The organism is Gordonia polyisoprenivorans (genome assembly GCF_017654315.1).
GTDB classification, from domain to species: Bacteria; Actinomycetota; Actinomycetes; order Mycobacteriales; family Mycobacteriaceae; genus Gordonia; species Gordonia polyisoprenivorans_A.
This window is the reverse complement of record NZ_CP072203.1, coordinates 2,529,674-2,645,016: the sequence shown is the minus strand read 5'-3', so window position 1 is coordinate 2,645,016 and position 115,343 is coordinate 2,529,674. Positions and strand designations below refer to the sequence as shown.

At 67.9% G+C, this 115,343-nt stretch carries 108 protein-coding genes and 1 riboswitch (2 of these 109 running past the window's edge); of the genes, 36 read left to right on the top strand and 72 right to left on the bottom strand.

What is annotated here, in order from left to right; all coding sequences use genetic code 11:
- On the top strand, positions 1-166 hold the 3' portion of the coding sequence (locus J6U32_RS11920) for a serine/threonine dehydratase (RefSeq protein ID WP_208795625.1). The gene continues 836 nt to the left of window position 1, outside the view; the window shows 166 of its 1,002 coding nt (coding positions 837-1,002); its start codon lies off the left edge, out of view; it ends in the stop codon at positions 164-166.
- A gap of 5 nt (positions 167-171) precedes the next feature.
- On the top strand, positions 172-636 hold the full coding sequence (locus J6U32_RS11915) for a tRNA (cytidine(34)-2'-O)-methyltransferase (RefSeq protein WP_208795624.1): 465 nt from the start codon (positions 172-174) through the stop codon (positions 634-636).
- A gap of 16 nt (positions 637-652) precedes the next feature.
- On the opposite strand, the gene J6U32_RS11910 is transcribed toward J6U32_RS11915, so the two are convergent.
- The 8 genes from J6U32_RS11910 to J6U32_RS11875 form a co-directional block, all read right to left on the bottom strand.
- On the bottom strand, positions 653-1,102 hold the full coding sequence (locus tag J6U32_RS11910; protein WP_014359506.1) for a hypothetical protein: 450 nt from the start codon (positions 1,100-1,102) through the stop codon (positions 653-655).
- A 225-nt stretch (positions 1,103-1,327) separates the two neighbouring features.
- Positions 1,328-1,555: a DUF167 domain-containing protein gene (locus tag J6U32_RS11905; RefSeq protein ID WP_208795623.1), complete on the bottom strand. Its 228-nt coding sequence runs from the start codon at positions 1,553-1,555 to the stop codon at positions 1,328-1,330.
- A gap of 100 nt (positions 1,556-1,655) precedes the next feature.
- A complete protein-coding gene (locus J6U32_RS11900) occupies positions 1,656-4,913 on the bottom strand; it encodes an error-prone DNA polymerase (protein ID WP_208795622.1) in 3,258 nt (1,085 codons plus the stop codon).
- Positions 4,914-4,967: 54 nt separating this feature from the next.
- Entirely contained in the window at positions 4,968-5,543 is a 576-nt protein-coding gene (def, locus tag J6U32_RS11895; RefSeq protein WP_208795621.1) for a peptide deformylase, read from the bottom strand.
- Positions 5,544-5,719: 176 nt separating this feature from the next.
- Entirely contained in the window at positions 5,720-6,241 is a 522-nt protein-coding gene (locus J6U32_RS11890; protein WP_208795620.1) for a glyoxalase superfamily protein, read from the bottom strand.
- A gap of 105 nt (positions 6,242-6,346) precedes the next feature.
- Positions 6,347-6,676, bottom strand: a complete 330-nt coding sequence (locus J6U32_RS11885; protein ID WP_208795619.1) for a hypothetical protein — start codon at positions 6,674-6,676, stop codon at positions 6,347-6,349.
- Positions 6,643-8,238 (bottom strand): carboxylesterase/lipase family protein, encoded by a 1,596-nt coding sequence (locus tag J6U32_RS11880; RefSeq protein ID WP_208795618.1) that lies wholly within the window; start codon positions 8,236-8,238, stop codon positions 6,643-6,645. The genes J6U32_RS11885 and J6U32_RS11880 overlap by 34 nt, the downstream gene beginning before the upstream one ends.
- 82 nt (positions 8,239-8,320) lie before the next feature.
- Positions 8,321-8,893 carry a TetR/AcrR family transcriptional regulator gene (locus J6U32_RS11875; protein WP_244332833.1) on the bottom strand — a complete coding sequence of 191 codons (573 nt, stop codon included), beginning with the start codon at positions 8,891-8,893 and terminating at the stop codon, positions 8,321-8,323.
- A 234-nt stretch (positions 8,894-9,127) separates the two neighbouring features.
- On the opposite strand from J6U32_RS11875, the gene J6U32_RS11870 reads away from it, so the two are divergent.
- A complete protein-coding gene (locus J6U32_RS11870) occupies positions 9,128-11,056 on the top strand; it encodes an SDR family oxidoreductase (protein WP_208796077.1) in 1,929 nt (642 codons plus the stop codon).
- A complete protein-coding gene (locus tag J6U32_RS11865) occupies positions 11,053-12,150 on the top strand; it encodes an alanine racemase (protein ID WP_208795616.1) in 1,098 nt (365 codons plus the stop codon). Before J6U32_RS11870 ends, J6U32_RS11865 begins: the two co-directional genes overlap by 4 nt.
- 11 nt (positions 12,151-12,161) lie before the next feature.
- Here J6U32_RS11865 and J6U32_RS11860 read toward each other — a convergent pair whose 3' ends face one another.
- From J6U32_RS11860 to J6U32_RS11850, 3 genes are all read right to left on the bottom strand, one after another.
- Complete coding sequence (locus tag J6U32_RS11860; protein ID WP_208795615.1) at positions 12,162-13,760, bottom strand: DNA polymerase Y family protein; 1,599 nt, start codon at positions 13,758-13,760, stop codon at positions 12,162-12,164.
- Entirely contained in the window at positions 13,760-14,581 is an 822-nt protein-coding gene (locus J6U32_RS11855) for a hypothetical protein (protein ID WP_208795614.1), read from the bottom strand. The genes J6U32_RS11860 and J6U32_RS11855 overlap by 1 nt, the downstream gene beginning before the upstream one ends.
- A gap of 243 nt (positions 14,582-14,824) precedes the next feature.
- Positions 14,825-15,862, bottom strand: coding sequence for an Rv2578c family radical SAM protein (locus tag J6U32_RS11850; RefSeq protein WP_208795613.1), 1,038 nt, complete (start codon positions 15,860-15,862; stop codon positions 14,825-14,827).
- Between the two features lie 177 nt (positions 15,863-16,039).
- Here J6U32_RS11850 and J6U32_RS11845 point away from each other — a divergent pair, with 177 nt between their 5' ends.
- Positions 16,040-17,311, top strand: a complete 1,272-nt coding sequence (locus tag J6U32_RS11845; protein ID WP_208795612.1) for a serine/threonine-protein kinase — start codon at positions 16,040-16,042, stop codon at positions 17,309-17,311.
- A 66-nt stretch (positions 17,312-17,377) separates the two neighbouring features.
- Here the strand turns inward: J6U32_RS11845 and J6U32_RS11840 are convergent, their stop codons facing one another.
- The gene (locus J6U32_RS11840) at positions 17,378-18,058 is read right to left on the bottom strand and encodes a response regulator (protein WP_020171740.1); all 681 of its coding nucleotides are present in this window, start codon (positions 18,056-18,058) and stop codon (positions 17,378-17,380) included.
- Positions 18,055-19,446, bottom strand: a complete 1,392-nt coding sequence (locus tag J6U32_RS11835) for an ATP-binding protein (RefSeq protein ID WP_244332831.1) — start codon at positions 19,444-19,446, stop codon at positions 18,055-18,057. The genes J6U32_RS11840 and J6U32_RS11835 overlap by 4 nt, the downstream gene beginning before the upstream one ends.
- A 163-nt stretch (positions 19,447-19,609) precedes the next feature.
- Between J6U32_RS11835 and J6U32_RS11830 the strand changes: the two genes are divergently transcribed.
- Both J6U32_RS11830 and J6U32_RS11825 read left to right on the top strand, forming a co-directional pair.
- Positions 19,610-20,965 carry a PspC domain-containing protein gene (locus J6U32_RS11830; protein ID WP_208795610.1) on the top strand — a complete coding sequence of 452 codons (1,356 nt, stop codon included), beginning with the start codon at positions 19,610-19,612 and terminating at the stop codon, positions 20,963-20,965.
- Positions 20,966-20,997: 32 nt separating this feature from the next.
- Positions 20,998-21,240, top strand: coding sequence for a hypothetical protein (locus J6U32_RS11825; RefSeq protein ID WP_208795609.1), 243 nt, complete (start codon positions 20,998-21,000; stop codon positions 21,238-21,240).
- Positions 21,241-21,256: 16 nt separating this feature from the next.
- On the opposite strand, the gene J6U32_RS11820 is transcribed toward J6U32_RS11825, so the two are convergent.
- Together J6U32_RS11820 and guaA are read right to left on the bottom strand one after the other, a co-directional pair.
- Positions 21,257-21,451, bottom strand: a complete 195-nt coding sequence (locus J6U32_RS11820) for a hypothetical protein (protein ID WP_208795608.1) — start codon at positions 21,449-21,451, stop codon at positions 21,257-21,259.
- Positions 21,452-21,491: 40 nt separating this feature from the next.
- Positions 21,492-23,078, bottom strand: coding sequence for a glutamine-hydrolyzing GMP synthase (gene guaA / locus J6U32_RS11815; RefSeq protein WP_208795607.1), 1,587 nt, complete (start codon positions 23,076-23,078; stop codon positions 21,492-21,494).
- Between the two features lie 98 nt (positions 23,079-23,176).
- On the opposite strand from guaA, the gene J6U32_RS11810 reads away from it, so the two are divergent.
- The 3 genes from J6U32_RS11810 to J6U32_RS11800 are packed head-to-tail and all read left to right on the top strand — an operon-like array spanning position 23,177 to position 25,114.
- The gene (locus tag J6U32_RS11810) at positions 23,177-23,821 is read left to right on the top strand and encodes a biotin transporter BioY (protein WP_208795606.1); all 645 of its coding nucleotides are present in this window, start codon (positions 23,177-23,179) and stop codon (positions 23,819-23,821) included.
- Positions 23,822-23,840: 19 nt separating this feature from the next.
- Complete coding sequence (locus J6U32_RS11805; protein WP_208795605.1) at positions 23,841-24,515, top strand: energy-coupling factor ABC transporter ATP-binding protein; 675 nt, start codon at positions 23,841-23,843, stop codon at positions 24,513-24,515.
- Positions 24,512-25,114 carry an energy-coupling factor transporter transmembrane component T family protein gene (locus J6U32_RS11800; protein ID WP_208795604.1) on the top strand — a complete coding sequence of 201 codons (603 nt, stop codon included), beginning with the start codon at positions 24,512-24,514 and terminating at the stop codon, positions 25,112-25,114. Before J6U32_RS11805 ends, J6U32_RS11800 begins: the two co-directional genes overlap by 4 nt.
- An 84-nt stretch (positions 25,115-25,198) precedes the next feature.
- Here the strand turns inward: J6U32_RS11800 and J6U32_RS11795 are convergent, their stop codons facing one another.
- The 3 genes from J6U32_RS11795 to guaB form a co-directional block, all read right to left on the bottom strand.
- Complete coding sequence (locus J6U32_RS11795; RefSeq protein ID WP_208795603.1) at positions 25,199-26,965, bottom strand: GMC family oxidoreductase; 1,767 nt, start codon at positions 26,963-26,965, stop codon at positions 25,199-25,201.
- A 55-nt stretch (positions 26,966-27,020) separates the two neighbouring features.
- The gene (locus J6U32_RS11790) at positions 27,021-28,163 is read right to left on the bottom strand and encodes a GuaB3 family IMP dehydrogenase-related protein (protein ID WP_208795602.1); all 1,143 of its coding nucleotides are present in this window, start codon (positions 28,161-28,163) and stop codon (positions 27,021-27,023) included.
- A 111-nt stretch (positions 28,164-28,274) separates the two neighbouring features.
- Entirely contained in the window at positions 28,275-29,786 is a 1,512-nt protein-coding gene (gene guaB, locus J6U32_RS11785; RefSeq protein WP_208795601.1) for an IMP dehydrogenase, read from the bottom strand.
- Positions 29,787-29,931: 145 nt separating this feature from the next.
- Here guaB and J6U32_RS11780 point away from each other — a divergent pair, with 145 nt between their 5' ends.
- Positions 29,932-30,321 (top strand): DUF5319 domain-containing protein, encoded by a 390-nt coding sequence (locus J6U32_RS11780; RefSeq protein WP_014359487.1) that lies wholly within the window; start codon positions 29,932-29,934, stop codon positions 30,319-30,321.
- 102 nt (positions 30,322-30,423) lie between these two features.
- Here the strand turns inward: J6U32_RS11780 and J6U32_RS11775 are convergent, their stop codons facing one another.
- The 3 genes from J6U32_RS11775 to J6U32_RS11765 all read right to left on the bottom strand — a co-directional run bounded on the left by J6U32_RS11775 (position 30,424) and on the right by J6U32_RS11765 (position 32,896).
- Complete coding sequence (locus tag J6U32_RS11775; RefSeq protein WP_425324125.1) at positions 30,424-31,329, bottom strand: anti-sigma-D factor RsdA; 906 nt, start codon at positions 31,327-31,329, stop codon at positions 30,424-30,426.
- Positions 31,301-31,891, bottom strand: coding sequence for a sigma-70 family RNA polymerase sigma factor (locus J6U32_RS11770; RefSeq protein ID WP_014359485.1), 591 nt, complete (start codon positions 31,889-31,891; stop codon positions 31,301-31,303). The genes J6U32_RS11775 and J6U32_RS11770 overlap by 29 nt, the downstream gene beginning before the upstream one ends.
- A gap of 132 nt (positions 31,892-32,023) precedes the next feature.
- The gene (locus tag J6U32_RS11765; protein WP_244332829.1) at positions 32,024-32,896 is read right to left on the bottom strand and encodes a hypothetical protein; all 873 of its coding nucleotides are present in this window, start codon (positions 32,894-32,896) and stop codon (positions 32,024-32,026) included.
- Positions 32,897-33,351: 455 nt separating this feature from the next.
- Between J6U32_RS11765 and J6U32_RS11760 the strand changes: the two genes are divergently transcribed.
- Positions 33,352-33,648, top strand: a complete 297-nt coding sequence (locus tag J6U32_RS11760) for a WhiB family transcriptional regulator (protein WP_208795600.1) — start codon at positions 33,352-33,354, stop codon at positions 33,646-33,648.
- Between the two features lie 190 nt (positions 33,649-33,838).
- Here the strand turns inward: J6U32_RS11760 and groL are convergent, their stop codons facing one another.
- From groL to J6U32_RS11745, 3 genes are all read right to left on the bottom strand, one after another.
- The gene (gene groL / locus J6U32_RS11755) at positions 33,839-35,455 is read right to left on the bottom strand and encodes a chaperonin GroEL (protein ID WP_208795599.1); all 1,617 of its coding nucleotides are present in this window, start codon (positions 35,453-35,455) and stop codon (positions 33,839-33,841) included.
- A gap of 308 nt (positions 35,456-35,763) precedes the next feature.
- Complete coding sequence (groES, locus tag J6U32_RS11750; RefSeq protein ID WP_006334733.1) at positions 35,764-36,063, bottom strand: co-chaperone GroES; 300 nt, start codon at positions 36,061-36,063, stop codon at positions 35,764-35,766.
- Positions 36,064-36,238: 175 nt separating this feature from the next.
- A complete protein-coding gene (locus J6U32_RS11745; protein ID WP_244332827.1) occupies positions 36,239-37,855 on the bottom strand; it encodes an MFS transporter in 1,617 nt (538 codons plus the stop codon).
- Between the two features lie 99 nt (positions 37,856-37,954).
- Between J6U32_RS11745 and J6U32_RS11740 the strand changes: the two genes are divergently transcribed.
- A complete protein-coding gene (locus tag J6U32_RS11740) occupies positions 37,955-38,416 on the top strand; it encodes a MarR family winged helix-turn-helix transcriptional regulator (RefSeq protein ID WP_208795597.1) in 462 nt (153 codons plus the stop codon).
- Between the two features lie 15 nt (positions 38,417-38,431).
- Here the strand turns inward: J6U32_RS11740 and tsaD are convergent, their stop codons facing one another.
- Genes tsaD through alr form a run of 6 tightly spaced genes read right to left on the bottom strand, consistent with a single transcriptional unit; the run spans position 38,432 to position 43,553 of the window.
- Positions 38,432-39,475: a tRNA (adenosine(37)-N6)-threonylcarbamoyltransferase complex transferase subunit TsaD gene (gene tsaD, locus J6U32_RS11735; RefSeq protein ID WP_208795596.1), complete on the bottom strand. Its 1,044-nt coding sequence runs from the start codon at positions 39,473-39,475 to the stop codon at positions 38,432-38,434.
- Entirely contained in the window at positions 39,472-40,005 is a 534-nt protein-coding gene (gene rimI, locus J6U32_RS11730; RefSeq protein WP_208795595.1) for a ribosomal protein S18-alanine N-acetyltransferase, read from the bottom strand. Before rimI ends, tsaD begins: the two co-directional genes overlap by 4 nt.
- A complete protein-coding gene (gene tsaB / locus J6U32_RS11725) occupies positions 40,002-40,808 on the bottom strand; it encodes a tRNA (adenosine(37)-N6)-threonylcarbamoyltransferase complex dimerization subunit type 1 TsaB (RefSeq protein WP_244332826.1) in 807 nt (268 codons plus the stop codon). The genes rimI and tsaB overlap by 4 nt, the downstream gene beginning before the upstream one ends.
- Positions 40,805-41,263 (bottom strand): tRNA (adenosine(37)-N6)-threonylcarbamoyltransferase complex ATPase subunit type 1 TsaE, encoded by a 459-nt coding sequence (tsaE, locus tag J6U32_RS11720; RefSeq protein WP_208795594.1) that lies wholly within the window; start codon positions 41,261-41,263, stop codon positions 40,805-40,807. Before tsaE ends, tsaB begins: the two co-directional genes overlap by 4 nt.
- Positions 41,260-42,387 (bottom strand): alpha/beta fold hydrolase, encoded by a 1,128-nt coding sequence (locus J6U32_RS11715; protein WP_432276990.1) that lies wholly within the window; start codon positions 42,385-42,387, stop codon positions 41,260-41,262. The genes tsaE and J6U32_RS11715 overlap by 4 nt, the downstream gene beginning before the upstream one ends.
- On the bottom strand, positions 42,381-43,553 hold the full coding sequence (gene alr, locus J6U32_RS11710) for an alanine racemase (protein WP_208795593.1): 1,173 nt from the start codon (positions 43,551-43,553) through the stop codon (positions 42,381-42,383). Before alr ends, J6U32_RS11715 begins: the two co-directional genes overlap by 7 nt.
- 207 nt (positions 43,554-43,760) lie before the next feature.
- Between alr and J6U32_RS11705 the strand changes: the two genes are divergently transcribed.
- On the top strand, positions 43,761-44,249 hold the full coding sequence (locus J6U32_RS11705) for a hypothetical protein (protein ID WP_208795592.1): 489 nt from the start codon (positions 43,761-43,763) through the stop codon (positions 44,247-44,249).
- Between the two features lie 31 nt (positions 44,250-44,280).
- Here the strand turns inward: J6U32_RS11705 and J6U32_RS11700 are convergent, their stop codons facing one another.
- From J6U32_RS11700 to eccCa, 12 genes are all read right to left on the bottom strand, one after another.
- Positions 44,281-45,717, bottom strand: coding sequence for an NAD(P)H-hydrate dehydratase (locus tag J6U32_RS11700; protein WP_208795591.1), 1,437 nt, complete (start codon positions 45,715-45,717; stop codon positions 44,281-44,283).
- Between the two features lie 14 nt (positions 45,718-45,731).
- Complete coding sequence (glmS, locus tag J6U32_RS11695; RefSeq protein ID WP_208795590.1) at positions 45,732-47,594, bottom strand: glutamine--fructose-6-phosphate transaminase (isomerizing); 1,863 nt, start codon at positions 47,592-47,594, stop codon at positions 45,732-45,734.
- Between the two features lie 6 nt (positions 47,595-47,600).
- Entirely contained in the window at positions 47,601-48,542 is a 942-nt protein-coding gene (locus tag J6U32_RS11690) for an alpha/beta hydrolase (protein WP_208795589.1), read from the bottom strand.
- Positions 48,543-48,552: 10 nt separating this feature from the next.
- Entirely contained in the window at positions 48,553-48,813 is a 261-nt protein-coding gene (locus tag J6U32_RS11685) for a hypothetical protein (protein WP_208795588.1), read from the bottom strand.
- Complete coding sequence (locus tag J6U32_RS11680; RefSeq protein WP_208795587.1) at positions 48,810-49,856, bottom strand: hypothetical protein; 1,047 nt, start codon at positions 49,854-49,856, stop codon at positions 48,810-48,812. The genes J6U32_RS11685 and J6U32_RS11680 overlap by 4 nt, the downstream gene beginning before the upstream one ends.
- Entirely contained in the window at positions 49,849-50,223 is a 375-nt protein-coding gene (locus J6U32_RS11675; RefSeq protein ID WP_208795586.1) for a hypothetical protein, read from the bottom strand. The genes J6U32_RS11680 and J6U32_RS11675 overlap by 8 nt, the downstream gene beginning before the upstream one ends.
- A 168-nt stretch (positions 50,224-50,391) precedes the next feature.
- Positions 50,392-51,087 (bottom strand): HAD family hydrolase, encoded by a 696-nt coding sequence (locus J6U32_RS11670; protein ID WP_123926298.1) that lies wholly within the window; start codon positions 51,085-51,087, stop codon positions 50,392-50,394.
- A gap of 13 nt (positions 51,088-51,100) precedes the next feature.
- Positions 51,101-52,429 carry a phosphoglucosamine mutase gene (glmM, locus tag J6U32_RS11665; protein ID WP_208795585.1) on the bottom strand — a complete coding sequence of 443 codons (1,329 nt, stop codon included), beginning with the start codon at positions 52,427-52,429 and terminating at the stop codon, positions 51,101-51,103.
- Between the two features lies 1 nt (position 52,430).
- Positions 52,431-53,027, bottom strand: a complete 597-nt coding sequence (gene rpsI / locus J6U32_RS11660) for a 30S ribosomal protein S9 (protein WP_208795584.1) — start codon at positions 53,025-53,027, stop codon at positions 52,431-52,433.
- Positions 53,024-53,467: a 50S ribosomal protein L13 gene (rplM, locus tag J6U32_RS11655; RefSeq protein WP_208795583.1), complete on the bottom strand. Its 444-nt coding sequence runs from the start codon at positions 53,465-53,467 to the stop codon at positions 53,024-53,026. Before rplM ends, rpsI begins: the two co-directional genes overlap by 4 nt.
- A 221-nt stretch (positions 53,468-53,688) precedes the next feature.
- On the bottom strand, positions 53,689-55,023 hold the full coding sequence (locus tag J6U32_RS11650) for a type VII secretion-associated protein (RefSeq protein WP_208795582.1): 1,335 nt from the start codon (positions 55,021-55,023) through the stop codon (positions 53,689-53,691).
- Complete coding sequence (eccCa, locus tag J6U32_RS11645; RefSeq protein WP_208795581.1) at positions 55,020-59,246, bottom strand: type VII secretion protein EccCa; 4,227 nt, start codon at positions 59,244-59,246, stop codon at positions 55,020-55,022. The genes J6U32_RS11650 and eccCa overlap by 4 nt, the downstream gene beginning before the upstream one ends.
- 162 nt (positions 59,247-59,408) lie before the next feature.
- On the opposite strand from eccCa, the gene eccD reads away from it, so the two are divergent.
- Positions 59,409-60,941 (top strand): type VII secretion integral membrane protein EccD, encoded by a 1,533-nt coding sequence (gene eccD, locus J6U32_RS11640; RefSeq protein WP_244332823.1) that lies wholly within the window; start codon positions 59,409-59,411, stop codon positions 60,939-60,941.
- 71 nt (positions 60,942-61,012) lie between these two features.
- Positions 61,013-62,377, top strand: a complete 1,365-nt coding sequence (mycP, locus tag J6U32_RS11635) for a type VII secretion-associated serine protease mycosin (protein ID WP_208795580.1) — start codon at positions 61,013-61,015, stop codon at positions 62,375-62,377.
- A 34-nt stretch (positions 62,378-62,411) separates the two neighbouring features.
- Here mycP and J6U32_RS11630 read toward each other — a convergent pair whose 3' ends face one another.
- Complete coding sequence (locus J6U32_RS11630; RefSeq protein WP_014359464.1) at positions 62,412-63,365, bottom strand: 4-hydroxy-3-methylbut-2-enyl diphosphate reductase; 954 nt, start codon at positions 63,363-63,365, stop codon at positions 62,412-62,414.
- Between the two features lie 52 nt (positions 63,366-63,417).
- On the opposite strand from J6U32_RS11630, the gene J6U32_RS11625 reads away from it, so the two are divergent.
- The 4 genes from J6U32_RS11625 to J6U32_RS11610 are packed head-to-tail and all read left to right on the top strand — an operon-like array spanning position 63,418 to position 66,238.
- The gene (locus J6U32_RS11625; protein WP_208795579.1) at positions 63,418-64,110 is read left to right on the top strand and encodes a lipid droplet-associated protein; all 693 of its coding nucleotides are present in this window, start codon (positions 63,418-63,420) and stop codon (positions 64,108-64,110) included.
- Entirely contained in the window at positions 64,107-65,417 is a 1,311-nt protein-coding gene (xseA, locus tag J6U32_RS11620; protein ID WP_208795578.1) for an exodeoxyribonuclease VII large subunit, read from the top strand. Before J6U32_RS11625 ends, xseA begins: the two co-directional genes overlap by 4 nt.
- Complete coding sequence (locus J6U32_RS11615; protein ID WP_208795577.1) at positions 65,414-65,725, top strand: exodeoxyribonuclease VII small subunit; 312 nt, start codon at positions 65,414-65,416, stop codon at positions 65,723-65,725. The genes xseA and J6U32_RS11615 overlap by 4 nt, the downstream gene beginning before the upstream one ends.
- A 30-nt stretch (positions 65,726-65,755) precedes the next feature.
- Positions 65,756-66,238, top strand: coding sequence for a GNAT family N-acetyltransferase (locus J6U32_RS11610; protein ID WP_208795576.1), 483 nt, complete (start codon positions 65,756-65,758; stop codon positions 66,236-66,238).
- A gap of 11 nt (positions 66,239-66,249) precedes the next feature.
- Here the strand turns inward: J6U32_RS11610 and J6U32_RS11605 are convergent, their stop codons facing one another.
- The gene (locus J6U32_RS11605) at positions 66,250-66,822 is read right to left on the bottom strand and encodes a DUF4245 domain-containing protein (protein ID WP_208795575.1); all 573 of its coding nucleotides are present in this window, start codon (positions 66,820-66,822) and stop codon (positions 66,250-66,252) included.
- A 168-nt stretch (positions 66,823-66,990) separates the two neighbouring features.
- Between J6U32_RS11605 and glpX the strand changes: the two genes are divergently transcribed.
- Positions 66,991-67,986 (top strand): class II fructose-bisphosphatase, encoded by a 996-nt coding sequence (gene glpX, locus J6U32_RS11600; protein WP_014359458.1) that lies wholly within the window; start codon positions 66,991-66,993, stop codon positions 67,984-67,986.
- 45 nt (positions 67,987-68,031) lie between these two features.
- On the opposite strand, the gene J6U32_RS11595 is transcribed toward glpX, so the two are convergent.
- Positions 68,032-68,400 carry a nuclear transport factor 2 family protein gene (locus J6U32_RS11595; RefSeq protein WP_208795574.1) on the bottom strand — a complete coding sequence of 123 codons (369 nt, stop codon included), beginning with the start codon at positions 68,398-68,400 and terminating at the stop codon, positions 68,032-68,034.
- A gap of 70 nt (positions 68,401-68,470) precedes the next feature.
- On the opposite strand from J6U32_RS11595, the gene J6U32_RS11590 reads away from it, so the two are divergent.
- From J6U32_RS11590 to J6U32_RS11580, 3 genes are all read left to right on the top strand, one after another.
- Positions 68,471-69,334 (top strand): LysR family transcriptional regulator, encoded by an 864-nt coding sequence (locus J6U32_RS11590; protein WP_208795573.1) that lies wholly within the window; start codon positions 68,471-68,473, stop codon positions 69,332-69,334.
- Between the two features lie 22 nt (positions 69,335-69,356).
- Positions 69,357-71,057 (top strand): fumarate hydratase, encoded by a 1,701-nt coding sequence (locus J6U32_RS11585; protein ID WP_208795572.1) that lies wholly within the window; start codon positions 69,357-69,359, stop codon positions 71,055-71,057.
- Positions 71,058-71,209: 152 nt separating this feature from the next.
- Positions 71,210-72,610, top strand: a complete 1,401-nt coding sequence (locus tag J6U32_RS11580) for a class II fumarate hydratase (RefSeq protein ID WP_208795571.1) — start codon at positions 71,210-71,212, stop codon at positions 72,608-72,610.
- Between the two features lie 119 nt (positions 72,611-72,729).
- Here the strand turns inward: J6U32_RS11580 and J6U32_RS11575 are convergent, their stop codons facing one another.
- On the bottom strand, positions 72,730-73,719 hold the full coding sequence (locus J6U32_RS11575; protein ID WP_208795570.1) for a L,D-transpeptidase family protein: 990 nt from the start codon (positions 73,717-73,719) through the stop codon (positions 72,730-72,732).
- Between the two features lie 194 nt (positions 73,720-73,913).
- Between J6U32_RS11575 and J6U32_RS11570 the strand changes: the two genes are divergently transcribed.
- The 3 genes from J6U32_RS11570 (at position 73,914) to J6U32_RS11560 (ending at position 77,797) form a co-directional block, all read left to right on the top strand.
- Positions 73,914-74,873 (top strand): phosphotriesterase family protein, encoded by a 960-nt coding sequence (locus tag J6U32_RS11570; RefSeq protein WP_208795569.1) that lies wholly within the window; start codon positions 73,914-73,916, stop codon positions 74,871-74,873.
- A 10-nt stretch (positions 74,874-74,883) separates the two neighbouring features.
- Entirely contained in the window at positions 74,884-76,401 is a 1,518-nt protein-coding gene (locus tag J6U32_RS11565; RefSeq protein ID WP_208795568.1) for a class I adenylate-forming enzyme family protein, read from the top strand.
- A 145-nt stretch (positions 76,402-76,546) separates the two neighbouring features.
- The gene (locus tag J6U32_RS11560) at positions 76,547-77,797 is read left to right on the top strand and encodes an MCE family protein (protein ID WP_208795567.1); all 1,251 of its coding nucleotides are present in this window, start codon (positions 76,547-76,549) and stop codon (positions 77,795-77,797) included.
- Between the two features lie 6 nt (positions 77,798-77,803).
- Here J6U32_RS11560 and J6U32_RS11555 read toward each other — a convergent pair whose 3' ends face one another.
- The 7 genes from J6U32_RS11555 to J6U32_RS11525 are packed head-to-tail and all read right to left on the bottom strand — an operon-like array spanning position 77,804 to position 86,030.
- Positions 77,804-78,547 carry a TetR/AcrR family transcriptional regulator gene (locus J6U32_RS11555; protein WP_244332821.1) on the bottom strand — a complete coding sequence of 248 codons (744 nt, stop codon included), beginning with the start codon at positions 78,545-78,547 and terminating at the stop codon, positions 77,804-77,806.
- Between the two features lie 28 nt (positions 78,548-78,575).
- The gene (locus J6U32_RS11550; protein WP_208795566.1) at positions 78,576-79,637 is read right to left on the bottom strand and encodes a phosphotransferase family protein; all 1,062 of its coding nucleotides are present in this window, start codon (positions 79,635-79,637) and stop codon (positions 78,576-78,578) included.
- 58 nt (positions 79,638-79,695) lie between these two features.
- Positions 79,696-80,964 carry an acyl-CoA dehydrogenase family protein gene (locus J6U32_RS11545; RefSeq protein WP_208795565.1) on the bottom strand — a complete coding sequence of 423 codons (1,269 nt, stop codon included), beginning with the start codon at positions 80,962-80,964 and terminating at the stop codon, positions 79,696-79,698.
- Positions 80,965-81,021: 57 nt separating this feature from the next.
- Positions 81,022-81,843, bottom strand: coding sequence for an SDR family oxidoreductase (locus J6U32_RS11540; RefSeq protein WP_208795564.1), 822 nt, complete (start codon positions 81,841-81,843; stop codon positions 81,022-81,024).
- Between the two features lie 55 nt (positions 81,844-81,898).
- Entirely contained in the window at positions 81,899-83,740 is a 1,842-nt protein-coding gene (locus J6U32_RS11535) for an ABC transporter permease subunit (protein WP_208795563.1), read from the bottom strand.
- Positions 83,737-84,918 carry a polyamine ABC transporter substrate-binding protein gene (locus J6U32_RS11530; protein WP_208795562.1) on the bottom strand — a complete coding sequence of 394 codons (1,182 nt, stop codon included), beginning with the start codon at positions 84,916-84,918 and terminating at the stop codon, positions 83,737-83,739. The genes J6U32_RS11535 and J6U32_RS11530 overlap by 4 nt, the downstream gene beginning before the upstream one ends.
- On the bottom strand, positions 84,915-86,030 hold the full coding sequence (locus J6U32_RS11525) for an ABC transporter ATP-binding protein (protein WP_208795561.1): 1,116 nt from the start codon (positions 86,028-86,030) through the stop codon (positions 84,915-84,917). Before J6U32_RS11525 ends, J6U32_RS11530 begins: the two co-directional genes overlap by 4 nt.
- Positions 86,031-86,161: 131 nt before the next feature.
- Here J6U32_RS11525 and J6U32_RS11520 point away from each other — a divergent pair, with 131 nt between their 5' ends.
- Positions 86,162-87,586, top strand: a complete 1,425-nt coding sequence (locus J6U32_RS11520; protein WP_208795560.1) for an NAD(P)/FAD-dependent oxidoreductase — start codon at positions 86,162-86,164, stop codon at positions 87,584-87,586.
- A 57-nt stretch (positions 87,587-87,643) separates the two neighbouring features.
- Here J6U32_RS11520 and J6U32_RS11515 read toward each other — a convergent pair whose 3' ends face one another.
- The 4 genes from J6U32_RS11515 to J6U32_RS11500 form a co-directional block, all read right to left on the bottom strand.
- Positions 87,644-88,951, bottom strand: a complete 1,308-nt coding sequence (locus J6U32_RS11515; RefSeq protein ID WP_208795559.1) for a PhoH family protein — start codon at positions 88,949-88,951, stop codon at positions 87,644-87,646.
- A 458-nt stretch (positions 88,952-89,409) separates the two neighbouring features.
- On the bottom strand, positions 89,410-90,282 hold the full coding sequence (locus J6U32_RS11510; RefSeq protein WP_208795558.1) for an acyl-ACP desaturase: 873 nt from the start codon (positions 90,280-90,282) through the stop codon (positions 89,410-89,412).
- A gap of 80 nt (positions 90,283-90,362) precedes the next feature.
- Positions 90,363-91,694, bottom strand: a complete 1,332-nt coding sequence (gene glyA / locus J6U32_RS11505; protein WP_276114560.1) for a serine hydroxymethyltransferase — start codon at positions 91,692-91,694, stop codon at positions 90,363-90,365.
- Between the two features lie 76 nt (positions 91,695-91,770).
- Complete coding sequence (locus tag J6U32_RS11500; RefSeq protein ID WP_208795557.1) at positions 91,771-93,021, bottom strand: DUF885 domain-containing protein; 1,251 nt, start codon at positions 93,019-93,021, stop codon at positions 91,771-91,773.
- A gap of 156 nt (positions 93,022-93,177) precedes the next feature.
- On the opposite strand from J6U32_RS11500, the gene coaA reads away from it, so the two are divergent.
- Complete coding sequence (gene coaA / locus J6U32_RS11495) at positions 93,178-94,119, top strand: type I pantothenate kinase (RefSeq protein ID WP_208795556.1); 942 nt, start codon at positions 93,178-93,180, stop codon at positions 94,117-94,119.
- Between the two features lie 24 nt (positions 94,120-94,143).
- Here coaA and J6U32_RS11490 read toward each other — a convergent pair whose 3' ends face one another.
- Complete coding sequence (locus J6U32_RS11490; RefSeq protein ID WP_208795555.1) at positions 94,144-94,512, bottom strand: cupin domain-containing protein; 369 nt, start codon at positions 94,510-94,512, stop codon at positions 94,144-94,146.
- A gap of 58 nt (positions 94,513-94,570) precedes the next feature.
- Between J6U32_RS11490 and J6U32_RS11485 the strand changes: the two genes are divergently transcribed.
- Positions 94,571-95,023, top strand: a complete 453-nt coding sequence (locus tag J6U32_RS11485; RefSeq protein ID WP_208795554.1) for a MarR family winged helix-turn-helix transcriptional regulator — start codon at positions 94,571-94,573, stop codon at positions 95,021-95,023.
- Positions 95,024-95,040: 17 nt separating this feature from the next.
- On the opposite strand, the gene J6U32_RS11480 is transcribed toward J6U32_RS11485, so the two are convergent.
- Positions 95,041-95,520 (bottom strand): carboxymuconolactone decarboxylase family protein, encoded by a 480-nt coding sequence (locus J6U32_RS11480; protein ID WP_208795553.1) that lies wholly within the window; start codon positions 95,518-95,520, stop codon positions 95,041-95,043.
- Positions 95,517-96,281: an SDR family oxidoreductase gene (locus J6U32_RS11475; protein WP_208795552.1), complete on the bottom strand. Its 765-nt coding sequence runs from the start codon at positions 96,279-96,281 to the stop codon at positions 95,517-95,519. Before J6U32_RS11475 ends, J6U32_RS11480 begins: the two co-directional genes overlap by 4 nt.
- 84 nt (positions 96,282-96,365) lie before the next feature.
- Here J6U32_RS11475 and J6U32_RS11470 point away from each other — a divergent pair, with 84 nt between their 5' ends.
- Positions 96,366-97,841 (top strand): PLP-dependent aminotransferase family protein, encoded by a 1,476-nt coding sequence (locus J6U32_RS11470; protein WP_208795551.1) that lies wholly within the window; start codon positions 96,366-96,368, stop codon positions 97,839-97,841.
- Between the two features lie 18 nt (positions 97,842-97,859).
- Here the strand turns inward: J6U32_RS11470 and J6U32_RS11465 are convergent, their stop codons facing one another.
- Complete coding sequence (locus J6U32_RS11465; RefSeq protein ID WP_208795550.1) at positions 97,860-98,669, bottom strand: isoprenyl transferase; 810 nt, start codon at positions 98,667-98,669, stop codon at positions 97,860-97,862.
- 122 nt (positions 98,670-98,791) lie between these two features.
- Here J6U32_RS11465 and trhA point away from each other — a divergent pair, with 122 nt between their 5' ends.
- Positions 98,792-99,454, top strand: a complete 663-nt coding sequence (gene trhA / locus J6U32_RS11460) for a PAQR family membrane homeostasis protein TrhA (protein WP_208795549.1) — start codon at positions 98,792-98,794, stop codon at positions 99,452-99,454.
- Between the two features lie 60 nt (positions 99,455-99,514).
- Here the strand turns inward: trhA and J6U32_RS11455 are convergent, their stop codons facing one another.
- The 3 genes from J6U32_RS11455 to J6U32_RS11445 are packed head-to-tail and all read right to left on the bottom strand — an operon-like array spanning position 99,515 to position 102,397.
- A complete protein-coding gene (locus tag J6U32_RS11455; protein WP_208795548.1) occupies positions 99,515-100,522 on the bottom strand; it encodes an ABC transporter substrate-binding protein in 1,008 nt (335 codons plus the stop codon).
- On the bottom strand, positions 100,519-101,292 hold the full coding sequence (locus J6U32_RS11450; RefSeq protein WP_208795547.1) for an ABC transporter ATP-binding protein: 774 nt from the start codon (positions 101,290-101,292) through the stop codon (positions 100,519-100,521). Before J6U32_RS11450 ends, J6U32_RS11455 begins: the two co-directional genes overlap by 4 nt.
- A 31-nt stretch (positions 101,293-101,323) precedes the next feature.
- Positions 101,324-102,397 carry a FecCD family ABC transporter permease gene (locus J6U32_RS11445; protein ID WP_208795546.1) on the bottom strand — a complete coding sequence of 358 codons (1,074 nt, stop codon included), beginning with the start codon at positions 102,395-102,397 and terminating at the stop codon, positions 101,324-101,326.
- Positions 102,398-102,486: 89 nt separating this feature from the next.
- A riboswitch (cobalamin riboswitch) is annotated at positions 102,487-102,696 on the bottom strand.
- 101 nt (positions 102,697-102,797) lie between these two features.
- On the opposite strand from J6U32_RS11445, the gene J6U32_RS11440 reads away from it, so the two are divergent.
- The 3 genes from J6U32_RS11440 to J6U32_RS11430 all read left to right on the top strand — a co-directional run bounded on the left by J6U32_RS11440 (position 102,798) and on the right by J6U32_RS11430 (position 105,740).
- Positions 102,798-104,414 (top strand): alkaline phosphatase D family protein, encoded by a 1,617-nt coding sequence (locus J6U32_RS11440; protein WP_208795545.1) that lies wholly within the window; start codon positions 102,798-102,800, stop codon positions 104,412-104,414.
- A 109-nt stretch (positions 104,415-104,523) separates the two neighbouring features.
- Positions 104,524-105,138: a ClpP family protease gene (locus J6U32_RS11435; protein ID WP_208795544.1), complete on the top strand. Its 615-nt coding sequence runs from the start codon at positions 104,524-104,526 to the stop codon at positions 105,136-105,138.
- Positions 105,135-105,740 (top strand): ClpP family protease, encoded by a 606-nt coding sequence (locus tag J6U32_RS11430; RefSeq protein WP_208795543.1) that lies wholly within the window; start codon positions 105,135-105,137, stop codon positions 105,738-105,740. The genes J6U32_RS11435 and J6U32_RS11430 overlap by 4 nt, the downstream gene beginning before the upstream one ends.
- A gap of 13 nt (positions 105,741-105,753) precedes the next feature.
- Here J6U32_RS11430 and J6U32_RS11425 read toward each other — a convergent pair whose 3' ends face one another.
- The 5 genes from J6U32_RS11425 to J6U32_RS11405 form a co-directional block, all read right to left on the bottom strand.
- Positions 105,754-106,143, bottom strand: a complete 390-nt coding sequence (locus J6U32_RS11425; RefSeq protein WP_208795542.1) for a helix-turn-helix domain-containing protein — start codon at positions 106,141-106,143, stop codon at positions 105,754-105,756.
- A gap of 95 nt (positions 106,144-106,238) precedes the next feature.
- On the bottom strand, positions 106,239-107,336 hold the full coding sequence (locus J6U32_RS11420) for a 3-deoxy-7-phosphoheptulonate synthase (RefSeq protein WP_208795541.1): 1,098 nt from the start codon (positions 107,334-107,336) through the stop codon (positions 106,239-106,241).
- Positions 107,337-107,626: 290 nt separating this feature from the next.
- Complete coding sequence (locus J6U32_RS11415) at positions 107,627-108,139, bottom strand: hypothetical protein (RefSeq protein ID WP_208795540.1); 513 nt, start codon at positions 108,137-108,139, stop codon at positions 107,627-107,629.
- Positions 108,132-109,166: an alpha/beta hydrolase gene (locus tag J6U32_RS11410; protein ID WP_208795539.1), complete on the bottom strand. Its 1,035-nt coding sequence runs from the start codon at positions 109,164-109,166 to the stop codon at positions 108,132-108,134. Before J6U32_RS11410 ends, J6U32_RS11415 begins: the two co-directional genes overlap by 8 nt.
- Positions 109,167-109,392: 226 nt before the next feature.
- On the bottom strand, positions 109,393-109,839 hold the full coding sequence (locus tag J6U32_RS11405) for an Lrp/AsnC family transcriptional regulator (protein ID WP_006372289.1): 447 nt from the start codon (positions 109,837-109,839) through the stop codon (positions 109,393-109,395).
- 97 nt (positions 109,840-109,936) lie between these two features.
- On the opposite strand from J6U32_RS11405, the gene rocD reads away from it, so the two are divergent.
- Positions 109,937-112,051, top strand: coding sequence for an ornithine--oxo-acid transaminase (rocD, locus tag J6U32_RS11400; RefSeq protein WP_208795538.1), 2,115 nt, complete (start codon positions 109,937-109,939; stop codon positions 112,049-112,051).
- Here rocD and J6U32_RS11395 read toward each other — a convergent pair whose 3' ends face one another.
- From J6U32_RS11395 to J6U32_RS11385, 3 genes are all read right to left on the bottom strand, one after another.
- Entirely contained in the window at positions 112,052-113,326 is a 1,275-nt protein-coding gene (locus J6U32_RS11395) for an RNA polymerase sigma factor (RefSeq protein ID WP_208795537.1), read from the bottom strand. It lies immediately after the preceding gene.
- 8 nt (positions 113,327-113,334) lie between these two features.
- The gene (locus tag J6U32_RS11390; RefSeq protein WP_244332819.1) at positions 113,335-113,736 is read right to left on the bottom strand and encodes a YciI family protein; all 402 of its coding nucleotides are present in this window, start codon (positions 113,734-113,736) and stop codon (positions 113,335-113,337) included.
- Between the two features lie 131 nt (positions 113,737-113,867).
- Positions 113,868-115,343: the 3' portion of a PEP/pyruvate-binding domain-containing protein gene (locus J6U32_RS11385; RefSeq protein WP_208795535.1), read on the bottom strand. 1,077 nt of this gene lie beyond the right edge of the window; only the last 1,476 of its 2,553 coding nucleotides appear in the window; the start codon falls outside the window, past its right edge — the gene reads right to left on this strand; its stop codon occupies positions 113,868-113,870.

Sequence of the window (115,343 nt, the reverse complement as noted above, 5' to 3'; positions counted from 1 at the left end):
CCGCCGGATGATGTGGGACCGCTTCCGGATCGTCATCGAGCACGGCACGGCCACCGCCGTCGCCGCGGTCACCACCGGCGCCGTCGAACCAACGGCCGATTCCACGCTCTGCATCGTCCTGTGCGGGGCCAACACCCGGCTCGACGACCTGCACCCGGCACAATGACTGCCATGTTCCGGATCATGTTCTACCAACCGTGTATCCCGCCCAACACCGGCAACGCGATCCGGCTGTCCGCGAACACCGGATGCGAGCTGCATCTGATCGAGCCACTCGGGTTCTCGATGTCCGACGCCCAGGTCAAACGAGCCGGCTTGGACTACCACGAGATGGCCACGGTGACAGTGCATCCCAACCTGGTCACGGCCTGGACGACACTCAAGCCGCAGCGCGTGTTCGCGTTCACCGCACATGCGCAGCGTTATCACACCGACGTCGACTATCGTCCCGGCGACGTCCTGCTGTTCGGCCCCGAGCCGACGGGACTGCCCGAGGAGGTTCTCGGCGAGCCGGAGATCACCGACCGCGTCCGCATCCCGATGCTCGCCGGCCGGCGCTCGCACAATCTCGCGAACGCGGCGAGTATCGCGGTCTATGAGGCATGGCGGCAACAGGGATTCGACGGGGCGGAGTGAATCCTGCGAACGTTCCTCAGCGCAGCGCTTTGCGCGCCTCCGGCCAGAAGGCCATTCCGGCGACGGCCAATCCACCGGCGCCGATGATGGCGACGGCGGCGTCCACGCTGGTGCGGCCCTGCTTGGCCCAATAGACGTCCTCGAGATCGAGCAATAGGGCCAGTTCGTCGACGATGAGACCAACCCCGGTGCCGTAGGCGATGGCGGTCGCCGGGTGGCGACGGTGTCGTTCGGCTCCACGCACCGCGACGGCACCGATGGCTCCGAGTAACCCGATTCCGATGTTGTAGTGGTGAAAGTGGTGTCCACCCAGACTCATTCCACCGCCGGCGGGACCGTGACCGGCGCGAATCCAGTGTGTGATGCCGCGCGCGGTGACGAACGTCGTGGTGAAGGCCGCCCACGACAACACCGCGGATTGTTCGCCGGGCTCCAGCGACCCGCGCCACGCCCGTCGCAAGCGCACCCACGGCAGCCGGGCCGCGGACAGATCGGCGTCACCGGCCTGCCCGTACGCGTGCTGCGCCGGCCCACTCGGCACCGAGCCGGATTCTCCGGTATGGAGCAATTCTTCGGTTTGCGTAACCTGTTGCCGCACCGCAGATTCCGAGTGCGACGGGGAGCTGTCGGGTGACATGACCCGATGATGCCACTTCCCGCGGCTCGCGTGCGGAGACCCGAGAAACCCTTCTCAGGAGACCCGGAAGCGTTTGGTGCGTGAGGTCGCGCCGCCGATGAGGTTCACCCGAGACTTCGGCACACCCAGGTGGGCGGCGAGAAGTTCGGCGACCGCCTTGTTGGCCTTGCCCTCGGTGGCGGGCTCGCGCACGTAGATCGTGATCGAACCGTCCGGACCGGTCTGCACCAACGGACCCTTCCGACTGTTCGGCTTCACGGTCACCACCACCTGCTGTGGCATTCTCCACCCCTCGAATCGTCACGTCCCGCCGCGGCGCAGGCCCGGTGTCGATTGTGCCGTATGCCCGGTGTGGCCGCCCGAGGCGACCCACACGCACCGCTCACTGCCAGTCCCGCGATCGCGTCCCCACCCGAAGATCCATGCGCTGCAATCGGTCCGCGACCACGGTGACGGCCCCTTCGGCGTTCTGCACCTTGCCGCGCACCAGTAATGCCGACGCCGAGGTCGCCAGCTCGCGCTGGCGAATCCACAAGCCCACCGAGCAGACGACATTGACCATCCCGGTCTCGTCCTCGAGATTGATGAAGGTCACCCCGGAGGCAGTGGCCGGGCGCTGGCGATGGGTCACCGCCCCGCCCACCAGCACCCGCGACCCGTCGGGTACCGACAACAGCCCGTCGGCGGGGATCACGCCGAGTGCGTCGAGCCGCGGCCGCAGGTACTGGGTGGGGTACGCCGTCGGGGTCACCCCGGTCGCCCACGCATCGGTCGCGGCCAATTCGACGTCGGACAGGCCCGGCAGGGTCGGGGTCGCCGCCGCCTGATGCAGGTCGAGGTGTTCGGCCCGGGCGCTCGACGCGGCTCCGGCCTCCCACAGGGCCTGGCGTCGGCTCAGCCCGAAGCAGTCGAACGCGCCCGCACCGGCGAGTCCCTCGAGCTGACGGGTGCTCAACGCGGCACGCCGGGACAGGTCGGTGACCCCGGTGAAATCACCATCGGCGTTGCGGGCGAGCACGATACGCTCGGCCACCTCCTCGCCGACCCCGCGGACCGCAGCCAGACCGAGCCGCACCTCGAGCCCCGCGTTCTCCAACGTCGCCTCGGCGAGTGAGCGGTTGATGTCGGGCCGGTGTACCCGCACCCCGTGCCGCCGGGCGTCGGCGACCAGGGACTGCGGTGAGTAGAACCCCATCGGTTGTGCACGCAGCAACGCTGCGCAGAAGGCCGCCGGATGATGCAGCTTGAACCACGACGAATAGAACACCAGCGACGCGAAACTCTGCGAATGACTCTCGGGGAAACCGAAATTGGCGAAGGCCGCCATCTTCTCGTAGATGTGGTCGGCAGCCTGCCCGGTGATGCCGTGGGTGCTGCGCATGCCCTCGTAGAACCGTTGACGCAACCGTTGCATCTTCTCCGGCGAGCGCTTGGAGCCCATCGCCCGGCGCAGCTGATCGGCCTCGGAGGCGTCGAACCCCGCCACGTCCACCGCGAGTTGCATGAGTTGCTCCTGAAACAGCGGAACCCCCAGTGTGCGTTCGAGAGCCCCGAGCATCGACGGGTGTTCGACGGTGACCGGCTCGTCGCCGTTACGGCGGCGGATGTAGGGATGCACCGACCCGCCCTGAATCGGCCCGGGCCGGATCAGCGCCACCTCGACCACGAGATCGTAGAAACAGCGCGGTTTGAGACGGGGCAACGTGGCCATCTGAGCGCGCGACTCGACCTGGAACACCCCCACCGAGTCGGCGCGGCAGAGCATGTCGTAGACGGCTTCCTCGGTGAGATCGAGCTGCGCCAGATCGACGTGGATGCCCTTGTGCTCGCCAACCAGGTCGATCGCATAGTGCAGCGCCGAGAGCATACCCAGCCCCAGCAGATCGAATTTCACCAGACCGATTGCCGCACAGTCATCTTTGTCCCATTGCAGCACACTACGATCGGCCATCCGGGCCCACTCGGTGGGGCACACGTCGGCGATCGGCCGATCACAGATCACCATCCCGCCCGAGTGGATACCCAGATGCCTGGGCATACCGGCGATCTCACCCGCCAGACGCGTGACGTCGGCAGGCGCGTGGTCGGGCATCTTGGCCCACGCATCCTGTTGTCCCGGTGCATATCCCAGAGCACGGGCCATGTCACGGATCGAGGACTTGCCGCGATAGGTGATCACATTGGCCACCTGTGCGCTGTAGTCACGGCCGTACCGGCGATAGACGTACTGGATGGCCTCTTCCCGACGGTCGGACTCGATGTCGACGTCGATGTCGGGCGGGCCGTCACGCTCGGGAGCGAGGAACCGTTCGAACAACAACTCGTTGGCGACCGGGTCGACGTTGGTGATACCCAACGCATAACAGACCGCGGAGTTCGCGGCACTGCCGCGGCCCTGGCATAGGATGTCGGTGCTCTTGCAGAAATCGACGATGTCGGCGACGACCAGGAAATAGCCGGGGAACGTGAGCGTTTCGATGATCGCGAGTTCGTGTTCGATCTGCCGGTAGGCCTGTGGATGTTGGGCGGGCGTGCCGTATCGGCCGAGTGCCCGGGTCATCGTGAGGTGACGCAGCCAGGTGGCCTCGGTGTGACCGTCGGGCACGTCAAAGGGTGGCAATTGCGGTGCGATCAAACCCAATTCGAAGGCACAGTCACCGGCGATGTGCACCGCGTTGTCGATGGCCTCCGGATGCGCGGACAGCAATCGCGCCATCTCGTCACCGCTGCGCAGATGCGCACCGCCGACCCCGGGCATCCACCCGGCGATGGTGTCGATGTCGGTGCGGGCGCGAACCGCGGCCATCGCCATCGCCAGACGTCGCTGGGGCGGACCGGCGAAATGCGCACCGGTGGTGGCCACCGTCGGCAACGCGAACAGACGGGCCAGAGAGGACAATACGGCGTTGCGTTCGTCGTCGTCGGGCTGGCCGGTGGCGGTGAGTTCGACGGCCACACCGTCGCGGCCGTAACGGTCGACGAGATCGCCGAGCGCTTTCTGCGCAGCCGTGCGTCCGCCCCGCTCGAGGGCTCGGCGCACCGACCCCTTGCGGCAGCCGGTGAGCACGAGCCAATGACCGCCATGGTCGGTCAGGCGGTCGGGGTCGTAGCGCAGCAGACCCTTCTCGCCGCCGGTCATGTGCGCGTCGGCGATCAGCCGCGAGAGCCTGCGATAGCCCTCTCCGTCTCGGGCCAGGACGAGCAGGTGCTCGCCCGGCGGGTCGTTGACACCGGTCCGCGCCACATCGGGCTGCAGGGACAGCTCGGCGCCGAAGACCGTCGGCATCCCGAATTCCCTTGCGGCCTCGGCAAATCGGACAACTCCGTAGAAACCGTCGTGATCGGTGATCGACAATGCCTTCAGATCGAGGCGCTGCGCCTCGGCGACCATCTCCTCGGGCATCGACGCCCCGTCGAGAAAGCTGTAGGCACTGTGCGCGTGCAGTTCGGCGTAGGGCACACCCGAGGGTTCCTGATCGATCTCGGGCGCGACATAGGGTCCGCGTTTACGCGACCATGCCGGGGAGTCACCGCCGTCACCGGGGCCGAAGAACTCACCGGGCCGCTCACCGGCTCGCGAGCGGCCGGAGAGCACTCGCTCCATCTCCGACCAGGTCGGCGGTCCATGATTCCAACCCACTCATCGAGTATAGAACATGCGTTCGATTTACGTGGTTGGTGCTGCCTAGACACCTCAGCTCTTCGGCGAGACGGGCCAGTCGTCGGGGTAGCGGTCGGCGACCTCGTCGCGCATCCGTCGCAGCCCCTTGCGAGCCCGGGCGGTGAGCCGATCGCCGAACACCATTCCGGCCAGATGATCAGTCTCGTGTTGCAGACACCGGCCCAACAGCCCGCCGGCGGTGATCGTCACCGGCTCGCCGAACTGGTCCTCACCGTGGCAGGTGGCGACAGACGGACGCGGCAAGGTGGCGTACGCGCCCGGATACGACAGGCACCCCTCGTCGTAGTCGACGAGGCGGCGGTCGCGCCCCTCGGGCAGTTCGAGGCGGGGATTGCAGACAACCCCGGTCCGTCGCGTTCCGGTCTCGTCGCCGCAGTCGTAGATGAAGACCGCGAGGTCCACCCCGATCTGGGCCGCGGCCAGGCCCGCCCCGGACGCCGCGGTGTTGGTGGCGAACATGTCGGCCAGCAGCGTCTGCAATTCCGGGCCGAAGTCGGTCACCGGGCGCGCCGCGCGATGCAACACCGGATCGCCCCAGGCGACGATGGTGCGCACGGTTCCGATCTTCAGCAATTCATCGACGGGCATGCACACAGTTTCCTCCGCTGATGAGCGTGCCGTCACCCGGGTTCGTCGCACACCGTCGACAGCGCCCTTCTCCACGCCGACAGCGCTCTGGACAACGCCGACAGCGCTCTCCAGACTCGCGACAGCGCTTTACCGAGCGCTCTCGAGGCGTGGGCGAGCGCCGTCGACGCAGACGACTATTGCCCTGTGGGCGTGAAGAAGATCAGTCGATTGCCGAAGGGATCGGGCACTCGGACCTCGTCCTGCCCCGGCTCGTGGACGAGTCCGATCCGCAACGGGTAGATCGTGCTGTCATGCAGCCGACGCTGCAGAGCAGCGGCGTCACGCACGCGGATGCGCACCGCACATCCGGGTGTGGCATCGCCATGATGCTCGGACAGATGCAGCACGCACCCGTGCCGGGACACCTGGCGATAAAGGGGCATTCCCGGCTCGAAGCGATGCTCCCAGTCCACACCGAACCCGAGGAAGTCGAGGTAGAAGCGGTCGGCCTCGTCACCGGGAAATGTGCGCACAATCGGAACCGTGATGGGATCGGAGAAACTCTCCGACGCTGCCGCACACGTGTTCCAGTCGCGGAAACCCAACTGTGCCGCGACGATTTCGAGCGCGCGCGAATGAGTGATCGTCACGTCCGATTCTGCGAGGCGTGCCCGCAACGTGACGGCCATGGCCTTGGGGCTGAGGTGGTTATCCATGAGACGACTCCTGGTGCGGCGGTAGACGATACGTCAGTGATCGAAGGTCGGGTTCTCCATTGCCGCCGGGCCGCCGATGAAGCTCGTCGGGACTCGAAAGTGTTGTCAGCGGAGCTTCACCGTGCCGGGATGAACGCTGGAGAAGGCGGGCGTCCGCAGGCCGTACCCGAGTATGTCACCGATCTCCGGCGTATGTGACGAGCACGCAGTTCGCGAGCCCCTCGTCGCGAGCCGAGAACCCACCGCGACAGCGCTCTCCAGACTCGCGACAGCGCTTCGCGGGGCGCTGTCGGCGTCGTGGAAGGCGCTGTCGACGTCGTGGTGGGCGCTGTCGGCGGCGTGGAGAGCGCTGTCGGCGTCATGGAGGGCGCTGTCGGCGGCGTGGAGAGCGCTGTCGGCGACTATGTGATCGGCACCGAATCCCAGAAGTCGCACTGGTGCTCGGCACGGAAGTCGACGCCGTGCACTCCGTCGGCCGCGAAGGACTGCACCGGACCGCTCGCCGCCGACACCGACGGCCACTGCGGCTGGTCGGCGGCCGTGGGAGTGCCCGAATGCGCGAACGACGTCCAGTATTCGATCATCGCCGCCGACAGCGTGGACTGGGGAGGATGCGGAACGAGGTTGGTGCCGTTCAGGTCGAACAGGTACGGCAATTCGTCGGCGTGAAAAGCCGCCTTGGGCACTGCCGGATTGTCCCCACCGCTCACGTTCGGCCCTGTCGCATCGGCGAATTCGTAGGTGAAGGTCGTCGCGTGTTTGGACAAGTCGTGCGCCGCTCGGAGGGTCGGGCAGGACCAGCCCGAATCGGTGAACACCCGCGCCAGTGCGGCCGGCGCCGACGAGAACGACGACAGCGGATACCGCGCGGCGACGTCTTGTGCCCGGTCCCCGTAAGCGGCCCGTAGGTCGGCCGGATAGGACTCGGCGGTGTAGGCGTGCGGGTCTGCCGTCACCGCACCCGCGGTGAAGGCGCCGTTCTCTTCGGCGTTTCCGCCGGTAATGACCGGGATACGCAGGGTGTTGCCGTCGGCGACGGCCGTGGCCGGACTCGTGGGCAGCAGCGCGGTGCCGTAGGCGAGTCCGTTCGAGAACGTCTCGTTCTGGGTCAGCAGTTTCTCGACGGGCAGGTCCCGAAGACAACCCACGGTGTCGGCACCGGCACAGCCCAGCGATGCCGCGACCTGCACACCGGTGGCCTCCGATTGTTCGAGGGGCGTATACGGACGTGATTGCGGGACTCCGGGGAACAGACTTCCGGTGGGGAAATCCAATGCGCACGAACCGGACTCGATGATGGCCTTGTCGATGAGTCCCTTGGCGGCCGGTGAGGTCAGGGCCGCACAGGCCGACATGCCGCCCGCCGATTCACCGAACACGGTCACATTGCCGGGATCGCCACCGAATGCCCGGGCGTTGTCGTGTACCCAGCGCAACGACTGGAGCTGATCGGCGAATCCGAAGTCACCGGATCCGGCGAGTCCCGGCAGTCCGAGATAGCCGAAGATCCCCAACCGGTAGTTCACCGTCACCACGACGACGTCACCGGCGTCGGCCAGACGCTGTGCGTCGTAAGACGATCCGGACCCGCTGACATATCCACCACCGTGCCACCACACCATCACCGGTAGCGATGAGCCATCGGGAATCCGTTGCGGCGTGGTCACATTCAGGTACAGACAGTCCTCGCCCTGTGTGGCCGGCGGCTTCCCCGGTACCGGCGTCGCCGCCTGCGGGCACTGGGGCGCCACCCCGGTGGCGTCGACATCGGCTTTCGGGTCCGACACCGGGACCGGTGGCGCCCAGCGCCGATCCCCGGTGGGCGCTTGGGCATAGCGGACACCGGTGAACTGACGGGTGGCCCCGACCGTGTGGCCGTGCAGTGTCCCGCTGCTGGTCGACACCTGCAGCGGCGCAGCATGTGTGGAGTCATCGGTGCTCGTGCACGCCACACCGCCGACGATGATGACGGCGAGCAGCGTGATGGTCGAACTCATTCGTCTCAGGCACTGTGTCATGTCGCCCTCCGTGGGCTGAGAATCTGCGGGTGTCGAATCCGCGGTGGTCAGATCCGCGTGGTCAGATCCGCGACTGCTCGGCGCGTAGCCCCGGCAGCACGAATCGGTCGAGTTCCTCGGCCACCGCCGCCGGCGGATCGCCGGCGATGATCCGACGCAGCCCGAGGTCGAGCGTGACGCGCACGAGATCGGCGGCCAGCCCCACGTCGAAGGTCCGGAACAGGCCGGCTTCCTGCCCGGCGGTGAGGATCGCATCCACCGCTGTCATCTCCTCTCGGTGATGATCGCTCTCGTCGCGGTTCGGGGCGTCGGGATCGTCGGACGCATACAGCGCCGAGAGAACTCTCATCTCTCGCACGTGGCGAGCGTAAAAGGCGATGCTGCCGCGGATGAACGCCGTGAGCATCGCCTCCGGTGACCGCGCCGCTTTGGCCTCTGGCTGGACCTCACTGCGGCCGAGATCATAGATCTGCTCGACAACCGCCGCGAAAAGTGCTGCGCGACTGTCGAAATGATAGGTGATCAGCTTGCGGCTGACACCCATCTGTCGTGCGATGCGCACCAGTGACGCCTGGCTGACGCCGATCTGGTCGATGACCTCGACAGCAGCTTCGATCATTTGCTGCCGACGCACGCGCGCGATCATGGAAGTAGCCGCCACCACCGCAAAACTACCACCCCTGGCAATCATTTACCAGGGGTGGAAAATTAATCCGCGAGCCTCTATGCCTGTGGCGCACCGACCGCCGCGCGAGCCACCAGACCCTTGCCTGCGATGGCTCGGAGTGACAGGGTGTGAACCAGCACACCGATCTTACTGTCCGGTAAGAATGGTGTTTTTCGTCAGCCTGCGAACATGGAGTTCACCGTGACCTCGTACTTTGTGACCGGTGGCAGCGGATTCATCGGACGCCGCGTCATCAGACAACTACTCGCAACCGATCCCGACGCGCAGATCCACGCGCTCGTCCGCCAGGGCTCCCTGCCCCGGTTCGTCGACACCGTGCGTAGCTTCCCCGGTTCGCACCGCGTCCACCCGATCATCGGGGATCTCACCGTCGACGGCCTCGGAGTCGACGACGACATCGAGGTCGACCACGTCGTCCATCTCGCTGCGATCTACGACATGGCAGCCGACGCGGCCAGCCAGCATGCCGCGAACGTGGAGGGCACCGCACGGGTCGCGGACTTCGCCGTCGCCCATGATGCGATGTGCCATCACATCTCGTCGATCGCGGTGGCCGGTGATCACGCGGGCGAGTTCACCGAGCAAGACTTCGATCTGGGCCAGTCCTTCCCGACGCCCTACCACCGCACCAAATTCGAGGCCGAGAAGGTCATTCGCGAGCGTGCGGGTTTGCGCTGGCGTGTGTATCGCCCGTCGGTGGTGGTCGGCGACTCCCGTACCGGCGAGATGGACAAGATCGACGGCCCGTACTACTTCTTCGGCCATCTTCGCCTGCTGGGGAAACTACCTGCGGCACTGCGTCTCCCGTTTCCCGACCTCGGACGCATCAACATGGTGCCGGTGGACTATGTGGTCGACGCCCTCGTCGCCCTGATCGGTCTCGACCCGGAATCCGGCGGCCGGGTGTATCACCTCGGGGACCGCCGCGAAGTGTCGATCACCGAGATGTACAACGCGCTGGCCCCATCCCTGCGAGCCCCCAAGGGCATCAACGCGATCCCCCACCAGATCGTCGGACGCGCCACGTCGTTGGCCGGCACTCCCCCGTTACGCCTCGGCCGCAACCTCATCGCCCGCCAGGTCGGTATCCCACCCGCCCTGCTCGACGGCATGGACCTGCCCGTGACGTTCCGCTCCGACCTGACCATCGCACGGCTGGCCCGATTCGGGATTCGCCCACCGGAATTCGACGACTACGCGCCCTTGCTCTGGCGGTACTGGGAGCGCGCACTCGACCCGGCGCGTCATCGGCGATCCGACCCGCGCGGTCCGCTCGTCGGCAAGGTCGTCCTGATCACCGGCGGCTCGTCCGGTATCGGCAAGGCCACCGCCCGCATGTGCGTCGAGCGAGGTGCCACGGCGCTGATCGTGGCGCGTCACGCCGAGGAGCTGGAATCCACGGCACTCGAGGTGAATTCGGCAACACCCAAGCCCGGACTCCCTCGCGGACAGGCGTTCCCGTTCGTCTGTGACATCACCGACGAGGAGTCGGTGCGCGCCATGGTGAAGACCGTCATCGTCGACCACGGTCACGTCGATATCCTGGTCAACAATGCCGGCCGTTCCATCCGTCGGGCGACCATCAACGCCGTCGATCGCTCCCACGACTATCACCGAGTGATGGCGGTCAACTACTTCGGTGCGGTCAATCTGGTGCTGGCGTTGCTGCCGCATATGGTCGAACGCGGCAGTGGCCACATCGTCAACGTCACCTCGATCGCCGTGCAGGCGCGCGGCGCCCGGTTCGGCGCGTACGCGGCGTCGAAGGCGGCACTGGAGGCGTTCAGCGATTCGGTCGCCGCCGAGACCTTGTCCGATCACGTGACGGTCTCCCATGTGCGGCTCCCGCTGGTTCGGACACGCATGATCGCGCCGACCGAGCAGTACCGGGACTCGGCCGGGGTGTGGTCGGTCGACAAGGGTGCCTCGCGCGTGCTGGAAGCGATTCTGCGCCGGCCACAACGGGTGTCGACACCACTGGGTGACCTCGCCGACCTGGGCCACCGTTTCGCCCCGCGCTTGACCACCCGGATCATGCATCAGGACTATCTCCTCAGCCGCGAGTCGGCGGCCGCTCTGGAGAATGCCGTGGCCGGTGACACCCCGTGATCGATACCCCGTATCTGGCAGTCGATCTCGCTCGCCTGGAGTCCAACCTCACGGCCATGGCGCGGCGCTGTGCCGACCTCGGCGTGGCATTGCGCCCACATGCCAAGACCCACAAGTGCATCGAGATCGCTCAGCTCCAGATCGGCTGCGGTGCCACGGGTCTGACGGTGGCAACCATCGGTGAGGCCGAGGTGTTCGCGGCCGCGGCCGAACAAACCGGGTGTCGCGATCTGTTCATCGCCTACCCGCTGTGGGTGACCGCCCACACGGGTGCGCGGTTAAGCGAACTCGCCCGCACGGTGTCGATGCGTGTGGGTGTCGACTCGATCGCCGGAGCACACCGCCTCGCCGCCGAGGTCGCACGAGCCGATACACATCTCGAGGTGCTCGTGGAGATCGATTCCGGACATCACCGCACCGGGGTGGCGGCCGAACGGGCCGGGCCCGTGGCGGCAGCGGCCGCTGCCGCGGGCCTCGACGTGGTGGGTGTGTTCACCTTCCCCGGACACGGATACGGTCCGGGAACGGCGCGCGCCGAGGCCGGCGCCGCCGAGGCGGTGGCGTTGCGCGACGCGGCAGCGTCGTTGCGCGACAATGGTATCGATCCCCGGGTGATCAGTGGCGGATCGACCCCGACGGTCGAGTTCGCCGAGGCCGGAGCTCTCACTGAGATCCGGCCAGGTGTCTACCCGTTCAACGACGCCCAGCAGGTCGAGTTGGGCAGCGCCACCGTCGACGAGGTGGCGCTGACCGCGGTCACCACGGTGGTCCACCGATCGCGGTCGCGGGTGATCGTCGATGCCGGCAGCAAGATCCTCGGCGCCGACCGGCCTGGGTGGGCAACGGGTTTCGGGCATGTCCTCGACTCCCCGCGAGCCCGGATCACCGCGTTGTCGGAACATCACGCCACCATCGACTACCCCGAGGATGACGACCCCGAGGGGCCGGCGAGTATCCCCGATCCGGGAGACCGGATCGAGGTGATCCCCAACCACGTGTGCACGGCCGTGAACCTCGTCGATGACCTGATCGTGAAAGGCCAAGGGGAACACTCACTGTCGTGGCGCGTCGCCGCCCGCGGCCGCAACAGCTGAAGCCAGCTCGCTCAGTCGTAGACCCCCTCCACCACCCAGCCGCCGGAGCGGTAGCACAGCAGCAACGCGCGGGAGTCGTCGAGCAACACCTGTGCGCGGGCACTGATCGCCTCATGCCCCGATTCCGGGCCGACAGGTTCCAGACCGACCGGCCACGGCCCGGCCCACCACCGCACCTCCCAGCCCTGCCGGGAGGGTTCGGGCATCCGGACCATCGTCGGTTCGGCGGTGAACGCGCCTCGCGGGGTGACCTGCACCGGCTCTCCCGCGGGATCGATCACCTCGACCGGCGCGTCGGACGACATCGTCGGTGCCGGTTGGGGCAGACGGCCCGGCCAGGGCACCTCCGGGTCGCGCCCGGGCACCGGGTCTTCGCCGAGGGTGATCATCGAGATCTGTTCGGCGGGACCGCGTCCACCGCTGAGCACGGGTATGCGCACCGCATCGCCGCCGAGCAGGCCCTGTACCCGCTCCATGCTGCGGCGCGCTCGTTCGGTCAGTTCCGGTTCGCCGGGCAGCCCGGCACCGGTCAACGCGTGCTGCAACATTCCGGCGTCGACGACCTCGACGGGCACCAGCCGTAGGACCGCGATCGGCGAATCCGGCCGCGCGTCGCCGGAGCCCCGGGTACGACCACTGGTCATCCATCCCTCAAGTTGCCAGCGGATACGGTCGGCGGTCGCCGACGCCGTGAGCGGTTGGCCGCATCTCCAGGTTCGCGAATGACGCTGTCCGCGTTCGGTGATCGCTTCCACCATCAACTTGGTGCAGGCCACCGACGCATCGACGAGACGCCGATGTAGCAGTTCGGCGATCCGGCGGCCGGCGAAGGCGGCCGCGTCGATCCGATCGATCAGCGGGTCGCACGGGTACTCGATCACCAGGTCTTCCGGCAGCGCCTGCGTCGAGGGCGGACGGCCCGGCTGGGCGGTGGCCTGCCGATGTGCGATGACCGCGTCGGCGTCGAATCTCGTGGCGACGTCGGACGCCGCCATCGCGGCGAACGCCCCGATGGTCCGTAGGCCGAGCCTGCGGAGCAGATCGACCAACTCGGTGCGGCCGGGCCCGCACAGGGAGGGTTCGGCCGCGAGGTCGGTGATCGGCCGATCCGCCAGGTGCTCACGATCGCCGCCGGGCGGCACACTGTGTCCAGTGCGCGCGGCCAGAACCGCGGTGAACAGTTCGTCGGCGACGCCGACCTGCGACTCCACCCCGCACGCGGAGACCCGGTCGATGAGTTCCTCGGCGAGTTCGGCCTCTCCCCCGAACACCCGGGCCGCTCCCGACAGCCGCAGGACCACCAACCCGGGCCGCACCACCTCCATTGCCGGGACCAGGTCGGCGACCGCGGCGGCCACCGGCTCGAACAACCGGCCGTCCCGATGTTCGTCGGCGGTGACGACCGTCATCTCCGGACACACCGATTGCGCCTGCCGTTTACGCATCCCCCGCCGCACCCCGAGCGCCCGCGCCGGGGCCGAGCAGGCGATCACACGATTGGCGTGCAGCACCGCCACCGGGTGTCGGGGCGGCAGATCGGCATCGGCGGCGGCTGCCGTGGCGGGCCAGTCCGGACACCACAGCGCCAGCACCCGCGCCTGCGCGGCCATCAGTTGGCCACCGCACCGGGCGCGTCGGCGGCCACCGACACCGACGGCCCCACCCGTCGGATGTGTACCGCGTCGTCGCCGAATCCGCCTGCGGTGACGTCGATCTCGGCGGAACGTCGGCGATGGTCGCGACCACCGACGACGATCTGCAGCCGCATGCCACCGACCCGTCCGTAGCCGCGATGGGCACCGGCGAGATCAGCGGCCTCCGGGCCGTGTCGATAACCGATCACCCGCGCATCCATCCGGGTGTGGGCGCCGGGCCAGTCGCCGTCGACGACCACCAGCGACGAACCCTGTTGGCGCGCACGGCCCCCGACCACCCGGCTCCGCGAGGGGGCGACGGTGATCCCGCGCAGCCCCACCACGACCACGTCCATGCCGTCGAGCAGTACCGCGGCCACTTCCACCGGGTCGATACCCGGGTCCGGGACCACCGCGATCCGACGCAGATCAGCGCCCATCTCCACCGCGGCGAGCAGATTCAGGCGCGGCATCCCGACAATGCCCACCTGGTGTCCCGCCTGCGTGAGGGTGGCGATCATCGCCATCAGCAGCGACCGCGCACCCCGGTAACCGACCACCGTGCCCCGGGCGATCCCGTGCTGTCCGGAGCTCCCGTCCTTCCCGATTCCGCTGCGGGGCAACAGGTCTGCAATGGCGTCCGGTAAGGCAAAGACCTCGGCCGGCCCAGGCTGTACCGAGCGTCTGTCGGGCATCCCCGACATCACCGCCATCTTTCGGCGCAGGGAGTCGAGGGTATCGGAATCCGCACGTCCCGACCCTTCTCGCCCACCCCGATCCAGTGGCACCACACTCATGACACACCCCTTCCGGCCAGCGCACACAATGCTCGGCGGGCCGGGAAGTGCCACACCATCGCGTCCCATCCGACTCGGGGAATCACCCCGCGAATCGAATGTTTTTTCGATGCCCTGATCGTACGACGCGGCTCCGACAGTCCGCAACCGCGCAGGTCGCCCGGGCTTCTTCCCGAAGGATCACACCCTTCCCCGCAAAATCTCCCGAGGACGAACGAAAACCCCCGGGAAGAACGCGCGGTCTCAGAACAACGTGAGTACTTGTGCCAGTTCGGGTTCGGCCACCGGATCGTCGACGCCGGAATGCTGCTCTGGGTGCCCCACACGCGAGCCCGACGACCCGGCCAACCCGTGACGTGCCACCATCGGCCGCATCCGTTCCCGCAGCCACGACGAATACTCCGGGGTGACGTAGGCGCCCCGCCCGTACAGCGTGCGATATCGGCGGACGAGCGCCGGGTGATGTTCGGCGAGCCAGGTCAGAAACCACGGCTTGGTGGCGCCGCGCAAGTGCATCGGGATGACGGTGACGCCCGACGCCCCGGCCTCGGCGAGCGAGGCGAGCAGAGCGTCGAGGTGCGCGCTGGAGTCGGTCAGGTACGGGATCACCGGGGCGACCATGATGTGCGGGCCGAACCCGGCCTCGGCGATGTCGCGGATCAGTGCGAGCCGCGCCGCGGGCGACGGCGTCCCCGGTTCGATCTGCTTCTGCAACTCGGCATCATGAAAGGCCAGCGAGATGCTCAGCGACACCGGCACCTGCCCGGCGGCCTGACGCAGCAGGGGCAAATCACGTCGCAGCAGCGTGCCCTTGGTGAGGATCGAGAAGGGCGTGGCCGATTCCGTCAGCGCCGAGATCACGCCGGGCATCAGCCGATAGCGGCCCTCGGCCCGCTGATAGGGGTCGGTGTTGGTGCCCAGGGCCACCGGTTCCCGACGCCAGGACCGACGCCGTAATTCCTTGCGCAACACCGCGGCCACGTTGAGTTTGACCACGACCTGCGAGTCGAAGTCCCGGCCCGCGTCGAGGTCGAGGTATTCGTGGGTGGGCCGGGCGAAGCAGTACCGGCAGGCATGGGTGCACCCCCGAAAGGTGTTGACCGTGTAGGTGAACGGCAACCCGGACTCCTCGGGCACCCGGTTGAGCGCACTCTTGGCGAGGACCTCGTGAAAGGTGATGCCCTCGAACTCCGGGGTCTGCACCGATCGCACCAGCCCGGCCCGTCCCAGACCCGGCAGGGCACCATCGTCGGCTTCGACAGCCTGTTCGGACCAACGCATACCCGGAGTCGAACACATGTGCTACGGCTTGTCAATCTCCGCGTCGAACTCCCTGGCCGATCACGGCGTGCCGCGAGATGCTCCGGTTCGGCCGCACTCCCCCTCGACTCCCCTCATCGGCGGACGCCCAGCTCACACCGGGCAATACCCCTGCGTGCCCCGGCTATCATCGCTGTCATGCCCGCCGACGTCGACAGCCACCGGACACCCGGCCCCAATTTCCTGGTGGCCGGACGCTATCGGCTCGTCTCGCGCATCGGTGGCGGCGGCATGGGCACGGTCTGGCTCGCCCGCGACCAGCTCCTCGACCGTGAGGTGGCCGTCAAGCAGGTCCTCTCCACCGAAGGATTGTCCGAGGACTCCGCGGAAACCGTTCGGCAGCGCGCGATGCGCGAGGGCCGGATCGCCGCCCGATTGAGCCACCGCAACGCCATCGCCATGCACGACGTCGCCCTCGACGGCGGCGAACCCTGGCTGGTGATGGAGTATCTGCCCTCACGCAGCGTCGCCCAGATCCTGCATGCCACCGGCACTCTCGAGGTCACCGAGGCCGCGAAGATCGGCGCGCAGGTCGCCGACGCGATGGTCGAGGCACACGCATCGGGAATCATCCACCGCGACATCAAACCCGGCAACATCCTCATCGCCGGGGGTGGGCGTCAGGCCGGGCTGGTCAAGATCACCGACTTCGGCATCTCCCGCGCCAAGGACGATGTCACCCTCACCCAGACCGGCCTGATCACCGGCACCCCAGCCTATTTCGCACCCGAGGTCGCGCGCGGCGACGAGCCGGCCGAGCCGTCGGATGTGTATTCTCTCGGCGCCACCATCTACACGATGGTCGAGGGGGAGCCGCCGTACGGCGTCGACGACAACTCGCTGGTGATGTTGCATCGGGTGGCGCGTGCGCAGATCAATCCGATGAAGCGGGCCGGCGTACTCGAACCGGTCCTGTTGCGGATGCTCGAGCCGAGCCCTCGGCGCCGCGTCACGATGGCGCAGGCACGCGACGAACTCGCCCGGATCGCCGCGGGTGAGCACGGCTCCACCGAGCAGGTGCTGACCAGCCTCGTCTCCCGATCCGACCTCGGCCTGAACACCCGGCCTCGCACGGCACCACCGTCCGGGCCACCACCGGCGTCGAGTTCATCCCGCGGCATGACCTCGAATCCTGCTGCACCACAACGCCATTACGATCCCACCCGCGTGGCGACGCCACCGCCCTACGATCCGGCCCGAGCACCCGGAGCCATGTCCCATCCCGGCGCCCAGCCTCCGGGACAGTACTCGCCGCGCTATCCGACGGCGCCGTCCTACAGCAGCGCGATGCCGCCACTCGGTCCACCCGCGCCGCACCGGCAAACCTCGCCGGGTGTCCTTGCCGCCGTGGTGTTCTTGTTCTTCGTCGTCCTCGCCGCCATCATCGTGCTGGTGATCGCACTCGTCTGATCAAGCACTCGACTGATCAAGCGCTCGTCCATCAAGCACATCGGTCGGATCCGGGCGAGGCACGGTTCACCCGATGTGACGGGTCGCCGCCCACCGGGTGAGCGCATTCCGGTTGGACTGCTGGGTCTTTCGGAGCACGTTGGAGGCGTGGGTCTCGACGGTCTTGATCGAGATGAACAGTTCCTCGGCGATCTCGCGGTAGGTGTACCCGCGTGCGAGCAGTCGCAGGACCTCGAGTTCCCGTCGGGTCAGCGAGTCGAGTTCGGGGTCCAGTTGCGGCTCCGGCGTCGACGACTTGCCCGTGAAGGAGTCCAGCACGAATCCGGCCAGACGCGGACTGAACACGGCGTCGCCCTCGGCGACGCGACGGACCGCGTCGGCGAGTTCGCTCCCGTCGATCGTCTTGGTCACGTAACCGCGGGCACCGGCGCGGATCGTGGCGATCACGTCCTCGGCCGCGTCGGACACCGACAACGCCAGGAACACCGGGGCATCGACGCCCAGCGCGTCGGTCACCCCACGCAGCACCGCGACCCCACCACCGGCGGGCATGTGCACATCGAGCAGCACCACATCCGGTCGCAGACGGGTGATCCCGGCGATCGCCTCGGCGACCGTGCCCGCCTCGCCGGCGACCGTCAGACCGTCCTCGCCGGCGAGTTCGGCCCGCACCCCCGACCGGAACACGCCGTGATCGTCGACGAGGAACACCCGGTAGTGCCCGGTCTGCGGCGCTTCGATGGTCATGATGCCTTTCCGTGGTCGGTGTTCGGATCGTCGGTGGCTTGCTGGTCGGTGCCGTGCTGGGCGGTGCCGGTGTGGTCGGAGCCCGGGCGCCCTGCACCGCGACGGCCAGGAGTCCGGACGACCGAGGGATCCTCGCCGGAAGTGGCGGTATCCGAACGCTTTTCGAGATCGGCCCCGGCCTTCTCGTCCTCGTGCGGGACGGGGTCCCCACGGGGCATGGTGACCCGCACATTGGTGCCGCGACCGGGCGCCGAACGGATGGACACCCGCCCACCGACGCGTTCGGTGCGGGCCCGGATCGACCGTGCGATGCCCTGACGGTCGCCGTCGACCCGGTCGGGATCGAAACCGACGCCGCGATCGCGCACGTACACCTCGACCTCGTCGTCGCCGACCTCGAGGTAGACATCGATCTTGCGTTCACCGGAGTGCTTGGCCGCGTTGATCAATGCCTCCCGGGTCACCCCGATCAGCGCGGGCCATCGTTTCGCGATCGACTTGTCGGTCTCCTCGTCGGGCCGCAGATCGCCGACCGTCACCACCTCGACCTCGATGCCGTAATGGTCTTCGATCTCGCCGGCCACACTGGTCACTGCGGCAACCAGGGACCCGCCGCGCTGCGCCGGATCACCGAACAGCCACGTCCGCAATTCTCGTTCCTGGCTGCGGGCCAGGCGCGCGACCTCCTCGGGCTTGGCGGCCTGCTTCTGGATGAGGGCCAGCGTCTGCAGCACCGAGTCGTGCAGGTGCGAGGCGATCTCCTCGCGTTCGGCATTGCGGATGCGCGCGGCCCGTTCCTCGTTGAGGGCGCGCCACATTCGCATCCAGAGCGGCACCGTCAGCAACAGCACGCCCAGCAACGTCGCACCGACCGCGAGGAGCGTCGTACTCAATCCGCCGAAGTTTCGGGTGCCGGCGAACACGATGACGACCAAGCCCCCGATCACCAGGACCGCGCCACCGGCCAGCCGTGTCCAGGTCAGCAGCGGACCGTGGGGGCGGGCACGCGCCGAGGTGTCGAATTCGCGCCAGACCAGACTTGCGCCGACGGCCACGAACACCAGTGGCACGAGATAGGTGGCGGGGGTACCGGATGCGGCGAAGCCCACCACGCTCATCGCGACCAGTCCGATGAGCGCCAGTCCCCACGCCTGCCTGCGCTCGGACGGGCTGGGAGCGGCGACGTCGTCGCCCGGCGGGCAGAAGAACCACAACAGCGCGTACGCGAGCGCACCCGCCCCGGCCATCGCGGTCAGTACGACGAAGACGACGCGGACCCGGAATGCGTCGACACCGAGGTGGTCGGCGACACCGCCGGCGACACCACCGATCACGCGGCCGCCACTGCGGCGCATCAGCCGCTGCGCACGCTCGACGTCGGTTGCCATGCCTTCGATACTTCCATGATCGTCGGGCCCGGGCATCAGGGTTCACCCCGGTGCCGACCCCGAAGACCGCGCCACCGGCCGGCGTCGGTGACGCGTCGATCCGGGTGGATCTCAGGGTCGGTCCCCGATGTGAGCTCGCCACGAACCGAGCACGATGAGTGCCATGGACACGACGCAGGTTCGGACGCAGCTCGAACGGCTGTGGGCCACACGGCCCACCAGACCGGCCTCTCCGCGCACCATCGCCGGTGTCTGCACGGGCATCGGTGAGCGCTACCGGGTCGACCCGACGCTGGTGAAGGTGGCGTTCGTGGTGGCGGCCGTCTTCGGCGGCAGCGGGGTGCTCCTGTACCTCGCGGCGTGGATCGCCTTTCCGTCCACCACCCGGGCCCGCACGCACGCCGCGGGCGGCGATCGCGGTGTCTCCCGTGGGTGGCACAACAATCCGACGGTGATCCTGTGGGTGGTCGTCGTGATCGTCGTGTCGTCGGTGTTCTCGCGTGGCCCTTGGGGTTCGGGCGGAATCGTCGGCGGCATCCTGATGCTCATCGGATGGTGGTTGTTGTTCCTGCGCACGCCCGAACCGCCCGCCGACACCAGCGTGGCGACCGTGTCGGCGCCCGAACCGCCGCAACGATTCGTCCGCTGGACCCCGCGCGCGGTACGAACCGGTGCGGCATCCACGGCATCGGCGTCGGTACCCGGCACACCGGGAGCGGTCGATCTCGCCAAGCCGGCGGCCGGGGTCGCCACATCAGCGACCGCGAGCACCACAGCCTCGACTTCTGCCGCACCGACCGACTTCGTCGAGGCCACACCCCCGTCGTGGGATCCGCTCGGGGCCGCCCGATTCGCCTGGGACCTCCCCGAACCCACCACACCGGCGGCGCCGCCGACGCCACCTGCCGCACCCCGCCGATCGGCGTTCTCGTTCATCGTGGTCGGCATCGCGGTCCTGGTGGTGGCCGGCGGGATCGCCGCACACGGACTCGGCGCCGGCTGGTTCACCGTGCCACACGTGCTGTCCCTGGCGTTGGCCGTGATCGGAGCGGGTCTGCTGGTCAACGGGCTGCGCAGGCATTCCACGCGGTCCCATCCGGGGGCGTTGGTACCGCTCGCGGTCGGACTGTCGGCGGCGGTGATCGTGACTACGTTGCTCGCCGGCGCCGCCTCCGGTGACCACCGGTTCGGTATGCCCGGCGGCGGGGTCGGCGAGCGGAATTGGAAGCCCATGAGCGAGAACGACATCCGTGACGACTACACACTGACCATGGGCAGCATGACGCTCGATCTCCGCGACGTCGACCTGACGACCGACGAGACCGTGCACCTGCGCAACGGAATCGGTGAGATCGTCGTCGAGGTGCCCGCCGGGATGAACATCCGAGCCGAATGCAGCGCGGGCGTCGGCGACTACTCCTGCCCCGAGGGACTCGACGGCGGCAACGACGGCACCACCGGTCCCGTGCTCACCATCGACGCCCACACCAATGTCGGCAGTGTGAAGGTACAGCGATGAACACCTCCGGCAATCCCTGGACAGGAGACGAGATGAACAGCACGACACCATCATTCGACAACACGGAGGACAGCGACACCGACCGCGCACCACAGCATCGGGCCCCCGTGGTGGCGGTGATCGGGCTCGCCGCCCTGCTGGTGGCCGGCTGGGGACTCGCCGACGGGCCGACGCTGCCCGACCCGGCGACCATCGGATGGGTCGTCGTCGGGATCGCCGTCGCCGTCGGCGCCCTGCTCATCGCGACCGGAGCGCGATCGGCCCGGTCGCGCTGATCATCTGCCGAACTGTCTAGAGGTTCGGTTGCCCGCTCATGATCACGATGATCACGACGCCATAGGTGACGAGCGCTGCGGCACAGGCGGTGACCACCGCTCCGACAACACTTCCGGTGCGCCGATGCACCGTCACGGCCGCAACGATCGCTGCCGCGGCGAGTAGCAGCGACACGAGTGTCAGCGCTGCGAGACCGATGGCGCCGGACATCTCACTCGCACGTCGATGGCGACGGCACCACGGCCCCCACTCACTCCCACTCGATGGTGCCCGGCGGCTTGCTGGTGACGTCGAGGACGACACGGTTCACGTCGGGGACCTCGTTGGTGATGCGGGTGGAGATGATCTCGAGGACCTCGTAGGGCACGCGGGTCCAGTCGGCGGTCATCGCGTCCTCACTGGAGACCGGGCGCAGCACGATCGGATGACCATAGGTGCGGCCGTCGCCCTGCACGCCGACGCTGCGCACATCGGCGAGCAGCACCACCGGGCACTGCCAGATCTGCGCGTCGAGTCCGGCGGCCGTCAATTCCTCACGCGCGATGAGATCGGCCTTACGCAACATGGCCAGCCGCTCCGCGGTGACCTCCCCGACGATCCGGATCGCCAGACCCGGACCCGGGAACGGCTGACGCGCAACGATCTCCTCCGGCAGACCGAGCTCACGTCCGACGGCGCGCACCTCGTCCTTGAACAGCAGGCGCAGCGGCTCGACGAGACTGAACTCGAGATCCTCGGGCAGTCCGCCGACGTTGTGGTGGCTCTTGATGTTGGCCGTACCACTCCCACCGCCGGACTCGACGACATCCGGATACAGGGTGCCCTGCACCAGGTAGTCGACCTGCTGTCCGCCCTCGGCGTGATCGCCGAGCACCTCACTCACCGCGCCCTCGAAGGAGCGGATGAACTCGCGGCCGATGATCTTGCGCTTCTGTTCCGGATCGCTCACCCCCGACAGCTCACGCAAGAAGGTGTCGGCGGCGTCGACGGTGACCAGTTTCGCGCCGGTGGCACCGACGAAGTCGTGTTGCACCTGCTCACGCTCGCCCGCGCGCAGCAAACCGTGGTCGACGAACACACACGTCAGCCGATCGCCGATCGCACGCTGCACCAGGGCCGCCGCGACCGCGGAGTCCACCCCGCCGGACAGACCACAGATGGCCAGACCGTCGCCGATCTGGTCGGAGACCTGGTCGATGAGTGCGTCGGCGATGTTGGCGGCGGTCCAGTCGGCCTCGAGCCCGGCGATCTCGTAGAGGAAGCGGGTCAGGATCTGCTGACCGTGCGGGGTGTGCAGCACCTCCGGGTGGTATTGCACACCGGCCATCCGGCGCGCGACGTTCTCGAACGCGGCGACCGGCGCACCGGGCGTCGAGCCGGTGACGGTGAATCCCTCCGGCGCCTCCTGCACGGCGTCGTTGTGGCTCATCCACACCGGCTGAGTGCTGGACAGGCCCTGGTGCAGGAGCCCCTCGTCGGTGAGAGTCAGTGTGGTGCGCCCGAATTCGCGCCCACCGGTGTTGGCCACCCGGCCACCCAGTACCGCGGCCATGGTCTGGAATCCGTAGCAGATACCGAAGACCGGGAGGTCGAGGTCGAGGATCGCCGGATCCAGTCGCGGGGCGTCCTCGGCGTACACCGAGGCGGGCCCACCGGAGAGGATCAGCGCCACCGGGTCCTTGGCCTTGAACGCCTCGATACCCGCGTCGTGCGCGATCACCTCGGAGTAGATCCGCGCCTCACGGACACGGCGCGCGATCAGCTGCGCGTACTGGGCACCGAAGTCGACGACGAGCACCGGGCGCGGGCCGTCGATGAATCCCTGCGAATCGGTCACAGGGCGAGTCTAGTGGCACCGCCGGACACCGGGCGGTTCACCCTGCGCGCCCTGGCGGATCGCGGACCCCGATCGTCGTGGAATACTCATCTTTCGCAATGACTACTTCTGATACCCGGCCCAGTGCCTGGTCACTGACCATCGCCGACATCACCCAGGCGGCGGTATTCGCCGCGCTGATTGCCGCACTCGGCCTGCCCGGCACCATCACCGTGGGCACCGCCGGCGTGCCCATCACCTTCCAGACGCTCGGCGTGATGCTCGCCGGGGCGATCCTCGGCCCCAAGAAGGGCACGCTGTCGGTGGTCATCTTCATGGTGCTCGCGATCGCCGGCCTGCCGATCCTCTCCGGCGGCCGCAACGGGCTGACCGCGTTGAGCTCCCCCACCGCGGGTTTCTTCGTCGGCTTCCTGCCGGGAGTGATCGTCATCGGCGTACTGACCGCACTGATGATGTGGACGCGCGCCCGATCGCAGACGGTGCCGCGGTATCGGGTGCTGCCCGGCATCGTCATCAACATCATCGGCGGGATTCTCGTGGTGTACATCTGCGGCACCATCGGCCTGATGATCCGCGCCGACATGACGCTGTGGGCGGCGATCGCCGCGAACGGCTGGTTCATCCTCGGCGACGCGATCAAGGCCGTCGTCACCGCCTTGGTCGCCGCCCAGGTCCACCGCGGATGGCCGGGTCTGATCGGCCCGCTGCGGCGACCGACCCACGAGGCCTCCCCGTCGAACTGACCGCGACCGGACCGCCATCGTGATCGAGTTCCGCGACATCACCCACGCCTTCGGTGCCCGCACCGTGCTGCGCGAGGTGTCGCTGACACTGTCGGAACATCGCATCGGGATCGTCGGCGCCAACGGCAGCGGCAAATCGACCCTGGTGCGAATGATCAACGCGCTCGTCGTCCCCGACCACGGCACGGTGACGGTCAACGGGATCGACGCGCGACGCCACAAACGACGCGTCCGCCGCGAGGTCGGCTTCATCTTCTCCGACCCCGACCGGCAGATCATCATGCCGACCGTCGCCGAGGACATCGAGCTCTCCCTCACCCGCACCGAACTGAACAGAACCGAACGCGCCGAACGCACCCGGACCGTGCTCGACCGGTTCGGGTTGGCCGACCACGCCGACTCCCCCGCCGGACGGCTCTCCGGCGGCCAGAAACAACTCCTCGCCCTGGCATCGGTGTTCGTCACCGAACCCGCGGTGATCGTCGCCGACGAACCGACCACCCTGCTGGATCTGCGCAACGCCCGGATGTTGCGCGCGGTGTTCGCCGGACTGACCGAGCAACTCATCGTCGTCAGTCACGACCTCGACCTCGTCTCCGACTTCGACCGCGTCCTGGTGATGGACGACGGACGCATCGTCGCCGACGACGAGCCCACACCGGCACTGCGCCACTACCGGGAGATGATGACGTGAATCCGCTGGGCACCTACCGTCCGGGACACTCACCGCTGCACCGGCTCTCGCCCGGAATCAAGCTGGTCGGGCTCGCCGTGGCGATCCTGGCGATCTCCCTGGCCGTACGCTCACTGCCCGCGCTGGGCATTGCCACACTCGCCGTGGCGGCGCTCTACGCGCTGGCCGGGATCGGACCGGTCACCGCCTGGCGCCAGTTCCGGCCCACCCTGTGGATCCTGGTGTTCATCTTCGCTTTCCAGTGGATCTTCACCGACGCGCGGCGCGCGCTGCTCGTGTGCGGAATCCTGGCGCTGTCGGTGCTGCTGGCGGCGGTGGTCACCCTGACCACCCGGACCACCGACATGCTCGACTCACTGACCCGCGGATTGCAGCCCTTGCGGCGCTTCGGGGTTCGCACCGACCTCATCGCGATCGCCCTGGCACTCACGATCCGCGCGATCCCCCTGATGGTCGAGATCGCCGGTCAGGTCGACGAGGCCCGACGGGCTCGCGGCCTACGCCCCGGACCTCGAATCCTGGTGGCGCCCATCGTGCTCGGCGCCCTGCGCACCGCCGACGGATTCGCCGAGAGCCTCTCGGCACGCAGCCTGGACTGACCGCGCCGCTCGCTACGCTCCCGGCGCCGAACCCACCCGGCCCGCTCGCTACGCTCCCGGCGCCGAACCCACCCGGCCCGCTCGCTACGCTCCCGGCGCCGAAGGCAATTCGACCCGCTCAACCGGCGTGATCGGCAAACGCAACGCCCCCGGCGCATCCGCGGGCACCACGGGCGCAGCAGGTGCCACCGGTTGCAGTCGCGTATATCCCGCACCCTGTTCCGGCCGGGTGTCGATCTCACCCTTGTTGGGCCAGAACGCCATTGCGCGCTCGGCCTGGGCGCAGATCGACAACGACGGATTCACACCGAGATTGGCCGAGATCGACGCGCCGTCGGTGATGTGCAGCGTCGGGTAGTTCCAGACGCGGTGATAAGGGTCGATGACACCATTCGCCGGATCGTCGGAGATCGCGCACCCACCGAGATAGTGGGCGGTCAGCGGCATGTTGACGATGTCACCCCATGTGCCGCCGGCCATCCCGCCCGGGAGTTTGTCGGCGATCCGACGGGTGGCCTCGTTGCCCTTGGGAATCCAGGTCGGATTGGGCTCACCGATCCCCTGCCTGCTGGTGATGTAGCGCAGCGGTCCGCGCCTGCGCACGAAGGTGGTCAGCGAATTGTTGTTGTTCTGCATCACCAGGGCGATCACGGTGCGCTGACTCCACTTGCGCACCACCAGAATCCGGGCGAGCAGGAACGGATTGCGGGCCACCGCGGCCAGGAACTGACCGAATCGTTGAGCCGGGGTGCCACCGTCGGTGAGCAGCGTCTGCAGATAGGCGATGGCGTTGGACCCCTTGCCGTAGCGGACGGGCTCGATGTGCGTGTTCGGCTCCGGATGGAACGACGAGGTGATCGCGACACCGTGCGAATAATCGTGCTGGGGATCGTATCGAGCCGCATTCGCACCGAGGATCGATTCGGAGTTGGTGCGGGTCAGACGCCCCATGGCATCCGAGATCGCGGGCAGGGTGCGCTCCTTGGCGTGATGGAGCAGACGCTGGGTGTTGAAGGTCCCCGCCGCGACGATCACCTGCGACGCGGTGTAGGTGCGGCTGCGCCGGCCCAGCGGACCCCACGACGACGAGCCGTGCGTGCTCACCTCCCAGGTACCGTCGGCCCGTCGGGACAGTCCGTCGACGGTGGTGCGGTCGATGATCGTCGCCCCGTTGCGTTCGGCCAGCCCGAGGTAGTTCTTCATCAGGGTGTTCTTCGCGCCGACCCGGCAACCGGTCATACAGGCGCCGCATTCGGTGCACGCGGTGCGCTCGGGACCCGCCCCGCCGAAGTACGGGTCGGGGACGGTCTGTCCGGGACGACCGGCCAGGCCGACCTTCTCCCCGAAGAACACACCGACCGGGGTCGAGGTGAAGGTGTCGCCGACACCCATCTCGTCGGCGACCTCACGCATGACGCGGTCCGATTCGGTGAACGTCGGATTGGTGACCACCCCGAGCATCCGCCGCGCCTGGTCGTAGTACGGCGACAGTTCGTCCTCCCAGTCGGTGATGTGATTCCACTGGGGATCGGTGAAGAACGGGGTGGGCGGCTTGTACAGGGTGTTCGCGTAGTTGAGCGAGCCGCCGCCGACACCCGCACCGGCGAGGATCATCACGTCCTTGAGGGCGTGGATGCGCTGGATTCCGTAGAGGCCGAGCTTGGGTGCCCAGAGCCACTTGTTGAGCCGCCAGCTGGTCTTGGCAAAGTCCTCGTCGTCGAAGCGGCGACCCGCTTCGATCACGCCGACCCGGTACCCCTTCTCGACCAGGCGCAGCGCGCTGACGCTGCCGCCGAAGCCGGAACCGATGATGAGCACGTCGAAGTCGGGTGAACCATGGTGGGCTGCCATGGCGAACATTCTAACGCCGATTGTCACATTGAGTGATGGGGGTCTCCTTTTCCCCTCAGCGGTGAATCGTCAACCCGACCTTCTGGAACTCCTTGAGATCGGAGTACCCCGCTTTGGCCATCGAACGACGAAGTGCGCCAACCAGATTCAACTCCCCGTAGGGGTCGGCGGACGGGCCGGTGAGAATCTGTTCGAGGGTCGGTCGGCCGTCGGGCGTGGCCACCTGCAGCAGGGCCCCGCGTGGGGTGTCGGGATGCGCTGCCGCCGACGGCCAGTACCAGCCCCGCCCCGGGGCCTGCGCCGCGGCGGCCAGCGGAGTGCCGAGAACGGCCGCGTCGGCTCCACAGGCGATCGCCTTGGCCAGGTCGCCGGAGGTGTGGATGTCGCCGTCGGCGATGACGTGAACGTACCGTCCGCCGGTCTCGTCCAGATAGTCCCGTCGGGCGGCGGCGGCGTCGGCGATCGCGGTGGCCATCGGCACCCCGATGCCCAGGACCTCTCCGGTGGTGGTGGCGCCCGCGGTGGAGCCGTACCCGACGATGACGCCGGCGGCGCCGGTACGCATCAGGTGCAGCGCGGTGCGATGATCGTGCACCCCGCCGGCGATGACGGGGATGTCGAGGTCGGCGATGAAGGTCTTGAGATTGAGCGGATGTTCGGCGCCCTGCACGACGTGCTCGGCGGAGATGATCGTGCCGTGCACCACCAGAACCTCGACACCACCGGCCACCAGGGCCGGGGTCAGTTCGGGAGCGTGCTGGGGGCTGACGCGCACGGCGGTGGTCACCCCGGCCTCGCGGATGGTGGCCACGGCCGCACCGAGCAGATCGGGATCCAGCGGCGCCGCATGCAGTTCCTGCAGGCGCCGCACCGCGGCCTGCGGATCGGGATCGGTGGTCGCCACCTCGACCAACTCGGCGATCTTGTCCTCGACGTCGCGATGACGCGCCCAGAGCCCTTCACCGTTGATGACGCCGAGAGCGCCGAGTCGTCCGAGTTCGATGGCCACCGCCGGCGAGACCAAGGCGTCTGTCGGATGACTCAGGATCGGCGCCTCGAAACGGTAGGCGTCGATCTGCCACGCCGTCGAGACGTCCTTGGATGACCGGGTCCGCCGCGACGGAACGATGCTGACGTCGTCGAGTTCGAAGGTCTGCCGCGCCGTCCGGCCCATGCCGAGGTCCACGAGGTCACGCACCGATGCGCCTTTCTGTCCGGCGCACTGTCGTTGCAACGCACGCCACGAGGGTCTTCTGGGCCCGCCACGTGCGGACCGGTGAACTTGCGGGTCGGACTCGTCGAGGCGAACTCAGCGAGAATAGTAGTTGGGCGCCTCGGCGGTCAGGGTGATGTCGTGCGGATGGGACTCCTTGAGTCCGGCCGCGGTGATCTGGACGAAGCGCGCCTTCTGCAGCTCCGGGATGGTGGTGGCACCGGTGTAACCCATCGCGGCACGCAGGCCACCGACGAGCTGATGGATCACCTGGTTCAGCGGACCCCGGAACGGGACCCGACCCTCGATGCCCTCCGGGACGAGCTTCTCCTCCTTGAGGACGTCGTCCTGGAAGTAGCGGTCCTTGGAGTAGGACTTGCCCTGCCCGCGGCCCTGCATCGCACCGAGTGATCCCATGCCTCGGTAGCTCTTGAACTGCTTGCCGTTGACCAGGATCAGATCGCCCGGCGCCTCGGCGGTACCGGCGAGCAACGAGCCGAGCATGGCCGTCGACGCACCGGCGGCCAGCGCCTTGGCGATGTCGCCGGAGTACTGCAGGCCGCCGTCGGCGATCACCGGCACGCCCGCGGCCTGACACACGGTCACCGCCTCGAGGATCGCGGTGATCTGCGGGGCCCCCACACCGGCGACGACACGGGTGGTGCAGATCGAGCCCGGACCCACGCCGACCTTCACCGCGTCGGCGCCGGCGTCGATGAGTGCCTGCGCCGCCTCACGGGTGGCGACGTTGCCGCCGACGACCTCGACCCGGTCGCCGACCTCCGATTTCACCTTGGACACCATGTCGAGCACCAGCCGGTTGTGGGCATGGGCGGTGTCGACGATGATCACGTCGACACCCGCGTCGGCGAGTGCCATCGCCCGATCCCACTGCGTGTCGCCGGTACCCACGGCCGCGCCGACGAGCAGCCGGCCGTCGGAGTCCTTGGTGGCGAACGGGTGTTGCTCGGTCTTGACGAAGTCCTTGACGGTGATCAGCCCGGTCAGTTTGCCGTTGCCGTCGACGATCGGCAGCTTCTCGACCTTGTTGCGCCGCAACAGACCCAGGGCGGCCTCCGCGGAGACGCCCTCCTGGGCGGTGATCAACGGGGCCTTGGTCATCACCTCGGCGACCGGACGGTCCTGATCGACCTCGAAGCGCATGTCGCGGTTGGTGATGATGCCGACGAGCTCGCCCTTCTCGTCGACCACGGGCAGCCCCGAGATCCGGTAGCGCGCACACATCGCGTCGACCTCGGCGAGGGTGTTGTGCGGTGAGCAGGTGACCGGGTCGGTGACCATGCCGGCCTCGGAGCGCTTGACCGTCTCGACCTGGGCGGCCTGGTCGGCGATCGACAGATTGCGGTGCAGCACACCCATGCCGCCGGCCCTGGCCATCGCGATGGCCATACGGGATTCGGTGACGGTGTCCATTGCCGAACTCACCAACGGCACCCGCAGGGAGATGTTCTTGGTCACCCGCGAGGACGTGTCGGCCTCGCTGGGGATCACATCTGATGCCGCGGGCAGCAACAGGACGTCGTCGAAGGTGAGGCCGAGCATTGCGACCTTGCCGGGATCGTCTCCACCGGTGCGAACGTGGGTCATCGGTCCATGGTATCGGGCAACCGGAGCCACAACCCAATGCGGCGATCGGAGCTCGCGCGTGACCCCTGTGGAGCATGCACGGATCGACCGTCGAACTGTGGAACCGATGCGGCGCAGGTCACGCCATATCGGTTACGGTGGAGGTGTGCGTGACCACTTGCCACCAGGACTTCCGCCCGACCCGTTCGCCGATGATCCCAGCGATCCCGCGTCGGCGTTGGACTCGATGGAGCCCGGCATCCCCCTCGATGAGAACGAGCGGGTGGCGGTCGAAGAAGATCTCGCGGATCTGGCCGTCTACGAAGCGCTTCTGGCCCACCGTGGGGTCCGTGGCCTCGTCGTCGTCTGCGAGGACTGCCACGAAGACCATTACCACGACTGGGATATGTTGCGAGCCAACCTTTTACAACTTCTGATCGACGGCACCGTACGTCCGCACGAGCCCGCCGTCGACCCGCGCCCCGACGACTACGTCACGTGGGACTACTGCCGCGGTTACGCCGACGCGCACAACCACCTCGGCGACGAACGCTGAGCTTGACCCCAACGACACCCCCGAGGCGAGACCACCGATCGGGGGTGTCGACCGAATCCCGCAGACGTCGAATGAGGCAGACGTCAATCGGGCCGACGACGATCAGCCTGCCGGCGTGGTCGTGGTGGTCGTTGCCGTCGTCGGTGTCGGTGAACTGGTCGGCGTCGTGGTCGTGGGGGTGGTGCTCGGCGTCGTCGACGGCTCCGAGGGAGCGCTGGTCTGATCCGAGGTCTGCGGGGCACTGGTCTCGGCGCCACTGGTATCGGGAGCGGTGGTACCCGGGCCCTGCGGCGTCGGCGCTGCGGGCGCGCCCGACTCGTCGGACTGCAGCCGGGTGATCCACTGATTCATCTGATCCCGGGTCTGCGAGTCTCGCACCGGCCCCATCTTCGTCTGCGCCCGCGCAATGAGCTGCTGTGCATGTGTGAGATCGCCGGAGGCGAGTGCCGCCTCGGCCTGCTCCAGGTCCGAACGCACGTCGTAGGCGGCCTGCGTCTCCGATGCGGCCTGCGCGAACACGACCTTCTTGACACCCCACAGCGAGTCGCCCGGCTGGGCTCCCTCGCTCACCACGGTCAGGCCGGCCGCGGCGACCACCGCGATCGCCGCCGCACCGGCAACGACGCGCAGCGAGCGCACCACCCTGCCACCACGGCGCGCACCCGAGCGCGCGGCCATGGCGCGCTCGACCTCGGCAACACCGGGGATCGGCGGTGCGGGTTCGGAGAGAACCTCGTGGCGCCAGCCCGACAGCAGTGCAGCCAGCTGATACTCGGTGTCGTCACGGGTGGGCGTGGGCACGTCATGGGAGAGCGCTTCGATGAACGCGTCGTCGAAGTGCACCTGCCGTAGATCGATGTCGGCTCGTCGCTCGTCCTCGTCGGATACGCCGTAACGGCCGTACCCGCCGCCATGCGGCCCGACCCCGGAACCCGGTACGCCCCCCGACGGCTGCGGGCCCGGCATGGGCCGACGCCGATCATGCTCGTCGTTCATTGCGTCGTCCACCTGCCTTCCTCAGCTCGTCTTTCAGTTTCGCCAGTGCTCGATGTTGGGCGACGCGCACCGCTCCCGGCGTGCTGCCGACCGCGTCGGCGGTCTCCTCGGCGGACATCCCGACCACCAGTCGCAACACGAGGATCTCGCGCTGCTTGTCGGGTAACACCGACAGCAGTTGTCGCATCCGTCGGCTGGCATCGGAGTCCAATGCCATCTCCTCGGGCCCGCCGAGGACCGTGGTGACATCGGGAACCGCCTCCACCGGATCGGCCTTGACCCGACCGGCGACCCGCATCGCGTCGGCGACCTTGTGGGACGCGATGCCGTAGACGAAGGCCATGAACGGTTTGCCCTGATCCTCATATCGGGGCAGCGCGGTCATCACCGCCATCAACGCCTCCTGCGCAATGTCATCCGCGGAGAACAAGTGGCGCTCTCCGACTCCGATTCGCCCTCGGCAGTAGCGCAGGATGGGCTCGTGCACACTCTCGAGAACTGACGTGAGAGCCACACGATCGCCCTGCCTCGCGGCACGGACGGCGGCGTCCAGCTCATCACCCGTCAGTTTCATCGTCAGTCGAGATCCCCGTGTTACATAGTGTGTGGCGGACCTCACCTGGTCCGATGTGGTGCCATGACGGCCTGAACAGCGGCGCCGCCCTGCGCGGGGACTGCCATGCGGGCGCGGCGAACCCCAAATACCTTAGCGATCGTTCGCCGACGTCACGAACGGCATGCCGCGCGCGACCAGCAATCGATGCAGATCGTTGACAGACATGCCGGTCGACGACACCGACCCGACGGGTCCCGAATCCGGCGAGTCGCCGAGTCCTTGCAACAGCGACGATGCCGCCCAGCACAGCGGAAGCAAGCCCCCCTCGGCCGCCTGATCACGCAACGCCGCCGCCTCGAGTCGGGCCTGCTCGGTAGCCCCAGCGCCGGCGCGCGCAGCCGCGAGAACCAGCCCGGTCTTGATCCGATGCCGCTCGGTTCCCCGGTCCGCGCGGGCGGCGAGTTGTGCCTGCGCCCGCTCGGCGACCTCGAGCGCATGCTCCGCGTTGTCGGTGTACAGAGCCCACTCCGCGCGCACCCAGAGGAGCCGCAGCCGACACCGCGCCTCGGACAGCCACGGGCCCTCACCGAGATCGTCGGGCCTTCCGAGGACGACATCGGCCCGTTCGAGGAGTCGATGCGAGACACCGAACCGCAGCAACCCCAGATTGTCGGCGGCGAGATTGACCAGGGTGTCGGCCAGGGCGGCGCGATTCCACATCGGCACCCCGTGAGGTGATGGCGCCCCGGCGGCATCGACGACCGCCAGCGCCCGCGAGTCCAGGGCCCGTGCGTCGCGATGACGGCCCGACTGCCGGTAGAGCGACGCCGCGGTGGTCGTGGCGAGCGCCGCGAGCGGACCGTCGCCGGCACGCCGAGCATCGACCGTCAGCTCCGAGAGCGCGGTCAACGAGGACGCCCCGCGACCCAGCGCACCGAGCTCGACCGCCGCACACCACCGCCGCAGGAGCTCATCACCAGCGAAAACGTGTCCGGTGTCACCGTCCGGCGCCCCAGTTAGCATGAATTTAACTCGGCGACACAATTGTTAAAAATCGCGGCGGCATCAACGGGTGATGACGTGACGGTTTCGGTCAGGTTAATCGAATATCTTGGCCGGTCCTGTCGCACCATTTCTGCACACCCTCCCGTTTCTCTCCGGAAACTCCAATACGCACTGCTCACCCCGCATCTCCGCAGGCCACGGACGCCCCCGGAACACCGGCCCGCACGGCTGTGCTAGCGCCGGACCCGTGGCTAACGCCACGTTAACAATGGCGGAATCTTTTCGATCATTTCCCGCTGATTGACGGTATTGACGTTGTTTCTCGGGCCCGCTTACTGTTCTCTTACGTCGCCGGAAACGACCACGACAACGACCGTCATGAACTCCACACCGGCGCCACCGTCGGATCACGTCGCGACTCGACGCCCACAAGGTCGAAGCGAGTCCACGCCCTTGCAGAAGGAGATGCTGCCATGCCTGCACCGAACCACCTCCCCGGCCCCAACGCCGACGTCTGGGATTGGCAGATGCACGGCCTGTGCCGTGGCGTCGAATCATCGATGTTCTTTCATCCCGATGGTGAACGCGGCCGGGCCCGCGCGCAGCGCGAACGGCGCGCCAAGGAGATGTGCCATCAGTGCCCGGTGATCGCGCAATGCCGCGAGCACGCACTTGCCGTGGCCGAACCGTACGGAATCTGGGGCGGACTGTCGGAATCCGAGCGCAGCATGCTGATGAAGCGAGGAGTCGGACGCCGCATGGCGAGCTGACCGCGCAGCCGTCACAACCGGGCACGACGACTCCCGGAAACACACGTCGTCGACACGACTTCACAACACGAACTCGACAGAACACGAACTCCGCAGGCACAAGCCTCACAACATGACGATGCCGGGGTGATCACCACGTGGTGATCACCCCGGCATCGTCATGAAGAAACCGTCGTGAAGAGACCGACCGTCAGTGCGCGTGCCCGTGGCCGTGACCGGCGTCGGCAGCCGCCTCCGGCTTGTCGGTGACCGCGGTCTCGGTGGTGAGAACCATCCGGGCCACCGACGCGGCGTTGACAACCGCCGAGCGGGTCACCTTGACCGGGTCGATGATGCCCTCGGCAACCAGATCGCCGTAGGTCAGGGTGGCAGCGTTGTAGCCCTCCCCCGTCCCGGACTCGGCAACCCGGTTCACCACGACCGCTCCGTCGACACCGGCGTTGGTGGCAATCCAGAACAGCGGCGCCTTGACGGCCTCGCGAACAACCCGCACGCCGAGCGCCTCGTCGCCGGGCAGCGAGTCGGCGAGAGCGTCGAGTACCTTGGCGGCCTGCACGATGGCCGAACCGCCACCGGCGATGATGCCCTCCTCGACCGCGGCCTTGGCCGCCGCAACCGCATCCTCGACGCGGTGCTTGCGCTCCTTGAGCGCGGTCTCGGTGGCCGCCGCGACCCGGATCACCGCGATACCGCCGGACAGCTTCGCAAGACGCTCGGCGAGCTTCTCACGATCCCAGTCGGAGTCACTGCTCTCGATCTCGCGGCGCAACTGCGCGGCGCGATCGGCGATGGCCTCCGCAGTACCGGCTCCCTCGACGATCGTCGTGGTGTCCTTGGTGACCACCACACGCCGCGCCGAGCCGAGCAGGTCGAGCTCAGCGGTCGCCAAACTCAACCCGATGTCGGAGGAGATGACGGTCCCGCCGGTGACCACGGCGAGATCCTCCAGGAACGCCTTGCGACGGTCACCGAAGAACGGGGCCTTCACCGCCACGGCCTTGATCGTCTTGCGGATCGAGTTGACGACGAGCGTCGACAGCGGCTCACCCTCGACGTCCTCGGCGATGATCAGCACCGACTTGCCGGCATTGACGATCTTCTCCAGCAACGGCAGGAAGTCCGGCAGCGAGCTGACCTTGTCGCGGTACAGCAACACCAGCGCGTCCTCGAGAACCGCTTCCTGCGCGTCGGCATCGGTCACGAAGTACGGCGACAGGTAACCCTTGTCGAACTGGACGCCCTCGGTGACATCGAGTTCGGTACTCAGGCCCGAACCCTCTTCCACGGTGACAACGCCATCAACGCCGACGGTCTCCATCGCCTTACCGACCATCTCGCCGATCTCGGCGTCCCGCGACGACACGGTGGCGACCTGAGAGATCGCCTTCTGCCCCTCGACGGGTGTCGCCGTACGCAGCAGTTCGGCGCTCAGGGCGTCGGCGGCCTTGCCGATACCGGCGCCGAGCGCGATCGGACCCGCACCGGCAGCGACATTGCGCAGACCCGCCGACACGATCGCCTGCGCGAGAACGGTCGCGGTGGTGGTGCCGTCGCCGGCCACATCGTTGGTCTTCGTCGCAACCGACTTGACCAGCTGCGCACCCAGATTCTCGAAGGGATCTTCGAGATCGACGTCACGCGCGATGGTGACACCGTCGTTGGTGACACTCGGCCCGCCAAAAGCCTTGGCGAGCACCACATGGCGGCCACGAGGCCCCAGCGTCACCTTCACCGTGTCGGCGAGTTGATTGATGCCGCGTTCGAGCGCGCGGCGCGCCTTTTCATCGAATTCGATCTGTTTGGACATGAGTTTCTGTACTTTCTGCGATCGCTCCGCGAGTCGCGGTGTTCGCGCCTCAAGTCGCCGCTCTTCGTCGTCGCCGGCTTGTCGCCACGCTCCTCGCCGGCTCCTCCTGCATCGCGGCGCGACGCGAACACATGAAGGAGCGGCAAACGCACGAGAGATAGGGAGTGATGCGCGAACAGGTGGTGGGGGTCGGGAATGAAGCGTTCTGCGTGACCGATGCGGTCAGGCAACTCCGCCCCGGTGACCCAAGGGGCACCGGGGCGGAGAGAGGTTCACGAATTCTCGTGTCGCTCCAACGCGTTGCGTTCTTACTTGCCGATGACCGCGAGCACGTCGCGCGCCGACAGGATCAGGTACTCCTCGCCGGCGTACTTGATCTCGGTGCCGCCGTACTTGCTGTAGATGACGGTGTCGCCTTCCTTGACGTCGACCGGGACACGGTTGCCCTGCTCGGTCACCCGTCCCTCACCGACTGCGATGACGGTGCCTTCCTGCGGCTTCTCCTTGGCGGTGTCCGGGATGACCAGACCCGACGCGGTGGTCGTCTCGGCCTCAACGGCCTGCACCAGGATCTTGTCCTCAAGCGGCTTGATGTTCACGCTCGCCACGATGTCAGTCCTCAACTTTCTCGTTCGAGAAGTGGATGTACTTGTTGCAGTTGACCTGCATTGGGGGGCTCTGCCACAAACCTCGTCGTCGCGGGTGCCGAGGTTCACAACACAGTGCCTATTGGCACTCTATACATGCGAGTGCCAGCACTCAAGGGCGGCGGGTGCAAAAGTCTCAGCAGTGCGCACATGCTTGCGGCGCGGGCACCTCCGCCACAGCCGCGGCCGGCGTTCCGAGAGGATCGACCGCAGGCTCGCCCGAGGACCCTCCGCTCGTGGCCGCATCGCGCCGGCCGAACCAACTCACCGCCACCGCGCCGACCAGACCGACCACCGACAGTGCGCTGACCAGCCAGATCGCCGTGGTCATCCCGCCGAGCAACTCGCCGGGCCGGTTGCGCTCCCCCGAGCTGGAGAGCACGGCGGTCACCACGGCGAGCATCACCGCCCCGCCGATCTGCACACTGGTGTTGACCAGACCGGAGGCCAGTCCCTGTTCGTCGTCGTCGACGCCGGCGGTCCCCTGAGAGGTCACCGACGGGAACGTGAGCGCGAAACCGATGCCGAGCAGGATGATGGTCGGCAACAGGAAATCCGCATAGCCCATGCCCGGTTGGGCGCGCGCGAACCAGAGGTAGCCGCCGAGGAACGCCGCGAATCCCAGCACCATCAGCAGCGGTGTGGGCACACGGTCGAGTACCCGGTCCATCCGGGTCGCACTGGCCGCGACGATCAGCCCGGCCGGCAAGAAGCCGAGCGCCATGGCCAGCGGGGGCCAACCGAGCGAGTCCTGCAGGTACAGCGTGACGACGAACTGGAAGGCGACGTATCCGCCGAACATCAGCGCACCGGAGATGTTGGCGTGCACCAGCAGGTAGGAACGCAGGATACCCAGCCGCACGAGCGGATGTCGGTGTCGGATCTCGATGATCAGGAAGGCGACGGCCGACACCGCTGACGCGACGAAGGTGCCGATGGTGGCCGTCGACGCCCACCCGATCTCGGGGGCCCGGACCACCGCGAACACGAGCAGTAGCAGCGCTGCGGTGCTCGTCGTCGCGCCGAGGACGTCGAACTGCGCCCAGCGGAACGCGACCCGCTCACCGCGCGGAATGACCCGCAGTCCGGCGAAGAACAGCAAGATCGCCACCGGACCCGGGAACATCAGGGTGGCCCGCCAGGACCATTCGGTGAGCAGACCGCCGAAGACCAGTCCGAGCGAGAAGCCACTGGCCCCGCAGACGGTGTAGATGCTCAGTGCGCGGTTGCGCGCCGGTCCCTCGGCGAAAGTGGTCGTGATGATCGACAACCCGGCCGGCACGGTGAACGCCGCCGCCACCCCCTTGATGAATCGCAGTGCCACGATCAGCATGTCGATATCGACGACGGCGCTGGCCACCGACGCAACTGCGAAGACGCCGAGCGCGACGAGGAAGACCCGCCGCCGTCCGAGGAGATCGCTCACCCGGCCCCCGAGCATGAGCAGACCCCCATAACCCAGGACATATCCGCTGACGATCCATTGGAGTTCGCTCTGCCCCATGCCGAGATCGGAGCCGATCGAGGGAAGGGCGACGCCGACCATCGATACGTCGAGCCCGTCGAGGAACAAGGCTCCGGCCAGCACCACGAGCAGAATCCAGGTCCGCGCCGGCCAACCCGCACCGCTCGTGACATGGCCGGCCGCCACATGCTCGGCCGGGTCGAGCGGTGACTCCTCGTGCGGCGCGCGTGGCGCCTCCGTGTGTCCCGGCGCGGCCGGGGAACCCACCTTGCGATCTGTGAATGCCATGCCGAGAACTATATGCGAACGCATCTAATGCGTCTACATTGTTTGAAGTCACATTATTTTCTCACGCATAAAATGCGGTGTCAGTGATATGCTGCGGCCATGAGCACGGCGGCAGAGGGAGACGCGACGGACGGAACCGGCGCCGCGAGTGACGACCGCGCCGACGATCTCGCCGCCGCATGGCACGATCTCTCGGTTCGCTTCCACCGCATCCAGTGCACCCTCGACCGCGAACTCCAGTCGCTGCACCAGCTGTCCTCCAGTGAATTCGAGGTCCTCGAACTCCTTTGGGGCGCAGCCGATCACAGCCTACGAATGAGCGATCTGGCCGGGCGTGTGCATCTGACGCAGAGCGCACTGTCGCGCGTGGTCGCCCGACTCGACAACGACGGACTCGTCGACCGCACGATGTGCACGACCGACCGGAGGTCGGTGTTCGCCGCACTCACCGACGAAGGGGCGCGACGCTACACCGATGCCCGGCCGACCCAACGTCGAATCCTCGCCGAGCAGTGTGTGACGTGCCCCGAGGTGTCCGGCGGCGGGTTCACCACCACCTGACGCGCCGTCCCGCCGTCACAACTGCGAGACCTGCACACTCATCCCCGGATCGGTCGCCACCGTCAGCGGCGAGGGCTGCGCGCCACCGGCGATGACGTGAGCCCCGAGTGTCGCGATCATCACCCCGTTGTCGGTACACCGGCGCGGCGTCGGGACCCGCAGGGTGATACCCGCTGCAGCACAACGTTCTTCGGCCAGAGATCGAATACGCGAGTTGGCCGTCGCCCCGCCCCCGAGCACGAGGGTGTCCACGCCGAGATCACCGCACGCGCGTACCGCCTTGAACGTCAACACGTCGGCGACCGCCTCCTGAAACGACGCCGCGACGTCGGCGATCGGTACCTCGACGCCGTCCCGTCGGCACTTCTCCACATAGCGGGCCACCGCCGTCTTGACCCCGCTGAACGAGAAGTCGTACCGGGCGTCGCGGGGTCCGGTCATTCCCCGGGGGAATGCGATCGCCTGCCGATCGCCCAGCGCGGCAACCTTGTCCAGAGCCGGTCCACCGGGGAAACCGAGGTCGAGCAGGCGGGCGACCTTGTCGAACGCCTCACCGGCGGCATCGTCGACGGTGGTACCGAGTTCGACGATCGGCTCGGCGAGATCGGTGACGTGCAGCAGGTGCGTGTGCCCGCCGGAGACCAGCAAAGCAACACATTCGGGCATCGGTCCGTGCTCCAGGGTGTCGACCGCGACATGTCCGCCGAGATGATTCATCGCATACAGCGGGACATCCCAGGCCAGCGCATAGGATTTCGCCGCGGCCACCCCGACCAGCAGCGCCCCGGCCAGACCCGGGCCGATGGTGACCGTGATGGCATCGGGACGATCGATCCCGGCCGCCGCACGAGCCCGCCGCATGGTCGGCACGATCGCCTCGAGGTGTGCGCGGGAGGCGATCTCGGGGACCACTCCCCCGAATCGGGCATGTTCGTCGACGCTGGAGGCCACCTCGTCGGCGAGCAGCACCGCCCGACCCGGCCCGTCGGTGCCCGGCTCCCAGCGCACGATCCCGACTCCGGTTTCATCGCAGGAGCTCTCGATACCCATCACGATCATGTGTGCTGCCCACCCTTGCCTGCCGAATCCAGTGACTCGTCGACGCCGGCACGACCGGAGGCCGACGGACGGATCATCGTGTAGGCGTCGGCACCCGAGGGCTGGTAGTAGCCGCGCCGCACCCCCGACGTCACAAAGCCGTTGCGCTCGTAGAGCGCGATCGCGGTGACGTTGTCGACGCGCACCTCGAGGAAGACCGGTGCGTCGACGGAGTCGGCGACCTCGAGCAGCGCATCGAGAAGCGCTCTGCCGTAACCGCGTCCGCGGTGGGTCGGCGCGACGGCGATCGTGTGGATCTCGCAGTCGAAGCTGCCCTCGGATCCGAGGGTGGAGATACCCGCGTAGCCGGCCACCTCACCCCCGGGCTCGTCCCGGGCCGCGAAATAGCGGTTGTACGGTGCATTCAGCTCTGCCCGGAAAGCCGTTGCCGGCCACGGCGAATCGCCGGCGAACATCTCCTTCTCCAGGGCGGCGCAACGCGGGATGTCGCGATAGTCGAGCACATCGATGATCGGCACACCGGCGGTCATGATGCGCCGACCTTCTTGGGTTGCTGGTCTTTTCGTTCCACCGCGTCGGGTCGGCGCAGATAGAGCGGGACGAGCGGCGGCGGGCTCTGCCCATCGGTCACCGCGATCGCGGCCGCACCGAGCAATCCGGCGGCCGAGGGAACGGTGATCACGGGATCGGCTCCGCCCCAACCACTCTGGCGTAGATGGGCAGCCGACCCGCCGACCGCGTCGACACCGGGGTCGGAGACGATCTCGGCGACGACACCGGGAGCGCTCACCTCCGGGCCACGCGCGCGGGTGAGCCCGCCGTCGCGATAGAGCGCCCAATACACCTCACGGCGACGCGCGTCGGTGAGCGCGAGCACCGTCGCCCCCGACGCGCTCACACGCCCCACGTCGTGGGCGATGGCATCGAGCGAGCAGACGCCGTACACCGGAATGTCCAGGGCGTCACCGAATCCGGCGCCGGTTGCCATTCCCACCCGTAGGCCGGTGAACGGTCCGGGCCCGGTTCCCACGACCACCGCGTCGATGCCGTCTCGGCGCACGCCCGACTCCTCGAGTACCTCGGCGATGAGCGAGGTGAGGATCTCCGCGTGGCGACGCCCGTCGGCCACCGCGCGGGCGGCGGCCACACTGCACTCGGGTGCCCCGGACGTCGTCGTGATGCGGCCGATCCCGGTGACGACGGTGTCGGTGGCGGTGTCGATCACGAGCACGGTCCGAGTACGCCCGGCCGGAGTGCGTCGGGTTGGAGTGCATCCAACTGCCGCGGTACCGGTGACCGTCTGCGCCGATGGTGTCGATTCCGGTGTGCTCATGGATGATTCACCCATTCCCAACTCGCGTGCCGCACGTCGGTGTCGGGGTCACGGACCAGACGTACCAGCAGATGTCGCTCGGCCAGACGTTCAGCCACCCCCTCGCCCCACTCGACCACCACGACGGCGTCGGCGAGGTCGGTGTCGAGGTCGAGTGCGTCGAGTTCCTCGAGCCCACCGAGCCGATAGGCGTCGACGTGAATCATGCCGGGCCGGCCGGCCGCGGTCGGCCGGTGTTCGCGCGCGATGATGAACGTCGGTGAGGAGACCGGGCCCGCGACGTGCAGCCCGCGCCCGATGCCGCGGGCGAGGGCGGTCTTGCCCGCCCCCAGTGGTCCGTCCAGGATCACCAGGTCGCCAGCCGAAAGCCCCTGCGCGAGTTCTTCTCCGAATGTCTCGGTGTCGGCGACCTCCGGGAGTTCGCGGGTCTGCGGACCGTCGATGTGGGTGCTCATGCGCGTTGCCTCCGTTGCCACCAGCGGCGCCGCGGAGCTCCGCGCGCCGGGCGTGCACGCTCGACGAGGTCGGCGATCGCGTCGGTGACACGGTCGGGTGCCTCCATCTGCACCATGTGCCCGGCGCCGACGACCACCTCCATTCGCGAGTCGGTGCCGAGTTCGCCGTAGAGCTGCAGCGAGTTGGGCAACGGCGTCATCCGGTCCTCGTCGCCGCACACGACCACCGAGGGCACCTGGGCGATCACCGGAACACCCATCCATTCGTCATGACGCTCCAGTGCGTTGAGGAAGTTGACCACCGTCACGATGGGTGTGTTCTGAATCATCTTCTCCACCGCCCGTCCGGCAGCCGGGCTGTGGAAGTCCGGGCCGAAGCTGGCGGCCACGAGCACCGGCTCGAGGAGCAGCCGGGTGAGGTCGCGGCCGGCCTCGATGACCCGCGGGGTGTTGCGGGCGGCCACCGCGAACCCGTCGAGCAGTGGATTGCGCAGTCCCCGACCGAGTCCGGCCTCGGTCAGACCGCTGGCTGCGGTCGCCACGAGCGCCACTCCCGCGACCCGGCCATCGGCGGCGAAGAGCTGCGGATACCGCCGCGCCAGCGCCATCAGCGTCATCCCGCCCATCGAGTGACCGACCAGCACCACCCGACCCTCGGGAGCCGTCGCATCGAGGATGTCGACCGCGTCGTCGGCGAGTTGCTGCATCGTGCACGTGTCCGCCGGCGCCTCGCCGCTGCGACCGTGGCCCCGATTGTCGTAGAACACCATGCGAATTCGGCGATCGGCCCACCGTTGCGCCAAGGCGTAGCGCTGAAAATGCCAGCTCGCCAGCCGCAGGCTGAACCCGTGCACGAAGATCACGGTCAATTCCGGGGTCTCGTCCGGCTCGAGGCCACCGAGGTCGACGGTGCGCACCGCCAGCTCCACGCCGTCGGCCGCGGTCACCGTCGACGCCCGATCCTGATACATCGTGGTGAAATCGATCCCCTGATAGGGATCATGGCCTCGTCGGATACGACGCCGGGTGGCGCTGCGCGCGGCTCCCGCGGCGGCCAGCCCGCCGAGGGTCACCACCCCGGCGAGACCCGCTGCCAGGCCGACACGCTCGGTGGAGTTCACCACGTCGCCTCCTGCCGCCGGGACGAGACGTACTCGCGGCGCGCTCGTCCGCCGATCCGCGCGAGGATCTCGTAGTCGATGGTGCCGATCGTCTCGGCCCATTCCGCCGCGGTGGGTCCGCCGTCGGCGCCGGTGCCGAACAGCTCGGCGATGTCGCCCTCACTCACGCCGCCACCGTCGGGGCCGAGGTCGATCACGAACTGATCCATGCACACCCGGCCGATCTGACCGAAGAGCCGATCACCGATTCGGACGCGCAGCCGTCCCGAGGCGAGTCGTGGTACCCCGTCGGCGTATCCGGCCGGAATCACCGCGATCGTGGTGTCGTGCTCGGCAGTCCAGGTGTGACTGTAGGAAACCCCTTGTCCGGCCGGGATTCTCTTCACCAGCGCCACCTCGGCACGCAGACTCATCGCCGGGATCAGCCCGAATTCCCGTCCGAGGATCGGCACCCCACCGTAGAGGGCGATACCGGGCCGCACGAGATCGCGCGCGAGGTCCGGGCGAGTCAGTGCCGCAGGAGAGTTCGCAATGTGCATCACCTCCGGCGGCGCGCCGAGGCGGACCAGGTCGGCGCGCGCGTCGTCGAGACGCTCGGCCTGCAGCGAGTTCAACGGGTGCTCGGGTTCGTCGCCGCGGGCGAGGTGACACATCAGCGCTCGTACCCGGACGGCGTCCTCGGCGACGGCCTTCGCGAGATCGTCGGCGAAATCCGCCCATTCATCCGGCGCCACCCCGCTGCGCCCGAGGCCGGTGTCGAGTTTGACGGTGACCGTGGCCGAGCTACCCCGTGCTCGGGCCGCCTCGAGGACGGCCGCGAGCTGACGGCGGGACGAGAGCGCGACGTCGAGGTCGGCGTCGATGGCGGCGGCGAAATCGGCACTGTTGGTGTGCAGCCAGCACGTGATGTGCTCGGTGACGCCCGCGGCCCGGAGCGCGAGTCCCTCGCCGATCACCGCGACACCCAGTTCGGCCGCTCCGGCATCCAGGGCCGCACGCGCCACCGGCACCGCACCGTGCCCGTACCCGTCGGCCTTGACCACGGCGATCACACCCGCACCCGATGCCTCGCGCACCACGCCCACGTTGTGGGCGATCGCGTCGAGGTCGACGACGACGGCCAGGGCCGAGCCGTGCTGCCCGGAACCGGGCGGTGGTGAGGTGGTCATCGCCGCCATTGTCCCAGATTTGCGAGAGCTGCCGCGGTCCGGTCTGCCGGCGTTGCCTCCACCGACTCGCGCATAACGCACGTCGTGTCGATGCGCACGCCGGGTGTCCACAGGTGGCGATCTGTCCACACCTGAGGAATTCGGTCATGCCATCGGGCCATCCGGGCACTTGACTGGGGAAAACCCCGTCGCCGAAAGGCCCTGCGCATGCACGCTCCCCGATTCCACACCCCGCACCCGCCAATGGCGCCTGCCACGTCGACGTCCGGAATCCCAGCCGGTCACAGTCCCCGCCGGCCGGCCACGAGGGTGCTGTTGCGCGGGGCGTGGATCGCCTGTGGCGCGGCCGGGGTCTGCTACCTCGTCGGTGGCGTCCTGTTCATGATCGGCGGCCTCGGCGGGCTCGACGCCGAGATCTCCGGTTCCGGCGGTCGGTGGTGGCGGCCGGTCCTGGTACTGGCGGCCGTTCACGGGGTGCAAGCGGTCCTCGGCGCGTGGACATCGATGGTGCTGGTGATCACGGCGTTCGTCTCGCGTCCCACGCGACACCCGGCGACGCCGGACCGAACGGCGCGCAACGATCCGACCGGACCGCTACCCGCGACGAGCGAATTCGTCGGCGCGGCGATCGCGAGTGGTGTGGTCACCCTGCCCGTGCTGATAGCGGGCGTGTGGTGGCTGCCGTTCTTCCTGTGACCTGAGGTTCTGGTGACCGGTGCTTATCGGGTCACGAACCGGCGAGCAACTCTCGGATCGCCGGTCGGAGTGCGCCGAGGAGCGCCGAGGCGCCGATGGGGGCACCCCGAGCCGCCACCGCGGCGGCGTGTGCATGGACCCGAGCGGCGGCGGCACCGGCCCAGATCGGCGGTAACCCGGCAGCGAGCAGTGCTCCGGCGATCCCCGAGAGCACGTCTCCCGCACCGGCAGTGGCCGCCCACGACGATCCGGCGTCGTTCCCATGGACGACGCCGTCGGAGTCGGCGACGAGGGTGATGCGGCCCTTGAGGAGTACGGTCACCCCCCATCGCCGGGCCAGCGACGAGACCGCGCCGAGCCGGTCCGGTCCGACCGGTTCGCCGGTGAGACGGGCGAATTCGCCGGCGTGCGGGGTGAGCAGGGTCGGCGCGTCACGCCCGACGACGAGATCGTGGTGGTCGGCGACGAGGGTGAGTGCGTCGGCGTCGACGAGCACGGGCAGATCGGTGCCCAGCACGGTGCGCAGCACCTCGAGTGCGGCGGCGTCGGTGCCCGCGCCGGGCCCGATCACCCAGGCCTGTACCCGGCCCGCATCGGAGAGATCCGGCACCGCAACCACTTCCGGGAAATGTTCGACGACCTCGGCGTGCGCGGAACCGACGTAGCGGGTCATGCCCGACGTGGCGGTGACGGCGGCGCCCGAGGCGAGGATCGCCGCGCCGGGATAGCGGTGCGAGCCGGCGATCACGCCGACGACACCCTGTGTGTACTTGTCGTCGTGGGCACCCGGTATCGGCCAGGCCTCGGCGATCTCGGTGTCCGACAACGAGTACAAGAAGGGGCCGCCCTGACGACCGATGGTTCCCGACAGCCCGATGTCGACCAGGTGGATTCGCCCACACTGTGGCCCGGCGAGCAGATGCGCGTTGCGCAGCACCCCGAAGGTGACGGTGACATCGGCGCGCACCGCGGGGTGATGGACCTCGCCGGTGTCGGCGTCCACGCCGGAGGGCAGATCGACCGCGACGACGGTCACGCCCGGGTCGAGCGCCGCGAACACCTCGGCGGCGTTGTCGCGCAACGGGCCTCGCCCACCGATGCCCACCACACCGTCGATGACGGCGTCGAGATCGGTGGGCAGTGCCGCAACGACACGCCCACCGCGACGCCGTAGCGCGGCCAGTCCGGCCGGGTGCGCCTTGTCGGGGGCGAGGAGCACGGCGGTCACGTCGACACCGCGGCGGGCGAGCTCCGCCCCGGCGAACAGGGCATCGCCGCCGTTGTCGCCGGCACCCACCACGAGCCCCACCCGGCGTCCGTAACATCCGCCCGTAGAAGCGAATTCACCGATGACGACCTGCGCGACACCGTGCGAGGCGCGGCGCATCAGCGTGCCGTCGGTCAGCAGGTGTCCGGTGGCGCGCTCTGCGGCCCGGACCTCTTCGGCGGTGAAGTGACTGACCGGCATGAGCGTGTCCGGATCTACTCGACCGTGACCGACTTGGCCAGGTTGCGAGGCTTGTCGACGTCGTAGCCACGGGCTTGCGCGACACTGGCGGCGAACACCTGCAACGGCACCGTCGACACCAACGGCTGCAACAGTGTCGGCGTCTTGGGGATCGGGATGAAGTGATCGGCAACGGATTTCGCCGATGCGTCGTCGTCCTCGGCGATCACGATGGTGACCGCCCCGCGTGCCTGGATCTCCCGGATATTGGAGACCATCTTCGAATGCAGGACCGCACGGCCGTCGGGTGAGGGCATCACGACGATCACCGGCAAGCCGTCCTCGATGAGTGCGATCGGGCCGTGTTTGAGCTCGCCGGCCGCGAAACCCTCCGCGTGCATGTACGCGAGTTCCTTGAGTTTCAACGCGCCCTCGAGCGCCACCGGATACCCGACGTGACGGCCGATGAACAGCACGGTGTTGTGATGGGCCAGCGAGTGGGCGAGCTCGCGCACCGGTTCCATCGTGCCGAGGACGTCGCGGACCGCCTCGATCATGTGCTCCATCGCCGCGAACTCACGGGCGACCTCGTCGGCGTACTTCGTCCCGCGAGCCTGTGCCAGAGCCAGGCCGACCATGTAGGCCGCCGCGATCTGGGCGAGGAAACACTTGGTGGAGGCCACCCCGATCTCGGGTCCGGCGTGGGTGTAGAGCACGGCGTCGGACTCGCGCGGGATCTGCGCGCCGTTGGTGTTACAGATCGCCAGCACGCGGGCCTTCTGGTCCTTGGCGTGCCGGACGGCCTCGAGGGTGTCGGCGGTCTCGCCGGACTGTGAGATCGCCACGACCAGCGTCGAGCGATCCAGCACCGGGTCCCGATAACGGAACTCGCTGGCCAGTTCGACCTCGACGGGCAGGCGCGTCCAGTGCTCGATCGCGTACTTGGCGAGCATCCCGGCGTGATAAGCCGTACCGCAGGCCACGACGAAGACCTTGTCGACGTCACGCAGGTCCTGATCGGTGAGGCGTTGCTCGTCGAGGACGATGCGACCCTCCTCGAGGTGGCCGAGCAGGGTGTCGGCCAGCGCGGCGGGCTGCTCGGCGATCTCCTTGAGCATGAAGAAGTCGTAGCCGCCCTTCTCGGCGGCGGCGAGATCCCAGTCGATGTGGAACGGTTTACCCGCCCGGGGATTCTGGTCGAAGTCGGTGATGGCGTAGCTGTCGGCGGTGATCACCACGACCTCGTCCTGACCGAGCTCCACTGCTTCGCGGGTGTGCTCGATGAATGCCGTCACATCGGATGCGACGAACATCTCGCCGACGCCCACGCCCACCACGAGCGGGGTCGAGCGGCGTGCCGCCACGATCGTGCCCGGGTGATCGGAGTGGGTGAACACCAGCGTGAACGCACCTTCGAGGCGGCGCAGGGCGCGGTAGGCACTCGCCACGAAGTCACCGGCGTCGGGGCCGTGAACATACTCGCGTTCGACGAGATGGACCGCGGTCTCGGTGTCGGTGTCGGAGGCGAACTCGATACCCTCGGCCTCGAGCTCGTCACGCAGCGGCGCGTAGTTCTCGATGATCCCGTTGTGCACCACGGCGAGCTTGCCGTCGGTGCTCGCGTGCGGGTGTGCGTTGCGGTCGGTCGGCTGACCGTGGGTCGCCCACCTGGTGTGGCCCATCCCGGTGGTGCCCGACAACGTCTCCCGCCCGACCCCGGCGATCACCTTGTCGAGGTTCTCCAGCCGCCCGGCCTTCTTCTCGATCGCGGTATGCCCGTGGCCGTCGAGGATCGCCACACCCGCCGAGTCGTAGCCGCGATACTCCATCCGCCGCAGCGCTTCGACCACGATGTCGAGGGCGTCACGCCCTCCCACATATCCGACGATTCCACACATAGAAGGTCAGGGTACCGGGATTCTGCGGGCGATCCGGCCACGCTGTTCGCGGGGCTTGGCGCCGAGCAGACGAGAGATGTGATCCAACTCGTGTTCGGGCTCGTCGGAGGGGTCGACAACCAGGCTCTTGCCGATGACGGCCTCCGGGTCACCAAACCCGGCATAGTCGGTGTCGCCGGCAACGGTGTGCAGGAGGAATCCCGTCATCAGTGCGCGGACCTGCCGATGTGTGGTCTTGTCGGCCCCGTTCGCCCCGAGGATCGTCTTCCAGGTGCGGCGTTCGAGAAGCCCGCGACTGGTTGCGGCAGGCAGAGTGCGCAACACCACATCACCGCCGTACTCACGCGCGAGCGGACGGGCATTGGCGTCGAAGGTGTCGAGTTCGGTCCCGGCCGCCAGGATGAGCCCGGGCGCGGTGACGCGTGGCGCGGCGGCCGGCAGCAATGCGGTCGTCGGGGCCGGGAAGATCGCCACCACACCCGACGTCGGCACCGGTTCCTGACCCAGCAACAGCTCGTCGGAGGCAGCGAGCACCGCAGCCGCGGCGCCGAAGCCGTGTCCGGCGAACCCGACCTTCGCTGAGTCGACGGTGATCCCACCGTCGCCGAGGGGTGCACTGCAGACCACACCGAGTGCCGAACGCATCTCGGCGGCAAGTCCCACATCCGAGGGCATCAGTCCGCGCTGCCCCTGTGGGAGTGCGACGACGAAACCCCACGAGGCCAGGTGGTAGGCCAGATCCCGGTATCGGTTGCCGCCGGACAGCCAGGTGTGGCCGAACGCGATGGCCGGTAACCGGGTGCCCTCGGCGGGCGTGAACACTCGCCCCTCGATTCCGACGATGCCCAGATTGCCCGCGAGCACACGGTGCGGACCGCGCCTCGTCAGCGCCTTGAACTGCTTGGCAGGTGGCTTGGACGGCTTGCTGGATCGCTTCTTGCCGGACACGGGAAACAGCCTATTCGGTTGCGCCCGCGCCGTGGGGACTGGCCTCGGCGATGTCGGCGGGCAGCAGGATCCGTGGCGTGGCGTTGTCGGCGGCATCGGCCGCGGTCTGCAGGTCGGTGCGCAGTTGCGACACCTCGGTGCGGTGCGCGAGTTGGTGGTCGTCGAGTCGGGCCACCAGCGCCTGCTGGGTCTCGCTGAACTCGCGGGAGGCGGCGGTCAGGCGCCCGATGGTCGATCGGGTGAGGTGTTCGATCTGCTCGGCCGCGTTCACTGATCACCTGCCAGGGCCAGATCGGACGCCGGGGCCCGCGGCCCCGGATTCGGGGCAGCTGGGGGTGACGAGGCGGCTTGCGATGACGGGTCGGTTTGCGGCGACGGGTCGGTTTGCGGCAACGGGGCCGAGTCCGGTGACGGCGCCGGCTGGGTACTCGAGCCGGCCTGACCTGTACCTGCCTCCTCGGCGGTGAGCGTGAACGGTACGTCGGGGCCCTCCGGGGCCGGACTCGACTTCGGCTCGACGGCCGGAGACCCGTCGGTCACCGGGACGTGCGCGGAGTGTCCGGCGGGCACGGGTCGCGCGGCGTCGGGCGTCGGTGCCTTGTCCTCGACGGGGACATCGCGCCTCTCGGCGGGTGGACCGCCGTCGCCGTCCGGCACTCGCACCCGCGCCGGTGCCTCGGTGCGCTGCGTCAGGTCCCACTCGTCGGCGGATCGGGCAAGGATCGAGAGAATCGCCCGCACACCGCTCTGGGTCGCTTGTGCGGTCGTGGTCAGCAGCGCGATCCGGGAGGTGATGTCGGCGGCGACCACCGCGGGCGGGACGCGACCGGTCAGCACCGCCACGGGGAGCTCGGACAACGGCATGCCTGCGACCAGCGGCGACGACAGCCGGGCCACCGTGCGATACCAGGTACGCAGGATCTGAGCGATGCCCGCTGCCGCGGCACTCGTCGCCTCCGCCACCGAGCGAACCACCGTCAGATCGGCCTCGGCGCGGCGCTGGTGTTCGATCACCAGACCGACGGCAACGGCTCCGGCACCCGACGACCAGCCATGGTCGAGACGTACCTGCTGTTCGGGCAGCCGATGCATCTGGTCGGCGACCACCCGGTGCACGGCGGCCAGCCGGCGTGCGTCGGCGGCCAATCCGGGGATGTCGAGCCGTCCGGTCCGCGCCAGCACTGCCCGGAGTTCGTCGTCGGGGGGAACGGCCACCCCGACGACGCGACCGGCACCGAGCACCGAGATCAGGTCCTCGACACCCGCGATCGCCCGATCACGAAGTGCCACAAGCGTTTCCGACGGATCAGCCATCCGACTCAGCTCCCGCAGCCGCGGCGGACACACCTCGCGCCGCCTCGTCGTCGGCGGCATCGATCGCGGCGAGTCCGCGCGTCAGGAGTTTCGAGAGCGCCGCGGCCGACTCCGACTGATCTCGCAGCCGTTCGGTCAGCACACGGCTGATCGCGGTGAAGCGACCGGCGAGCTCGGCATGGTCGTCATCGTCGGCGGCCCAGGTCCCGAACCGATGCTCGTCGAGGTCGCCGGCGGCCACCGCGAGTACCTGCGAGGTCTTGCGATAGAAGTCGGCGACGGCGATCACCTCGTCGATGTCGACCGACACCCCGGCCCGCGACGTCACCCCGGTCGCCTCTTCGGCCGAGACACTCTCGTGCTCCACACCGACTCCCTCCCCTGCTGACCACACTCGTCTCGAGATCTCCACCGTGAGGTTGGACGCACGCGACGTCCCCATGGTTCCCCTCACGCCGATTTCACCCATCTCACCCAAGTCTCACGTATCGGGCGCCGACGCGCGCGGCTTTTCTCCTCCGGACCGGTCGCACCGTCAGAGGTCGATACCGTGCGCGCGGACGGCGTCACCGAGCGCGGTGGGCCGCTGCTGCGGTGGGAGGTCGTGCACGAGTTCGAAGGCGGCACCGATCCGCCGCGCCCCGCCGTCGGCCTCCTCGCTGTCGCCGACCATCAGGCAGTCGTAGCCCGCCACGCCGAGCACATCGAGTGCGGCATGGAAGATCCGGGGATTGGGTTTGATCGCACCGACCTCGTAGGACAATGCGTACGCGCCGACGGTGTCGGCGAGGTCGTGCAGCGACAACACTTTTCGGAGGTCGAAGGCGATGTTGCTGACGACGCCCACGGGAATCCGCCGGGCCGACAGCGCGGTCAAGACCGTAGCGGTGTCGGGAAAGGGTACCCACGAGTGCGGGTCGAGTACCCGCTCGTACAGCGATTCCGCATGGCCGGGCACGGTCAGCCCCGAGGTGCGCAGCATCGCCAGATAGGCGCGCCGATGTTGGACGGGGTCGAGATCTCGCCGCTCCCAGGCGATCCGGTCGTCGTCGAGGATGTCGGCGGGCAATCCGACCGGCTGGGTCATGCGGCGCACCAACTCGGCTTGCGCGTCGACGTGCAGCGGCCGGCCCTGCTGATCGTGGAGGCCGGCGAACCACTCGTCACGTGCCTCGAAGCGGAAGAGCGTGCCCGAGAAATCGAACAGGACCGCCTTCGGGACACCGCTCATGACCGTGTGTGCGTCACGCGCCGGCGGTCTCGACGACGTCGGCGACGCGCGCCGCGATCGCATGCGCCAGATCCGGGGTCGGCGCCTCCACCATCACGCGAACCAACTGCTCGGTTCCGGACGGACGCAACAGAATTCGACCTCGATCACCGAGCTCGGCCGCAGCGGCCGAGACCGCCTCGGTGACCGCCGCGGCAGTGGCGACCGCGTGCTTGTCGGTGACGCGCACGTTGATCAGTTCCTGCGGCAGCACCGTCATGACGGCCGCGAGATCGGCCAGTCGCGAGGAGCTCTCGACCATCTCCGCCATCAGCAGCAGACCGGTGAGGATGCCGTCGCCGGTGGTGCCCGATGTCGGGACGACGATGTGCCCGGATTGTTCGCCGCCGAGCGAGAACCCACCGCGGCGGAGTTCCTCGAGAACGTAGCGATCGCCGACGGCGGTGGTACGCAACGCGATTCCCGCTTCCCGCATCGCGATGTGCAGACCGAGGTTGCTCATCACCGTGGTGACGAGCACGCCCTCGTGCAGGCGTCCGTGGCGGTGCAGCGCGGCCGCGAGAATCGCCATGATGTGGTCGCCGTCGACGATCTGGCCGGTCGAGTCGACCGCGAGACAGCGATCGGCGTCACCGTCGTGGGCCAACCCGAGATCGGCGCCGTGTTCGAGTACCGCGGCCTGCAGCTTTCCCATGTGGGTCGAGCCGCAGTCCTCGTTGATGTTGATGCCGTCGGGGTCGGCGTGAATGGGGATGACCGTGGCCCCCGCGGCGGCGTAGACCTGCGGGGCGATGAGAGATGCTGCGCCGTTGGCGCAGTCGACCACCACGGTCAGCGAGTCGAGCCGGACGTCGATCGCCTCGGTCAGATGCCGGGCATAACGCTGGGACGCATCGGGCGCGTCGGACAGTCGGCCGACGCCGGCACCGGTGGGGCGGGGCAAGTCGGTGTCCATCGCCGCGGCGATACGGTCCTCGATCTCGTCGTCGAGTTTGTGTCCACCGGCGCCGAAGAACTTGATCCCGTTGTCGGGCATCGCGTTGTGCGACGCCGAGATCATCACGCCGAAGGCGGCGCCGTAGTCGGCGGTGAGGAAGGCGATGGCCGGGGTGGGCAGGATGCCGACACGGATCGCGTCGACACCGGAGGCGGCCAGCCCGGCACAGACCGCGGCCTCCAGCATTTCGCCCGAGGCGCGCGGATCCCGGCCGACGACCGCGCGGGGTCGGGGGCCGGTACCGAGAACGAACGCGGCGGCCGAGGCCAGGCGCAACGCGAGCTCGGTGGTGAGCTCGGCGTTGGCCAGGCCTCGGACGCCGTCGGTTCCGAAAAGGCGTGCCAAGTCAGCGCTTGGAGTACTGCGACGCCTTGCGGGCCTTCTTCAGGCCGTACTTCTTGCGCTCGACCGCACGCGGGTCGCGCGTGAGGAAGCCGGCCTTCTTCAGGGCCGGACGATCCTCCGGGGTGACCTCGATGAGGGCACGGGCGATCGCCAGACGCAGCGCGCCGGCCTGGCCCGAGGGGCCGCCACCGACGAGCTTGGCGTAGATGTCGAACGACTCGGTGCGCTCGACGGTGACCAGCGGAGCCTTGATCAGCTGCTGGTGCACCTTGTTCGGGAAGTAGTCCTCGATGGTGCGGCCGTTGAGGACGAACTGACCGGAGCCGGGCACCAGGCGAACACGGACCACGGCCTCCTTGCGGCGACCGACGGTCTGGATCGGGCGGTCGATGACGATCGGGCCACGATCGAAGGCGGGCTCGGCGACGGCGTCGGTGTCGTAGTCGTCGGCGGCCTGCTCGACCGACTCGACGGCCTCGACGGCGGCTTCGACGGCGCTCTCGGCAGCTGCGGTGTCGTCACCGGCAGCGGCCTGGACCTCGGCAGCGTTCTCCACGGCGGCCTCGACGGCCTCGTCGGAAATGTTCTCGTTGCTCACTGGGCCACCTGCTTGATTTCGAAGGGGACGGGGCGCTGGGCCGCGTGGGGGTGATTCGGGCCGGCGTAGACCTTCAGCTTGGACGCCATGGCGCGGCCGAGCTTGGTGTGCGGCAGCATGCCGGTGATCGCTTTCTCGAGCACGCGCTCGGGGTGGCTCTCGAGCAACTCGGCGGTCGTCTGGACCTTCAGGCCACCGGGATGCCCGGAGTGCCGGTAGTTCAGCTTGCGCTCGGCCTTGTTGCTGGTCAGCGCGACCTTCTCGGCGTTGATGATGATGACGAAATCGCCACCGTCGACATGCGGGGCGTAGGTCGGCTTGTGCTTGCCGCGGAGCAGATTGGCGCTCTGCACGGCCAGCCGGCCGAGCACCACGTCGGTGGCGTCGATGACATGCCACGCGTGGGTGATGTCACCGGCCTTCGGGGTGTAGGTAGGCACAGTTGGTCCTTCAACTCTTGTCATGGATGCTGGTCGGGCACGACGGCAGAGGCTGTTCCGGCGACCAGTGGGGACCCGGGCCTCGACTACCTCCCCGCACCGCGCCCGATGAGCACGACGAGAAGGTGCCACGCACCAGCGATCCAGGTTACGCGAGAGCCCAGGTCAGGGTCAAAACGCGCGGCCCGCGTCGCCGGGAGTGGACCTCGGCATCCGCATCGTCACGCCGGGGTGATGCGCGCCGAGGCCACCGCCTGCTCGCACGGCTCGTCGACGGAGTCGCCGCCGGTACCGGCCTGACATCCGACGCTCACCTGTAGATCGTGCTCGACGAGTACGTACCAGCGGATCGGCGCACCCGACGCCGGGGCCTCGCGGTAACTGATCACATCCCGCCCGGCGAAGCGGGTCGCCGCTGAGAACTCACTGACCACGTCGTCACCGCGCTGGGCGATCCGGTTGCGCAGACTGAGCGCCACCGACGAGGGTGTCGATCCCGCCCGCACGGTGCTCTGGACCAGCAGGATGCGGCTGCCGTCCTCGGGGGCGACGAACACGGTACGCGACTGCACCGACGACGACGTCGCACCACTCGGTGCGTTCTGTTCGGTCTGCTGCCAGTCGGACGGGATCAGCAGGCTGGTACGCCCCTGGGTGACGAGGTGGTCGGCGGGCGCGGGTGGCCGATCGTGTCGGGTCGACGCCACCGCGGCGACGACGCCGACGACGAGCACCACCACCGCCAGGACCCCGGCGAGCACCCGCCCTCGCGTCAGCTCCACCCGCCGGCGCGCCGACGATGCGGCCATCTGCGCGTCGAGGTCACCGAAATCCAGCGGCTCGATGTGGGCGACGCGTGAACCCCAGCGGGCGACCAGTCGGCGATCGACGGCCACGACCCGACCGGCCACAGAGTGGTCGAGGATCAGTTCTACGGCCCGGCCCACCTCCGCCGGATCATCACCGTCGACGTAGACCGCCTCGATGCCGTCGTCGATCGCCTCCTCGACGGCCGCGGCGTCCTCGGTCGCCGAGCCGACCGGGCAGAGCACCGCGGAATCCTCGATCTCCCAGCCGATGGCTCCACGACGCAGGCGCTGCACGTCCCAGCGCGGCGGCCCCGCTGCGCGTCGGTGGGTGGGCCGGTGGGTCGTCTCGACGACGGCGCACCTGCTGACCGTCACGTCGGTATGACTGCGGGCGATGAGGATCGCCCGGGGCACCAGCGTGATGTCCGGGCGCAACGAGCCGGCGGCCCCGGTGAGCACCCCTCGGCGTACGGCACCCCAGGTGCTGGGATGACCGACGAGGACCGGCCCACGATATCCGCCGATCATCTGCGCGAGCACCTCACGCCAGCGTTGTTCGGTGCTGATCCGGACCCCGCTCGCGACGATGACGTCGGCGTCGATGTCCTCGAGCAGATCGGTGACGTCCGGGCCGCCGACGGCACCGATCGTGGTGTGCCCGTATGCGAGATCGATCACGAGCGGTCTCGCCGGTGTCGTCGTCGCGGGGCTCGGGATACCCCGGTTTGTGGTCAGCGTGCCCGTCATGAGTCGTCCGGGCCGGTCGGGTCGGTCGGGTCGGAGGTGGCGATCTGGATCATCTCCTGGGCCCGGGTGCGGGACACGAGTTCACCGCGGCCGGGGAGCAACCGCTGCATGCGGGTTCGCCCGGTGATGTATCCCTCGTCGCGGTCACCGCTCATCAGCAGCATGTCCGACGAGAGATCCTTGAGCCGCCCGATCACCGGGTCGAACAGCGCCCGCCCGAGTCCACCGGAGCGACGCGCCAACACGATGTGCATACCGATGTCACGGGCGTGGGATGCCAGATCGATCAAGGGCAGCAACGGATTCCCCGACGAGGTGGCGACCATGTCGTAGTCGTCGACGACGATGTACACGTCCGGTCCCGACCACCAGCTGCGGGCCTTGAGCGCATCGACGGTGAGGTCGTCGGGCGGCAGTCGTTTGGTGAAGTACGCGGCGAGCTGGTGCATCATCTTCGTCGCGTTCTCTCCCGAACTGGCGTACCCGGCGAGATGATCTCCGGTGATGATGCCGAGCATCGTGCGGCGGTAGTCGATCAGCACGACCTTCACCTGATCCGGCGTCGACCCGGTGACCAGACCGGAGACGATCGTCTTCAGCAGCGTGCTCTTGCCGTGTTCGACGTCGGCGAAGGCCATGAAGTGGGGCTGCACACCGAAATCCAGGATGACCGGGGCGAGTTCGAGCTCCCCCACCCCGATGGCCACCTGGTGAGGACCGAGGACGATCTCGGCGTCGGCGACGAGTTCTGCGACCCGCGCCGCGGAGATCTCGGTGCCGAGCTTGCGCACCGGTAGTGCGCGCCGATCGGGGTAGGCCAGCGAGATCGCGTCGAGGGCGAGTTGTCCGCCCATCGGCAGTGTTGCCGGAGCGGGGTCGCCGTCGAGGCGCGGTAATGCCACCAGCAGATGCATGCCGTCGGGGCTGAGCCCACGCCCCGGTCGATTGTGCGGCACCAGCGAGGCCGCTTTGCGTCCGAGTTCGGAATCCATGGCGTCACCGAGGCGTAATTCGAGTCGGCTGCCGATCAGGTCCCGCATCGCCGGGCGGACCTCGGCCCACCGGGTGGCCGTCACGATCAGGTGGACGCCATACGACAGCCCCTGGGAGACGATGATCCCGATCTGTTCTTCCAGGAACTCCATCTCCCCGCGCAACACGCCGACCCCGTCGAGTACCAGGAACACATCGCCGTGCGGGTCGTCGGCGAGCGGATCGTCGGGCCGGGTGCGGCCGGTCCGCATCCAGTCCTGGCGCCGCGCACGGTAATCGGACATCGACTCGATACCCAGACGGGCGAACCGCAATTCTCGCGCCCGCACGACCGCGGTCACCTCGGCGACAGTGCGTCGCACCGCGTCCATGTCGCCGCGGGTCGCGACCGAACCCACATGCGGTAGGCCGGCGATACCGGCAAGGGAACCCCCGCCGAAGTCCAGACAGTAGAACTGCACCTGTTCGGGGGTGTGGGTGGCGGCCGCGGCGACGATCAGCGTGCGTACCGCGGTCGACTTGCCGGTCTGCGGGCCGCCGACGATCGCGACGTTGCCTGCCGCACCCGACAGGTCGAGGACGTGCTTGTCACGCCGCTGATCGAAGGGGCGATCGATGATGCCGACCGGTACCCGCAGATCGCCGGGGGCCGACGGTGTCGAGAAGTCGCGGTCGCCGATCAACCCGTCCACGGTCGGCGACTCGTCGAGGGGCGGCAACCAGACCTCGTGGGCGCTGGGCCCGGCACCGGCGATCCGTCCGACGAGGGTCTGCAGCAGGGACGGAACGCTCACGGTTCCGGCGGTCACGCCTGCCGTCTCGGGTGGGGTGTCGGAGGCGGTGGTGGACGCGGTAGGGGGTGACGCAGAAGAGGTTGGCGCAGAAGGGGTTGGCGCAGTGGGCGGCATGACCGACAGCAGTGCGGCCGCCTGGTCGAGCACCGAGCCACCGGCACCGACGGACGCGGCGGGCGGCATCCGATCCGCCCCCGTCGTGTCCAGGCCTGAGGCATCGTCGGCGGCGTCGAACGGGACGGGCAGGGCGGTGAACATCTTCATCGCACCCCGTGACCCCGGTGCGTCACCGACCCCGGTCACGGTGTCTCGCACGTCGGCGGGCGGGTGATACGGGCCCGAGACGTAGCAGGTGTTGAACCGGATCGGCTCGCCCGCATCACATTTGAGGTATCCCGAACCGGGCACGCTGGGCAGGTGGTACGCGTCGGGCACTCCGAGTACCGATCGGGATTCGTTCGCCGAGAACGTCTTCAGACCGATCCGATACGAGAGGTGACTGTCGAGACCGCGCAGCTTGCCTTCCTCGAGTCGTTGGGAGGCGAGCAGCAGGTGAATGTGCAGCGACCGCCCGAGCCGTCCGATCGCGACGAACAGTTCGGCGAAATCCGGTTTCTGGGCCAGTAGTTCGGAGAACTCGTCGACGACGATGAACAATGCCGGCAGGGGTTGCAACGGAGCACCGGCGGCACGGGCCTGTTCGTATTCGGTGACGTTGGCGAAGTTCCCCGCCGCGCGCAATACCTCTTGACGACGATTCAATTCCCCCGACAGCGCATCCTTCATCCGGTCGACCATCGCCAGTTCCTGCTCGAGGTTGGTGATCAGCGCCGCCACATGGGGGCTGCGCTCGAGCCCGAGGAAGGTGGCGCCGCCCTTGAAGTCGACGAGGACCAGATTGAGCTCGGCGGGTGAGTGGGTGGCCAGCATCGCCACCACGAGTGTGCGCAAGAACTCCGACTTTCCCGAACCCGTTGCGCCGATGCACAACCCGTGCGGACCGGTACCGCCGTGCGCGCTCTCCTTGATGTCGAGTTCGACCGTCCCACCCGATGGCGTGTAGCCGATCGGAACCCGTAGACGGTCACGCCCGGTCCGCCCTCGCCAGTGCACCGCGGTGTCGAAGCGGGACACGTCGTCGATCCCCAGCAGCGCCGGCAATCCCGGATCGAGGGCGGTGGCCTCGGAATCGAGGCTGGCCAGCGAAGCAGCCGTCGCCAACCGATAGCGAGCCAGTCGTCGGGCGACAGCCTCGCATTCGGCGATACCCAGCGCGTCCATCGTCGCGAAATCCTCGGTGCCGTATGCGCTTCTCGCCGAGACCGTGCCGTCGGAGACCACCAGCTGCAGTCCGCGTCTGGCGGCGAGCCCGTCGGGCGGCGCGGTCAGGTCCAGCACGGTGACGCCCTCCATGCCGGCGTCGTTGACGAGGCGTTCGGCCCCGGTCACCCTGCCGTCGTCGATGATCACCACCAGGTGCACCCGACCGGGTGTCGGCGGCGCCGATCGGGAGAACCGTCCACGGTCGGCCAGTTCGGCGGCGAGCGCGGTCTCCAGATCTGCCAGCGTCGGGAAGATCATCCGCATCGGTCCGACGGCGTCGGCCAGCGAGGGATGCCCGACGTGCGGTAGCCATTTCGCCCAGTCCCAGGCCTCACCGGCCGGGTCGGCGGTCACCACGGCCACCCGCAGATGGTCCGGTCCGTGGAAGGCACACAACTCGATGACCATGGCGCGCAACAGTTCTCGGGTCTCCTGGCGAACTCCCTCGATGTTGATGGCGGGAAAGCCCCGCAGCGATATCGCAGTCGGTAATCGATGCACCACCGAATGTGTCCGGACGAATCGCCGCAACGCGACCATCGACACCGGCTCGAGGTCTTCCAGCGGCCCGGTCTCCGGTGGCACCAGACGGGTGGCCAATCGCTGCGTACCCAGGCCGACCCGCACATGTGCGAAGTCGTTGTCGGCCGGTCGCCGCTCCCACATCCGGCGCGTCCCGATCAGATCGGGAATGCCGCGCGGGTCGGGATGGCTCCAGGCCAGCGCCGCACGCTGTGCACCGCTGGTGTCACCGACCTGCGTGCGCAGCCCGGCGAGATAACGGAAGTAGTCCTTGCGTTCCTCGTTGAGTTCGGCGGCCTTCTTGCCGCCCCCACGTCCTCCCGCTGCAAACATGCCGAACATCGACATCAGCATCATCAGCGGGAACATCATGAACAGTGGATTGGTCAGGATGTTGCGCCCGCCGGTGGCGAACATCATCGCCAGCATCCCGATGACCGCGACCACCATGATCACCGGCAGCAATTTCAACAACATCCCGCCCGGCACCACCCGCGGCACATCGGGGGGCGGCTGGATGTTCAGTTCACCACCGGGCGCGCGCGGTGGCGTGATCCGCGGCCGCCGCACAAAACCGTCGGTTGTGCTCACCTGTCCCCCTCGTCCCCTCTACCTTGCCCCTCGCGCGTTGTCCCCCGTCGACTCACCGGGACGTCCTGGGCGCAGTGTTATCCACCGGAACGAATAGGACATCTCACCCAAAGCCGAACGTGTGGTTATGGTAACTGCGAATCAAGGGGGAGGAACGTCGAGATGTCATCTGTGGATACCCGACCAGCGGCACCCGCCAAGAACGGTGCGCTGCGGGCGTCGGCGCCGTCGATCGAACCCGCATTGGTACGGGTGTCGGTACTCGGCGGCAACACCCAGCTCGACGTCGCACTTCCGGCTGCGATCCCGGTGGCCGCCCTCATCGGCGATCTCGTGGCCCAGATCGAGTCCCGCAGCCCGCGCCGGCACGACCCCGACGACACCGAGCCGGATCCGAGCGGCGACAACGTGCTCGATCGGCGGTCCCGATGGACCCTGTCGCGCATCGGGCAGCCGCCGCTGCCGGTGAATCGTTCGCTCGCCGACTCCGGGGTACGTGACGGCGATCTACTGATGGTCACCTCGGTACGTACCGACGACTCACCGGCTCTGTTCGACGACGTCGTCGATGCCGTTGCGCGCCTGAACGAATCACGCTTCGCCAACTGGTCGGCGCCGGGAGCCCGGGTGATCGGATTCGCGGCGGCGATCCTGGCGGCAATCGTCGGCGCGGTCGCCCTGGCCGGGATGCGGTGGCATTCCGACGTCTGGTGGCCGGCGATCCCGGCCGCGACGATGACGCTGGCGTTGGTCACCGCCTCGGCCATCGTCGCCCATCGGTATCGCGACGACACCACGGCGACGGTCCTGGCCGCCGCGGCCGCACCGACGGCGTTCGTGGCCGGCATGCTCACCGTCCCGGGCGATTTCGGCTCCGCGCATCTCTCGCTCGGTTTCGCGGTGGTGGTACTCGTCTGCGTGGTGTCCTATCGGCTGAGCGCGGTCGGCGCGGTGATGCATGCCGCGCTGCTGACCGCATCGGTGCTCGGTGGCGCGATCTCGGTGGCGGTTCTGCTCATCGACACCTCGACGCGCAATGTCGCCGCGGTCGGCGCGGCCGCGGCGTTACTGGTTGTCGCGATGGCGCCGCGGCTGACGATCGTGCTGGCGAAGCTCCCTCTGCCGCCGGTGCCGACGGCCGGTGTCCCACTCGATCCGGACGACGCCCAACCCGTCCCGACCATCGAGGGCATCGGCGCGATCGGAGCGATGGCACTTCCGAAAGCCGATGCGCTCGAGCGTCGTTCGTATCTGGCGAACGCCTACCTTACGGGCATCGTGGCCGGTGCCACCGCGGTGATCGGCCCCACTGCGGTCATCACCGCCACTCCGTGGACCGGGGTCGACACCAAGTCGATGGCATTGGCGGTCATCCTGGCCGTTGTGATGTGTCTGCGCGGGCGCTCGCACAGCGATCTCGTGCAGGCGTGTGTCCTGATCTCCGGCGGCGTGCTGACCCTCGCCGCGCTCGTCGGTTCGTTGGCGGCGGTCGACGGGTGGTGGCCGTTCGTCGGATTCGTCGTCGCGGCGACAGCTCTTGTCGTAGCGCTCGTCCTCGGTGTGATCGCACCCGGACACGAGTTCTCGCCGGTGATGCGACGCCTCGCCGAGCTCGGCGAGTACGCCCTGATCGTGGTGATCGTGCCGCTGCTCGTCTGGATTCTCGATCTGTACCAAACGGTTCGGGACATCTAGTGGTCCGTCACGGAGCCGGGCAACCGGCATCCGGCGGTGTCGGTCGTCGCCGCTTTCCTGTCCGCCTCGCCGTGGCACTGGCCGTCATCACGCTCATCGCCGTCTCGGGCGGTGGGCCCGCCTTCGCGCTCAATCCTCCTCTGGTCGACCCGGGGGCGTTGAACCGGTCGGCGCCGGTGGCGCCGCCGGAACCCACCGAACAACGCACACTGTGCGCGCGGCCCGTCGCCGTCACCGCTGCGAGCCACCCCTCCCCCGCTCAGCAGATGATGAATCTGGAAGAGGCCTGGCGCTTTTCGCGCGGAGCGGGGCAACGCGTCGCCGTGATCGACACGGGCGTCACGCCGCATCCCCGACTCCCGCGGTTGCGAGGTGGAGGCGATTACGTCTCCACCGGCGACGGACTCGCCGACTGTGATGCGCACGGGACGCTGGTGGCCGGGCTCATCGCGGGCTCGCCGTCGTCCGACGACGCCTTCTCCGGGGTCGCCCCGGATGCCTCGATCATCTCGATTCGCCAGTCCAGCAGCGCCTTCGACGCCAAGAATCGGCGTCGCGACGACGCGGACCCGGCCGTCGGCGGCGGATACGGGTCGGTGAGCACCCTCGCCAACGCGGTGGTGCGCGCCGTCGACCTCGGTGCCACGGTCATCAACATCTCCGAGGTGGCGTGTTCACCGGCGGGTGGCCGGCCCGCCGACCGCTCGCTGGGTGCCGCGATCCGCTATGCCTTCGACCGCAACGTGGTCGTGGTGGTCGCGGCGGGCAACCTGTCACAGGGGTCGGCGTGCGCCGAACAGAATCCTGCGCCGGTGCCCGGCGATCCCGACGGATGGGGATCGGTGCGGACGGTGGCGAGCCCCGCGTGGTTCTCGCCATACGTACTCGCGGTGGGTTCGGTCGATGCCGGCACCGGGGCTCCGAGTTCGTTCAGCCTGCACGGGCCGTGGGTAGACGTCGCGGCGCCGGGTACCGGGATCATCAGTCTCGACAGCACTCCCCGGAGTCCGGCACTGGTCAACGCGCAGCGGAGCAATTCGGGTCCGCAGCCGTTGCTGGGTACCAGCTTCTCCACCCCGTTCGTCGCCGGCACGGTGGCGCTGGTCCGCGCGCGGTATCCGGCGTTGTCGGCGGGTGAGGTGATGGACCGCATCGTCCGCACTGCGCACGCCCCGGGCACCGGCCACGACCAGGCAATCGGTCACGGGGTCATCGACACTGTCGCGGCGCTGACCGCCGAACTGCCCGACGGACCGCTCGCCGATCCCGAGGTGCCCGCACCGATCGCGGCTCCCGCGGTGGCGCCGGCACCCGATCACACCCCGCGCAACGTCGCGCTGGTGGGCGTGGGGCTCGCCGCGGCCGTCGTGGTGGCGGTTCTGGCGCTCTCACTGCCTCATCGTCGGGTCCGTCGACTCGACCCGGACGAGTACTGACCGGACCACCGGTACGTCGTCTCCGATGGTCGGGTTACTTGGCCGTCCGAGCCGGCCGCAGTTCACGCGGCAGGGCGAAGGTCAGCGTTTCCTCGGCGGTGGTGACCTTCTCGACGGAATCGAAGCCGTACTCGGAGAGGAAGTCGATGACCCCACGGACCAGGACCTCCGGCACCGACGCACCTGAGGTGATGCCGACGGTCTCGACGCCGTCGAGCCACGCCGGATCGATCTCCCGCGCATAGTCGACCAGGTAGGAGGCCGACGCGCCGTTCTGCAGTGCCACCTCGACCAGCCGCACGGAGTTCGACGAGTTCTTCGAGCCGACGACGATCACCAGGTCGCACTTCGGGGCCATCGCCTTCACGGCGACCTGACGGTTCTGGGTCGCATAACAGATGTCGTCGCTGGGCGGGTCGTTGAGCTCGGGGAATCGCTCACGGAGGCGGCGCACAGTCTCCATCGTCTCGTCCACCGACAGCGTGGTCTGGGAGAGCCAGATGACCTTCGATTCGTCACGCACACTCACGGTGTCGACGGCGTCGGGACCATCCACGAGCTGGATGTGCTCCGGCGCCTCCCCCGCGGTGCCCTCGACCTCCTCGTGGCCCTCGTGGCCGATGAGCAGGATGTCGTAGTCATCGCGGGCGAAGCGCTTGGCCTCCTGATGCACCTTGGTCACCAGCGGACACGTCGCGTCGATGGTCTTGAGGTTGCGTTGCGCGGCGGTGCGGTGCACCTCCGGGGAGACGCCGTGCGCGGAGAACACGACGATGGCGCCTTCGGGTACCTCGTCGGTCTCGCCGACGAAGATCGCGCCACGCTCGGCGAGGGTGTCGACGACGTGCCGGTTGTGCACGATCTCCTTGCGGACGTAGACGGGCGCACCGTGCTTGTCGAGTGCACGCTCGACGGTCTCCACGGCGCGATCCACGCCGGCGCAATATCCTCGCGGTTCGGCGAGCAGGATGCGCTTGGATTCAGTCATGTCCCCAAGGGTACGTGTTGGACCACTCGCCGCGAGATGGCAGAGTGAACCCATGGTTCGTGCTCCTTATCCGGCCCGTATCGCCGCAGGTCTCGTCGTCACGGCCGTCGAAGAGACGCGTAAGTTGCCGACTCTGCTGTTCACCCTTCCGGTGACCGCGGTCAGCGAGACGCTGCAGTTGGCGATGCGCGCCCAGCAGGGCATCGCCGAGTTGGCCATCAAGGGCGACACCGCTCTGGAGATGATCTTCGACCGCCCCAGCGAGGAGCCCGCGTGGGCGCGCTTCGACGAGGACGACACCGAGGTCGCCGATACCGTCGTGCCGATCGAGTCCGGGCGGGCAACCCTCGCCGACACCCCGGATGACGAGCACGACGCCGCCTCGGACGACCACACCGAGCCCGCGCCCTCCGAGACATCCCCCGCCGAGTCGCCGGCCCCGCGCGCCGACGCCGGGCGATTCGCGCTGTACTCGTCGGCCCCCGAAGAAGTCATCACCTCCTCGACCACCGGCCCCGGCAGTGACACCCCGGCGCCCACCGGTCCGGTGCCCGAGGTCGTCGAGTACACCGAGTACGACAACCTCACCCTGGCCCAGCTGCGCGCCAAGCTGAGGTCGGTCGGTGTCGGCGAACTCTCCGAGTTGCTCGCCTATGAGAAGGCCAACCGCAACCGCGCTCCGTTCATCACCATGATCGACAATCGGATCACCGCGGCCGAGAACAAGCGCTCGCCATCGAAGTGAGCGGTGGCGGTTCGGCGAATTCGGCCGACAACCCGTGGCCGGTGCGCACCGTCAACACCAAGATCGCCGACTGGATTCACCGGCTCGGCCAGATCTGGGTGGAGGGCCAGGTCACCCAGATCAGCCGCCGCCCCGGAACGCGCACATCGTTTCTGAAGCTGCGCGATCCCGCCGCCGACATCTCCATTTCGGTCACGTGCAGCCCCGACCTGCTCGCCCGCTCCGAGGTGCCGATCACCGACGGGGCCCACGTCGTGATGCTCGGTCGCCCCAGCTACTACACCGGCCGCGGCACGATCTCGTTGCGCGTCAGCGATATTCGACCCATCGGCGTGGGTCAGCTGCTGTTGCGCATCGAGCGGCTGCGGCAGTTGCTGGCCGCCGAGGGACTCTTCGACGCACGTCTCAAACGTCCGATCCCGTTCCTGCCGCGCACCATCGGCCTCATCTCCGGCCGCGCCAGTGCCGCGCAACGCGACGTGGTGTCGGTGGCCTCGGCGCGGTGGTCCGCGGTGCGATTCGATGTCCGTGATGCACCGGTGCAGGGCCCGACGGCGGTGCCGCGGATCATCGGCCACCTTCGCGAGCTCGACGCGCACGCCGACATCGACGTCATCATCATCGCCCGCGGCGGTGGCAGCGTCGAGGACCTGTTGCCGTTCTCCGACGAGGCGCTGTTGCGGGCGGTCGCCGCGTGCTCGACACCGGTGATCAGCGCGATCGGCCACGAACCCGACAATCCGCTCCTGGACTTCGTCGCCGACATCCGCGCCGCCACCCCCACCGATGCGGCCAAACGCGTGGTCCCCGACGTGGAGGCCGAACTCGCCGGGATCGCCGCCCTGCGCCGTCGCAGCGCGCATGCCCTACGCAACTGGGTGCATCGCGAGGACCGGGTGATCGCCGGCCTTCGTGCCCGCCCGGTGCTCGCCGATCCGTTCACGGTGCTCGACCGACACAACGAACGCGTCGACCGGCTTCGAGCGGACCTGCGTCGCACCCTCGTCGGCCGCCTCGACACCGAGGACCGCCGTACCGAACATCTCGCGGCCCGGCTCGCGACGTTGGGACCGGCTCAGACGCTGGCCCGCGGGTACGCCGTCGTGCAGCGCGTCGACACCGACCCGCCGCACGTGCTCGACTCCGTGGACGGTCTGCCGACGTCGGCGCGGCTACGAATCCGGTTGGGCGACGGGTCGATTCACGCCGACGTCACCTCGATCGAGCCCGCCGCGCACTCCCCTCACGACCACGACGCCCCTCACCACCACGACGACACCGACGACCATGCACAGGAGGAACAGTGAGTCCCCAACGGGCAGCAAAGAAGTCGGCTTCACAGAAGGCCGACACCTCCGACGACGAACGTACCCCGGTCGGCGAACTCGGATACGAACAAGCCCGCGACGAACTCGCCGAGGTGGTCGCGACCCTCGAGCGCGGAGGCCTCGACCTCGACGCGTCGCTCGCGCTGTGGGAACGCGGCGAGGCGCTCGCCGATCGCTGCGAGGCCCACCTCGCCGGCGCACGCGAACGCATCGAGGCGGTGCTCAACGACGGTGAGGACCTCGATCACGAGGACGACACGGAGGATGACGACGAGTTCGACGACTGAGCGTGAAGTCAGAAGAGGACGAGGAGCACAGTGGCCGAAACGACGATGATCTCCGAGTGCACCAGTCCTACCGACGTGGCCATGCTGCGATGGGCCTGGGCGCGGGAAACCGCGCCGGAGATACCGGAGTGGTCGGCCGATGCCGAGTTCGTCACGGAGGTTGAGCGCTGGATGACTGCCTCGCACCGGTCGGTGTGGACCGCCGTTATGGAGGTCGTGGCAGCGGATCGCACAACGTCGGCCGCGGTGGGCATGGTCTGTCTGACCGAATACACGCGCATGCCCAGTCCCAGGTCTGTCGCCGCGGGATCGTGGGGATATCTCGGGCATCTCTACGTCGCTGCCGAACATCGAGGCCGCGGCATCGGCCACGACCTCATCGAAGCGGTACTCGGATTCGCCGACGCGCGAGGCTACACCAAGGTCGTTCTGTCCCCGACTTCGAAATCCGTTCCGCTATACGCACGTTGTGGATTCAGCACTGACAACGATCTGATGGTTCGCCATAGCTGACGCGGTACGCGTCAACCCCTACCCGGCAGCGGCTGCTGCTCGATCACCGATTCGGCCATCGTGGCCATCCCGCTGTCGGAGCCGGTGGACATGACCGCGATTCGTACCGAACCGAGGTCGGTGATCCAGAATTTGTTGCCGTCGTGGGTGCTGTAGGTCACCCAGCGCTGCCCACCGATCTCGCGGGTGCCGGTCCCCGAGGCCACGGTCGAACCATCGGCGAGATGGTCGACGAGTTCGTCCTCGGACGCGTCGGTCTGGGTCAGCTGCACGTAGCTACCGCTGTTGGTGATCCAGCCGACGTTGCTGACCACATGCCCGGCCACGTTCTCGCGGCTGCCCGAACTCGGTTTCCAGCCGGCGGGGTCCGGCGGCTTGCGGATCGGGAAGGGCAGCGTCTGCGAGTCCGAGAGCAGTGCGCCCTGTACGTCGAACGGGCTGCGCCGGTCGTCGGAGGCACTTCCGGTGAGCCCCACCGAGCAGTTCCCCGAGGCGATCGCGACGAGCGCGCAGATCGCCAACAGCGGAATGATCGACCAGATCATGTCCTTGCCGTTGACGAGATGGCGCGGTTTCTGGGCCATGGGGCTCAGTATTCCAGCCGACACACGCCGTTCGGCAAATCGCCCATCCGCCGTTTACCGGCTGAACGCAACCGCCCGGATGGGTCACGCCGGGCGGTGACCAGCGCATCGGGGTGACATGCGAGGATGGAGGCCAGTTGCACCGCCGCACGCCGAGGAGTCCAAGACATGACCGAAGCCACCCCCCAGGCCCCTGACCGCAACCTCGCGATGGAGTTGGTGCGAGTCACCGAGGCCGCCGCGTTGGCCGCCGGACGCTGGGTGGGGCGTGGCGACAAGAAGGGTGGCGACGGTGCCGCCGTCGACGCGATGCGTGAGCTGCTCTCGACGGTATCGATGCGCGGCGTCGTGGTGATCGGTGAGGGCGAGAAGGACGAAGCCCCGATGCTGTTCAACGGCGAAGAGGTCGGCGACGGCAGCGGACCCGACTGTGACGTCGCGGTCGATCCCATCGACGGGACCACCCTGATGGCCGAGGGCCGCCCGAACTCGATCGCGGTGATCGCGGTGTCCGAGCGCGGCACCATGTACGACCCGTCGGCGGTGTTCTACATGGACAAGATCGCCGTGGGCCCGGAGGCCAAGGGCGCCATCAACATCGACGAGTCGGTGGAGTGGAACATCAACTCGGTCGCCAAGGCCAAGGGCATCGACGTCGCCGACCTGACGGTCGTCGTCCTCGACCGGCCTCGCCACGCCGATCTGATCGGCGAGATCCGGCAGGCCGGCGCCAAGATCCGCCTCATCTCCGACGGCGACGTCGCGGGGTCGATCGCGGCTGCGGGCGACTACAGCACCGTCGACATGCTGATGGGTGTCGGCGGTACCCCCGAGGGCATCATCACCGCTGTCGCGATGAAGTGCATGGGTGGCGAGATCCAGGGCAAGCTCTGGCCGCGCAACGAGGAAGAGCGCAAGAAGGCACTCGACGCCGGCCACGATCTCGACCGTGTGCTCGGCACCAACGACCTGGTCAGCGGTGAGAACTCGTTCTTCTGCGCAACTGGGGTCACCAACGGCGACATGCTGCGCGGCGTCACCTACCGACCCGGCGGCGCCACCACACGTTCGCTGGTCATGCGCTCCAAGTCGGGCACCATTCGCCGGATCGAGGCCGTCCACAAGACGGCCAAGCTCCGCGAGTACGCGCGCCTGAGCATCTGAGCGCACCGGCTCGAGTTCAGGCCGGTGCGCCACTACCCCTGTGGCTCAACCGTTTCCGAGTGGCCGAGGATCGAAGGTGACCCGGATGCGGGTGATCAGGCCGTCCTCGACGTGGCTCCAGTTGGCGGTCGGCAACGTGGCGCCGTCCTTGGTCATCAGGTCGAACCAGGTGATGACGTCGTCGCCGTCGGCCACTCGGGCGTGCAGGACAAGGTCATCCATGATCGATTCGGCCATGCCCTGCAGTCCGGCGAGGCAGGCGTCGGCGCCGTCGGCGACCCCCATGACGCCGACGAAGCTCACGTCGGGGGCGAGCACCGACCGCAGCCGATCGAAATCTCTTGTGCGCCAAGCATCGAAGTAGGTCTCGGCGACGGTACGGCTGGTCTCGGTGGTGGAGATCATCTCAGTCATGACTCCATGGTGGAGTCCGAGAGCCCATCCGTCCAACAGATCTTTCGGATAGCATCTATCATTTTCAGCAATGGAACTGCACCAGCTGCGATACGTGACCGCTGTCGTCGACGCCGGCACGTTCACCGCCGGCGCGCAGACCGTGCGTGTCAGCCAGTCTGGGGTGTCCACCCAGATCGCGAAGCTCGAACGCGAACTGGGCGTGACACTCTTCGATCGCACATCGCGGCGGGTGTCGCTCACCGCGGAGGGCCGCACGCTGCTTCCGGTGATCCGCCAGGCCCTGAGCGGCATCGACGCCGTCACCGACACGGCCAACGCGATCCGCGGTGTGATGACCGGATCGCTGCGTGTCGGAGCCGTCACCGGACTGACCTGGGATCCGCTCGTCGACGCCCTGGCGGTGATGCACGACAGTCACCCGGGGATCGACGTCCGGCTGATCGAGGGTCTCTCCGACGACCTGATACGCGCGGTGCGTGACGGCGGGCTCGACGTCGCCGTCGCCGGATGGGCGGGCGAGGCCCCGGCCGACCTGCTCACCCGCGTCATCGTCGAGGACGCATTGTGCGCGGTCCTCGCCCCCGATCATCCGTGGGCGTCGTCGACGACCCTGGACACCGCGCACCTGTTGACCGCCGATCTGATCTCCTTGCCGGTCGGTACCGGGGCACGCGCCGCACTCGATGCCGCAGCTGCTCGTATCGGGATGACCGCAACCCCACGCTGGGAGGTGACCACGCCCGCCCAGGTGAGCCTGCTGGCCCGGCGCGGCATCGGCGTCGGCGCACTCAGCGAGAACACCGCGGCCGGCTTCGACGGCATCGTGGCGGTGCCCCTGGCCGACGCAGCAGCCCGCTCGAGTCTCGGGGTCGTCTCGCGTCGCGATCCGTCGGCGGCCGCGCAGGCATTCCGCTCCCTACTCGGGCTCTGAGGTGCCACGCTAGGATTTCCGCGTGAGCAAACCAGCCCTTGCTCCGGAGTTCCGCTATGCCGATTTGCTGCCCTCCGGCGCCGATGACACCCCGTATCGACTGATCACCACCGAGGGGGTCTCGACCTTCACCGCCGATGGTCAGACCTTCCTCAAAGTCGCCCCCGAGGCCTTGCAGCGGCTGACCGCCGAGGCGATGCACGACATCAGCCACTATCTGCGGCCCGCGCACCTCGCGCAGTTGCGCAAGATCATCGACGATCCGGAGGCCTCGGGCAACGACCGCTTCGTCGCACTCGACCTGCTCAAGAACGTCAACATCTCCGCCGGCGGCGTGCTGCCGATGTGCCAGGACACCGGTACCGCGATCATCATGGGCAAGAAGTCCGAGGGGGTGCTCACCGGGGTCACCGACGGTGAGTGGATCTCACGCGGTGTCTACGACGCCTACACCAAGCTCAATCTGCGGTATTCGCAGCTGGCGCCCCTGACCACCTACGACGAGAAGAACACGGGCACCAATCTGCCTGCGCAGGTGGAGATCTACTCCACCGAGCAGGGACCGAGGGGGCCCGAATACAAGTTCTTGTTCATGGCCAAGGGTGGCGGTAGCGCCAACAAGTCGTTCCTGTTCCAGGAGACCAAGGCCATCCTGAATCCCAAGCGACTGCTGGAGTTCCTGGACGAGAAGATCCGCTCGCTCGGCACCGCAGCCTGCCCGCCGTATCACCTCGCGGTGGTCATCGGCGGAACCTCCGCCGAGTTCGCGTTGAAAACGGCGAAATACGCCTCGGCGCACTACCTCGACACCCTGCCCACCGAGGGATCGATGGCCGCCCACGGCTTCCGGGACGTGGAATTGGAGGAGGAGGTGTTCACGCTCACCCAATCCTTCGGCATCGGAGCACAATTCGGCGGCAAGTACTTCTGCCACGACGTCCGCGTCGTCCGGCTGCCGCGCCACGGCGCGTCCTGTCCGGTCGCGATCGCGGTGTCGTGTTCGGCCGACCGCCAGGCACTGGGCAAGATCACCGCCGACGGTGTGTTCCTCGAGCAGCTCGAAACCGATCCCGCGCAGTACATGCCGGATGCCGGCGTCGCCGAGGACATCGAGGGTGGCGCTGTCGTCGACATCGATCTGAACCGCCCGATGAGCGAGATCCTGGCGGAGCTGTCCAACTATCCTGTCAAGACCCGGCTTTCGCTCACCGGCCCGCTCGTCGTCGCCCGTGACATCGCGCATGCCAAGATCGCCGAGCGCCTCGACGCGGGCGAACCCATGCCTCAGTACCTGCGCGATCACCCCGTCTACTACGCCGGACCGGCGAAGACCCCGGAGGGTATGGCCTCGGGCTCGTTCGGACCGACCACGGCCGGCCGCATGGACTCCTACGTCGAGAAATTCCAGGCGGCAGGCGGCTCGATGGTGATGCTGGCCAAAGGCAACCGCTCCAAGCAGGTCACCAATGCCTGTGCGGCACACGGTGGTTTCTATCTCGGCTCGATCGGCGGACCAGCCGCACGGCTGGCGCTCGATTGCATCAGGAGTCAGGAGGTCATCGAGTATCCCGAGCTCGGTATGGAAGCCGTCTGGAAGATCGAGGTCGAGAACTTCCCGGCGTTCATCGTCGTCGACGACAAGGGCAACGACTTCTTCACCGATCCGGGTGGCGCGGTGACCGTCCCGCTGGGTGGGGTGCGCATCCGCTCGAAAGAGCGCTGAGCGGGCTCACGCCGTAGATCGATGCCACCACCTGTGACACCGATCTACGGCACAGAGCTGTCGACGGGCCTGCCCGCCGGGCTCCGACGGCCACGAGTAGCGTGAATTGAGGTAGTCCTAACTCGCCGTCGACCATCGGAGGACGCAGCACCATGACCGAGCAGCAGTACCGCATCGAGCACGACACCATGGGCGAGGTGAAAGTCCCCGTCGACGCGCTGTGGCGGGCCCAGACCCAGCGCGCCGTCGAGAACTTCCCGATCAGCCACCGCCCACTCGAGCGCACCCAGATCCGGGCGATGGGACTGCTCAAGGCGGCGTGCGCGCAGGTCAACAAGGATCTCGGGCTACTCGATGCGGTGAAGGCCGACGCCATCATCGCCGCGGCCAAGGAAATCGCCGACGGCCGCCACGACGACCAGTTCCCCATCGACGTGTTCCAGACCGGCTCGGGCACCAGCTCCAACATGAACACCAACGAGGTCATCGCCTCGATCGCCAAGGCGGCCGGCGTCGAGGTCCATCCCAACGACCACGTCAACATGTCGCAGTCGTCCAACGACACCTTCCCGACCGCCACCCACGTCGCGGCCACCGAGGCCGCCGTCAGCGATCTGATCCCGGCGCTCGATCATCTCCGGTTGGCATTGTTGGAGAAGTCGAACGAGTGGCGTGAGGTCGTCAAGAGCGGTCGCACCCACCTGATGGATGCGGTACCGGTGACCCTGGGCCAGGAGTTCGGCGGTTATGCCCGCCAGGTCGAGGCCGGTATCGAGCGCATCACCTCGACACTCCCCCGGGTCGGCGAACTGCCGATCGGCGGGACGGCCGTCGGCACCGGACTCAATGCGCCGGCCGGCTTCGGCACCAAGGTCGTCGCCGAACTGCGCAAGCTCACCGACGTCGACGCCCTCTCGCTCGCCAAGGACAACTTCGAGGCGCAGGCCGCCCGGGACGGGCTGGTCGAACTGTCGGGTCAGCTGAAGACGGTCGCGGTGTCGCTGACCAAGATCGCCAACGACGTCCGCTGGATGGGGTCGGGCCCGCTCACCGGCCTCGGCGAAATCCAGCTGCCCGACCTGCAGCCCGGCAGCTCGATCATGCCCGGCAAGGTCAATCCCGTTCTGCCCGAGGCGGTCACCCAGGTCGCCGCGCAGGTCGTCGGCAACGACGCCGCGGTCACCTGGGGTGGCGGCAACGGCGCCTTCGAGCTGAACGTGTACATCCCGATGATGGCGCGCAACGTGCTGGAGTCGCTGAAGTTGCTGGCCAACGTGTCCCGACTGTTCGCCGACCGCTGCATCTCCGGCCTCGTCGCCCACGAGGAGCGTCTCAAGACGCTTGCCGAGAGTTCTCCGTCGATCGTCACCCCGCTCAACTCGGCGATCGGATACGAGGAGGCGGCGGCGGTCGCCAAACAAGCCCTCAAGGAGGGCAAGACGATTCGGCAGACCGTCATCGATCGCGGCCTCATCGGCGACAAGCTCAGCGAGGCCGAGCTCGACAAGCGGCTCGACGTGCTGAAGATGGCGAATCTCGACCGCGAACGCTGATCGGCGAATCCCGACCCGCCACGAAGATCCCGGACGCTGCACCCCGACCACCGACACGGCTACGCCGCCGATCCCACACGGATCGACGGCGTCGCCTCGTCACCTCACGGATATGGTTGTCAGCCACCGACTCCCAGCATGGACGGCAGGATGCCGACCAGTTGGTTGAGCAACTGGGTCAGGGCATTGTCGTCGAGGAGTCCACTCGTGGCACCCGGCGTGGTCGTCGTGGTGCCCGACTGTGGGGCGCCCGACTGGGGCGTTGATTGCGGTGTGGTCGACTGCGGTGTCGTCAGCGCCGGCGCACTACCCGTCGGCGCAGCCTGATTGACGCCGATGGTGATCTTCGGGCTCTTGGCCGGATCGAGCCAGGTCAAGATGTTGCGCAGCACATCCTTGTCGATCGCCACACAACCCATCGTCGGCTCGCCGGTGCTGGCATGCAGGAAGATCGCCGACGCCTTGCCGGGGATGCGCTGCGGATTGGACGCGATGTTCACCGCGTAGTCGTAAGCAGGTCCGGCGTCGTAGAGGTTCTCACTGTCCCCGCCGGGGCTCTGCGCCTGGTGCACGTGCGTGTTGTAGGTGGGCGACTTCATGTCGGAGTCCCACCAATCCTGCTGTGTCACCTGGAAGTACGGCATCTTGGTGCCGGGATTGGCCAGCCGCCCGAAGGCCTGGTCGAGGGCGAAGGTGCCCTGCGGGGTGCGGTAGACGTTGTCGGCGGGCTCACCCATACCCACTTCGCCGAGGAATGCCTGGGTCGGCCCGAACACCGGCTTCCAGCTACCACTGGTGGAGTCGCGTTCGAACGCCGTGAGCGTCGCCTTCTGGTCGCTGGCCTTGGGCGCGGTCACCACGATCAGCTGACTCGTCTGACTCGACTGCGTCCCACCGCCGGACGAGCCGGCCCCCGAGAGTGTGTCGAGGACCTTGTCGAGTTCGGGGATACCGGTCTGCGGGATGCTGATGCCGCCGGGCAGCGTCGCACCTGGAGTGGCCGGTGTGGTCGGGGTCGTCGGCGTGGTGGATGGGGCGGCAGTCGCGATGCCGGCACCACCGGCGAAAGCGGCCAGCACCGCAATCACCATCAGTCCCAACAACCTCATTCGCCTCATCAGTAACTTCTGCACCACACCAGTCTGGCAAAAGGCAAGAGGCGATGAGTCTCGCGATGGTCACGGTGCGGCATGGATCCGATCACCACCCCCTCCTTGAATCTGAACTCACCCTCAACTAGGGTCCATGCAGTGATGCAGACCACAGCGCATCACCGGATTTCGCTCGCATCGAAGGGAAGCGCATGTCCACCGTCACCACCGTCACCGGTCCGATCTCCTCGGACGAACTCGGTCGCACCCTGATCCACGAACACGTCTTCGTCGTCGGCGAGGAATATCGGATCAATTATCAGGACGATTGGGACGAAGAGCGCAAGATCGCCGAGGCCGTCCGCGACCTCAACGAACTCAAGTCCCTGGGCATCGACACCATCTTCGACCCGACGGTCCTCGGTCTCGGTCGGTACATCCCCCGCATCCAGAAGATCGCCGAGCAGGTCGACCTCAACATCGTCGTGGCGACCGGGCTCTACACCTACAACGAGATCCCTTTCCAGTTCCACTACACCGGCCCGGGCCTGCTTTTCGACGTCGACGAACCGCTCGTCACCTATTTCGTGCGCGACCTCACCGAGGGCATCGCCGACACCGGCGTCCGGGCGGCGTTCCTGAAGTGCGCCATCGAGGAACAGGGACTGACACCGGGCGTCGAGCGGGTGATGCGCGCGGTCGGACAGGCCAGTGTCGCCACCGGCGCGCCCATCACCGTGCACACCAATCCGCACACCGAATCCGGGCTCGTCGCCCAGCGTGTGCTCGCCGAGGAGGGTGCCGATCTGAGCAAGGTCGTCATCGGACACTCCGGAGACAGCACCGACCTCGACTACCTGATGAAGATCGCCGACGCCGGGTCGATCCTCGGCATGGATCGGTTCGGGCTCGACGTCTTGTTGCCCTTCGACGATCGCATCAACACCATCGTCGAACTGTGCAAACGCGGATACGCCGACCGCATCGGGCTCGCCCACGACGCCGCATGCTTCATCGACTGGTTCGATCCCGAGGCCAAGAAGCAGGCGGTGCCCAAGTGGAATTACCGCCATATCAGCGAAGACGTCCTGCCGACCCTGCGCGAACGCGGAGTCACCGACGAGCAGATCACCACGATGCTCGTCGAGGTCCCCCGCCGCTACTTCGAGTGAGAGCCTCCTCATGAACACTGCTGTCACAGCCAATCCCGTTGCCGCCCTGTGGAACAATGCCGAGCACCACCCCGATCGCGTCGCGGTGCGCAGCGGGTCGCGTGCGCTGACCTACGCCGACCTCCGGGCCCGCATCGCCCGGGCCGCGGCCCGGTTCGCCGCCGCCGGGGTGGCCCCCGGAGATCGAGTCCTGCTCATCGCGCCGACCATCCCCGAGTTCCCGATCGTCTACTACGGACTGCACACCCTCGGCGCCACCGTCATCACCATGAACGTGATGTCGACGGTTCCCGAGATCGATTACGTCGTCGACGATTCGGGCACGATGATGATCGTCGCCTGGCAGGACTGTGCGACCAATGCCCGTGCGGTCGCCGAGTTGCGCGGGCTGCCCTTCACCGAGATCGGGCCCTTCGAGGACGACTCCCCCGAGATCGACGGTGTGACAACGTATATCGAGCGTGACGAGCACCAGACGGCGGTGATCCTCTACACCTCCGGTACCACCGGCAAACCCAAGGGCGCACAGCTGAGCATCGCGAACGTCAACGCCGCGCCACAGGCGTTCCGCGACGCATTGCGCCTGCACGACACCGAGCGCTGGGCCACCGCGCTACCTCTGTTCCACTGTTTCGGTCAGGTGGTCGTCATGCACGGCGCACTCACCTGGGCGGGCACGTTGTCGCTGATGAGCCCCTTCACGCCGACCGAGTTCATGGATCGCCTGCGCGACGAGCACATCACGATCGCGTGCGGGGTGCCCACCATGTGGAACGCCATGCTGCAGGTCACCGGTGGTTACACCCCGAGCGATTTCGCCGACCTGCGCCTGGCCTGCTCGGGCGGCGCCTCCCTTCCCGGTGAAGTGATCCGCGTCTTCGAGGAGCGGTTCGGCTGCTCCATCCTCGAGGGCTACGGCCTCACCGAGACCGCGGGCACCGCCACCTTCCGCAATCTCGACGGGCCGCCCAAGGTGGGGACCGTGGGGACGGCTCTGCCCGGATTCCGGATCGAGATCCGCGACCCCGACGGCACCGTCCTGCCCGCCGACGAGGTCGGTGAGATCTTCATCAATGGTCCGACGGTGATGACCGGCTACTGGAATCGACCCGACGCCACCGCGGCCGAACTCGTCGACGGATGGTTGCGCACAGGCGATCTGGGCTCGATGGACGCCGACGGCGACGTCCGCATCGTCGATCGCGCCAAGGACCTCATCATCCGTGGCGGCTACAACGTGTATCCCCGTGAGGTCGAGGAGGTCCTCTACACCCACCCCGGCATCGTCGAGGTTGCCGTCATCGGAATACCCGATGACCATTACGGCGAGGAGATCGTCGCCGTCGTCGCGGTGCGCCCGGGTGCCACGATCGAGCAGGACACGTTGCGCGAGTGGGCAAAAGAACGCCTGTCGGCCTACAAGGTGCCGCGCATCGTGCACGTCGTCGACGAACTGCCCAAGGGGGCAACCGGAAAGATCCTCAAGCGGGCCATCGACCGCGCACCGCTGATCTCGGTTCCGCACTGACCACACCGACCGCCGGCTATGTCGTCAGTCATAGCGGGGGTTGTGCGCGGCGTTGACCACAGAGCCCTGGCTGCCGAACCTTACCCCCGAGTAATGTTCGAGCGGCCTCGCGAGCACGCGAGGCGGAAGGGTCGGGTCCTCACACATGCCACCGCTGAGTCGGATTGCGCGACTTCAGATCACCGCGATCCTCGTCCTCGGGCTGGTGGTCAGCGTGGTCGCGGGGATCTGGCTGGTCCACGTGAACCGCGTCGTCGGCGTCGGGGTGTACACGGTGACCGCACACCTCCCCGATTCCGGGGGCATCTTCACCAATGCTGAGGTCACCTACCTCGGCATACCCGTCGGCCGCGTCGGGCCCCTGCGTCTCACGCACGACGGCGTCGACGTCGAACTCCAGTTGGACTCGGACGCGCCGAAGGTCCCGGCGTCGGCAATGGCGGTCGTCGCCAACCGATCCGCGATCGGCGAACAATTCATCGACCTCCAGCCGACCCGCGGCGATGACGATGCGCACCTCCACGACGGGTCGACGATCACGAGGTCCTCGGTGCCACCGCCTCTCGATGAGGTGGTGGCCTCCACCGTGCGACTCGCACAATCGATACCGCTCGACGACCTACACACCGTGATCACCGAACTCGGGAAAGCGCTGAACGGACAGGGCGACAACCTGTCCCGGCTCGTCGACTCGTTGTCGACGCTGGCCGCCGACGGCGCCGACAATCTGCCCGCGACCATCGGACTGATCCGCGACGCGAATTCGGTACTGGCCACCCAGGCCGACCAGTCCGATGCCATTCTCACCTGGTCGCACGGGCTCGACGTGCTCACGGCAACGCTCTCGGCGTCCGATCCGGACCTGCGCCGGCTGCTGACCACCGGGAGCGCCTCGGCCAGCCAGCTCTCGGAACTGTTGCAGCGCAACGGTGGTGACGCCGCAAAGGTCGTCCACGACCTGGCGTCGGTGATGCGCACGATCCGACCTGCCACCTACACCACGTCCCTGACGTTCTCGATGCTGTCCAACCTCTCGGCCGGTGGCCACTCCACCGCCCCCGGCGACGGGCAGATCCATTTCGGTGTCGTGCTCGAGACGAACAACCCACCGGCATGCACTCAGGGATACGAGGGCACCACCCGCATCATCGACGAGATGAAACGCGCAAACCCGGATTTCGACATCCGTTACGACGACTTCCCGTTCAATACCGGCGCCGGATGCGCTGTTCCACAAGGCAATCCGACGGGCGTCCGAAGTGCCGCGCGAACCGTCTACGCCAATCCGAACACGCCGCAGCCATGGGATTCGACACCTAAGAAGGACCCCGACCGCCTCGACCTGACCCCGCTGGCCCGGCAACTGGCCGCGCTCATGGGCGTCCGACCGGTCTGAGTGCGATCACCGTCGAGACGGTCGGCGATCACCACTCCGTAAACCGATGGCGTTGGCCCACAACCGGGTTGCGGTGAACACCATCTGATCCAGATCGGCATCGTCGCCGAGTGCGAAGGCCTGGTAGGCCATCCGCGAGACCATGCCCGAGAGCGCGCTCGCCGCAGCCAGCGGATCGAGTTCGGGATCGGCAAGGCCGCGGTCCTGGAGATCCTTGATGTGCCTGGCATTTCGGGTCGCGAACACGAGCCCGCGCTGACGCCGCTTCTCGCGGAACTCCGGCATGTTGGCGGTCACCTGCTCGAGAACGAGCCGCAATCCGGCGTTGCGCTTGTACGCCTCGAAGTACGCGCGGTTGGCGGCCTCGAGCACCGCATACGGATCCTCGTGCGGATCGGTCTCGATGTGCGGGAGCCCGGGATGCAGCATGTCCTCGTGGGCGAGCGCGAGGACGGCGTCGAGGACCTCTTCCTTGCTGTCGAAATAGGTGTAGAAGGTTCCCGTCGAACACTTCGCCTCGGCCGTGATGTCGGTCAGTCGTGCGTCGGAGAAGCCGTCGCGCTCGAAGATCCGGCGCGCGGCGGCAATCAGGGCGGAGCGGGTACGCTCGCCGCGCGCGGTCACCGGCGGCGCCTTGTCGCCGTCGGTCACCGCCAGCGGGGGAAGCGGCTGCTCCCCCACCGGCGGTGTCTCCACCGGCGGTGTCTGCAACGGCTGTGTCCCCACCGCGCGCGAATCACGTGCAGTCATGCCGACATCTTCTCACCCATCAGCGTCGTCATCCGAGTCCGGCCGCGTCGGCGACGGCGATGGCCCGCGCGACCAGACCGTCGATCACTTCGTCGGTGGGGACGCCGGCGGCGGCTCGGTTCGCCGGGTTGTCCCGCGCACGACGGAGCACACCCTCGGCGATGATCGCGACCTTCCACAGTCCGAGTGCGTGCCAGAACCGCAGCGCCGTCGCGTCACGGCCGGTGCGGTCGAGGTACATCGCGGCCAAGTCGTCGCGGCTCGGGAACCCCTCGAGCAGTTCCACCGGTGCAGCACTGAGCGGCGGTTCACCGGCTGCCGGCCAGTACGCCAGGGTGCTGCCGATGTCGGCGAGTGGATCACCCAGGGTCGACAACTCCCAGTCCAGTGCCGCTCGTACCGTTCCGCTGTCCGGATCGATCATGACGTTGCGAATGTGGAAGTCCCCGTGGACCAGTCGTGTCTCCCGTTGTTCGGGTGCACTCGCCGACAGTCGGCGGGTCAACTCGTCCAGCGCCGGGATCTCGCGGGTCTTCGACTTCTCCCACTGCGCGCTCCACCTCTTGAGTTGGCGTGCCGCGTAGGGCTTGTGGCTCGCCAGGTCGGCCAGGCCGACCTGCTCGATGTCCACGTCGTGGATACGGGCGAGGGTGTCGATCATCGACTCCCCCACCGCCCGCCGTATCGCGGGTGAGAGCGCCTGCGCCGCCGGCAGCCGATCCAGGACGACACCGTCCACGAACTCCATCACCACCAGCGGAACAGGACTCACCGACTCGTCGGTGCACGCACCGAGGACGGCCGGAACGGCCACGTCGGTCGGGGCCAGCGCTGAGAGGATGCGCGCCTCGCGCACCACGTCATGCGCCGACGCCAGCAGGGTGCCGACCGGCGGACGACGCAGCACCCATCGGCCGCCGGAGTCGTCGGTGAGGAGATAGGTGAGATTCGACTGGCCGACTCCGACGCGCGTACACCGCACCGTGCCGGCCCACTCGATACCCGCTCCGCGCAGCCAGCCGAGCAGGGCGACGGGATCGACCTCGGCGATCGCCGTCAGGCCCGCCCCGGCCACGTCGGTCTCACTCATCGCCCACTCCCCACTTGATCACCGAACCCTCCTGCGCTGCAACGACTTCCCGATTCGATCAGTACCGGGCCGAGAGCGCGTCGTCGGACACGCCGGCCACCGTCTCCGGCACCGTGGCGGCTTCCCGGTAGCTGCGCAACTCGCGGCGGGCGATCGCGCGCTTGTGCACCTCGTCGGGACCGTCGGCCAGGCGCAGCGTCCGCAGGTGCGCGTAGGCCATGGCCAGCGGGAAGTCGTCGGTGACACCGGCACCACCGTGGACCTGGATGGCGCGGTCGATGATCTTGAGCGCCATGTTGGGCGCAGCCACCTTGATGGCGGCGATCTCGGTCGCCGCGGCCTTGTTGCCGACGGTGTCCATCATGTACGCGGCCTTGAGGGTCAGCAGCCGCACCATCTCGATGTCGATGCGCGCCTCGGCAATCCAGTCCTGGATGTTGGCGCGATCGGCGAGTGACTGTCCGAAGGTCGAGCGTGCGGCCGCTCGCCGACACATGAGTTCCAGTGCCCGCTCGGCCATCCCGATGGTGCGCATGCAGTGATGGATGCGGCCCGGCCCCAGACGCGCCTGGGCGATCGCGAATCCCTCACCCTCCCCTTTGAGGACATCGGTCGCGGGCACCCGGACGTTCTCGAATACCAACTCGCCGTGGCTCTCCCGGTCGACGTAGCCGAAGACGGGCAGGTTGCGCACGATGGTGAGACCATCGGCGTCGGTGGGCACCACCATCATCGACTGCTGTCGATGGGTCGGAGCGGTCGGATCGGTCTTGCCCATCACGATGAGTACCTTGCAGTCGGGCCGCACCGCGTTGGAGGCGAACCACTTTCGTCCGTTGAGGACGTAGTCGTCACCGTCTCGAACCATCTGCAACTCGATGTTGGTCGCGTCGGAGCTGGCGACTGCGGGCTCGGTCATCGCGAACGCCGAGGCGATCTCACCATCGAGCAGGGGCTTGAGGTAGCGCTGCTTGTGTTCGTCGGTGCCGAAGAGGGTCAGCACCTCGATGTTGCCGGTGTCGGGGGCGTTGCAGTTGAACACCTCCGGCGCCCACCCGACCCGTCCCATGATCTCGGCGAGGTGCGCGTATTCCAGGTTCGACAGACCCGGACCCCATTCGGCGTAGGGGTGGAACAGATTCCACAGTCCTTCGGCCTTCGCCTTGGCCTTGAGTTCGATCAGGATGTCGGGGGTGGCATGTGGATTGGCCGACTCCCGCATCTGTTGGTCGTAGACGGCCTCGTTGGAATAGATGTAGGTATCCATGAAGGCCAGCAGCTTCTGCCGGTATTCCTCGGCCCGCGGTGACGGTTCGAACAGGGTCATGGTTGTCTCCTCGATGAGAGCGGTTGTGGTCTCGACGGATTCGCCGGCGGTGGCGCTTCAGGCGTCCTGCGGCGCGAGCAGCGCGGCCTGATAGCGCCGCATGCCGCGCAGCCACCTGTCGTAGTCGGCACCCTTCTGGCGGTACATCTCGAGCACCTCCGGATGCGGGAGGATCAGGAACCGCTCATCGGCGATCGCGGCCAGTACGAGGTCGGCGACCTCCTCGGGCGTGATCACAGCGCCGGCGGTCTCGACCGCTCGCTGCATCAGGCGCTCGCCGTCGGTGTCCGGCGCATGGTCGGGACGCAGCAGTTTGGTGTCGACGCCCATCGGGCACAGGCAACTGACCCGGATACCGGCGTCGCCGTAGGTGGCACTGAGCCATTCGGCGAACCCGACCGCCGCGTGTTTGGTCACCGAGTAGGTCGCCGACCCCAGTTGGGTGAGCAAGCCGGCCGCCGACGCAGTGCTGATGAAGTATCCGCGACCGCGTTCGCTCCACTCGGGTACGAGCCGACGCGCGGCGCGTATATGCGCCATCAGGTTCACGTCGATGACGGTGTCCCAGGCGTCGTCGGTGGCATCCAGCCCCGCCGCGCCGCCGATCCCGGCGTTGGCGAAATACAGGTCGACCGGTCCGAAATGCTCACCGGCCGCGGTGACCACGTCGTCGATGTGGGCGTTGTCCGAGGCGTCGCCGGACAGCGCAATCGCCTGGCCGCCGGCCTCGACGATCGCCTCTGCGGTGCGCGCGACGGCGTCGGAATCGAGGTCGGTCAACACCACCCGGACGCCGGCGGCGCTGAGCGCGCGGGCGATCGCACCACCGATGCCGCCGCCGGCACCGGTGACCACGGCGACTGTGTTCTGGATCTCCATGACCCGACCGTACTTGAACCCGGTTTCACCTTCAAGGTTCGGGTCGAGTCGTGCCTCAGCCGATCATCTTGGCCATCGAGGTCGCATCCTCCCCGGACCTGCGCAGCACGAGCGCCGACAGCGCCAAAACGACCAGGGTCAGAACCAGCATCAGCGTCGACATCGCGGCCACCTCCGGCCGCAGGGCGATACGCACCGCGGAGAAGATGTACACCGGCCACGGCGTGTAACCCGGCTGCTGGACGAAGGTCGAGATCACGACGTCGTCGAGACTGAACGTGAACGCGAGCATCATCCCGGCGAAGATGCCCGGGGCGGCGGCGGGCAGGATCACGTGGCGCAGCCGCGCGAGCGGCGAGGCGTAGAGATCTGCGGCCGCTTCCTCGAGTGCCGGATCGAGAGCCGACACCCGCGCTCGCACGATGAACGTCACCACGACCATCGACACCACCGCGTGCGAGATGACCAACCGCACGAGACCGTTGTTGAACGGCAACAGATTCCAGTCGACACCGAGCGTCACATACCAGGGCAGGAAGGCCACGGCATCGGCGATGTCGGGCGTCACCAGGGTGACCGTCAGCAGGGCCAGCAACCCCACCGACCACCAGCGCGGGCGCCGCGACATCCCGATGGCGATGCCGGCCAGCGACCCCAGGAGCGTGGCCAGCAGCGCCGACAGCAGGCCCACCTCCAAGGAAATGCGCACACTGTGCAGGATCGTGTCGTCGGTGAGCGCGTCGCGGTAGGCGCCGAACCCGAATCCCTCGAACGACGCGAGTACACGCCCGGTGTTGAACGAGTAGGCGACGATCACCAGGATCGGCAGGAACAGGAAGGCATAGACCACGACCGACCACGCCTTCAGACAGATCGAGTACCAATCCCGCCGGGTGCGCAGCGGCGTCATCACCAGACGCGGCAGCGGGCCGGGATCGGCCGGCTGTCCGTCGGGCAGGGTCACCGAGAACACCTGTCGATCCAGAAGCACCGCAATACCTTTGACGACGAGACCGGCGATCACCACGCACACGAGCACCATCGCCATCAGCGACACGGTCATGGCACTGCCGAGTGCCCAGTTCTGGGCGGTCTCGAACTGCGCGGCGATCATCTGCCCGGCCATCGTGCCCTTGGCACCGCCGAGCACCGACGGTGTCACGTAGTCGCCCATCAACGGTATGAACACCAGAAGCGTGCCCGAGACGATGCCCGGCGAGGCCAGCGGCAGGGTGATCCGGAAGAACGTCGTCCAGCGGTTGGCACCGAGGTCGCGCCCGGCTTCCCGCAGCGACAGACCCGCACGATCCATCGCCACGTACAGGGGAAAGATCATCAGCGGCAGGTAGTTGTAGACCACGCCGACCTGCACCGCGGCGCGGGTGTAGAGGATGCCGAGTTCGCCCAGCCCCATGCTCTGCATCGCACCCGAGAGCCATCCCGACGGGGCCAGGGTGATCTGCCAGCCGATGGTGCGCACCAGGAAGTTGGTGAAGAACGGGATGATGATGAGGGCGAGATAGATCGGGCGTCGTCGCGGATTCGATTTGACCGCAAGCCAATAGGCGAACGGCACACCGACGGCAAGCGCGATCACCACTCCGGTGACGGCGATGGTGAGGGTGTTGTAGAAGGTCGACCGGTAGTCCGCGCCGAAGGCTTCCGAATAGCGACCGAAGCTCAGTTGGTCGGTGGCATAGGTGGTGAACTGGTCGGGTTTGTAGCCGAAGCTGTACCACACCACCAGTGCCACCGGGACGACGAAGAAGAACAGCAGATACGCCCAGGCCGGGAAGGTGAGCCCGCCTGCACCGAACAACCGTTGCCGCCATGGCGGTTTCGGGGTCGGGGTGATCGGTTCTGGGGTGATCGCCGGGGTGTCGACGGTGGTGGTCATCGGGCGCTCCTCGCCTGCATCTGGCCCAGGATCTCGGTGCGCTCCTGGGTGGCCGAGTCGACATTGGCCGACACCAGCCGATCGACCACCTCGTCGGGTGGGAACAACAGGTCGGGGTAGTCGAGGTCGGCGGCCCGGCCCTTCTCCGCCATCCCTTTCACCCCGGTCTGGTAGCCGATGTACTCCATCTCCCGGTACGACACCTCCGGGTCGAGCATGTAGTTGATGAATTCGTGTGCGGCGACCGGATGTTGGGTCCCGCGCACGATCGCGAAGTTGTCAACGAACAGGTTGGCCGTCGGCAACGGGTAGACGAATCCCCACTTGTCGGGGTCGCTCTCGTTCGTCAGTGTCAGACGCGCGTCGCCGTTCCACGCCTGCAGCAAGCTGTAGGCACCCCCCGACACCACCGAGGTGATCGACGAGTTGTACCCCTGCAGCGTCGGCGCGAGTTCGTTGACGAGTAGCGTGCGCGCCGCGGCGAGATCCTTCCCGTCGGTGGTGTTCGGGTCGATGTTCAACGCCCCCATGGCAATCGAGACCACCTCCCAGGGATCCTCGAGGACACTGACCTTGCCCCGGGCCGGGCCCTGTGCCAACTCGATGAAGTCACGCCACGTGGTCGGGGTCGTCGTGGTCAGCGACTTGAGATACATGAATCCGGTGGTGCCCCAGTCCTTGCAGGCGCCGTAGCGCGAGCGCGGATTCCAGGGCGGGTCGAAGAACCGCTCCTCGAGGTTGGCAAGGTTGGGCACGCGCGCATGGTCGAGCGGATCGAGCAGGTCGTGCTCCACCATCTGCGGGATGTATACCCCGGTGGGCACCACCACGTCATACCCCGAGGTTCCGCGGGCCGCAGCGAGTTTGGCGATCATCTCCTCGTTGGAGCCGAAGGAGTCGACTTGAAGCGTGACACCGAAGCGGTTCTCGTAGCCGTCGAGATCGTTGGGGTCCTCGTAGTCTCCCCAGCTGTAGTAGTTCAGCCTGCCCTCGGCGGCGGTGCCCATCGGCGCCGAACTCGCGATCTTGTGACTGCCACCGCACGCCGACACGGTGACCCCGGCCACCGCCACACCGATTCCGGCGAGGAAGCTGCGACGGGTGATGCGCGCGACGGATTGCTTCGGGACCAGTGCGCGTACCGCGTCCGGCGCGGCCGATGGTGCGCGCCCGATCATTTGGCGTACACCAGGGTGTCGGAGCCGGCGAAGGTGCATCGCACACGCTGCCCCTCGTGCAGTGGCGGGAAGTTGCGGGTGGCGCCGCGCACCAGCACCTCGGTACCCGCGTCGGTGGTGACCACCACCTGCGTCAGGTCACCGAGGAACGACACCCCTGCGGCGGTCCCGGACACGACGTTGTCGGCGGCATCGACGTCGGCGTCGCTCTCGGCGAACCAGATCGCCTCGGGGCGTACCGCGACGACCAGGCCACCGGTGGTGTCGACCGGGGTGTCGGCGATGGCGAAACGACCGTCGGTGGTGGCGATGCGTCCGTCCTCGTACTCGCCGGTGACGTCGAAGAAGGTCTGCTTGCCGATGAAGTCGGCGACGAACCGGCTGGTCGGCGCAGCGTAGATGTCCTTGCCGACGCCGACCTGCGCGATGCGTCCCTCGCTCATCACCACGATCCGGTCGCTCATCGACAACGCCTCCTCCTGATCGTGGGTCACGAAGATGAAGGTGGTGCCGAGGTCCTTTTGCAGCAGTTTGAGTTCGATCTGCATCTCCTCGCGCAACTTGCGGTCCAGCGCACTCATCGGCTCGTCGAGCAGCAGCACGTCGGGCCGGTTCGCCAGCGCCCGGGCGAGCGCGACACGCTGCTGCTGGCCGCCGGAGAGCATCGCCGGCTTGCGGTCGGCAAAGCGCGTCATCTGCACCAGCCCGAGCGCGTCGGCGACACGTTGGCCGATCTCCTTCTTGGCCACCTTGCGTTGACGCAGACCGAAACCCACGTTCTGCGCCACGGTCATGTGCGGGAACAGCGCGTAGGACTGGAACACGGTGTTGACCGGGCGACGCTCGGGTGGCACATCCACGATCGAGGCCCCGTCGAGGGTGATGTCACCGGCGGTGGGCCGCTCGAAACCGGCCAGCATGCGCAACAGCGTCGTCTTACCGCACCCGGACGGTCCCAGGAGCGAGACGAACTCACCCGCGGCGATGTCGAGATCGATGTCGGTGACCGCGACGTGGCCGTTGGCATACACCTTGCGGATAGCCCGGAGGGCAACCGCACCGCGGGTGGTCGGCGCGGACTCGGCGATCGGAGCCTGCGAGACAGTGGTCATGGTGGGCCTTTCGTGGCGACCACGCCGGCGGCGGGCGGGTCAGTCAACCTCAGGAGTTACGAATACGTCGGTCATTCGATGAAATCGTCACGGATTCAGTCTCCGATTTCCACTTGAGCGACTGATTCTTAATGCACGCGCAACAATCGGCAACGTACGGTGGGCACATGCGCAACGGTGACGTCTCCTACTGGCACTCCACCACCGGACCGTCGGTCCCGCGTCCGCCGTTGCCGGGCGATCGCGACGCGGACATCGCGATCGTCGGCGGCGGACTCACCGGCCTGTGGTCGGCGTACTACCTCGCCGAGCGACTACCCGACGCGCGCATCGTCGTCCTCGAGCGCGAGTTCTGTGGGTTCGGCGCCAGCGGCCGCAACGGTGGCTGGCTCTCGGCCGAGGTCGCGGGCAATCGTCGCACCTATGCGGCGATCGCCGAGTCTCGAGGGCGCGACGGTCTCGACGCCAATCGCCGTCTCACCGCGACCATGCGGTCCGGCGTCGACGAGGTCCTCGACCGCATCACCAGCGAGTCCATCGAGTGCGACGCGGTGAAGTCGGGGGTCCTGCACATCGCGCGTTGTGCGGCACAGGACGCCCGACTACGCGCCGAGATCGAGCACGAGGAGCATCTCGGTGGTCGATGGGAGTATCTCGACGACGTCGCCCTCGCCGAGCGGATCACCATTGCCGGCGCACGATCGGCGATGTACTCGTCCCAGTGCGCCCGGGTGAACCCGGCGAAGCTGACCCACGGGGTCGCCGAGGCGGTGGCCCGCCGGGGCGTACAGATCTTCGAGGGCACCACCGTCACCGGCATCAGTCCGCGCCGGGTCGACACCGATCGCGGTGTGGTGCGGGCGGAATCGATCCTGGTCTGCCTCGAGGGCTTCACCGCCACCATGGCCGATACGCACCGCACGCTGCTACCGATGAATTCATCGATGATCGTCACCGAGCCACTCGACGACGAGAACTGGGAGCGCATCGGATGGGGCGGGTGCGAGCTGCTGGGCGAGACCGCTCACGCCTACACGTACTCGCAGCGCACCGCCGACGGCCGGATTGCCCTGGGCGGGCGCGGCGTTCCCTATCGATTCGGTTCCGGCATCGATGATCGCGGCCGGACCCAGGAGCGGACGACAGCATCCCTGGTGACCGCATTGCACGAGATGTTCCCGGCCACCGCGGACACCCCGATCGCCCACACCTGGTGTGGGGTGCTGGGGGTGAGTCGGGACTGGTCGGCATCCATACGCTACGACCCGACCACCGGAATCGGTTCTGCCAGCGGCTATGTGGGGTCAGGTCTGACCACCACCAACGTGGCCGGGCGAACGCTGTGCGACCTCGTCGCCGGCGACCGCACCGATCTCACCGACCTACCATGGGTCGGGCACCGCACCCGCAACTGGGAACCAGAACCGCTTCGTTGGCTCGGCGTGGCGACGATGTACGCCGCCTACCGCACGGCCGATCGACGTGAACTGGCCGATGGCTCATCGCGGACGAATGCCATCGCACGGCTGGCCGACCGGGTGTCGGGTCGGTCCTGAACTCCGACACCCGGTGCGAATCAGTAGATTTCGAGGATACCGACTTTCAATCGGCGATCAGTACGCCGCGCCCGGCGCGAACTCCTCGAGCACCTCGGTCACGAGCGCAGCGATCGGTGATCGTTCGCTGCGGGTCAGCGTGATGTGCGCGAAAAGCGGGTGCCCCTTGAGCTTTTCGATGACTGCCGCCACACCGTCGTGTCGTCCGACGCGCAGGTTGTCGCGCTGCGCGACGTCGTGGGTGAGCACCACCCGCGACCCCGACCCCAGGCGCGAGAGCACGGTCAGCAAGACGTTGCGCTCCAGCGACTGCGCCTCGTCGACGATCACGAACGAGTCATGCAGTGACCGACCGCGGATGTGGGTGAGTGGCAAGACCTCCAGCATTCCGCGGGCCAGCACCTCTTCGATGACTTCTTGCGAGGCAAGGCCTTCCAGCGTGTCGAACACCGCCTGCGCCCACGGACCCATCTTCTCGTCGGCGCCGCCGGGCAGGTAACCGAGCTGCTGTCCGCCGACCGCGTAGAGCGGACGGAAGACGACCACCTTGCGCTGGGTCCGGCGTTCGAGGACGGCCTCCAGTCCGGCGCACAAGGCCAACGCCGACTTGCCGGTTCCGGCCTTGCCGCCCAGCGACACGATGCCGACACTGTCGTCGAGCAGCAGATCGAGCGCCACACGCTGTTCGGCGGAGCGCCCGTGCAGACCGAAGGCCTCACGATCACCGCGCACCAACTGCACCTGCTTGGCGTCGTTCACCCGGCCCAGCGCACTCGCCGAGCCCTGACCGATCAGCCGAACCCCGGTGTGGCACGGCAGTTCCCGGGCTGCGTCGATGTCCACGACGCCGTCGGCGAAGAGGGTGTCGATGGCGGGCTGGTCGACGTCGAGTTCGGCCATCCCCGACCATCCGGAGACCACGACATCCTGGGCGTGGTACTCGTCGGCGGCCAGGCCCACCGCGCCGGCCTTCACCCGCAGCGGCGTGTCCTTGGAGACCAGGGTGACGTTCTTACCCTCGGCCCGCAGGTTGAGTGCACACGCGAGAATCCGTGAATCGTTTGTCTCCGTACGGAATCCGGCAGGCAGCACGGCCGGATCGGTGTGATTGAGTTCCACCTGTAACGTGCCGCCCTCGTCCCCGATGGGGAACGGCATGTCGAGTCGACCGTATTCCAGCCGCAGATCGTCGAGGAGCCGCAAGGCCTCACGTGCGAACCAGCCGAGCTCGTGGTGGTGACGTTTGCCCTCGAGTTCGCCGATGACCACCAGCGGAAGAACCACATGGTGTTCGGCGAAACGGGTGACCGCCCAGGGATCTGAGAGCAGGACGGAGGTGTCAAGGACGTAGGTGCGTGTGGTCACGTGGGCTCCTACATTTGTGCGGCGCCCGCACAAACCAGTTCAAGTCGACCGGCTGGGTCTCGGTCCGCTTCGGCTTAGCCGAAGTGGACGGGGACCGGGGCCGGCCCCCTCGCGCTGCTCTTGCAAACCACGAATGAGAACCTCCCGGACGAACCGCTTCCCCGCGGCCCGTCACTCGTCAACGTACGCGGTGTGGCGCGTGGCGGCGCGCCGGAGAAGGTGTGTCGGCGTGAATTTCGCGTAAACGCACGTATCGTTTGAGCGAAGTGACGATGGCGTCGCCACCGGGAGAAAAGCCGTGCTCAATCGGCACGTCCGGAACTGTTCTCACCGCCGGTGGGTGGGGCCCGGGAACGGGCCGGACCCGCCCGCGACGCGAGACCACAGCACCTGCTCATGCACACACTCCCGGCACCCACGCGATCGCGTGGGTGCCGGGAGTGTGGTGAGTCGGCGGTCTATCGGCCGGCGAGCGCCTGGATGCGCTGCCGTGCGGCCTGGGCGTCGTCGCCGAGTTCCTGCAAGCTCTCGAGCTTGAGGCCGTCGGCGATGGCGGCAGCGATCGCCGTGTGCGTCTCGCCGCCCTCGTAGTCGGCGATCAGCGCGCGCTCCGCGTCGAAGTCGTCAATGTCGAATCCGATGGGCTCGGTGGTCAGTCGGGCCAGTGCCTCGTCGACGGCGATCACGGTGGCGTCCTGATCGGCGACGAGTCCGGCACCGAGGAAGTTGGTGAAGGTCCGGGCCTGCAGTTCGTCGTCACCGACGATCTTGGTGAGGATCGTCTGGTAGACGTCATCGGTCACCGCGGTCGCCAGACGCTTGACGTAGTGCACGCACTGGTACTCGTGCACCGCCATCAATGCCAGGACATCGAGCGGGCCGAGATCCCGAACGAGCTCGGGACGCTGGCGGTACCCCTTGGTGACGTGCTCGCGACGACGCTCCTCGGCATCCACCGGGTCGATCGCGCGCCGCACCACGAGGTAGTCACGCAACACGATGGCGTGCCGGTTGTCCTCGGCGGTCCACACCCCGACGAGCTGACGCCAGTCGGAGAACGCCGGGAAGTGCTTGGCGAGCACCCGGTGATAGGACGGCAGGTTGTCCTTCGTCAGCAGCAGCGCGAGGGTGCCGGCGCGCGCCTCGTCGGACAGCGTCGCCTGAGACGGATCCCAGTCGTCGCCACCGAGGAATGCGAAGTTGCGGCCGTCGTCCCACGGCACCCAGTCGTGCGGGTTCCAGGGCGTGGCCGCCGCGGCGTGATCCTCGGCGATCTCCGGAAGCGCCTTCTCGAGCGCAATGATCAGGTCGTCTTCGGTGAGTGCGTTCATCGCGTAAGAGGATACGGATGCGTAACCATCGGGGGCAATCCGGACATCCCCCGCGGGGCGCGCCGCCGCCGCGACGCCGATCAGATGCGGCTCATCAGCCCCCACGACTCGAGACCGTCGTAGAGGGGGAAATCCAGCGCGAGACGCGACACGCGTGCCCGCAACGCCGAGGTGTCGGCGCCGGTCCCGGCGGCCAGCGCGGTCGCGATGATGTCGGCGACCTCGGTGAACTGCTCGTCACCGAACCCGCGGGTGGCCAGCGCGGGGGTTCCGATCCGCAGTCCGGAGGTCACCATCGGCGGGCGCGGATCGAAGGGCACCGCGTTGCGGTTCACGGTGATGCCGACCTCGTGCAGCAGATCCTCGGCCTGCTGTCCATCGAGCGGGCTGTTGCGCAGGTCGACGAGCACCAGGTGCACGTCGGTGCCGCCGGTGAGCACCGAGACACCGGCCTTGGCGACGTCGGCGCCGGTGAGCCGGTCGGCGAGGATCTTCGCGCCGGACAGGGTGCGACGCTGCCGCTCGGCGAACTCTTCGGTGCCGGCGATCTTCAATGCGACGGCCTTACCGGCGATGACGTGCATGAGCGGACCACCCTGCTGACCGGGGAACACCGCCGAGTTGAGCTTCTTGGCCCATTCCTGCTTGGCGAGGATGATGCCCGAGCGCGGTCCGCCGAGGGTCTTGTGGACCGTCGAGGACACGACGTCGGAGGCGGGTACCGGGTTGGGGTGCAGCCCGGCGGCCACCAGACCGGCGAAGTGGGCCATGTCGGTCCACAGGTAGGCGCCGACCTCGTCGGCGATCGAGCGGAATGCATCGAAGTCGAGGGTGCGGGGATAAGCCGACCACCCGGCGACGATCACCTTCGGGCGGGTGTCGAGGGCGATCTTGCGCACCTCGTCCATGTCGATGCGGAAGTCCTCTTTGCTCACGCCGTAGAAGGCGTTCTCGTAGAGCTTGCCGGAGAAGTTCAGTCGCATCCCGTGGGTCAGGTGCCCGCCGTGTGCGAGGTCGAGACCGAGCATCGTCTCACCCGGGTTCATCAACGCCATCAGCACCGCGGCGTTGGCCTGCGCGCCCGAATGTGGCTGCACATTGGCGAAGTCGGCGCCGAAGAGCGCCTTGGCCCGGTCACGCGCGATGTCCTCGACGACGTCGACGTACTCGCAGCCGCCGTAGTAGCGCCGACCCGGATATCCCTCGGCGTACTTGTTCGTCAGGACGCTGCCCTGCGCCTGCAGAACCGCGCGCGGGACGAAGTTCTCCGACGCGATCATCTCGAGGGTGTCGCGCTGCCGGCTCAGCTCACCGTTCATCGCGGCGGCGACGTCGGGGTCGACGTCGACCAGCGACATCGCGTTCACCGACGTCGAGTTCACGGACTGTGCGGACGAGGCGTTCTCGGTCATGCCCGCAAGTCTATGGGCCCGGCGCCCGCGGACCGAATCCTCCCCGGACCATCCGCTGCGGACCTCCGGGGCGAGGTCAGGCGGTCTCGCCGAGTTCGGCTCGCAACGACGCCGGGATCAATGGCTCGTCGAGCAGCCGCCCGAAGCGCGCGGCACGATCGGCACCGCCGATACCGGGGGCATCGGAGTCGAGCCACCGCTGCAGCAGGCGATAGCCCTCGACGTAGGTGGAGATGTAGGCACGCCACAACGGGGAGGTGAGAAAGCGCAGCATCTGCCGCGCCCGTTCGGGTGGCGCGAGGAGCCAGCGCTGCAAGAATTCGGCGACGGTGTCGGCGTCGCGGTGCTGATCGTGCAGCATCAGGGCGGCGTCCTGGCGCACGCCGAGCAGCCCGGCGGTCGCCCGACCCACCTGTTGTGCGTGCTGCCCGTCGAACCGCAGGCCGAGATCGGCGTAGATCTCCTGCGCCCACACACCCCACTCGGGCCCGACGATCGCGTGCAGGGCGTGGTCGGCCAAACCCTCGGCCATGAGGCATTGCGGGGTGTTCACGAGAAAGATCGTCTGCTCCTGCTGTCCCCCGCCGACGAGTCGCTGCTCCTTGCGGCAGTGTTCGGTGTGATGACCCGGATAGGCCTCGTGGGCGATCAGGTGCGGCAGATTCGACATGTGTTGTGTCAGATCGATGTTGATCGCCACCCGGGAGCGATAGTCGCCGAGGTAGTAGTTGAATCCCGACCACGGCTTGTCGGTGACCACCTCGAAGTCGACGATCTCGGAGTCGGGCAGCGGATAGGTGGAGCGCACCCGCTCACGCAGTGCGCCGCTGAAGGCACGTACGCACTCGTCGACCCGTTCCGGCGGAATCTCGTCGGTACGCCGATGGCGGGCATAAGCCGCTGCCAGCGCCTCTCCCGAACTTCCCGGAACACCCAGGGCCGCAGCGAGTTCGGCGTGGGCTGCCCGGTAGATTGCCGGGTCCTCCGGCTCGATGTCGACGTCGAAGTAGGCGCGTACCTCGTCGACGAAGCCGATGTCGTCGCCGGCGAACTTGCGGGCCGAACACTCCAGCGCGCGCAGGTGGGCGCCGACGAACGCGGCGCGGTCCGGATCGAGGTCGCCGGGTAGGTCGGCGAGCAGTCCCCGTGCGACATCGGCGAGTTCGGCGGGTTGCGGTGCCGGCGCATTGCCCACCGCGGCACGCAGGTTCGGGTCGCCGGTGTAGGCGTCGACGAATCCCTCCTCGATGCGATCGAAGGCCAGCCCGAGCCGGAGGTATGCGGTGACCACGTCGGACGAGGAGGTACTCGCCTGGGCAGGAGACATAGTCGGACACGCTACCCACCACCTCACGCATCGGCCACGCCATCATGTCGCGTTCGTCCCGATAGGGCTCCGGCGCGACCGATTCGGCGGTGCTTATAGGGTGGGTGGCATGTCGAGCACCCCTGCAGCGACCGTCACGGGTGCGGTGCTGCGCTGATGGCACGCCACTCCAGTGATCGCGATCCAAGTCTGTACATGGAACTCGACCGCAAACAGTGGCGTGAACTGCGTGAATCGATGCCGATGGTGTTGACCTCGGACGAACTCGATCAGCTCGTCGGCCTCGGTGAACAGATCGACCTGACCGAGGTCGCCGAGGTCTACCTGCCGTTGTCGCGACTCATCCATCTGCAGGTGGCCGCGCGGCAACGTCTGTTCGCCGCGACCTCGACCTTCCTCGGCGATCGTCACGGAGCAAAGCAGGTGCCGTTCGTGATCGGTATCGCGGGCAGTGTCGCCGTGGGCAAGTCGACGACCGCACGTGTGCTCGCGGCGCTACTCGCCCGCTGGGAGTCGCATCCGAAGGTCGATCTGGTCACCACCGACGGCTTCTTGCTGCCGACCGCGGAGCTGGAACGTCGGGCCATCATGCACCGCAAGGGTTTTCCCGAGTCGTATGACCGTCGGGCGCTGTTGCGCTTTGTCACCGAGGTGAAATCGGGCGCCCGGGAGGTCACCGCGCCGGTCTATTCACACCTCACCTACGACATCGTTCCCGATGTCCGCCACTACATCCGCCAGCCCGACATCCTGATCCTGGAGGGGCTCAACGTCTTACAGACCGGGCCCACCCTGATGGTGTCGGACCTGTTCGACTTCTCGATCTACGTCGACGCCAAGACCGACGACATCGAGAAATGGTATATCTCGAGGTTCCTGCAGATGCGGTCGACATCGTTCGCCGACCCCAATTCGCACTTCCACCACTACGCGTCGTTGACCGACGATCAGGCGATGATCGCCGCGCGCGACATCTGGACCTCCATCAACCTGCCCAACCTGCGCGAGAACATCCTGCCCACCCGCCCCCGAGCGAGCCTGGTGCTCCGCAAGGACGCCGACCACTCGATCAATCGGGTTCGCCTGCGCAAGTTGTGAACCCGCGGGTACGGGAGACGCGCCCTAGTGAGCCCAGGGCGGAGTGATCGTCTCCCCGGAGTCGGTGACCGCGGTCAGGCCGGCCGGCGCGGTGACCCACACCGCCGCCTCCGCCGATCCCGGGTTGTCCAGCCGCACCCGCGACCCGGCCGGTACATGGACAACCGACCCCACCGCCAAGGTGTGCCGCCGACCATCGAGCTCGCACTCCGGCTCCCCGGCCAGTACGAGAAAGATCTCCTCACGGTCCACCCGATGCGCCGTGCCGTATTGCTCCGGTTCCAGAACCGTTCGCCACGCGCATAATTCGGCGCTACCGCGCGACGGCGCCACAAAGGACTCGAACCGCGCACCGTGCATTCCGTGAACCACCGGCCCTACGACGACAGACATGACCACCACTCCTTATCAGACAGTTAAACTGTCTTTATAAGACAGCTAGACTGTCCACATGTCAACCCCGGGTCCCCCGATGGCCGATCTCCCGTTCTTGTTGATGCGCGCACAGGCGGCGGTCACCGAACACATCAACTCCCGGATCGTGGCCCACGGACACCCGGGCCTGCGCCCGGTGCACGGGCTGGTGTTCGCCCGGATCGCCCCCGCCGGGGCGACGGTCAACGACATCGCCGCGCACCTGGGGGTCACCAAGCAATCGGCCGCCGCGATCGTGGAAACGCTCGAGGATCAGGGCTATGTCACACGCGGACCACATCCGACCGATCGGCGGGCACGGCTGGTCGAACTCACCCAACGCGGCCGGGCGGTGACCCGGCTGGCCGCGCAGAGCGCCGCCGACGTCGCCGCCGACCTCGAGCGTGACATCGGGCACGACGCGATGGCGACGGTCGTCGGCGCCTTGCAGCGGCTCGGCGCGGACGCCACTCCCCGGCCTCTGTGGTGACCTGTGTCGGCGTGAGCTCAGGAACGCGGCGCGCGCTCATCGAGACCGGCCGGATAGCCTCCGGTGAGGGCAATCCGGTTCCAGACATTGATCATGGCGATCGATGCGAGCACCTGACCGAAGGCCTCGTCACCGAACACCGAACGCACCCGCTCGTAGACCTCGTCGGGCACCCCGTCGTCACCGATCCGTGTGACATACTCGGTCAATTCCAGTGCCGCTCTGGTCTTCTCGTCGAACATCGAAAGACATTCGCGCCACACCGCGACCATCCCGAGGGTGATCGGATCCATGCCGAGACCGAGCGCATCGGAGAGATGCATGTGCAGACAGTACGCACACCCGTTGAGCTGCGAGGCGCGGATCTTGACGAGTTCCAACAGTTCTCGATCGAGCCCGTCGGCCGATGCGCGCTGAAGGGCGACGAGCGCCTTGTAGACACCGGGGTTGGCCGTCGGTAGCCAATAGCGCACGCCGTCGGGCGCTGCCGCGCTCATCGCGTTACCTGCTCACCGCGACCGGCCAGCCATTTCTCGACGGTCGTGGCGGCCTGCACGAACTCACCGCGCGGTAGCAACCCGTTCGTCCGAAACGCCGCACCCCCGATCCGCACCGGGACCACCCATCGTGGGGAATGATCCTGACGAGCAACATCTTTCGCCAGATCGGCGAGATCGATCACCTCCGGCCCGGCCACCTCGACATCGCCGCGCGCGGGTTCGAGCGCCGCATCGGCCACGGCGTCGGCGGCGTCGGCGGCCGCCAAGGGCCGACACCTCATGCGCGGTACCACCGCCACCGGCCCCAGACTCGTGCGCGCGAGCAGTTGCTCGGCGAGTTCGAACCATTGCGCCGAGTGCACCACCCTGAGCACGTCGGGCCCGAGCAGCTCGCGGTAGACCCGCTCCTGCTCACCCTTGCCCCGGTAGTAGCCGAACTTCGCGTTGACCGCCGGATCAGCGGCATTGATGATCGACAGGCAGACCACCCGGCCCACGCCGGCAGTGACCGCGCCCTCGGCGATCCGCCGTGCGGCCGTGCCGAAGAAGTCGACGGCGACCTTGGCACGAGTGGTCGTGACATTGACGCAGTCGACGACGACGTCGGCACCCGCGCATGCCCGGGCCACCCCGGTGCCGGTGTACACATCGACACCGGCCGACCTCTGCGCGGCGACCACCTCGATCCCTCTGTTCTGCAACGTTTCGCCCAGGCGGCGTCCGATCTCTCCGCTCGCCCCGAACACGACTGTTCGCATCCCCTGCCTCCTCCGGTTCTCTCATCTCGAGTGTCGTATCACCTACGGTAGGGAGTAATTGCACCGGAAAAGAGGTCCAATCCGATGGCCGAAAAGAAGGTCAATTCAAGCGAGGGCGACCCGTGGGAGCGTGTGGCGGCACGCTTGGGCGCCGACCTGTTCCTCGATCTCCAGCCGGACCCGTCGACGACGGCACGGGGACGCGGAGCCCGACGGCGCCGCGCTCTCGCCGACGCCCTGCGCGACGCCATCTCCGATGGCCGGCTACCCCCGGGAACCATGGTGCCTCCGTATCGGTCGCTGGCCGCCGATCTCGGACTCGCCCGCGGCACGGTGGCCGCCGTGTACGCCGAACTCGTTGCCGAGGGCCGCCTCACCGCGCGTCAGGGCTCGGGCACCCGGGTCGCCGGCGGGATACATCCACAGCCGGCCGGTCTGGCGCCACCGACGGTCACCCTGCCCGCCGCGGACCACGATTTCGCTCTCGGGCAACCGAATCCGTCGCTGTTTCCCCGGTCGGCATGGGCCGCCTCGACACGACGTGCGCTGAGCGGGGCCGCCGATTCCGTCTTCGCGCCATCGGCACCCAACGGCAGCGTGGCGCTGCGCACCGAACTGGCCGCCTACCTCGCCCGCGCCCGCGGCGTCCGGACCAGCCCGGACTGCATCGTGTTGACCACCTCGGTCAGCGGATCGCTGGACCTCTTGGCGCGCAACGTGTTCGGGAGAAAAGTGGCGGTCGAAAGCCACGGCCTGCCGTTCCACCGGGAGGTCATCGCCCGGCGCGGTATCACCACCTCGCCGCTACCCGTCGATGCCCGGGGTGCCGACGTGTCGCGTCTGGCCGACGCCGGCGCCGACGCCGTCGTGCTGACGCCGAGTCATCAGTATCCGTTCGGCGTGGCGCTGGCACCGGATCGGCGCGCCGAGGTCGTCGAGTGGGCCGCGCGTACCGACGCGGTGATCGTCGAAGACGACTACGACGGCGAGTTGCGCTACGACCGTGACCCGGTGGGAGCGCTGCAGGGTCTCGCGCCCGACTCGGTGATCCACACCGGATCGGTGAGCAAGAGTCTCTCGCCGGCGGTACGCATCGGCTGGCTCGTCCTGCCGCCGCGGCTGGTGTCGGCGGTCATGTGGGCCAAAGGGGTTCGCGAGCCGGACGCCTCGATCGTCGATCAGCTCGTCCTCGCCGACATGATCGCGGCCGGCACCTACGACACCCACATCCGGCGCAGCCGTCAGTTCTATCGCGCCCGACGCGATCACCTCATCGCCCGACTCGCCGCCGATGGGATCGAGGTGTCCGGGATCGCGGCCGGTCTGCACGCGGTGATCCCGCTGCCGGTCGACGTCGAGCACCGACTCCTGCGAGACTGTCATGCACGGGGTTTCGCCTTCGGCGGCCTCGACGCCATGCGCCACCCCGACGCCGATCCGCCCGTCGACGAGAACGGCGTCGCTCAGGGCGGGCTGGTCGTCGGATTCGCAAGTCCGGCCAACTCGACCTTCGTCCGCGACGTCGACGCCCTCGCCACGCTGATCACCGAGTACCGCTGACCGACGAAGGGCCCGGAGTTACTTACCGAATCGTCGATTCCGGGCCGCGTAGTCGCGTAGCGCGCGCAGGAAGTCCACCCGCCGGAACTCCGGCCAGTACGCGTCGGTGAACCAGATTTCGGAGTACGCGCTCTGCCACAGCAGGAATCCGGAGAGCCGCTGCTCTCCGGACGTACGGATCACCAGATCCGGATCGGGCTGACCCTTGGTGTAAAGGTTGCGGTCGATGGCCTCCACGGTGACCGCGTCGATCATCTGCTCGGGCGTCCCGCCGTCGGCTTTGCACTCCGCGAGCAGCGCGCGCACGGCGTCGACGATCTCCTGGCGCCCGCCGTAACCGACGGCGACGTTGACGTTCATGCCATTGCGGCCCCGGGTGCGTTCGGAGGCACTGCGCAGCCGTTGCGCCACCTCCTCCGGCAGCTGATCGAGCGTGCCCACGATGCGCACCTGCCAGTCGCCGGCCGGCGCCTCGGGGTCGGCGTCGTCGGCCGGCCGCGAGATCTCGTCGACGATGTCGGGCACGATCTCCATCAGCGCGTCGAGTTCCTCGGATTCGCGCTGCAGATTCTCCGTCGACAGCAGGTAGATGGTCACCGTCTCGATCCCCAGCTCGGCACACCACCCGAGCATGTCGGCGATACGCCGGGCGCCGACCCGATGACCGTGGCTGACGTCCTCGAAACCGGCTTCGCGGGCCCAACGCCGATTGCCGTCGCAGATGATCGCAACGTGGCACGGAAGTCGGGTGGTGTCCATCAGCTGGACCAGACGTCGCTCGTACACGGTGAGCATCGGGCCGCGCAGGCGATCGGGAAGCAGTTTCATCGCGACCCAGATTAGCCGCGCACGGTCGAGGGCGTGTGCGGTCGTCGGTCTCCCGACGAACGGGAGGTGATCGCCACACGATCCCGCACAGCAGCTAACTTACGGTACCGTAGGTTCCTGTGATGACCGTACTGACGACACCGGTGGCCGATCGCCCGAGGTTGCGGGGCGTGATCCATCAGTACGCGGCCTTCGTGGCCGCGGCCTGCGGCATTGCCGTGGTGATCGGCGCGGCACTCCTGCGCGGCGCGGCCGCGTCCACGGCGTGCGCGGTCTATGCGATCACCATCGTCGGCCTGTTCGGCGTGTCGGCGACCTATCACCGGGTGCACTGGAAGACCGTCCGCGCGCAGATCCGCATGAAGCGCGCCGACCACTCGATGATCTTCCTGTTCATCGCCGGCACGTACACGCCGTTCTGTGTGGTCGCCCTGCCGTCCCCGCTGCGGTGGTGGGTGCTCGGGATCGTCTGGATCGGCGCGGTCGCCGGAGTGGTGCTCAAGATCGTCTGGCCGGCGGCACCACGCTGGCTCGGCGTGGCGCTCTATGTGCTGCTCGGTTGGGTGATCGTCGCCGTCGCCCCGAGCCTGGTGACCCACGCGGGCGTCGCGGTCATGGTGCTCCTCGCCCTCGGCGGGGTCTTCTACACCGTCGGCGGAGTCCTCTACGCGCTGCGGCGCCCCAACCCGTGGCCGGCGACCTTCGGTCACCACGAGGTCTTCCACGTGTGCACCGCGATCGCGGCACTGCTGCACTACATCGCGGTGTGGTTGGTGCTGGCCTGACACGCCCCACCGTGCCGGACCCCCACCAACCACATCCCCGAGTTCGTCAGCCCCGGGCCGTCACCGACCGATCGAGCGCAGGTATTTCGCCAGCGCCACCGTGGTCGCCGGATTCCGCGGGCCCTCGACGAGTGCGGCGTACGGGAACGAGATGAAATGCCGCTCCCGCACGGCGGTGGTGTTGGCCATCAGCGGCTGTGATTCGAGTTGGCGGATCTTGGCGTCGACCGTGTTCTGCTCTCCGGCACCGTAATCGACGATGACGATGACGTCGGGGTTGCGCTGCGCTGCGGCCTCCCACGACGTGGTGGTCCAGGAGTCGTTGAGATCGCCGAATACGTTGGTGCCGCCGGCCTCGTCGATGATCTGATCCGGAGCTGCGTTGCGCCCGGAGGTGAACGGGCTCGGGTCGGCGCTGTCGAAGAGGAACACCTTGGCCCGGGAGCCGGCCTGCGGGGCTCCGCGCCCGGCCTCGACGACCTGCGACTTGTACTGCGACACCAGGTCACCGGCGCGGCGTTGCACGCCGAAGATCTCACCGAGATTGCTCATGTCGGCATAGAGCGCATCGAAGGGCCGCATGATGCCGCGCGCGGTGCTGCCGGCCTGCCGGCACGCCTCGGTCAGCTGGTACGGGACCGCACCGATCGTGCGGATCCAGTCCGGGGTGACTCCTGTGGACTCCTTGAATCCGTAGTTCCATCCGGCGAACACGAAGTCGGGCTGTGCGGCCGCGATGACCTCTCGGGTGAAGGCGTCGCCGAGGTTCTTGGTCGTCGCGAAGTCCGACTTCCACGGCGAGGACGCGATGTCACGTTCCTTGCCCGCGTAGGTCGTGTAGCCGACCATCCGATCGGCGAGACCGAGGGCGAACATGAACTCGGTGATGCCGGTGTCGTTGGTGAGCACGCGGGCCGGTACGCCGGGAACCGTCAGTGGCGCACCACAGTTGGCGACGGTCACCGAGGCCCCGGCGGACGTCTGTGACGGCGACGCCACATCGGCGCCGCATCCGGCGAGTGCCAGCAGCGCCGCGCAGACCAGCGCGAGCAGTGGGAGTCTTCTCATGGTTGCCTTTCATCGAAGAGGATCTGGGGGACGTCGAGTCGGGGATGCCGGACGATGTGGGCGTCGATGTCGAACCAGGCGCGCAGATTCGCGGGGACGAGCACCTGCTCGGGAGTGCCGGTCCCGACGACGCGACCGTCGACGAGGGCGAGCAGCGTGTCGCAGAACTGGGCGGCGATGTTCAGATCGTGCAGCGCCGCGACCACGGTGACGCCGGAGTCCCGGGCTGCGGCCAGCACCGAGAACTGGTGTCGCACATCGAGATGGTTGGTCGGCTCGTCGAGCACCATCACCCGCGGCTGCTGGGCGAGTACCCGCGCGATCAGCACCCGTTGCGCCTCACCCCCGGACAGCGAGGTGAAGACGCGGTCGGCGAGATGGCCGACTCCGGCGACACCCATGGCCTCCTCGACCGCCGCGGCGTCCCTCGCCCGGGATGTCCGCGCGATCGACCGATGCGGGAACCGACCGCTGGCGATCACCTCGGCTGCGGTGAAATCGAAGTCCAGCGTGGAACTCTGGGTGAGCGCGGCGACCTGACGGGCGTTGTCGCGCATCGAGATCGCGGTGACGTCGACGCCGTCGACCTCGACGTGGCCGACGGTGGGGCGCTGGGCGCGATACAGACAACGCAGCAGTGTCGATTTCCCGCTGCCGTTGGGTCCGATCACGCCGAGAAAACTCCCCGGCGCGGCGGTGAAGGTCACCTCACGCAGCAGCGTCACCGAACCGATGTCGACGCCGACCCCGTGATACCCCGCTGTGGTCATGTTCCCGACCTCCGGTGGCCGTCAACCCGTTTCATCGATCGACCACGCTGCGCCGGCGGTGCATGAGGATCAGGAACATCGGCACCCCGACGGCGGCGGTGATCGCGCCCAGCGGCAGTTCCTGCGGCGGCACGGCGGTTCGGGCGACGAGATCTGCCGCGACGAGGAACACCGCGCCGATCAGCGGAGCGATCACCACGAGTCGGCGATGGTCGGCGCCGACGAGTAACCGCGCGACGTGGGGAACGACGAGCCCGACGAAGCCGATCGCCCCGCACACCGACACCATCACGCCGGTCATCAACGCCGACAACGCGAATGCCATGACGCGGAACCGCGACGCCGACAATCCGAGGGATGCGGCGACCTCGTCACCCATGGCGAGCGCATTGAGCGAGCGCGCCAGGCTCGCCACCGCGATCACCCCGCCGACGGTCACGACGCCCACGAGGACCGCCGAATACCAGCTGGCCGCGGCCAGACTGCCCAGGAGCCAGAACATCACGCTGCGCGCGGCGTCGCCGGTGGGTGCGAGAAACACCAGCACGGTGGTCAGCGCCGAGAAGCCGTAGCCCACCGCGGTGCCGGTCAACACGAGGCGTAACGGTGTCAATCCGCCTGCGCCGGAGGCCATCCCGAACACGATGAGGGTGGCGAGCAGAGCTCCGGCGAAGGCGGCGACCGGCATGGCGTAGAGCCCGATGCCCGACAGGACGCCGAAGAGCACCACGCTCGTGGCCCCCACCGATGCGCCGGACGAGATACCGAGGACGTAGGGGTCGGCGAGCGGGTTGCGCACCATCGCCTGCACGACCACTCCGACGACCGACAACCCGGCACCCACCACCGCTCCGGTGATCACGCGTGGTACCCGGGAATCGATGACGATCCAGTACGCGGCGGCGTCGTCGGCGGAGATCGGGCCGCCGGTCAGCGCGGCCCACACGAAGCGCGGCACGTCGGTACCACCGACGTCGGCGGTACCGAACGCCACACCGGCCCACGCGACCACGAACAGCGCGAGCACACCGAGCGCCGCGAACACGCCGACACGCGTCCAGGTCGGCGCGGCCGGGGTGGCCTGCGGAGAGGTGTGATCATCCACTGTGGCACGGTCTCTCGTCGGGCGGAAGACAGCCGCGCACGACAGATCGGCGCACCGGCCATATCCCGCGAGGCAAGTGTCGACCACGGTTGCCCATGGCCACGGCGGCAAGTCTTCGGACTTCGGACCCGGCACCGAGATGCCACCTACCCGCGGCCGCTTCCCGGACCGTGAAGTCCAGTGCGAGGAGCCGCTGTCGTTTCCGTCACCGCTGCGGGGCAGCTCTGGATTCTCACCAGATTCCCTTTTCACCGACCGGCCCGTGTGGCCCGGTCGGAACCGACGCGCGCTGAGCGTAGCAGGCATCTCGCCGAGGCGTCGCCCAGGTCTTCACTCCCGCATCACCGACTCGTGGCCGGTCGTCGTCCGTGACGACACCGTGCGGTGATCGCCTCGACGCATGCGCTCCCCCAACCACGCTCCGCTACGTGTCACCCCGGACAAGGTGCTGCGCGCCGGCACGACCCGCCGTCGATTCCTCACCTGGACCGCGCTGTCCGCCGGGCTGGCCACCGCCCCCACCCTGTTCGCCACCGACGCCGCCTCCGCTCCACGAGTCCGAGGTGCCGGCCACCCGTTCACCCTGGGAATCGCCTCCGGCGACCCGCTCCCCGACGCTGTCATCCTGTGGACCAGGCTGGCGACCGACCCCCTCGCACCCGGGGCGGGTATGGGCCGAGACACCCACGATGTCGGCTGGGAAGTGGCCCGCGACGAACGGATGCGGATCGTCGTGGCGCGCGGGGTGACCCGCGCCGGCCCGAACACCGGGCACAGCGTGCACGTCGACGTCCGCGGCCTGACGCCGGGTACCGACTACTTCTACCGATTCCGCGCGCTCGGTGAAGTCTCCGAGGTCGGCCGGACCCGCACCGCGCAACGCACCGGAACTCCCACCGGCGCAATGTCATTCGCCCTCGCCTCCTGTCAGGCCTGGGCCGACGGCCACTACCCGGCGTTCGGTGACATGGCCCGCGAGGCCCCCGACGTGGTGTTTCATCTGGGCGACTACATCTACGAGAAGCCGATCCCGATGGGCGGCGGTGCACGCGATACCGCGGTGGTGCCGGCGTCGGCGTATCGCGAATGCCGTGACCTCGACGACTACCGCGAACGCTATGCCCTGTACAAACTCGACCCGAACCTGCAAGCGGCGCATCGGATGAGCCCGTTCATCACGATCTTCGATGACCACGAGGTCGACAACAACTGGGCCGCCGACATTCCCGAGGACGACCAACCCCTACCGCAGTTCCTGCTCCGCCGGGCTGCGGGCATGCGCGCCTGGTGGGAGAACACCGCCGTTCGGCTCGCCCCGCCCGGGCGCGGATTTCGTGCCTATCGTCGCTTCACGTTCGGCGATCTTGCTCAGTTCAGCGTCCTCGACACGCGTACTCACCGCAGCGATCAGGTCAACGGCGACAACGACACCGGGCAGAACGCGGCCACCGCCGACCCGCACCGCACCATCACCGGCGCAGCCCAGGAGCGGTGGATTCTCGACGGTCTCGCCGCGTCCGGCAGCCGATGGAACGTCCTGGCCCACCAGACGACGATCGCCGACCTCGCGCGCGAGCGTGACGGGGTCCGCGCGGTGAGCATGGACGGATGGAGCGGGTACGAGGCGTCGCGGGCCCGTGTCCTCGAGGGCGCCCGCGAACGCCGAACCGCCAATCTCGTGTCGATCGTCGGCGACATCCACCGGAATGTGGTGTCGGAGTTGCGATCCATCTACACCCGACCTGCGCCCACGGTCGGTGTCGAGTTGGCGGGCACATCCATCAGCTCCGGCGGCGACGGTGCCGACAGTGACGAGTCCGATCGACAACTCAAGGCCGCCTCACCCCACGTACGATTCGGCAACGCCCAACGCGGATACGTCCTGAACACGATCACCCACGACCGGTGGGAGGCGCGGTTCCGGGTCTGCCCGACCGTCAGCACCGCCGACGCCCGGCTCCACACCCGCGCAGTGGTGACCATTCCGGCCGGACGCCCCGAGGTCGAGGTGCTCTGAGCAGACCATCAGAGCAACTGTGCCCGCACCACATCTGCTGTGCGCCGCGCGATTCCGCGCACAGCAGCACCGACTGGCACCGTCCGGGCCGCCTCGACACGCTGGACGCATGAGCGAACACAAAACTTCCCCGCCCCTCCGCAAACGCACCGCCGAGAGCCTGCTGAACCAACGCATCCTGATGCTCGATTCGGCGCTCGACGACGAGATCGGCAGCGCGCTGTGCGCACAGTTGGTGATGCTGTCGGCACAGGATCCGGTCGCCGACATCGGCCTGTGGATCAACTCTCCGGGCGGCTCGGTGCCCGCGATGCTCGCCATCATGGACACGATGCGGATCGTCCCGAACGACGTGGTGACGGTCAACCTCGGAATGGCCTACAGCGCCGGGCAATTCTTGCTCTGCTGCGGTACCCGCGGAAAACGGTACATCTTGCCGCACGCAAAGGTGTTGCTGCACCAGGGATCTGCGGGGATCGGCGGGTACGCCCCCGATATCGAGTTGCAGGCCGACGACCTGCGCCATGTCCGTGACACCGTTCTCGGTGTCATCGCCGAGCGGACGGGCCAGACCCGTGAGCGGGTGTTCGCCGACTCGCTGCGCGATCACGTGTTCACCGCGGAGGAGGCGCTTGCGTACGGCTTCGTCGATCACATCGTCGACTCGGTGGCGCAGCTGCGCCCGGCCGCGGCCACACCGGCCGGATTCGGGGTGACCCGATGAGCACCTACACGATTCCCAACGTGATCAGCCGAACGCCGCAGGGCGAACGCGTCATGGACGTCTACAGCAGATTGCTCGACGACCGAATCCTCTACCTGGGCACCGAACTCGACGACGGCGTCGCCAACGCGCTCATCGCGCAACTGCTCCACCTCGACTCCGACAATCCGGAGGCGCCGATCGACCTCTACATCAACTCACCCGGCGGATCGGTGATGGCCACCTTCGCGCTCTACGACACCATGCAGTACTGTCACGCACCCATCGCGACCACCTGTGTGGGACAGGCACTCTCGTCGACCGCACTGCTGCTGGCGGCGGGCCGGCCGGGACGCCGGGCAGTGCTGCCGCACGCACGGGTGCTGCTGCACCAGCCGTCGGGACAGGGTCGCGGCACGATTCCCGACCTGATCCTCGCCGCCGAGGAGATCCTGCGGACCCGCGAGGAGATCGAACGCGCATTGAGCCGTCACACCGGCAACGACGTCGAAACGCTGCGCCACGACACCGACCGGGATCGGGTCCTGCGCGCATCCGAGATCGTCGACTACGGCATCGCCGACCACATCATCGACGAGCGCGCCGTACTCACCCGCCGGTGACGGCCCGGGAGGCTCAGGCGGCCAGCGCGAGCGGTGATCGAGAGGCGTTCTGCGGACGAGCGATCGATCGATCGCCGTCCCGCGCCGGCACCGAACCGAGCACCGGGATGCTCGTCGACCGGGCCAACTCCACCGCGACCTCGCGGGTGAGGTCGAGCAGTGACAGGCCGAGTGCCCCGGCCACGGCGCCGAGCAGTTCGCTCGACGCGTCCTTGCGGCCGCGCTCGAGTTCGGAGAGATACTGGCTCGAGACGCCGGCCCGGCGGGCGGTCTCGACGAGACGCTCGGCCCGGTCATGGCGATGGCGACGCAGAACCTTGCCGGTCACCTCACGGAACAACGGTTCCACCGGTGCCGGCGACCGGGCTCCGGAGGTGTCGGCCTTCGATCGCTGCTCGATCATGGAGTCGATCCTACGACGGCACCCGAGCGGTACCGGCCGCCTTCTGCTGTGAGCAGAACGGGGGCGGCAGATCGGCAGTGCCGCGTCGAAATGGTTCAGCCACGCGCCAATTCGGCGAGCACCGCGGCGCTGACTTCCCAATCCATGCATTTGTCGGTCACCGACTTGCCGTAGACGAGCGGATCGGCATCGGGAGACTGCGCACCGGCTTCGAGGAAGCTCTCGAGCATGACGCCGCTCACGTGCACCGGGTCGCCGGCTTCTCGACGCGCCCGGATCGATGCCGCGATCTGTGTGGCGACCTCGGCCTGGCGGAGGTGGTCCTTCCCGGAGTTGGCGTGGCTTGCGTCGATCATCACCCGCGGCGTCAGACCCGAACGTTGCAATGCCGCAACGGCGTCGGCGACGGAGTCGTCGTCGTAATTGGGTCCGGCGGTGCCACCGCGCAGGATGATGTGACAGTCGGAGTTGCCCGCCGACTCCACCAGCGCGCCGTGTCCGAAGTCGTCGACTCCGAAGAAGACGTGCGATGCCGCAGCGGCTTTCACGCCGTCGATCGCCACCTGCACGTTGCCGTCGGTGCCGTTCTTGAAGCCGATCGGCATCGACAGCCCCGAGGCGAGCTGGCGGTGCACCTGGGATTCGGTGGTGCGGGCCCCGATCGCACCCCAGGCGACCGCGTCGGCGATGTACTGCGGGCTGGTCGGTTCGAGGAACTCACATCCCACCGGCAGCCCGAGGTCGATGATGTCGAGGAGCAACGACCGCGCCGTCCGAAGGCCGCGCTCGACATCGAAGGTCTCGTCCATGCCCGGGTCGTTGATCAGGCCCTTCCATCCGACGGTGGTGCGGGGCTTCTCGAAGTACACCCGCATGACGATCTTGAGCCGCTCGGAGTACTGCTGGGCCAGCGGCGCCAACCGGCGCGCGTAGTCGAGGGCGGCGATCGGGTCGTGCACCGAGCACGGGCCGACGACGACGAGCAGCCGGTCGTCGGCGCCGGAGAGGATGGCCGCGATCTCGTCGCGGTCGCGTTGAACCGCAAGGGCCCGGCGCGCGGTCAGCGGCAGTTCGCTGCGAATGGTGTCCGGCGACGGGATCGACCGGAACGAGCGGATCCGGCGGTCCGAGGTCGATTCGGCCGAGAGAGAGCGGTCGGCGGGAGTTCGGGAGAGATCTCCGAGGGTGGTCACTGGTATGCCTTTCGCGGGGTTGTGGGCCCTGGTTGTCGGCTGGGCCCGCCCGCATCGTGGTCGCCGGAAAGCCCCTGACATGACAAGAGCAGTGACCTGGTGGTCACTGCTCGGGGCTCCGGGATGTGGCGTGCGGCGCGATCAGCGCTTTATCGCAGGCTCACCCGGAGCCTCGATAAAGAAACGCCAATAGGCGCGCACGGTGCTGATCACGATAGCGAGGCTACCACGGGCGGCGGTGCGGACCCAACGACCGCCCACCGGACACCCGCTCCGATACCCCTTCTCGATCAGCAGAGCCCGCCCGAGGAGTCGACCAGCGCCGCGACCTGCGCGTCGGAGGGCTCGGTACCCATGGCCTGCTTCATCACCGGCGCCGCGAACGTGCGCGCCGCGTTGTCGCCGCCGGTCTTGCGAACCCGGCAGACCGACGACCCGAGCGACACCGCGGTGTCGGCGTCCATGTCGATCCCCTTCGCGCGCAGCGAGTTCAGGAAGGCGGTGCGCGCAGAGGTCGGCGGCGGCGCCACCGTCTCGACGGTGCCCGCGCTGGGCAGGGTCACCGGCGTCGGAGGCGGCGCCTGCGTCGATGCGGCGGTCGATGCCGGCCCTGCGGTGGCCGACACCGGGCTCGTCGACGTCACCGAACTCACCGGCGCCGACGTCCTCGATGCGTTGACGGTGGTGCCCTCATCGGACTGGGCGCAGCCGGCGACGAACAACACCAGTCCGAAACACCCCACCCCGACCAGGGTCCACGGCTTCGACCGGTAGCGATGATCCGTGCCGTTGGGGTCACGCATGGAAGAACCCTCTCGCGAAGGCGTTGTTGACCGCGTCCTGCCAGTAGGGCCAGTCGTGCATGCCCGAGACCGGGAAGTCGGTCATGACGGGCACCCCGTTGATCATCGCCTGCACGTCGAAGGTGTGCGTCAGCGCCGAGGAGAGCACCTCCAGCGGCACCCCCTCGACAATTAGTGCCGGATCGGTCAGGACAGCGCCCGCGGTCGCGGTGTAGCCCGGGATGCCGCTGCCGGTGTAGAGGAAAAGTCGCAGTCCACGCATCTTGCCGATCTGCACCAGCGGATCGTTGTCGAGCCAGCGGGTCGACCACGGCGGGCCCCACATGGCGTCGACGTTCATCGCCGGGGTGCCCCCGTCGATGGCGGGAAAGATCATCGCGACCCGGATCGCTTCACGGACGCCGGGGGCGGTGGTGTTCAGCAGACCCGACAGCGACCCGGCCGCATCGAAGTCGCGGTGATCGTCGGCGGCGGTGATCAACGCCGAGCTACCGCTCATCGAGATCCCCATGATCGCGTAGTGGCCCGAGGGCCCGCGCAACCCGTGCGCGTCCATCGCGGCGACCAGGCTCCGACTGATCACACATCCCCACTCGTAGGTGTAGCTTTGCCGGCTGAAATTGTCCGGTGTGTCCCAGTTCGTGTAGAAGCTCTCGTAACCCCCCACCGGCTCAACGACATTGACGCCGCGGTCGGCGAGATCCTGGATGTGCGTGTTGTGTTCCCACCCGCTGAGGTCGTCGGTGGCCCGCAGACCGTCGAGCAGGACGACGGTCTTGGTGTTCTGCGGTCGCGTCCAGGCGCGCACTTTGACCGAATCAGGTGGTCCGCCAGGGCTTTGCGTCGGCATGCCGCATGAGTTGATCCACCAGGTCTGCGCCGGAGGTGCCGCCTGCGCGACGCCCTGGCCGATGACCGACAACACCCCGACACTCACCGCGGCCAGCACCACGGTGAGCGCCCTGGCGCTCACCGACCGGACCGATCGGTGACGCCACTTCGCGCCCACCCGAACACCTCCCACCATCTACCCACTCCCGTCGACGGCACTTCGCCTCTGCCACAACTCATGACGCGACTATCGGCGAAGACGCCGCCCCCGTTACCGATTCCGCGCACCGACCTCCGCGACAAATCGGACGAACTTCGCAGTGGCACAACATTTGTCACCGTCGGAGTCAACCTACACCGCCGATGGGACTCAATGGGCACACCCCAAACGTGACCATCGGTTGATACCGGACAAACCTCGGTCAGGGATGGCCGCGATCGATGAGATGGCTGAGCACGATGATCGATTCGGTGCGATCGACGCCACCGGCCTGCCGGATTCGTTCGAGTGCCTGCTCGAGGTGATGCACGTCGCGCGCCATGATCCGCAGGATCGCGTCGGCCTGTCCGGTGATGGTCGCCGCGCTGACGACCTCCTGAATGGGTTCCCACGACTCCTTGAGGATCTCCGGCGAGATGTTGCCGCGGCAGAAGATCTGCACATAGGCCTCGGTGGTCCACTGCATCGCGGCCGGGTCGACCACCGTGGTGAATCCCTTGATCACGCCGTCGTCGACGAGGCGGTCGACTCGACGCTTGACCGCCGGCGCCGAGAGCCCGACCTCGTCACCGATCTGCGCATAGGTCGCGCGCGCATCCCGGGTGAGACACGCCAGCACCTTCTCGTCCAGTTCGTCGAGCCCACGCAACACATCGCCCCTATCTCAGCAATGACGCACGAAATCTTCATCAAGTGCGCAATTTTCGTCGATTGATTGCAACGATGTACGAGCTTACGCTCGATTCATGACGCTGACGACCCCCGATGTCTCTGTGTGCCCGGCCACCGCCGGAAGCCCCACGAGAGTGGCGCGCACACGCTTCTATGCGATGACCCCGCCGACCCATTTCACCGTCACCTACGCGATCAATCCGTGGATGGATCCGTCGGTCGGTGTCGATCCCGACCGCGCGATGGCGCAGTGGGAATGCTTGCGCCGCACCTACGAAGCCCTCGGCCACACCGTCCACACGGTCGATGCGCAGCCGGGTCTGCCGGACATGGTGTACGCCGCCAACGGCGGCCTGGTCGTCGATGGCGCAGCGATCGCGGCCCGCTTCACCTTCCCCGAACGGGCGGCCGAGGCCGGGCATTACGCGCAGTGGTTCAGCACCGCGGGAATCCGTCAGGTCCACCAGACCACCGGAGTCCAGGAGGGCGAGGGCGACTTCCTCGTCGTCGGCGACCGCATCCTCGCCGGCACCGGCTTCCGCACCCACCCCGACACCCATGCCGAGGTCGCCGCACTGACCGGTCTGCCGGTGATTACCCTCGACCTCGTCGACCCGCGCTTCTACCACCTCGACACCGCCCTGGGCGTGCTCGACGAGCACACCATCGCCTATTACCCGCCGGCCTTCTCGGCGGCCTCTCGCCGCCTGCTCGCCGAACTCCATCCCGATGCCATCATCGCCACCGATGCCGACGCCGAAGTCCTCGGGCTGAACCTGGTCTCCGACGGCCGTCATGTCGTGATGACCGACGCCGCACCACATCTGGAGTCGCAGATCCGTCGCGCCGGATTCGAACCGATCACCCTCGATCTGTCCGAACTCCTCAAGGGAGGCGGCGGCATCAAATGTTGCACGCTGGAATTGCGCCCGACCGTCGACGCCGGGCAGTCCACATCGGAGGCACCCATGACCGGACCGAACACCATCGGGATACCCCGACACCTCGAATATTCTCCCGAACCTCATGTGGCGCACAACTATTCACCGATTCCGGTGGTCGCGGCCACCGCCGAGGGCGCGTGGATCACCGACGTCGACGGGTACCGGTATCTCGACTGTCTCGGCGCCTACTCGGCAGTGAACTTCGGCCACCGCAATCCCGAGATCGTCGCGGCGGCAACCGAACAACTCCATCGTCTGACACTGACCAGCCGTGCCTTCGGGTCCGATCGACTCGAACCGTTCTGCGCAGCACTGGCGGCTCTGTGCGGGAAGGACCTCGTGCTGCCGATGAACACCGGCGCCGAGGCGGTCGAGTCCGCACTGAAGGTGGCCCGCAAGTGGGGCTACGACGTCAAGGGGGTTCCTGCGGGTGCCGCCGAGATCATCGTCGCCGGCGGCAACTTCCACGGGCGAACCATCAGCATCATCAGCTTCAGCGACGACGACGCCGCACGCGACGGATTCGGTCCGTACACACCGGGTTTCGTGCGGGTTCCGTTCGGCGATGTGGACGCGATGGCGGCGGCGATCACCGACCGGACCGTCGCCGTGCTCGTCGAGCCGATCCAGGGCGAGGCCGGCATCATCGTGCCGCCCGACGACTACCTGCCCGGCGTGCGCCGGCTGTGCACCGATCACGACGTCCTGATGATCGCCGACGAGATCCAATCCGGGCTCGGCCGCACCGGGAAGACCTTCGCATGTCAACACTGGGACGTCGTCCCCGACGTCTACACCCTGGGCAAAGCGCTCGGTGGCGGCGTACTCCCGGTCTCGGCGGTCGTCGCCGACGCCGACGTCCTCGGGGTTCTGCATCCCGGTGAGCACGGGTCGACCTTCGGCGGAAACCCGATGGCGGCAGCGGTCGGTCACACCGTGGTGCGCATGCTCGCCGACGGGACCTGGCAGGCGCGCGCCGCCGACCTCGGTGAGCACCTACACGCACGGCTGCGCGACTTCGTGGGCCACGGTGTCCTCGCCGTGCGCGGCAAGGGTTTGTGGGCGGGCCTCGACATCGACCCGCAGCTCGGTACCGGCAAGGAGATCTGTCTACGACTGGCGCAGTGGGGTGTGCTCGCCAAGGACACCCACTCCTCGACGATCCGGTTCGCGCCGCCGCTGGTGATCACCCACGACGAGATCGACTGGATGATCGAACGATTCGCCCTCGCACTGCGCGGTTGATCACCGTTCGGGTCCCCGCACCTGCCCCAGTCGCCGCTCCAGGTGCCGTCGCTCTGCCGGGTTTCGTACGAACTCCAGTGCCCGAGAGAAGGATTCGGCGGCGTCATCGCGACGATCGAGCTGGTCGAGCAGTTCGGCGCGGGCCGCATGCCACAGATGATGCATATCGAGCCCGTCGATACGATCGAGGGCGGCCAGTCCGGCCTCCGGTCCCTCGTGCATCGCGAGAGCGATCGCACTGTTCAACGCGACGAACCGGCCGGGGGTCAACCGTTCGAGTATCCGGTAGATCTCGACGATGACACCCCAGTCGGTGTCGGCGCTGCCTGCGGCTCGTGCATGGATGCCGGCGATCAGCGCCTGCAGGCGGTAGGGCCCCACGCCCGGGCGCGACACCGCCTCCCGGAGATGGTGTTGCGCCCGGACGATCATCTCGGTGTCCCAGCGGGTCCGGTCCTGGTGGTCCAGGGTGACGAGACGGCCGTCGTCGTCGATACGTGCTGCCGCTCGGGAATGCTGGAACAACTCGAGTGCGAGCAGCCCGGCGACTTCTCCGTCGTCGGGCAGGAGCATCGCCAACGTCTCGGTCAGCCGTATCGCCTCCGCGGCGAGGTCGACGCGAATCAACGTCGGGGCGTCGACCGCGGAGGCGAGATAGCCCTCGTTGAAGATCAGATAGAGAACCCCGAGGAGCGCGGCGACCCGGTCGTCGAGATCGGTGGGTACCCGCAGCGGTATGCGGGCCTGGCGGATCTTGCGTTTGGCCCGCACGATACGTTGCGCCAGAGTCGCTTCGGTGACACCGAAGGCCGTGGCGATCTCGGCCGTGGTCAATCCGCCGACCAGCCGCAGCGTCAACGCCGTCTGTGCCGAGAGGTCCAGTGCGGGATGGCAACACAGGAACATGAGGCGAAGCCGCTCGTCGGAAACGGTGGCCTCGTCGGTGATCTCGTCGACGATCGGCTCCGGGCTCGAGGGGCCGATCTCGTCCGCGGCCACGAGATCTCGCGCCGCCGACGCCAGCCGCCGCCGATCGGCGGCACGCCTGCGCAGCGCGTCGACCATCGCATTGCGGGCCACGGTGTGAATCCATCCCGTCGGATTGTCGGGGATCCCGGTGCGGCGCCACGCCCCGAACGCCTTGAGCAACGCCTCCTGGACGCAGTCGTCGGCAAGGTCGACGTCGTCGTACCGGGCGGCGAGGAGAGCGAGCAGACGCCCGCTCTCCTCGCGCGCCACGCGGGTCACCGCGACCCCGACCGGATCGTCGGTCACGACAGTGGCTATCCCGTGGTCGCAGCGTCGCCGACCGGGGTGGGGGTTCCGTCGGGGCCCGGGACCAGCTGGATCGGGCGGATCTCGACGACGCCGAACGGGACCGGGATCCTGGCGGCCCACTCCAGCGCCGCGTCGAGGTCGTCGACCTCGATCCGGTAGTACCCGGCAAGCTGTTCCTTGGACTCGGTGAACGGGCCATCGGTCACCGTGGGCTTCTCCCCCAAGGTCAGACGCAGCGTCGTCGCCGACGTGCTGGGCTGCAGACTGCCCCCGTCGCACAGCACCCCGGCCGCGGCCAGCGCTCGCCCGTAACTCGCGAACGCCTGCTGCATCTCGTCGAAGCCGGGGTCGCCGGGTGCGGGGCGCGGAACACTCTCGTCGGTGGTGATCGCCAGAAGATACTGCATGTCGGGTCCTCTCATCGGGTGCGATCCGACGCCGTTCGCCGGATCCATGATCGCATCCGAGCGGCGCGATCACCCCTATGACGCAGTGGAACGCGCACTTCGACACCTCGAGCGGAGAGTCGTCGTGGGCGTCAGTGAAGGGCGTCGAGAACCTCGCCGTGGGCGATGCGCACGGCGCCCGCACCACCGTCGACGTCGACGAGCGTTCCGTCACCGAGAAGCGACACCGCGTCGGCGACGCCGGTGACCGTGGGGATGCCGTATTCGCGCGCCAGGATCGCTCCGTGGCTCAGTACCCCTCCGGTCTCGGTGATGAGTCCGCCCAACAGTGGGAACACCGAGGTCCAGGCGGGATCGATGTTCTTGGCAACCAGGATGTCGCCGGGTTGCACCGCCTCCAGACCCGAGATGTCGTCGACGCATCGGGTGCGTCCTCGCGCCCGGCCCCGGGATGCACCGATACCCGTGATGTCACCGTCATCCGCGCCGGCGGCCCGGTCGCCGTCGGCGATCTCGCCTTCGGTCTCGATGTCGTCGAAGAGGTAGGTGGCCGGCATGCGGGTGCGATAGGTGAGGTGGTTCTGACGGCGACTGCGGATCTCATCGCGATCCACCGGTGTCCGCATGCTCGGCCAAGGGCTCGCACACGCCCACAACTCCGGTGCGGTCAGGTAGTAGACGTCGTCGAGGTCGTCGAGTATCCCCGCGTCGACCAGTCGTCGAGCCTTCTCCGCGACGAGCGCGCGGGCGTGGGCGATGAGGTAGTCGAGGTGATACCGCTGGTTCTCGCGGTAGACGGTGAACTCCTGCGTGCGCTCGATGACCGTTCGAAGGACCGCGCGTCGCACGCGGCCGAGCGGACCTCGCGCGGCGCGCTGCAGCGCGGTGTCGGTGGCCTCGACCCGGGTTGCCGCGGCCGTGCTTTCGCCGGTGCCCGCGCTGCGCGCGCCGCCGCGAACCTGCGCGCGGACGAGGCCGAGTACGACGTCGGGTTCTTCGCTCCACCGGGCAGCAGCGATGTCGCGGCTCGCGGCGCGGTGTCCGTGCCGCGTGAGGAAGGCATCGAACTCGGCCCACACGGTCGCGTCCGGTTCGGCCGCTCGCAATCGATCCCAGTTCTCGCAGTCGCCGAATCGCGTCGCGAACTGTTCATCGGCGCGCACCGCACGAGCCAGGTCACAGATCTCGGCGTTGATCTGCGCGGTGCGGGTTCCCGGCAGTCCGCCGATCACGCTGCGGTAGAGTTCGCCGTCGTCGTCGGCGCACCACTGCCGGAGCAGATCGGCGAGCACCTGATGCAGCAACACATTGTGCAGGCCCATACCCCACCGGATGATCCGGAAGTGTTCGAGCCCAAAGGTTTCGAGTTCATCGAACTGCCGTCGCCACTCCCTGTCCCCGAGTGCTGCATAATCCTGGACCAATTTGGGCGCGATGTGATCCTCGATCCGCCGACAATGCGCCCGCATCGCCGCCAGATTGGCGCGCTGCCCGCCGCGGTTGGGGTCGCGGCGTAACGACCGCGCCATCTCCAGTGTCAGTCGCGGATTCCACGGTTCCTGCTCGATCCGCGACATCCACAGTGGGGTGAACCATGCACCGAAGAT

Excerpts from the sequence above, each read along its gene's own strand:
- J6U32_RS11915 (WP_208795624.1), top strand. The coding sequence starts at position 172 with ATGTTCCGGATCATGTTCTACCAACCGTGTATCCCGCCCAACACCGGC.
- J6U32_RS11765 (WP_244332829.1), bottom strand. The coding sequence starts at position 32,896 with ATGCTAACTGGGGCGCCGGACGGTGACACCGGACACGTTTTCGCTGGT.
- J6U32_RS11905 (WP_208795623.1), bottom strand. The coding sequence starts at position 1,555 with ATGCCACAGCAGGTGGTGGTGACCGTGAAGCCGAACAGTCGGAAGGGT.
- J6U32_RS11890 (WP_208795620.1), bottom strand. The coding sequence starts at position 6,241 with ATGGATAACCACCTCAGCCCCAAGGCCATGGCCGTCACGTTGCGGGCA.
- J6U32_RS11575 (WP_208795570.1), bottom strand. The coding sequence starts at position 73,719 with ATGAGGTTGTTGGGACTGATGGTGATTGCGGTGCTGGCCGCTTTCGCC.
- glyA (WP_276114560.1), bottom strand. The coding sequence starts at position 91,694 with ATGACCGAGAACGCCTCGTCCGCACAGTCCGTGAACTCGACGTCGGTG.
- eccD (WP_244332823.1), top strand. The coding sequence starts at position 59,409 with ATGTCATCTGTGGATACCCGACCAGCGGCACCCGCCAAGAACGGTGCG.
- tsaE (WP_208795594.1), bottom strand. The coding sequence starts at position 41,263 with ATGAGCACCCACATCGACGGTCCGCAGACCCGCGAACTCCCGGAGGTC.
- rimI (WP_208795595.1), bottom strand. The coding sequence starts at position 40,005 with ATGACCGCCGGTGTGCCGATCATCGATGTGCTCGACTATCGCGACATC.
- J6U32_RS11410 (WP_208795539.1), bottom strand. The coding sequence starts at position 109,166 with ATGGTGGGAGGTGTTCGGGTGGGCGCGAAGTGGCGTCACCGATCGGTC.
- J6U32_RS11850 (WP_208795613.1), bottom strand. The coding sequence starts at position 15,862 with ATGCGTTGGTCCGAACAGGCTGTCGAAGCCGACGATGGTGCCCTGCCG.
- J6U32_RS11580 (WP_208795571.1), top strand. The coding sequence starts at position 71,210 with ATGACCGAGCAGCAGTACCGCATCGAGCACGACACCATGGGCGAGGTG.
- J6U32_RS11530 (WP_208795562.1), bottom strand. The coding sequence starts at position 84,918 with ATGATCGGGCGCGCACCATCGGCCGCGCCGGACGCGGTACGCGCACTG.
- glmS (WP_208795590.1), bottom strand. The coding sequence starts at position 47,594 with ATGTGTGGAATCGTCGGATATGTGGGAGGGCGTGACGCCCTCGACATC.
- J6U32_RS11625 (WP_208795579.1), top strand. The coding sequence starts at position 63,418 with ATGGTTCGTGCTCCTTATCCGGCCCGTATCGCCGCAGGTCTCGTCGTC.
- J6U32_RS11845 (WP_208795612.1), top strand. The coding sequence starts at position 16,040 with ATGCCCGCCGACGTCGACAGCCACCGGACACCCGGCCCCAATTTCCTG.
- tsaB (WP_244332826.1), bottom strand. The coding sequence starts at position 40,808 with ATGAGCACACCGGAATCGACACCATCGGCGCAGACGGTCACCGGTACC.
- coaA (WP_208795556.1), top strand. The coding sequence starts at position 93,178 with ATGGCACGCCACTCCAGTGATCGCGATCCAAGTCTGTACATGGAACTC.
- J6U32_RS11795 (WP_208795603.1), bottom strand. The coding sequence starts at position 26,965 with ATGGCAGCCCACCATGGTTCACCCGACTTCGACGTGCTCATCATCGGT.
- J6U32_RS11450 (WP_208795547.1), bottom strand. The coding sequence starts at position 101,292 with ATGACCACAGCGGGGTATCACGGGGTCGGCGTCGACATCGGTTCGGTG.
- guaB (WP_208795601.1), bottom strand. The coding sequence starts at position 29,786 with ATGACCCACGTTCGCACCGGTGGAGACGATCCCGGCAAGGTCGCAATG.
- J6U32_RS11680 (WP_208795587.1), bottom strand. The coding sequence starts at position 49,856 with ATGGCTGATCCGTCGGAAACGCTTGTGGCACTTCGTGATCGGGCGATC.
- J6U32_RS11455 (WP_208795548.1), bottom strand. The coding sequence starts at position 100,522 with ATGAGAAGACTCCCACTGCTCGCGCTGGTCTGCGCGGCGCTGCTGGCA.
- J6U32_RS11650 (WP_208795582.1), bottom strand. The coding sequence starts at position 55,023 with ATGACGGGCACGCTGACCACAAACCGGGGTATCCCGAGCCCCGCGACG.
- J6U32_RS11770 (WP_014359485.1), bottom strand. The coding sequence starts at position 31,891 with ATGAAACTGACGGGTGATGAGCTGGACGCCGCCGTCCGTGCCGCGAGG.
- J6U32_RS11835 (WP_244332831.1), bottom strand. The coding sequence starts at position 19,446 with ATGGCAACCGACGTCGAGCGTGCGCAGCGGCTGATGCGCCGCAGTGGC.
- J6U32_RS11830 (WP_208795610.1), top strand. The coding sequence starts at position 19,610 with ATGGACACGACGCAGGTTCGGACGCAGCTCGAACGGCTGTGGGCCACA.
- J6U32_RS11810 (WP_208795606.1), top strand. The coding sequence starts at position 23,177 with ATGACTACTTCTGATACCCGGCCCAGTGCCTGGTCACTGACCATCGCC.
- J6U32_RS11425 (WP_208795542.1), bottom strand. The coding sequence starts at position 106,143 with ATGATCGAGCAGCGATCGAAGGCCGACACCTCCGGAGCCCGGTCGCCG.
- J6U32_RS11760 (WP_208795600.1), top strand. The coding sequence starts at position 33,352 with ATGCCTGCACCGAACCACCTCCCCGGCCCCAACGCCGACGTCTGGGAT.
- J6U32_RS11540 (WP_208795564.1), bottom strand. The coding sequence starts at position 81,843 with ATGGAGATCCAGAACACAGTCGCCGTGGTCACCGGTGCCGGCGGCGGC.
- J6U32_RS11565 (WP_208795568.1), top strand. The coding sequence starts at position 74,884 with ATGAACACTGCTGTCACAGCCAATCCCGTTGCCGCCCTGTGGAACAAT.
- tsaD (WP_208795596.1), bottom strand. The coding sequence starts at position 39,475 with ATGATCGTGATGGGTATCGAGAGCTCCTGCGATGAAACCGGAGTCGGG.
- J6U32_RS11555 (WP_244332821.1), bottom strand. The coding sequence starts at position 78,547 with ATGACTGCACGTGATTCGCGCGCGGTGGGGACACAGCCGTTGCAGACA.
- groL (WP_208795599.1), bottom strand. The coding sequence starts at position 35,455 with ATGTCCAAACAGATCGAATTCGATGAAAAGGCGCGCCGCGCGCTCGAA.
- alr (WP_208795593.1), bottom strand. The coding sequence starts at position 43,553 with ATGACCACCTCACCACCGCCCGGTTCCGGGCAGCACGGCTCGGCCCTG.
- J6U32_RS11670 (WP_123926298.1), bottom strand. The coding sequence starts at position 51,087 with ATGAGCGGTGTCCCGAAGGCGGTCCTGTTCGATTTCTCGGGCACGCTC.
- J6U32_RS11490 (WP_208795555.1), bottom strand. The coding sequence starts at position 94,512 with ATGTCTGTCGTCGTAGGGCCGGTGGTTCACGGAATGCACGGTGCGCGG.
- J6U32_RS11435 (WP_208795544.1), top strand. The coding sequence starts at position 104,524 with ATGAGCGAACACAAAACTTCCCCGCCCCTCCGCAAACGCACCGCCGAG.
- J6U32_RS11605 (WP_208795575.1), bottom strand. The coding sequence starts at position 66,822 with ATGGCCCAGAAACCGCGCCATCTCGTCAACGGCAAGGACATGATCTGG.
- J6U32_RS11470 (WP_208795551.1), top strand. The coding sequence starts at position 96,366 with ATGGCCGAAAAGAAGGTCAATTCAAGCGAGGGCGACCCGTGGGAGCGT.
- J6U32_RS11525 (WP_208795561.1), bottom strand. The coding sequence starts at position 86,030 with ATGACCACTGTCTCGCAGGCTCCGATCGCCGAGTCCGCGCCGACCACC.
- J6U32_RS11860 (WP_208795615.1), bottom strand. The coding sequence starts at position 13,760 with ATGGCCGCGCAGGCGCGGGTGCTGGCGCTGTGGTGTCCGGACTGGCCC.
- J6U32_RS11570 (WP_208795569.1), top strand. The coding sequence starts at position 73,914 with ATGTCCACCGTCACCACCGTCACCGGTCCGATCTCCTCGGACGAACTC.
- J6U32_RS11485 (WP_208795554.1), top strand. The coding sequence starts at position 94,571 with ATGTCAACCCCGGGTCCCCCGATGGCCGATCTCCCGTTCTTGTTGATG.
- J6U32_RS11510 (WP_208795558.1), bottom strand. The coding sequence starts at position 90,282 with ATGAACGCACTCACCGAAGACGACCTGATCATTGCGCTCGAGAAGGCG.
- J6U32_RS11550 (WP_208795566.1), bottom strand. The coding sequence starts at position 79,637 with ATGAGTGAGACCGACGTGGCCGGGGCGGGCCTGACGGCGATCGCCGAG.
- J6U32_RS11855 (WP_208795614.1), bottom strand. The coding sequence starts at position 14,581 with ATGAGTGTGGTGCCACTGGATCGGGGTGGGCGAGAAGGGTCGGGACGT.
- J6U32_RS11520 (WP_208795560.1), top strand. The coding sequence starts at position 86,162 with ATGCACGCGCAACAATCGGCAACGTACGGTGGGCACATGCGCAACGGT.
- J6U32_RS11560 (WP_208795567.1), top strand. The coding sequence starts at position 76,547 with ATGCCACCGCTGAGTCGGATTGCGCGACTTCAGATCACCGCGATCCTC.
- J6U32_RS11705 (WP_208795592.1), top strand. The coding sequence starts at position 43,761 with ATGCACGCTCCCCGATTCCACACCCCGCACCCGCCAATGGCGCCTGCC.
- J6U32_RS11440 (WP_208795545.1), top strand. The coding sequence starts at position 102,798 with ATGCGCTCCCCCAACCACGCTCCGCTACGTGTCACCCCGGACAAGGTG.
- J6U32_RS11740 (WP_208795597.1), top strand. The coding sequence starts at position 37,955 with ATGAGCACGGCGGCAGAGGGAGACGCGACGGACGGAACCGGCGCCGCG.
- J6U32_RS11820 (WP_208795608.1), bottom strand. The coding sequence starts at position 21,451 with ATGTCCGGCGCCATCGGTCTCGCAGCGCTGACACTCGTGTCGCTGCTA.
- def (WP_208795621.1), bottom strand. The coding sequence starts at position 5,543 with ATGCCCGTCGATGAATTGCTGAAGATCGGAACCGTGCGCACCATCGTC.
- glpX (WP_014359458.1), top strand. The coding sequence starts at position 66,991 with ATGACCGAAGCCACCCCCCAGGCCCCTGACCGCAACCTCGCGATGGAG.
- J6U32_RS11415 (WP_208795540.1), bottom strand. The coding sequence starts at position 108,139 with ATGCGTGACCCCAACGGCACGGATCATCGCTACCGGTCGAAGCCGTGG.
- J6U32_RS11700 (WP_208795591.1), bottom strand. The coding sequence starts at position 45,717 with ATGCCGGTCAGTCACTTCACCGCCGAAGAGGTCCGGGCCGCAGAGCGC.
- J6U32_RS11590 (WP_208795573.1), top strand. The coding sequence starts at position 68,471 with ATGGAACTGCACCAGCTGCGATACGTGACCGCTGTCGTCGACGCCGGC.
- trhA (WP_208795549.1), top strand. The coding sequence starts at position 98,792 with ATGACCGTACTGACGACACCGGTGGCCGATCGCCCGAGGTTGCGGGGC.
- J6U32_RS11500 (WP_208795557.1), bottom strand. The coding sequence starts at position 93,021 with ATGTCTCCTGCCCAGGCGAGTACCTCCTCGTCCGACGTGGTCACCGCA.
- J6U32_RS11595 (WP_208795574.1), bottom strand. The coding sequence starts at position 68,400 with ATGACTGAGATGATCTCCACCACCGAGACCAGCCGTACCGTCGCCGAG.
- J6U32_RS11545 (WP_208795565.1), bottom strand. The coding sequence starts at position 80,964 with ATGACCCTGTTCGAACCGTCACCGCGGGCCGAGGAATACCGGCAGAAG.
- J6U32_RS11745 (WP_244332827.1), bottom strand. The coding sequence starts at position 37,855 with ATGGCATTCACAGATCGCAAGGTGGGTTCCCCGGCCGCGCCGGGACAC.
- J6U32_RS11465 (WP_208795550.1), bottom strand. The coding sequence starts at position 98,669 with ATGAAACTGCTTCCCGATCGCCTGCGCGGCCCGATGCTCACCGTGTAC.
- J6U32_RS11840 (WP_020171740.1), bottom strand. The coding sequence starts at position 18,058 with ATGACCATCGAAGCGCCGCAGACCGGGCACTACCGGGTGTTCCTCGTC.
- J6U32_RS11480 (WP_208795553.1), bottom strand. The coding sequence starts at position 95,520 with ATGAGCGCGGCAGCGCCCGACGGCGTGCGCTATTGGCTACCGACGGCC.
- J6U32_RS11825 (WP_208795609.1), top strand. The coding sequence starts at position 20,998 with ATGAACAGCACGACACCATCATTCGACAACACGGAGGACAGCGACACC.
- J6U32_RS11390 (WP_244332819.1), bottom strand. The coding sequence starts at position 113,736 with ATGCAGTATCTTCTGGCGATCACCACCGACGAGAGTGTTCCGCGCCCC.
- J6U32_RS11630 (WP_014359464.1), bottom strand. The coding sequence starts at position 63,365 with ATGACTGAATCCAAGCGCATCCTGCTCGCCGAACCGCGAGGATATTGC.
- J6U32_RS11535 (WP_208795563.1), bottom strand. The coding sequence starts at position 83,740 with ATGACCACCACCGTCGACACCCCGGCGATCACCCCAGAACCGATCACC.
- rocD (WP_208795538.1), top strand. The coding sequence starts at position 109,937 with ATGACGCTGACGACCCCCGATGTCTCTGTGTGCCCGGCCACCGCCGGA.
- J6U32_RS11430 (WP_208795543.1), top strand. The coding sequence starts at position 105,135 with ATGAGCACCTACACGATTCCCAACGTGATCAGCCGAACGCCGCAGGGC.
- J6U32_RS11475 (WP_208795552.1), bottom strand. The coding sequence starts at position 96,281 with ATGCGAACAGTCGTGTTCGGGGCGAGCGGAGAGATCGGACGCCGCCTG.
- J6U32_RS11880 (WP_208795618.1), bottom strand. The coding sequence starts at position 8,238 with ATGAGTTCGACCATCACGCTGCTCGCCGTCATCATCGTCGGCGGTGTG.